General features: G+C 63.1%; 112 protein-coding genes, 1 tRNA gene and 1 pseudogene (1 of these 114 cut by a window edge). 66 read left to right on the plus strand and 48 right to left on the minus strand.

The genetic code is table 11. The features are described from left to right. Positions 1–6: 6 nt before the first annotated feature. The 6 genes and pseudogenes from ACG97_RS17060 to ACG97_RS16785 form a co-directional block, all read right to left on the minus strand. A pseudogene (locus tag ACG97_RS17060) lies at positions 7–126 on the minus strand (transposase); the annotation flags it as partial. Between the two features lie 367 nt (positions 127–493). Continuing rightward, complete coding sequence (gene msrB / locus ACG97_RS00005) at positions 494–904, minus strand: peptide-methionine (R)-S-oxide reductase MsrB (protein ID WP_047965268.1); 411 nt, start codon at positions 902–904, stop codon at positions 494–496. A 73-nt stretch (positions 905–977) separates the two neighbouring features. Continuing rightward, complete coding sequence (locus ACG97_RS00010; protein ID WP_047965269.1) at positions 978–1,613, minus strand: histidine phosphatase family protein; 636 nt, start codon at positions 1,611–1,613, stop codon at positions 978–980. Positions 1,614–1,625: 12 nt separating this feature from the next. Continuing rightward, a complete protein-coding gene (locus ACG97_RS00015) occupies positions 1,626–2,501 on the minus strand; it encodes an AEC family transporter (RefSeq protein WP_047965270.1) in 876 nt (291 codons plus the stop codon). A 120-nt stretch (positions 2,502–2,621) separates the two neighbouring features. After that, the gene (locus ACG97_RS00020; RefSeq protein WP_047965271.1) at positions 2,622–3,971 is read right to left on the minus strand and encodes a deoxyguanosinetriphosphate triphosphohydrolase; all 1,350 of its coding nucleotides are present in this window, start codon (positions 3,969–3,971) and stop codon (positions 2,622–2,624) included. A 111-nt stretch (positions 3,972–4,082) separates the two neighbouring features. Continuing rightward, complete coding sequence (locus ACG97_RS16785) at positions 4,083–4,964, minus strand: hypothetical protein (protein WP_053068003.1); 882 nt, start codon at positions 4,962–4,964, stop codon at positions 4,083–4,085. A gap of 340 nt (positions 4,965–5,304) precedes the next feature. On the opposite strand from ACG97_RS16785, the gene ACG97_RS00030 reads away from it, so the two are divergent. Together ACG97_RS00030 and ACG97_RS00035 are read left to right on the plus strand one after the other, a co-directional pair. Continuing rightward, the gene (locus ACG97_RS00030; RefSeq protein ID WP_047965272.1) at positions 5,305–5,787 is read left to right on the plus strand and encodes an AtaL-like protein; all 483 of its coding nucleotides are present in this window, start codon (positions 5,305–5,307) and stop codon (positions 5,785–5,787) included. 115 nt (positions 5,788–5,902) lie between these two features. Then, a complete protein-coding gene (locus tag ACG97_RS00035) occupies positions 5,903–6,478 on the plus strand; it encodes a lysophospholipid acyltransferase family protein (RefSeq protein ID WP_047965273.1) in 576 nt (191 codons plus the stop codon). Between the two features lie 50 nt (positions 6,479–6,528). Here the strand turns inward: ACG97_RS00035 and ACG97_RS00040 are convergent, their stop codons facing one another. Both ACG97_RS00040 and ACG97_RS00045 read right to left on the minus strand, forming a co-directional pair. Beyond that, positions 6,529–7,095: a DUF1415 domain-containing protein gene (locus ACG97_RS00040; RefSeq protein WP_047965274.1), complete on the minus strand. Its 567-nt coding sequence runs from the start codon at positions 7,093–7,095 to the stop codon at positions 6,529–6,531. An 83-nt stretch (positions 7,096–7,178) separates the two neighbouring features. Continuing rightward, the gene (locus ACG97_RS00045) at positions 7,179–7,382 is read right to left on the minus strand and encodes a cold-shock protein (protein WP_047965275.1); all 204 of its coding nucleotides are present in this window, start codon (positions 7,380–7,382) and stop codon (positions 7,179–7,181) included. A gap of 331 nt (positions 7,383–7,713) precedes the next feature. On the opposite strand from ACG97_RS00045, the gene ACG97_RS00050 reads away from it, so the two are divergent. Beyond that, positions 7,714–8,823 carry an HD-GYP domain-containing protein gene (locus tag ACG97_RS00050; RefSeq protein WP_047965276.1) on the plus strand — a complete coding sequence of 370 codons (1,110 nt, stop codon included), beginning with the start codon at positions 7,714–7,716 and terminating at the stop codon, positions 8,821–8,823. A 71-nt stretch (positions 8,824–8,894) separates the two neighbouring features. On the opposite strand, the gene ACG97_RS00055 is transcribed toward ACG97_RS00050, so the two are convergent. The 14 genes from ACG97_RS00055 to ACG97_RS00120 form a co-directional block, all read right to left on the minus strand. Beyond that, positions 8,895–9,329, minus strand: coding sequence for an SCP2 domain-containing protein (locus ACG97_RS00055; protein ID WP_047965277.1), 435 nt, complete (start codon positions 9,327–9,329; stop codon positions 8,895–8,897). Then, positions 9,316–10,239 (minus strand): U32 family peptidase, encoded by a 924-nt coding sequence (locus ACG97_RS00060; RefSeq protein WP_238377215.1) that lies wholly within the window; start codon positions 10,237–10,239, stop codon positions 9,316–9,318. Before ACG97_RS00060 ends, ACG97_RS00055 begins: the two co-directional genes overlap by 14 nt. Positions 10,240–10,257: 18 nt before the next feature. Continuing rightward, positions 10,258–11,265 carry a peptidase U32 family protein gene (locus ACG97_RS00065; RefSeq protein WP_047965279.1) on the minus strand — a complete coding sequence of 336 codons (1,008 nt, stop codon included), beginning with the start codon at positions 11,263–11,265 and terminating at the stop codon, positions 10,258–10,260. Between the two features lie 175 nt (positions 11,266–11,440). Then, positions 11,441–11,752 (minus strand): pyrimidine/purine nucleoside phosphorylase, encoded by a 312-nt coding sequence (locus tag ACG97_RS00070; protein ID WP_047965280.1) that lies wholly within the window; start codon positions 11,750–11,752, stop codon positions 11,441–11,443. Positions 11,753–11,936: 184 nt separating this feature from the next. Beyond that, positions 11,937–12,785, minus strand: coding sequence for an SPFH domain-containing protein (locus ACG97_RS00075; protein WP_047965281.1), 849 nt, complete (start codon positions 12,783–12,785; stop codon positions 11,937–11,939). A 106-nt stretch (positions 12,786–12,891) separates the two neighbouring features. Next, positions 12,892–14,004 carry a 2-methylaconitate cis-trans isomerase PrpF family protein gene (locus ACG97_RS00080; protein ID WP_047965282.1) on the minus strand — a complete coding sequence of 371 codons (1,113 nt, stop codon included), beginning with the start codon at positions 14,002–14,004 and terminating at the stop codon, positions 12,892–12,894. Beyond that, complete coding sequence (locus ACG97_RS00085) at positions 14,001–15,236, minus strand: multifunctional CCA addition/repair protein (RefSeq protein ID WP_047965283.1); 1,236 nt, start codon at positions 15,234–15,236, stop codon at positions 14,001–14,003. Before ACG97_RS00085 ends, ACG97_RS00080 begins: the two co-directional genes overlap by 4 nt. Further along, a complete protein-coding gene (locus tag ACG97_RS00090; RefSeq protein WP_047965284.1) occupies positions 15,233–16,183 on the minus strand; it encodes a complex I NDUFA9 subunit family protein in 951 nt (316 codons plus the stop codon). The genes ACG97_RS00085 and ACG97_RS00090 overlap by 4 nt, the downstream gene beginning before the upstream one ends. 24 nt (positions 16,184–16,207) lie before the next feature. Continuing rightward, the gene (locus tag ACG97_RS00095; RefSeq protein WP_238377216.1) at positions 16,208–18,046 is read right to left on the minus strand and encodes a lytic transglycosylase domain-containing protein; all 1,839 of its coding nucleotides are present in this window, start codon (positions 18,044–18,046) and stop codon (positions 16,208–16,210) included. Positions 18,047–18,048: 2 nt separating this feature from the next. Then, positions 18,049–19,503 (minus strand): TrkH family potassium uptake protein, encoded by a 1,455-nt coding sequence (locus tag ACG97_RS00100; protein WP_202902670.1) that lies wholly within the window; start codon positions 19,501–19,503, stop codon positions 18,049–18,051. After that, on the minus strand, positions 19,497–19,895 hold the full coding sequence (locus ACG97_RS00105) for a VOC family protein (RefSeq protein ID WP_047965286.1): 399 nt from the start codon (positions 19,893–19,895) through the stop codon (positions 19,497–19,499). Before ACG97_RS00105 ends, ACG97_RS00100 begins: the two co-directional genes overlap by 7 nt. 1 nt (position 19,896) lies before the next feature. Next, positions 19,897–21,267, minus strand: a complete 1,371-nt coding sequence (gene trkA / locus ACG97_RS00110; RefSeq protein WP_047965287.1) for a Trk system potassium transporter TrkA — start codon at positions 21,265–21,267, stop codon at positions 19,897–19,899. Between the two features lie 392 nt (positions 21,268–21,659). Then, a complete protein-coding gene (gene ccoS, locus ACG97_RS00115) occupies positions 21,660–21,836 on the minus strand; it encodes a cbb3-type cytochrome oxidase assembly protein CcoS (RefSeq protein ID WP_047965288.1) in 177 nt (58 codons plus the stop codon). Next, positions 21,836–24,259, minus strand: a complete 2,424-nt coding sequence (locus ACG97_RS00120; protein ID WP_047965289.1) for a heavy metal translocating P-type ATPase — start codon at positions 24,257–24,259, stop codon at positions 21,836–21,838. The genes ccoS and ACG97_RS00120 overlap by 1 nt, the downstream gene beginning before the upstream one ends. Before the next feature lie 48 nt (positions 24,260–24,307). Between ACG97_RS00120 and ACG97_RS00125 the strand changes: the two genes are divergently transcribed. Further along, positions 24,308–25,300: an NAD(P)H-quinone oxidoreductase gene (locus ACG97_RS00125; protein ID WP_238377217.1), complete on the plus strand. Its 993-nt coding sequence runs from the start codon at positions 24,308–24,310 to the stop codon at positions 25,298–25,300. A 246-nt stretch (positions 25,301–25,546) separates the two neighbouring features. Here ACG97_RS00125 and ACG97_RS00130 read toward each other — a convergent pair whose 3' ends face one another. Next, a complete protein-coding gene (locus ACG97_RS00130; protein WP_047965290.1) occupies positions 25,547–26,410 on the minus strand; it encodes a hypothetical protein in 864 nt (287 codons plus the stop codon). A gap of 116 nt (positions 26,411–26,526) precedes the next feature. On the opposite strand from ACG97_RS00130, the gene typA reads away from it, so the two are divergent. Beyond that, a complete protein-coding gene (gene typA / locus ACG97_RS00135; RefSeq protein ID WP_047965291.1) occupies positions 26,527–28,344 on the plus strand; it encodes a translational GTPase TypA in 1,818 nt (605 codons plus the stop codon). A 133-nt stretch (positions 28,345–28,477) separates the two neighbouring features. On the opposite strand, the gene fliW is transcribed toward typA, so the two are convergent. After that, positions 28,478–28,918 (minus strand): flagellar assembly protein FliW, encoded by a 441-nt coding sequence (gene fliW / locus ACG97_RS00140; RefSeq protein ID WP_047965292.1) that lies wholly within the window; start codon positions 28,916–28,918, stop codon positions 28,478–28,480. A 98-nt stretch (positions 28,919–29,016) separates the two neighbouring features. Between fliW and ACG97_RS00145 the strand changes: the two genes are divergently transcribed. The 5 genes from ACG97_RS00145 (at position 29,017) to argS (ending at position 33,873) form a co-directional block, all read left to right on the plus strand. Then, positions 29,017–29,853: a ferritin-like domain-containing protein gene (locus ACG97_RS00145; RefSeq protein ID WP_047965293.1), complete on the plus strand. Its 837-nt coding sequence runs from the start codon at positions 29,017–29,019 to the stop codon at positions 29,851–29,853. A gap of 4 nt (positions 29,854–29,857) precedes the next feature. Beyond that, a complete protein-coding gene (locus tag ACG97_RS00150; protein WP_047965294.1) occupies positions 29,858–30,073 on the plus strand; it encodes a hypothetical protein in 216 nt (71 codons plus the stop codon). Positions 30,074–30,231: 158 nt separating this feature from the next. Continuing rightward, positions 30,232–30,651, plus strand: coding sequence for a hypothetical protein (locus ACG97_RS00155; RefSeq protein WP_047965295.1), 420 nt, complete (start codon positions 30,232–30,234; stop codon positions 30,649–30,651). A gap of 21 nt (positions 30,652–30,672) precedes the next feature. After that, a complete protein-coding gene (gene yegQ / locus ACG97_RS00160) occupies positions 30,673–32,022 on the plus strand; it encodes a tRNA 5-hydroxyuridine modification protein YegQ (protein WP_047965296.1) in 1,350 nt (449 codons plus the stop codon). 132 nt (positions 32,023–32,154) lie between these two features. Next, positions 32,155–33,873 carry an arginine--tRNA ligase gene (argS, locus tag ACG97_RS00165; protein WP_047965297.1) on the plus strand — a complete coding sequence of 573 codons (1,719 nt, stop codon included), beginning with the start codon at positions 32,155–32,157 and terminating at the stop codon, positions 33,871–33,873. Between the two features lie 269 nt (positions 33,874–34,142). On the opposite strand, the gene ACG97_RS00170 is transcribed toward argS, so the two are convergent. The 3 genes from ACG97_RS00170 to ACG97_RS00180 form a co-directional block, all read right to left on the minus strand. Then, on the minus strand, positions 34,143–36,245 hold the full coding sequence (locus ACG97_RS00170; protein WP_238377218.1) for a methyl-accepting chemotaxis protein: 2,103 nt from the start codon (positions 36,243–36,245) through the stop codon (positions 34,143–34,145). Positions 36,246–36,439: 194 nt separating this feature from the next. Further along, positions 36,440–37,105: a methyltransferase gene (locus ACG97_RS00175; protein WP_047965299.1), complete on the minus strand. Its 666-nt coding sequence runs from the start codon at positions 37,103–37,105 to the stop codon at positions 36,440–36,442. 122 nt (positions 37,106–37,227) lie between these two features. Next, positions 37,228–37,809 carry a DNA-3-methyladenine glycosylase I gene (locus tag ACG97_RS00180; RefSeq protein WP_047965513.1) on the minus strand — a complete coding sequence of 194 codons (582 nt, stop codon included), beginning with the start codon at positions 37,807–37,809 and terminating at the stop codon, positions 37,228–37,230. Positions 37,810–37,951: 142 nt separating this feature from the next. On the opposite strand from ACG97_RS00180, the gene ACG97_RS00185 reads away from it, so the two are divergent. The 12 genes from ACG97_RS00185 (at position 37,952) to ACG97_RS00240 (ending at position 54,017) form a co-directional block, all read left to right on the plus strand. Then, the gene (locus ACG97_RS00185) at positions 37,952–38,530 is read left to right on the plus strand and encodes an ANTAR domain-containing response regulator (protein ID WP_047965300.1); all 579 of its coding nucleotides are present in this window, start codon (positions 37,952–37,954) and stop codon (positions 38,528–38,530) included. A 354-nt stretch (positions 38,531–38,884) separates the two neighbouring features. After that, on the plus strand, positions 38,885–40,153 hold the full coding sequence (locus ACG97_RS00190; protein ID WP_047965301.1) for a CmpA/NrtA family ABC transporter substrate-binding protein: 1,269 nt from the start codon (positions 38,885–38,887) through the stop codon (positions 40,151–40,153). An 11-nt stretch (positions 40,154–40,164) separates the two neighbouring features. Continuing rightward, a complete protein-coding gene (ntrB, locus tag ACG97_RS00195) occupies positions 40,165–41,064 on the plus strand; it encodes a nitrate ABC transporter permease (protein WP_047965302.1) in 900 nt (299 codons plus the stop codon). Position 41,065: 1 nt separating this feature from the next. Then, positions 41,066–41,857, plus strand: coding sequence for an ABC transporter ATP-binding protein (locus ACG97_RS00200; protein ID WP_047965303.1), 792 nt, complete (start codon positions 41,066–41,068; stop codon positions 41,855–41,857). A 379-nt stretch (positions 41,858–42,236) separates the two neighbouring features. Continuing rightward, positions 42,237–43,448, plus strand: a complete 1,212-nt coding sequence (locus ACG97_RS00205; RefSeq protein ID WP_047965304.1) for a NarK/NasA family nitrate transporter — start codon at positions 42,237–42,239, stop codon at positions 43,446–43,448. 110 nt (positions 43,449–43,558) lie between these two features. Further along, positions 43,559–45,223, plus strand: a complete 1,665-nt coding sequence (locus tag ACG97_RS00210; RefSeq protein ID WP_047965305.1) for a bifunctional protein-serine/threonine kinase/phosphatase — start codon at positions 43,559–43,561, stop codon at positions 45,221–45,223. A gap of 306 nt (positions 45,224–45,529) precedes the next feature. Then, positions 45,530–47,977, plus strand: coding sequence for a nitrite reductase large subunit NirB (gene nirB / locus ACG97_RS00215; protein WP_047965306.1), 2,448 nt, complete (start codon positions 45,530–45,532; stop codon positions 47,975–47,977). A 68-nt stretch (positions 47,978–48,045) separates the two neighbouring features. Further along, positions 48,046–48,363, plus strand: coding sequence for a nitrite reductase small subunit NirD (nirD, locus tag ACG97_RS00220; RefSeq protein WP_047965307.1), 318 nt, complete (start codon positions 48,046–48,048; stop codon positions 48,361–48,363). A 39-nt stretch (positions 48,364–48,402) separates the two neighbouring features. Next, positions 48,403–51,087, plus strand: coding sequence for a nitrate reductase (locus ACG97_RS00225; RefSeq protein ID WP_047965308.1), 2,685 nt, complete (start codon positions 48,403–48,405; stop codon positions 51,085–51,087). 252 nt (positions 51,088–51,339) lie between these two features. Continuing rightward, the gene (gene cobA / locus ACG97_RS00230; protein WP_047965309.1) at positions 51,340–52,092 is read left to right on the plus strand and encodes a uroporphyrinogen-III C-methyltransferase; all 753 of its coding nucleotides are present in this window, start codon (positions 51,340–51,342) and stop codon (positions 52,090–52,092) included. A 166-nt stretch (positions 52,093–52,258) separates the two neighbouring features. Further along, positions 52,259–53,455 (plus strand): amino acid aminotransferase, encoded by a 1,197-nt coding sequence (locus ACG97_RS00235; protein WP_047965310.1) that lies wholly within the window; start codon positions 52,259–52,261, stop codon positions 53,453–53,455. A 226-nt stretch (positions 53,456–53,681) separates the two neighbouring features. Then, on the plus strand, positions 53,682–54,017 hold the full coding sequence (locus ACG97_RS00240; protein WP_047965311.1) for a YegP family protein: 336 nt from the start codon (positions 53,682–53,684) through the stop codon (positions 54,015–54,017). Positions 54,018–54,131: 114 nt separating this feature from the next. On the opposite strand, the gene ACG97_RS00245 is transcribed toward ACG97_RS00240, so the two are convergent. The 6 genes from ACG97_RS00245 to ACG97_RS00270 form a co-directional block, all read right to left on the minus strand. Further along, positions 54,132–55,325 (minus strand): branched-chain amino acid ABC transporter substrate-binding protein, encoded by a 1,194-nt coding sequence (locus tag ACG97_RS00245; RefSeq protein ID WP_047965312.1) that lies wholly within the window; start codon positions 55,323–55,325, stop codon positions 54,132–54,134. A 281-nt stretch (positions 55,326–55,606) separates the two neighbouring features. Further along, positions 55,607–56,800, minus strand: a complete 1,194-nt coding sequence (locus ACG97_RS00250) for a branched-chain amino acid ABC transporter substrate-binding protein (protein WP_047965313.1) — start codon at positions 56,798–56,800, stop codon at positions 55,607–55,609. Positions 56,801–57,061: 261 nt separating this feature from the next. Beyond that, positions 57,062–58,147, minus strand: a complete 1,086-nt coding sequence (gene hemH / locus ACG97_RS00255) for a ferrochelatase (protein WP_047965314.1) — start codon at positions 58,145–58,147, stop codon at positions 57,062–57,064. A 101-nt stretch (positions 58,148–58,248) separates the two neighbouring features. After that, a complete protein-coding gene (locus ACG97_RS00260; RefSeq protein ID WP_047965315.1) occupies positions 58,249–60,546 on the minus strand; it encodes a DNA translocase FtsK in 2,298 nt (765 codons plus the stop codon). A gap of 79 nt (positions 60,547–60,625) precedes the next feature. Beyond that, on the minus strand, positions 60,626–61,726 hold the full coding sequence (locus tag ACG97_RS00265; RefSeq protein ID WP_047965316.1) for an anhydro-N-acetylmuramic acid kinase: 1,101 nt from the start codon (positions 61,724–61,726) through the stop codon (positions 60,626–60,628). A gap of 51 nt (positions 61,727–61,777) precedes the next feature. Next, entirely contained in the window at positions 61,778–63,109 is a 1,332-nt protein-coding gene (locus tag ACG97_RS00270; protein ID WP_047965317.1) for a M23 family metallopeptidase, read from the minus strand. A 360-nt stretch (positions 63,110–63,469) separates the two neighbouring features. On the opposite strand from ACG97_RS00270, the gene ACG97_RS00275 reads away from it, so the two are divergent. From ACG97_RS00275 to rmuC, 3 genes are read left to right on the plus strand one after another with little or no spacing between them, the layout of a single operon-like run. Further along, complete coding sequence (locus ACG97_RS00275) at positions 63,470–64,474, plus strand: hypothetical protein (RefSeq protein WP_047965318.1); 1,005 nt, start codon at positions 63,470–63,472, stop codon at positions 64,472–64,474. Next, positions 64,471–66,162 carry a single-stranded-DNA-specific exonuclease RecJ gene (gene recJ / locus ACG97_RS00280; protein WP_047965319.1) on the plus strand — a complete coding sequence of 564 codons (1,692 nt, stop codon included), beginning with the start codon at positions 64,471–64,473 and terminating at the stop codon, positions 66,160–66,162. The genes ACG97_RS00275 and recJ overlap by 4 nt, the downstream gene beginning before the upstream one ends. 34 nt (positions 66,163–66,196) lie before the next feature. After that, complete coding sequence (gene rmuC / locus ACG97_RS00285; RefSeq protein ID WP_238377219.1) at positions 66,197–67,774, plus strand: DNA recombination protein RmuC; 1,578 nt, start codon at positions 66,197–66,199, stop codon at positions 67,772–67,774. Between the two features lie 296 nt (positions 67,775–68,070). Here the strand turns inward: rmuC and ACG97_RS00290 are convergent, their stop codons facing one another. Next, on the minus strand, positions 68,071–68,295 hold the full coding sequence (locus ACG97_RS00290; protein WP_047965320.1) for a hypothetical protein: 225 nt from the start codon (positions 68,293–68,295) through the stop codon (positions 68,071–68,073). A 61-nt stretch (positions 68,296–68,356) separates the two neighbouring features. Here ACG97_RS00290 and ACG97_RS00295 point away from each other — a divergent pair, with 61 nt between their 5' ends. Beyond that, positions 68,357–68,593, plus strand: a complete 237-nt coding sequence (locus ACG97_RS00295) for a hypothetical protein (protein ID WP_047965321.1) — start codon at positions 68,357–68,359, stop codon at positions 68,591–68,593. A 133-nt stretch (positions 68,594–68,726) separates the two neighbouring features. On the opposite strand, the gene ACG97_RS00300 is transcribed toward ACG97_RS00295, so the two are convergent. Beyond that, positions 68,727–69,176 (minus strand): hypothetical protein, encoded by a 450-nt coding sequence (locus ACG97_RS00300; protein WP_047965322.1) that lies wholly within the window; start codon positions 69,174–69,176, stop codon positions 68,727–68,729. Positions 69,177–69,327: 151 nt separating this feature from the next. Then, complete coding sequence (locus tag ACG97_RS00305) at positions 69,328–69,657, minus strand: hypothetical protein (protein ID WP_047965323.1); 330 nt, start codon at positions 69,655–69,657, stop codon at positions 69,328–69,330. A 188-nt stretch (positions 69,658–69,845) separates the two neighbouring features. Between ACG97_RS00305 and ACG97_RS00310 the strand changes: the two genes are divergently transcribed. Genes ACG97_RS00310 through ACG97_RS00330 form a run of 6 tightly spaced genes read left to right on the plus strand, consistent with a single transcriptional unit; the run spans position 69,846 to position 74,301 of the window. Then, positions 69,846–70,217 carry a hypothetical protein gene (locus ACG97_RS00310; RefSeq protein WP_047965324.1) on the plus strand — a complete coding sequence of 124 codons (372 nt, stop codon included), beginning with the start codon at positions 69,846–69,848 and terminating at the stop codon, positions 70,215–70,217. Continuing rightward, the gene (locus tag ACG97_RS17420) at positions 70,214–70,498 is read left to right on the plus strand and encodes a hypothetical protein (RefSeq protein WP_156167825.1); all 285 of its coding nucleotides are present in this window, start codon (positions 70,214–70,216) and stop codon (positions 70,496–70,498) included. Before ACG97_RS00310 ends, ACG97_RS17420 begins: the two co-directional genes overlap by 4 nt. Further along, positions 70,498–72,891, plus strand: a complete 2,394-nt coding sequence (locus tag ACG97_RS00315) for a replication endonuclease (RefSeq protein ID WP_053068004.1) — start codon at positions 70,498–70,500, stop codon at positions 72,889–72,891. The genes ACG97_RS17420 and ACG97_RS00315 overlap by 1 nt, the downstream gene beginning before the upstream one ends. Continuing rightward, positions 72,870–73,139, plus strand: a complete 270-nt coding sequence (locus tag ACG97_RS00320) for a hypothetical protein (RefSeq protein WP_156167826.1) — start codon at positions 72,870–72,872, stop codon at positions 73,137–73,139. The genes ACG97_RS00315 and ACG97_RS00320 overlap by 22 nt, the downstream gene beginning before the upstream one ends. Next, positions 73,136–73,693: a hypothetical protein gene (locus ACG97_RS00325; protein ID WP_047965326.1), complete on the plus strand. Its 558-nt coding sequence runs from the start codon at positions 73,136–73,138 to the stop codon at positions 73,691–73,693. Before ACG97_RS00320 ends, ACG97_RS00325 begins: the two co-directional genes overlap by 4 nt. Further along, the gene (locus ACG97_RS00330) at positions 73,693–74,301 is read left to right on the plus strand and encodes a hypothetical protein (RefSeq protein ID WP_047965327.1); all 609 of its coding nucleotides are present in this window, start codon (positions 73,693–73,695) and stop codon (positions 74,299–74,301) included. The genes ACG97_RS00325 and ACG97_RS00330 overlap by 1 nt, the downstream gene beginning before the upstream one ends. Positions 74,302–74,303: 2 nt before the next feature. On the opposite strand, the gene ACG97_RS00335 is transcribed toward ACG97_RS00330, so the two are convergent. Beyond that, positions 74,304–74,774 carry a hypothetical protein gene (locus tag ACG97_RS00335; RefSeq protein WP_156167827.1) on the minus strand — a complete coding sequence of 157 codons (471 nt, stop codon included), beginning with the start codon at positions 74,772–74,774 and terminating at the stop codon, positions 74,304–74,306. A 237-nt stretch (positions 74,775–75,011) separates the two neighbouring features. Here ACG97_RS00335 and ACG97_RS00340 point away from each other — a divergent pair, with 237 nt between their 5' ends. From ACG97_RS00340 to ACG97_RS17425, 13 genes are read left to right on the plus strand one after another with little or no spacing between them, the layout of a single operon-like run. Continuing rightward, complete coding sequence (locus ACG97_RS00340) at positions 75,012–75,842, plus strand: major capsid protein P2 (RefSeq protein WP_053068005.1); 831 nt, start codon at positions 75,012–75,014, stop codon at positions 75,840–75,842. Positions 75,843–75,851: 9 nt separating this feature from the next. Next, positions 75,852–76,166, plus strand: coding sequence for a hypothetical protein (locus tag ACG97_RS00345; protein WP_047965329.1), 315 nt, complete (start codon positions 75,852–75,854; stop codon positions 76,164–76,166). A gap of 1 nt (position 76,167) precedes the next feature. After that, the gene (locus tag ACG97_RS00350) at positions 76,168–76,398 is read left to right on the plus strand and encodes a hypothetical protein (RefSeq protein ID WP_047965330.1); all 231 of its coding nucleotides are present in this window, start codon (positions 76,168–76,170) and stop codon (positions 76,396–76,398) included. Beyond that, positions 76,399–76,836, plus strand: a complete 438-nt coding sequence (locus tag ACG97_RS00355) for a hypothetical protein (protein ID WP_047965331.1) — start codon at positions 76,399–76,401, stop codon at positions 76,834–76,836. It begins immediately after the preceding gene. Further along, entirely contained in the window at positions 76,836–77,399 is a 564-nt protein-coding gene (locus ACG97_RS00360; RefSeq protein WP_047965332.1) for a hypothetical protein, read from the plus strand. The genes ACG97_RS00355 and ACG97_RS00360 overlap by 1 nt, the downstream gene beginning before the upstream one ends. Further along, positions 77,396–77,905, plus strand: a complete 510-nt coding sequence (locus ACG97_RS00365; RefSeq protein WP_053068006.1) for a phage tail protein — start codon at positions 77,396–77,398, stop codon at positions 77,903–77,905. The genes ACG97_RS00360 and ACG97_RS00365 overlap by 4 nt, the downstream gene beginning before the upstream one ends. Before the next feature lie 10 nt (positions 77,906–77,915). After that, entirely contained in the window at positions 77,916–78,182 is a 267-nt protein-coding gene (locus tag ACG97_RS00370; protein ID WP_047965333.1) for a hypothetical protein, read from the plus strand. Then, positions 78,182–78,715: a lytic transglycosylase domain-containing protein gene (locus ACG97_RS00375; RefSeq protein ID WP_053068007.1), complete on the plus strand. Its 534-nt coding sequence runs from the start codon at positions 78,182–78,184 to the stop codon at positions 78,713–78,715. Before ACG97_RS00370 ends, ACG97_RS00375 begins: the two co-directional genes overlap by 1 nt. Positions 78,716–78,742: 27 nt before the next feature. Then, complete coding sequence (locus ACG97_RS00380) at positions 78,743–79,102, plus strand: hypothetical protein (RefSeq protein ID WP_047965334.1); 360 nt, start codon at positions 78,743–78,745, stop codon at positions 79,100–79,102. After that, positions 79,102–79,554: a hypothetical protein gene (locus ACG97_RS00385; RefSeq protein ID WP_047965335.1), complete on the plus strand. Its 453-nt coding sequence runs from the start codon at positions 79,102–79,104 to the stop codon at positions 79,552–79,554. Before ACG97_RS00380 ends, ACG97_RS00385 begins: the two co-directional genes overlap by 1 nt. Then, positions 79,551–79,760, plus strand: a complete 210-nt coding sequence (locus ACG97_RS00390) for a hypothetical protein (protein WP_047965336.1) — start codon at positions 79,551–79,553, stop codon at positions 79,758–79,760. The genes ACG97_RS00385 and ACG97_RS00390 overlap by 4 nt, the downstream gene beginning before the upstream one ends. Continuing rightward, complete coding sequence (locus ACG97_RS00395) at positions 79,757–79,969, plus strand: hypothetical protein (protein ID WP_047965337.1); 213 nt, start codon at positions 79,757–79,759, stop codon at positions 79,967–79,969. Before ACG97_RS00390 ends, ACG97_RS00395 begins: the two co-directional genes overlap by 4 nt. Continuing rightward, entirely contained in the window at positions 79,962–80,117 is a 156-nt protein-coding gene (locus ACG97_RS17425) for a hypothetical protein (RefSeq protein WP_156167828.1), read from the plus strand. The genes ACG97_RS00395 and ACG97_RS17425 overlap by 8 nt, the downstream gene beginning before the upstream one ends. A 20-nt stretch (positions 80,118–80,137) precedes the next feature. On the opposite strand, the gene ACG97_RS00400 is transcribed toward ACG97_RS17425, so the two are convergent. The 3 genes from ACG97_RS00400 to ACG97_RS00405 form a co-directional block, all read right to left on the minus strand. After that, on the minus strand, positions 80,138–80,638 hold the full coding sequence (locus ACG97_RS00400) for a hypothetical protein (protein WP_047965338.1): 501 nt from the start codon (positions 80,636–80,638) through the stop codon (positions 80,138–80,140). A 249-nt stretch (positions 80,639–80,887) separates the two neighbouring features. Then, entirely contained in the window at positions 80,888–81,031 is a 144-nt protein-coding gene (locus tag ACG97_RS17430; protein WP_156167829.1) for a hypothetical protein, read from the minus strand. Between the two features lie 412 nt (positions 81,032–81,443). Further along, positions 81,444–82,397: a tRNA-dihydrouridine synthase gene (locus tag ACG97_RS00405; RefSeq protein ID WP_047965339.1), complete on the minus strand. Its 954-nt coding sequence runs from the start codon at positions 82,395–82,397 to the stop codon at positions 81,444–81,446. Between the two features lie 107 nt (positions 82,398–82,504). Here ACG97_RS00405 and ACG97_RS00410 point away from each other — a divergent pair, with 107 nt between their 5' ends. The 6 genes from ACG97_RS00410 to recN all read left to right on the plus strand — a co-directional run bounded on the left by ACG97_RS00410 (position 82,505) and on the right by recN (position 89,429). Then, positions 82,505–83,446 (plus strand): nucleoside hydrolase, encoded by a 942-nt coding sequence (locus ACG97_RS00410; RefSeq protein WP_047965340.1) that lies wholly within the window; start codon positions 82,505–82,507, stop codon positions 83,444–83,446. A gap of 38 nt (positions 83,447–83,484) precedes the next feature. After that, positions 83,485–84,030 (plus strand): peptide-methionine (S)-S-oxide reductase MsrA, encoded by a 546-nt coding sequence (msrA, locus tag ACG97_RS00415; RefSeq protein WP_202902673.1) that lies wholly within the window; start codon positions 83,485–83,487, stop codon positions 84,028–84,030. Between the two features lie 92 nt (positions 84,031–84,122). Further along, entirely contained in the window at positions 84,123–86,225 is a 2,103-nt protein-coding gene (locus tag ACG97_RS00420; RefSeq protein WP_047965342.1) for an ATP-binding protein, read from the plus strand. Next, the gene (locus tag ACG97_RS00425) at positions 86,225–86,869 is read left to right on the plus strand and encodes a response regulator transcription factor (RefSeq protein ID WP_047965343.1); all 645 of its coding nucleotides are present in this window, start codon (positions 86,225–86,227) and stop codon (positions 86,867–86,869) included. The genes ACG97_RS00420 and ACG97_RS00425 overlap by 1 nt, the downstream gene beginning before the upstream one ends. Continuing rightward, positions 86,866–87,750, plus strand: a complete 885-nt coding sequence (locus tag ACG97_RS00430) for an NAD kinase (RefSeq protein ID WP_047965344.1) — start codon at positions 86,866–86,868, stop codon at positions 87,748–87,750. Before ACG97_RS00425 ends, ACG97_RS00430 begins: the two co-directional genes overlap by 4 nt. Before the next feature lie 14 nt (positions 87,751–87,764). Then, on the plus strand, positions 87,765–89,429 hold the full coding sequence (gene recN, locus ACG97_RS00435) for a DNA repair protein RecN (RefSeq protein ID WP_047965345.1): 1,665 nt from the start codon (positions 87,765–87,767) through the stop codon (positions 89,427–89,429). 143 nt (positions 89,430–89,572) lie between these two features. Here the strand turns inward: recN and asnB are convergent, their stop codons facing one another. The 6 genes from asnB to ACG97_RS00465 are packed head-to-tail and all read right to left on the minus strand — an operon-like array spanning position 89,573 to position 96,227. Further along, positions 89,573–91,426 (minus strand): asparagine synthase (glutamine-hydrolyzing), encoded by a 1,854-nt coding sequence (gene asnB, locus ACG97_RS00440; protein WP_238377220.1) that lies wholly within the window; start codon positions 91,424–91,426, stop codon positions 89,573–89,575. Between the two features lie 29 nt (positions 91,427–91,455). Then, positions 91,456–92,445, minus strand: coding sequence for a glycosyltransferase family 2 protein (locus ACG97_RS00445; protein ID WP_047965346.1), 990 nt, complete (start codon positions 92,443–92,445; stop codon positions 91,456–91,458). Positions 92,446–92,497: 52 nt separating this feature from the next. Next, positions 92,498–92,851, minus strand: coding sequence for an EamA family transporter (locus ACG97_RS00450; protein ID WP_238377221.1), 354 nt, complete (start codon positions 92,849–92,851; stop codon positions 92,498–92,500). Next, on the minus strand, positions 92,848–93,783 hold the full coding sequence (locus ACG97_RS00455) for a class I SAM-dependent methyltransferase (RefSeq protein WP_047965347.1): 936 nt from the start codon (positions 93,781–93,783) through the stop codon (positions 92,848–92,850). The genes ACG97_RS00450 and ACG97_RS00455 overlap by 4 nt, the downstream gene beginning before the upstream one ends. Positions 93,784–93,785: 2 nt before the next feature. After that, a complete protein-coding gene (locus ACG97_RS00460) occupies positions 93,786–94,610 on the minus strand; it encodes a class I SAM-dependent methyltransferase (RefSeq protein ID WP_047965348.1) in 825 nt (274 codons plus the stop codon). Positions 94,611–94,613: 3 nt separating this feature from the next. Next, positions 94,614–96,227: a hypothetical protein gene (locus ACG97_RS00465; protein ID WP_047965349.1), complete on the minus strand. Its 1,614-nt coding sequence runs from the start codon at positions 96,225–96,227 to the stop codon at positions 94,614–94,616. A 190-nt stretch (positions 96,228–96,417) separates the two neighbouring features. Between ACG97_RS00465 and ACG97_RS00470 the strand changes: the two genes are divergently transcribed. The 15 genes from ACG97_RS00470 to ACG97_RS00540 all read left to right on the plus strand — a co-directional run bounded on the left by ACG97_RS00470 (position 96,418) and on the right by ACG97_RS00540 (position 110,283). Next, positions 96,418–96,612 carry a Flp family type IVb pilin gene (locus tag ACG97_RS00470; RefSeq protein ID WP_047965350.1) on the plus strand — a complete coding sequence of 65 codons (195 nt, stop codon included), beginning with the start codon at positions 96,418–96,420 and terminating at the stop codon, positions 96,610–96,612. A gap of 334 nt (positions 96,613–96,946) precedes the next feature. Beyond that, positions 96,947–97,132 (plus strand): Flp family type IVb pilin, encoded by a 186-nt coding sequence (locus tag ACG97_RS00475; protein WP_047965521.1) that lies wholly within the window; start codon positions 96,947–96,949, stop codon positions 97,130–97,132. A gap of 33 nt (positions 97,133–97,165) precedes the next feature. Next, on the plus strand, positions 97,166–97,738 hold the full coding sequence (locus ACG97_RS00480) for a prepilin peptidase (RefSeq protein WP_082133588.1): 573 nt from the start codon (positions 97,166–97,168) through the stop codon (positions 97,736–97,738). Between the two features lie 128 nt (positions 97,739–97,866). Next, on the plus strand, positions 97,867–99,243 hold the full coding sequence (locus ACG97_RS00485) for an ATP-binding protein (protein WP_238377222.1): 1,377 nt from the start codon (positions 97,867–97,869) through the stop codon (positions 99,241–99,243). A gap of 75 nt (positions 99,244–99,318) precedes the next feature. After that, positions 99,319–100,173 carry a Flp pilus assembly protein CpaB gene (gene cpaB / locus ACG97_RS00490; RefSeq protein WP_202902674.1) on the plus strand — a complete coding sequence of 285 codons (855 nt, stop codon included), beginning with the start codon at positions 99,319–99,321 and terminating at the stop codon, positions 100,171–100,173. Between the two features lie 42 nt (positions 100,174–100,215). Continuing rightward, positions 100,216–101,769, plus strand: coding sequence for a type II and III secretion system protein family protein (locus ACG97_RS00495; RefSeq protein WP_047965352.1), 1,554 nt, complete (start codon positions 100,216–100,218; stop codon positions 101,767–101,769). A gap of 12 nt (positions 101,770–101,781) precedes the next feature. Further along, a complete protein-coding gene (locus ACG97_RS00500; RefSeq protein WP_047965353.1) occupies positions 101,782–102,066 on the plus strand; it encodes a hypothetical protein in 285 nt (94 codons plus the stop codon). Between the two features lie 39 nt (positions 102,067–102,105). Beyond that, the gene (locus ACG97_RS00505) at positions 102,106–103,389 is read left to right on the plus strand and encodes a pilus assembly protein TadG-related protein (RefSeq protein ID WP_047965354.1); all 1,284 of its coding nucleotides are present in this window, start codon (positions 102,106–102,108) and stop codon (positions 103,387–103,389) included. A gap of 9 nt (positions 103,390–103,398) precedes the next feature. After that, the gene (locus ACG97_RS00510) at positions 103,399–103,848 is read left to right on the plus strand and encodes a TadE/TadG family type IV pilus assembly protein (RefSeq protein ID WP_047965524.1); all 450 of its coding nucleotides are present in this window, start codon (positions 103,399–103,401) and stop codon (positions 103,846–103,848) included. Continuing rightward, complete coding sequence (locus ACG97_RS00515; RefSeq protein WP_047965355.1) at positions 103,845–104,318, plus strand: TadE/TadG family type IV pilus assembly protein; 474 nt, start codon at positions 103,845–103,847, stop codon at positions 104,316–104,318. Before ACG97_RS00510 ends, ACG97_RS00515 begins: the two co-directional genes overlap by 4 nt. 64 nt (positions 104,319–104,382) lie before the next feature. Then, entirely contained in the window at positions 104,383–105,618 is a 1,236-nt protein-coding gene (locus tag ACG97_RS00520) for an AAA family ATPase (RefSeq protein ID WP_082133589.1), read from the plus strand. Between the two features lie 126 nt (positions 105,619–105,744). Beyond that, a complete protein-coding gene (locus tag ACG97_RS00525) occupies positions 105,745–107,103 on the plus strand; it encodes a CpaF family protein (protein ID WP_047965356.1) in 1,359 nt (452 codons plus the stop codon). Positions 107,104–107,111: 8 nt separating this feature from the next. After that, entirely contained in the window at positions 107,112–108,086 is a 975-nt protein-coding gene (locus ACG97_RS00530) for a type II secretion system F family protein (protein WP_047965357.1), read from the plus strand. A gap of 34 nt (positions 108,087–108,120) precedes the next feature. Next, complete coding sequence (locus ACG97_RS00535; RefSeq protein WP_047965358.1) at positions 108,121–109,065, plus strand: type II secretion system F family protein; 945 nt, start codon at positions 108,121–108,123, stop codon at positions 109,063–109,065. Positions 109,066–109,113: 48 nt separating this feature from the next. Then, positions 109,114–110,283 carry a LytR C-terminal domain-containing protein gene (locus tag ACG97_RS00540; RefSeq protein ID WP_047965359.1) on the plus strand — a complete coding sequence of 390 codons (1,170 nt, stop codon included), beginning with the start codon at positions 109,114–109,116 and terminating at the stop codon, positions 110,281–110,283. Between the two features lie 309 nt (positions 110,284–110,592). Here ACG97_RS00540 and ACG97_RS00545 read toward each other — a convergent pair. Both ACG97_RS00545 and ACG97_RS00550 read right to left on the minus strand, forming a co-directional pair. Continuing rightward, positions 110,593–110,682: transfer RNA gene (locus tag ACG97_RS00545), tRNA-Ser, on the minus strand. 145 nt (positions 110,683–110,827) lie between these two features. Beyond that, on the minus strand, positions 110,828–111,529 hold the final stretch of the coding sequence (locus ACG97_RS00550; protein ID WP_047965360.1) for a GMC family oxidoreductase. The gene runs 903 nt beyond the window's last position; only the last 702 of its 1,605 coding nucleotides appear in the window; its start codon lies off the right edge, out of view; it ends in the stop codon at positions 110,828–110,830.

Below are 111,529 nucleotides of genomic sequence, written 5' to 3' on the forward strand. Positions count from 1 at the left end.
TCATTGATACAGGCTTTGGGCAGATACGCCGAGACGGCTGGCGACTTCGGCGACGGGATAGCCACGTTCGGTAACCTGTTTAACGGCTTCAATCTTGAACTCTTCGGGGAAACGCGGCCTGCTCATGACACCTCCTTGTAGGGCCTAGTGTGAGGCTCACGAGGTATCTAGGAAAGGATGGGCGATTCAATGATACCTATTGGAATGTAATTTATTGAATGCATCTGTTGGTTCACATGAAAGACTTGCTTAAATATCCGCGAAAAAATGCGATTTGATAGGGCTTTGTTGTTATTTCGCAACGTCGTCATGAAAAATTAGTCATCAATACCATGTCGTTGGTTGGGGTCACGCAATCGGCATGGTTTTTTCTTTGAAATCAATGAGGTGGCCATCTGTTGCAAGCAGATAAAAAACAGGGCCGCTCAGTGGGTTGCCCTGTTTTGGTGCGGTTTTCAGTTTTATGTGCTGAACTTTCAGTGACTATGAGTCCCTACAGTTCGGCCTGCTCGTTGGCGATGAAGTACAGCGCCACGGAATTGATGCAGAAGCGCTCGCCGCTGGGGGGCGGGCCGTCATCGAAGACATGGCCGAGGTGGGCGTCGCAGCGGTTGCAGCGCACCTCGGTGCGGATCATGCCGTGGCTGGTGTCGCGGATGCGGCGGATGCTGCCCTTGACCGCTTCTTCCCAGAAGCTGGGCCAGCCACAGCCGGCGTCGAATTTGGTGGTGGATTCGAACAGCAGCGCGTCGCAGCACACGCAGTGATAATTACCGATCTGGCTGTGCAGGTAGTAATCCCCACTGAACGGGCGCTCGGTGCCGGCTTCGCGGGTGACGTAGTATTGTTCCGGCGTGAGGATGGCGCGCCATTCGGCCGGGGTCTTGAAAAGCTTGTCGGGCATGATGAATCTCCTTTGCGGCCAACCTTGGGCGCTCCTTGGTCACTGACGGATAGTCGTGCCGGCGGCGGTTTTCTTACAGCTCATCCAGGGTTTGTGCCAGATGGCGCTGGTCGGCCCATTCGATGATAGACCATTGCGCGGCGTCGACGCCCAGCCAGTTGAGTGCGGCATTGGGGATCGGTACCGCACGCTGCGCCGTCAGCGGCTGGCCGCTGGCCAGGCGGTAGGCCATGTCCAGCACCCCGCCGTGGGAGACCAGCAGGATGCTCTGGCCGTGGTGTTCCGCTGCCAGCCGTGCCAGCGCGTGGTGCACGCGCGCGGAGAATGCCAGCAGGCTTTCGCCGCCGTTTAGGTCGTGCGCCGGTTCGCGCTGGCTGTAGCCGTGCCAGGCGTGCGGCTGCTGTTGCGGGCCATCGTCCAGGGTGACGCCCTGCAAGGCGCCAAAGTGGCGCTCGCGCAGCTCCGACAAAATGGTGGCCGACAGTCCCAGCTGCTGCGCGATCGGCGCCGCGGTGCTGGCGGCACGTTGCAGGTCGCTGCTGTACAGCGCGGCAAACGGGTGGGCGGCCTGCTTGAGGGCGGCGGCGAGGCGGACAGCCTGTTGCCGGCCGTTGTCGTTCAGCGGGATATCCAGCTGGCCTTGCAGGCGCCGCTCGGCGTTCCAGTCGGTTTCGCCGTGACGAACCAGGCAGATGCGGGTAACAGTCATGTCGGTGGCACTCTAGCGCAAGGCAAAGGCCAAGCCTAACGGTACAAACAGCACGCTGGCAAGGTTGCCGATCAGTACGATGGACGCCATGCGCTCCGGCTCCTGCTGGTACAGCTCGGCCATCAGGAAATTCAGCACCGCCGGCGGCAGTGCGCCGAACAGCACCACCAGCGCCGTCTGCTCCGGCGCCAGCTGCAGCAGCGGGATCGCCAGCGCGGCACCGGCCAGCCCGGTCAGCGGGCACAGCACGGCGCCGAGCAGGCCGATGCGCCAGCCGGCAAGGCTGACGTCCACCATGCGCACTCCCAGCGCGAACAGCATCAGCGGGATGGTCATCTCGCCCAGCATCCTGATGCCGGCCATCAGCCACGCCGGCAGGGTGACGCCGCTCAGGCCAAAGACAAGGCCGAGCAGGGTGGCGATCACGATCGGATTGCGGCGCAGCCCGGCCAGGCTGGTGTGGTGGCTGAAAATGAAGGCACCGAGGGTGAAGTGCAGCAGGTTGGAGACGATGAACAGCACCACGAAGGCCTGGAAACCCTGCTGACCGAAGGCCAGTAGCGCCAGCGGCAGCCCCATGTTGCCGCAGTTGTTGAACATCATTGCCGGCAGCAGGGTGCGCGGGTCGATGCGGCACAGTCGCGCCACCGGCCAGCTCAGCATGCCGGACAGCAGCACGATTAGCGCCGCCGCCGGCACCAGCTTCCAGTGCGCCAGCAGGTCGAAATCCTTGGCCGCCAGCGCGGAAAACACCAGCAGCGGCACACAGACGTCCATGTTCAGCTTGTTGGCGGCGCGCATGTCCGGACGCACGCGGCGTGCGTACACGCCGCCGATCAGCACGATGACCAGTACCGGCAGGATGATGGTGAGGATGCGTTCGAACATGGGCGGGCTCGCGAGGGTGGGGCAAACATTGTGGTGCAGCGCCCGGTCGCCGTGTACGAGGGTAAACCCTTGCGTGGGGCGGGTCCGGCAGAACAGCGTGTTCTGCCAGCGTGGGTGGCGTTACAGGATGCCGACCCCGGAAATTTCGCGGGCAAGGTTGGCCGCATAGTTGTCGGTCATGGCGCCGATGTAGTCCAGCACCTGCATGTAGGCGTGGTACAGGCCCTGTTCTGGGTGCAGCGGGGCGGGGAGCAGGTTCAGCGCCAGCTGGTGGCGGGCGCTGAGCGCGTCTTCGCCCAAGGTCAGGCGGGTATGGATCGCCGGTACCAGTACGTCCAGCACCGTGCCGATGCAGGGGTAGGAGGCCAGCTCGGTGACCAGCTTGGTGCGGTGGCGGTATACCTTTTGGCTGGCAAGTAGCTTGGCGGCGAGCAGGGTTTCCTTGATCTGCGGCGCGCAGACGTCGATCAGGTCCTTGCCGGGGAAGCTGCCGCGCAGCAGCGTGTCTTGGTGCACCATGAATTTCTCGGCGACCTCGGCGACGCAGCGGCCAATGGCGATGCCGCGCAGCATCGCGCACTTCTGGCGCGGATCGTCGGTGTGCCACAGCCGCTCGGTTTCGCCGAAGTGGCTGAACAGCGCCTCGAACTCGCGCACGTCGAGTATGCCGATTTCCACTGCGTCTTCCAGGTCGAGAATGGCGTAGCAGATGTCGTCGGCGGCCTCCATCAGGTAGGACAGCGGGTGGCGTGCCCACTCGTGCGCGCCCTTGCGGATCAGCCCTAGCTCGGCGGCGACATGCTCGAAGTAGGCCAGCTCGGTGCGGTAGATATTGAACTTGCCGCGCGCCTGCGCCCGCGGCGCGTCCGAGGTCCACGGATACTTGATCAGCGCGCCGAGCGCGGCGGAGGTCAACCGCATGCCGCCTTCGCTGCCGTACATTTCCAGGCTGGCGACCATGCGCAGGCCATGGGCATTGCCTTCGTAGGTCTGGATGTCGGCCTGCTCCGCCGCAGACAGGCCGTGCAGCAGGTGGGCATGTTGCGGGTCACGGAACCATTCGCGCAGCGCGTCTTCGCCGGTATGGCCAAACGGCGGGTTGCCGATATCGTGGGCCAGGCAGGCAACCTGCACAACGCTGCCGATGTCGAACGGGGTGTAGCCGGCCGGCAGCAGCTCGGCGTGCTGCATCATGGCGCCGACGCGGTTGCCGAGGCTGCGGCCAACGCTGGCGACTTCCACGCTGTGGGTGAGGCGGTTGTGGGTGTGGTCGTGGCTGGCCAGCGGGTGCACCTGGGTTTTGCGGCCGAGGCGGCGGAATGCGCTGGAAAACACCAGCCGGTCGTGGTCGATGTGAAAATCGCTGCGCAGGCCTGCCGCGGCCTCCAGCGTGGCTGGTGCCTGCGACGCCAGCACCTTTCCGGCCTGCAGTTTGAAACGGCGGGTGGAAAGCAGCGCTTCCCAGTTCATTACATGATCAGTCACGGCGGCATGGTCCTTGAGGTCGGCAGGCATGGCAACCGTGCGGTCACCATGCTCCGATCATGCCAGAAACGCGGGGGACGTGCAGGCGGGGCCGCCTCAGTCGGTCAGCAGGCTGCGGCCGGAGCGGGCCGGTTTCTTGGCCAGCGGGATGTCATAGCCGATCATGAACAGCGCGGCCTCGACGCGGCGCAGGCCGGCATCGCCCTTGCACCAGTCGCTGTTGGCGGCGTCGCAGGCGGCACCCAGCACCCAGCCGGCGCGGATTTTCCATTCGGCGTGGAAGCGGCTGCGGTTGGCCAGCTGCTTGAAGTGCAGCAGCTCGGTGCTGGGGTTGCGGTTCATGGTGGACGCGCCCGGTGCCCACGGGAAGCACAGGTTCGGGTCCAGCAGCAGGCGGTTCTTTTCGCAGAACTGGCGTACCAGATAGCCCAGCGCGGCGCCGGTGCGACCGTCATAGGCCAGCAATCGCGGCGCGGCCAGGGTGTACACTTTGGTAAAGCCGGCGTTCATGCGCAATTCACCGTCGAAGGCGCTGCAATCCGGTGTGTCGCTGGCGAAAATGGCGAGGCTGCGCTGCAGCTTGACGGCAAGGTTGGCCGCATGGCTGCGGGCCCAGTCGCGGTTCAGGGTGTACAGCTTGATCACCTTGCCGCCGGAGGCCCACAGCAGGGTATCGTCGATGATGTCGACCAGTGCGTCGTGCTGCTGGCTCAGCGCCAGGCTCAGCCGTTCGCGCAGCGACTGCTGGATCGCCAGATGCTGGTCGTAGTGGCGGCCATTCCAGTAAAAGCGCTGGAAGGCCTGCTGCAGGGTGTCGGCACGGAAGGCGCGGTCGTAGCCGTCCGGCAGGATCTTGTCGCGGATGTAGAACTGGTGTTCACCAAACGCCTCGCCATCCAGCCAGCCGGCCAGCTGGGCCACAAACTGGCTGACGCTGGCATTGCCGAGGTACGACGCTTTTTGTAATGGTGCAATCATGGGAAGAAGCGAACCCGTGTCTCGATGTTGGTGTGGGGTTGATCTTCTGTGCTGCTATGGCCGGCCGCTGCGGTTGGTAGCCGGCTGGCGGTGCCACAACATGGCCTTATGGGCATGCTCTGTTATGGCATAGCGTATGCAATTAAAGCATGTCTAAATTTTTATTTATGGGCGTTATCGGTATCGCTTAATAATGTGTAATTAATCGCTTTAAGCTGCTGTGTTGTTTGATTAAAGAATGCCGCAGATGCCGGCTTTTCATGTTGCGAAATTGCAACCAAGCTACAATGACCGGCATCAGAACATCACCGGCGGAACCGCCACTGTGAGGATTGTTGTCATGCAGTTTGAACATTTGATTCGCATCTCTCCCGCCGATAGCAGCCAGGCGCCGGCACTGACCCGGCAGCAGCTGTGGCAGGGGCTGGTATTACGCGCCGAGCTGCCGATGCGGTTCGACGAAAATATCACCAGTGCGCGCATCGTGGCGCGCGAGGGCAGTGTCTGGCAGCGCGAAATCGCCTTCGGCACACTGATCGTGCACGAACGTATCGAGCTGGAGGTGGAGCAGGAGGTGCGCTACCACGCGCAGGCCACGGAGCTGCATCCGGGCGGCTCGCGCATCATGCGCATCGAGGAGCCGGAGCCGGGGGTGCTGTTCGTGCGCTTCATCTACGACATGTCGGCGCTGACCGCGAATGCCAGCGAAGCGGAACTGGCGCGCCTGTTGCCCTACGTCAAGTCGGCCTACCAGCAGGCGGACATGGATACCGCCGAGCGCATCATCGAACTGATCGTGACCGGCCAGCTGACGGCGCAATAAGCCTGTGCCGCGGCACATGGTGTACACTCTCGCCCTCTTTGCGCCGGCCACCCTGGTGGCCGGCAAGCTGATCGGATTGCGCTAGCCCCTGCGGTTATCGCCTTTGGGGCGTTGCATGCACTACACCATTTTCGATACGCCGGTCGTGCGTACCCTTTGTCGCTGGTTTTCCGTTGCCACCCTGCGCCTGCTCGGCTGGCGGCTGGAAGGCGACTTCCCCCGTCTGCAGAAGTACGTGCTGATCGGTGCGCCGCACACCAGCAACTGGGATTTTCCGCTCACCCTGATGTTCTGCTTTGCCACTCGTGCCCGGATCTACTGGATGGGCAAGCACACCCTGTTCAGCGGGCCGTTCGGGCCGCTGATGCGCTGGCTGGGTGGCGTGGCGGTTGACCGCCGCCAGAACAATTCGCTGGTGGAGCAGATGGTGGCCGAATTCCGCCAGCGTGACGCGCTGGTGCTTGCGGTGCCGCCGGAGGGAACCCGTGGCCGGGTGACGGAGTGGAAGAGCGGTTTCTATTACATCGCGCAGGGCGCCGGCGTGCCGATTGCCTTGGCGTATCTCGACTACCCCAACAAGCGTGGCGGCATCCTGGCGCTGTATCAGCCCGGTGGTGATATCGCGGTGGACATGCCGCAGATTCGCACCTTTTATCGCGACATCACCGGCAAGCACCCCCGCAACCAGTAAGCGGCGCCACGGCCGGTAATAAAAAAACATCACGCCAGGCGTGATGTTTTTTATGGCTGCTTGCGTTCCGGGCCGACATCCAGTGCCACCCAGCCGGCGTGTCCCAGCTCTTCCAGCACCTCGATATTGCGCTCGAAGATCGCCTCCGCCTCCGGAAAGGCCTCCACTGCCCGCGCGATGCTGCTTTCGCGGATCAGGTGCAGGGTCGGATAAGGCGAGCGGTTGGTGAAGTTGCTGATATCGTTGACGGTGGTATCGGCAAACTGGAATTTCGGGTGGAAGCTGGCGACCTGGATTTCGCCTTCCAGGCCCATGTCGGCCACCGCGGCATCGACAATTTCCAGGAAGTCGTTGAAATCGAGGAAGCGCTGCAGCGTGTGCGGGTGCACCAGCAGGGTGGTGTCGATTTCCTGCGGATCGGTTTCCTGCAGCAGGCGCAGTTCCAGCATCAGCTGTTCCAGCAGGGTGGCCGGATCGCGGGCTTCGCTGACGATGATGCGCACCTGGTTCTTGACGTAGACCGACTTGGCAAACGGGCACAGGTTCAGCCCGATGACGGCGTTTTCCAGCCAGCGGCGAGTTGCATCAAGAATGGCGTCTTGGTCGGTAGGGTTCATGGCAGTGCCTTGCGCGCAGTAACAAAACAAAAAACCCGGACATGATCCGGGTTTTTTCGGCTTTCGTTCAGCCAGCGGCAGAATTACTCTGGCTGGATGTTGGAAGCTTGCTTGCCCTTAGGGCCGTCAACGATGTCAAAGCTTACACGCTGGTTTTCAGCCAGAGTGCGGAAGCCTTTGGAGTTGATCTGGGAGAAGTGAGCGAAAACGTCGTCACCGCCGTTGTCTGGAGTGATGAAGCCGAAGCCCTTGGAGTCGTTAAACCATTTAACGGTACCGGTTGCCATGTTCTGTTCCCTTTGGAGAATAGGTAAATTGAGAAAAGCGCATGTCAATCAAGAGAAATGACAAACTGTGGTACGGGCAGGGCCACTACAACAACTGACAGATCACATCTTGAAAAACTGCAGAACGCAGTCTGCCTGTTGGTGTCGTCCTCGGCAAGTGTTTTTTGGCGTGCGGGGAGAAAATTGTCGGAAATCCGGGGCGGAAGCGGGCAATCATTGCGTCTGGTCAAGCTTTGGCGGCGCGTTGCCGCCGGCTATGGCACATTGGCCTGTCATTGGCTATACAGCATCGATAAGCCAAACAAGACCCGACATTCTCCGGAGGCGTGGCGTGGCCAATTTACCTGCGTATTACCGCATCGAAGACGAAGAAAGCTTTACCGATTTCCAGAATGCGCTGGAAGACTATGCGCCGCGGATCGCCCATTTGCTGACTGCGCTGCGGCAAAAACCGGGCGACACGGCGCTCTTGGGCGAACTGATGCGTCTGCTGCACACCATCAAGGGCGATGCCGGGCTGTGCCGGCTGGGCTTCGTGGCGCCCTTGCTGCACGGCATGGAGGAAGTGCTGGTACGGGTGCGCAGCGGCGAGCTGCTGTTCAGCTACAACATCGAGCAGGTGCTGTTTCTGGCGCTGGACCGGCTGGAGTTGCTGGTGCAGACGCTGGAGCTGCACAGCGAGGCGCAGCTGGCCGATTTTCACCTGCTGTGCCACGAGCTGGCGCAGGTCGCGCAAACACCACCGGCGGCGCTGGACGAGGCCATCGCCCACCTGATCGAGACGGTGACCGGCTACAAGCCGGTGGTGCCGTATCAGGCCGATGCCCGTGCCGCCGCGCTCAGCGCCAGCCAGCGCGATGATCTGCGCCTGTTCCACCAGCTGGCGATGCAGTTCGAGCAGCGTTCGCTGCTGTTCCAGGGGCGTACCGAGCGCAACCTGCTGCTGGCGCGCGCCTGCAACGAGGCGGCTGGCTTTGCGGTCAACCCGCTGCAGCTGGAGGCGGCGATCTACCTTCACGATCTGGGCATGATGTTCCTGCCGGAAGCGCTGTGGCTGAAGCAGGGGCGCTTGAGCGAGGAAGAGCGGGCGCAACTGGCGCATCACCCGCAATGGGGCGCCGACCTGCTGGCGCGGATGGCGGGCTGGGAAGAGGCGACGCTGATGGTGCGCCAGCATCACGAACGGCTGGACGGCAAGGGCTACCCGGCCGGGCTGGGCGGCGACAGCATTTGCGACGGCGCGCGGTTGATCGCGATCGTCGACGCGTTCGAGGCGGTGATCCTCAAGCACAGCCAGCGCCAGCAAGCCCGTTCGCTGCTGCGCGCGGTGGCGGAGCTGAACGCCTGCGAGTCGCAGTTCGACCGGCGCTGGATCGGCCATTTCAATGCCGTGGTGCACCAGCGCATTGCCAGTGGCGAAGGGCTGTCGCACATCCGCTAGCAGTGCATGGCTGACAAACAGACAAAAGGTTGGCCGCAACGCTCACGGCGTTGCGGCCAACCTTTTGTTATCTAGTGCTGCATGAAGCGGCGTAGCGGCGTGCTGTCCCAGTCGACGCTGTCGAGCAGGTTTTTCACGATCAGCCCCAGCTCGGTGTCGCCCTCGATGCGCAGCCGGCGCGAGAAGAACAGCGTGTCCGGGTCTTCCTCGCGCAGCATCAGCCGCAGGAAGTCGGCCAGGTTGGCGGCCAGCCGCAGGTCGGGCACGTCGCCGCTACTGCCGGTGTGAAAGCGCTCGTCATCGGCACAGAAGGTCAGCGTCAGGCCGGCGTCGCAAATCTCCACCGCGAAGGTCTTGCCACTGAGCAGGCTCATGTCGGCGGCCAGCACCTGCCGCTTCTGCAGCTGGTTGAGACTGTGCACCAGCAGCCACGCCGGCGGCGTCGCCGGCAGGCGTTGCAGCCAGCGGCGGCCGAAGGGCGGCAGGGTAAAGTCAGGAACAGGCATGGTGGTCTCCCTGGTAGGCAATGCCGGCCTCGCCGCGCCAGTAGCCGTCGGCCAGCGGCATCGCGGACAGCGACTGCAGGCGGTTCGCGGCAGCGGCGGCGGTCGCCGGCTGGGTCAGCACGTCACGGAACTGCTGCACGATGGCGGCCATGTTGTCGGCCTGCGGGCTGAGACGCAGGATGTCGACGCCGCTGTGCTGCAGCGCCGGATAGTGCGCCAGCAGCGATTGCCGCGCCGCGGACTGGGTCTGGATGCCGTTGATGGCGAGGAAGGGCTGGCCGTCCTGGGTGTGCATGGTCATGCCTTCCGGATGCTCCAGGCACTTGAACTGGCAGTCGTCCTTGTTCAGCCGGTAGTGGCGGGCGGTAAAGCAGCGCGCGGAGTAGGCCAGCGGCAGCCGGCCCCAGGCGAACAGCTCGGTCTGTGGCAGGTCTTCCTCATCACCGAGGATGTCGCGCAGCAGGCTGGCGCTGCATTCCAGTGGGCAGACCCAGCGATAGGCGCCCAGTTTCTGGAACAGGCGCAGGGTGTCGCGGTTGTAGATGTTGAGGTGCGGGCCGGCGACGAACGGCAGCTGGCGTTCATGCAGCAGGCGTACCGCGCCCAGATCGTTGGCCTCCAGTCGCACGGCACCGTGTTCGATCAGCTGGCGCAGGCGTTTGAGGTCGCTTTCGCTCTCCAGCAACACCTGGCTTGAGAGAATGATCTCCTTACCGCTGTCGGCGAGGTCGGCGGCGAGGGTGATCCAGTCGCGGGTGCGCAATTGCTGACGCCGCGAACAGACCACTTCGCCCAGATAGATGATGTCCAGCGGCCAGCCGGCGGCTTCGGCGTAAAAATTCATTACCTGGTCGCGATACCAGAAGTACTGCAGCGGCCCGAGCGAGAGCCTCATGGCGGGATGTGACATGACTGAAGCGTCTCCTTGTTATTTCCACGGCCGGTCGTAGGCGCCGAGGGTGACCTGCTGGCCTTCCGACACCTTGGCCAGCGCCTGTTGCCAGGCCGGCTTGACGCTGAAGCGCTGCGTACTCTGGCCGGCCTGGTCCAGTGCCTCGCGCAGCGCGCGGGTGACCTGCGCGACATAGGCCGGGCTGCGCTGGCGGCCTTCGACCTTGATCGCGGCGACGCCGGCGTCCAGCAGCTGCGGCAGCATCGCCAGCACATTGAGGCTGGACGGCTGCTCCAGCACGTAATCGGTATGGCCTTCCACCTCGAAGCGGCCCTTGCACAGCGTCGGGTAGCCGGCGGTTTCGCTGGCGCCGTAACGGTCGATCAGGATGTGGTTGAGGCGGGCGTCCATGCCCTGGCCGTTGTCCTCCCAGCGCACGAAGCGCGCCGGCGAACAGACGCCGTGGCTGTTCGGCGATTCGCCGGTGGCGTAGCTGGACAGCAGGCAGCGGCCTTCCACCATCACGCACAGGCTGCCGAAGCCGAACACCTCGATCTCGACGCTGGTATTGGCGATCACGTGGCGCACCTGATCCAGCGTCAGCACCCGCGGCAACACCGCGCGCTGCACGCCGAACAGCGATTGCGCCAGATTGATGGCTTCGTAGTTGGTGGCCGAGCCCTGTACCGACAGGTGCAGGCGCAGCGCCGGGTGGTGTTCGTGCGCGTAGGCGAGCAGGCCCAGGTCGGCGAGGATCACCGCGTCGACGCCCAGCGCGGCGGCCTCGTCGATGGCGGCGCGCCAGCGCAGGCTGTCGCCGCCGCGGGCGTAGGTGTTGATCGCCATCAGCACCTTGCGCTTGCGATCGCGGGCGTAGCGGATGCCCTCGCTGGCACTGCGGTGGTCGAAATTCAGGCCGGCAAAATTGCGGGCGTTGGTGTCGTTCTTGAGGCCGAGATAGACCGCGTCCGCGCCATTGTCGATGGCGGCCTTCAGCGCGGGCAGGCTGCCCGCCGGGCAGATCAGTTCGGGAAGACGTTGCATGCTGTGTTTCCGTCAGTCGGGACCGGCGCACAGTAGCAAGCGGCAAGGCGGGCAGCCTTGTCCTGGGTCAAGGGCGACCATCCGGCGGAAGCGGTCACCACCAATGGCGTAGTCAAGGTTGGCCGCAAAAAAACAGGGCCACCGAAGTGGCCCTGGCTTCTGTGCCGAGCGAGGCTCAGCCGAAGTGGCAGACATAGTGCACGGTGTCGCTGACCTCGATCTGGAACGAGCTTTCGCCCGGCACCTTGAACGAGTCGCCGGCCTTGTAGCTGCGGGCGCTGGTTTCGCCGGCAAGGGTGACCTTGCATTCGCCGGCAAGGACTTCCATGATTTCCGGGGCGCCGGTGCTGAACAGCAGCTTGGCCGGCAGGATCACGCCGACGGACTTGCGGCTGCCGTCCGGCATGATGATGCCGTGGCTGACGCACTTGCCGTCAAAATAAACATTGGCTTCTTTTACAACGCTGACGTTGTCGAACTGACTCATGGTTTCTCCGATTCCTTTGTCTGCAGCACGGGTGAATCCCGCTGTTTTGCGCTCTGGCATCATGCCCGCTGCCGCGGTGCAACGTCAATAAGCTTGCCGCATCGTGATGGCGGCCGAAATGCAAAAAAGGTTGGCCGCAATATTGCGGCCAACCTTGCTCGGCGCGGCGGCGGACGGGGCCGGCTTAATCCAGCGGAATCTGCAGCCCGGCCTGGCTGGCCGGCGCGCGCAGGTCCATCAGCACCAGCTTGCCCTTCTCGCTGGCGTATTTCACGGTGTCGAGGCGGTTGGTTTCCAGCAGCAGGTACATGATGTCGTTCTCGCTGATGCCGCTGCCCTTGGCCTGGGCGATGGCCTCGGTCAGGCTGGCGGCCAGCACCGTGCGGGCGCGGGCGAGCCCCTCGGCGCGCAGCTGCTGCGATTCGGCCTCGGCGCGGGCTTCGCCGACGATCAGGATGCGCTTCGCTTCCGCCTCCTGCACCGCCGCCTCGCGCTTGCGCTCGGAGGCGATCACGCTGTTGAACGCGTGCTGCACCTCTTCCGATACCGTCGGCTGGTCGATCAGCACGCTGACGATCTCGTAGCCGTAGGTGCCCATGCGCTCGGCGAGGCTGGCCTGCATCTGCTGCGCCAGCTCGTCGCGGTCCTCGTACATGTTCATCAGTGACATCGCCGCGGTGGACGAGCGCAGGGTGTTGAGCACCCAGGTCTTGACCTGCTCCTGCGGTGACGCCAGCTGGTAGAAGGCATCGGCGGCGCGTTCCGGAATCACCCGTACCATGATCGCCACCGGCAGGGTGACGAACATGTTGTCGCGGGTCTTGACCTCGACCTGTGCCGACAGCTCCTGCACGCGCAGGTCCATGAGGCAGGCGATGCGTTGCACGCCGGGGATGATCCAGTTCAGGCCCGGGGTGAGCACACGCGAGAACTTGCCGAAGGTCTCGACGATGGCCAGCGTCTGCTGGTCGATGACGCGCAGGCCGGCGATGACGATGAGGGCGACGAGACCGAACAGGATAAGGATGGCCATGGGGGCTCCTGATGCTAGGGGAAAGCCGCAGTATGCCAGCATGCGATGACAAAGGGCTAACGGGGCGCTATTGCGGCCAACCTTGCGCCAGGGTTGGCCGCAACGCTCAGTACTGGCTCGGCAGGAACAGGCTGCCCTGCAGCAGCGGTCGCGCTGTGCGCGTCATCACCACTTCGTCGATGTGCCAGCCGGCCGGCGTGGACGACAGCCGCGCCTCCAGCTGCTGCTGGCCGCTGGCGTGGGCAAAGCGCAGCGCCTCGCCGCGCACCACGCCGCCGCAGACTTCCGCCACCAGCGTGCCGTCGATCGCGGCCGCCGCCGCCAGTGCGATGGCACCGGTGCCGGTATAGGCGTGGTGCAGCCGGCCCATGGACAGGATGCGCGCGGTCAGCGCCACGCCGGGCGCCGTGTTGGGCGACACAAAGCTCACCTTCGGCGTCGCCGGCCGCTCGCGGCTGGCGCTGTCGATGTCGGCGCAGAGGCCCATCGCCACCGCACCGGCGGCGCGTGCCCATTCCAGACGCCGGTTGACCGCGGCATCGGCGATGTCGCCGCGCTCGTCACCGACCAGGCCGACATCGGCGGCGCGCACGAACACGGTCGGGTTGCCGGCGTCGATCAGCGTGGCGGTGAGGCGGCTGCCATCCGGCAGGCTCAGGCTGTCGCAGACGCGGCCGGTGGGGAACAGCCGGCCGCTGGCACCGCCGGCGGGATCGAGAAAGCGCAGCGTCAGCGGCGCGCCGGGAAAGGCGACGCCGTCGATGCGGTAGTCGCCTTCCCACACCGGCCGGCCGTCGCGCATGGCCAGCTCCGCGATGATGGTCTTGCCGATATTGGCCTGCCAGATGCGTACGCTGACGGCGCCGTCGCGCGGCGCGTGCGCCACCATGCCTTGCAGCAGCGCGAACAGCGGCACCGCCGCGCTGAGGTTGCCGCAGTTGCCGGACCAGTCGATTAGCGGCTCGGCGATCGACACGTGGCCGAACAGGTAGTCGATGTCGTGGTCGTCACGCTCTGACGGTCGCAGCAGCACCACCTTGCTGGTGGTGGAGATGCCGGTGCCGAGGCCGTCGATCTGCTTGCCGTAGGGGTCGGGGCTGCCCAGCACGCGCAGCAGCAGCGCGTCGCGCGCCGCGCCGGCCGGCGGCAGGTCGTCGTGGCGGAAAAACAGCCCCTTGCTGGTGCCGCCGCGCAGCAGCGTGACATCGAGCCGGCTCATGGTCGGCTTTCGGTGGGGAACAGCTGGCGACGACAGGCGGCGATGGCTGCGACGCGGGCGCGGTCCACCGCCTGCGGGATGTCGCGCTTGTCGGCGCAGTCGCGGGCGACGGCACCGGCATCGACCGACTGCGCCGCGGCCAGCAGCTGGCGCAGCCACTCGGCCTGCGGGTAGTCGCAGGTCTCGAAGTGCAGCCGGCCGCGGGCGTCGGCGAGGCAGACGTCCAGCAGTTGCAGGAAGCGCTCCGGCCGTCGCAGCGCATCGCAGTCGCGCAGCAGGCGCAGCACGGTGTCGGCGCGCAATTCGGCGGCGCGGTGGATCTTGGTGTGATAGAGGGTGGCCAGCCGTGCCAGGTCGCGGCAGTCGCTCGGTACCCGCAACCGCTCGCACAGCGCCAGCAGCGGCGCCTCGCCGCGCGCCTCGTGGCCGAGGTGGCGCGGCAGGATGTCGGCCGGCGTGCGCGCCTTGCCCAGGTCGTGCATCAGCGCGGCAAAGCGCACGCTCAAAGGTTGGCCGCAGGCGGCGGTGTAGTCCAGCACCCGCATGACGTGGTCGCCGCAGTCGATTTCCGGGTGGTAGTCGGCGCGTTGCGGCACGCCGAACAGCGCGTCCAGCTCCGGCAGCAGGCGCGCCAGCGCGCCGCAATCGCGCAGCACGGTGAACATGCGCGATGGTTTGGCGGTCATCAGCCCCTTGGCCAGCTCCTGCCATACCCGCTCCGCCACCAGCGCGTCGGCCTCGCCGGCGGCCACCATGTCACGCATCAGCTGCATGGTCTCTTCGGCGACGGCAAAGTCGAAGCGCGCGGCAAAGCGCGCCAGGCGCAGGATGCGCACCGGGTCTTCGGCGAAGGCCGGGCTGACGTGGCGCAACAGCCGCGCCTGCAGGTCGGCCTGGCCGCCGTAGGGGTCGGTCAGCGCGCCGTGTTCGTCCTCGGCGATGGCGTTGATGGTGAGGTCGCGGCGGATCAGGTCTTCTTCCAGCGTCACCTCCGGCGAGGTGTGGAACACGAAGCCGTGGTAGCCGCGCCCGCTCTTGCGCTCGGTACGCGCCAGCGCGTATTCCTCCTGCGTTTGCGGGTGCAGGAATACCGGAAAATCCTTGCCCACCGGGCGGAAACCGCGCGCCTGCATCATCTCCGGCGTGGCGCCGACCACCACCCAGTCACGGTCGGCCACCGGTAGCCCCAGCAGGCGGTCGCGCACGGCACCGCCAACGATGTAGCACTTCATCGGCGGGCGGCCTGTTTGCGGTAGCGGTCGAGCTGGCGGTTGAATTCCTGTTCGCCGAGGTAGAGCGGCGCCACCGCCTCCAGTGCCGTCGGGCTGAAGCCGAGCAGCGCCGGGAACGGCTGCTGGCTGACGTTATCGACCCGCAGCGAGCGCACATTGTCGCGGCTCAGCGGCGGCTTGCCGGGCAGCAGCTCCATCAGCGTTGCCTGCAGCATGGCGAGGCCTTCCGGCAGCGCGATCAGCGTGCGCGGATGGCCGGCAAGGTTGGCCGCATAGGCCACCAGCTGGCGCAGGGTGTAGGTCTTGGGACCGGTCAGCTCCAGTGTCTGGCCGATGCTGGCGTCCTGCTCCAGGCAGACGCGCACCGCGCGGGCGACGTCCTCGACCCATACCGGCGCGAAGCGGGTGTCGGCGCCGGCCAGCGGGATGAAGGGCGCGACGGCGGCCAGACTGGCAAACAGGGTCAGGAAGCTGTCGCCGGCGCCGAAAATCACCGACGGGCGCAGGATGGTGACGTCCAGATTGCTGTCGCGCAGCAGGCGCTCGGCCTTGCCCTTGGTCTGCTGGTAGTCGCTGGGTGCGCTTTCGCCGGCGCCCAGCGCGCTGATGTGGACGATGCGCCGGATGCCCTGGCTCTTGCAGGCGGTGATGATCTTGCCGGTCAGCTGCACGTGCGCCTTCTCGAAGTCGTTACGCGAGCCGTGCAGGATGCCGACCATGCTGATCACCGCGTCGTGGCCGGCGAGGAACTGTTCCAGCTGGCCGGCATCATGGACGTTGGTTTCGACCAGATCCGCGCTTGGCAGGTGCAGTAGCAGGCCCTTGTGCCGCTCGCGGCGGCGGGTGGCGATGCTCAGTTGCGCACCGTAGCGGGTCAGCTCTTCGGCGATGTAGCTGCCGACGAAGCCGGCGCCGCCGATCACGGCGATTCTGTTGAATTGGTGCATGTTATCTCCCTGTCGGAACGCCGGTCAGCGTGCCGGGATGGTACCCAGTCGCGATTTCAGCGTGTTGCCGGGCTGGCGGAACGCGCCGGCGTAATAGACCGCATTGGCCATCACCTTCTGAACATAGTCGCGGGTTTCGGTAAACGGAATGGTTTCCGCGTAAATGGCGCCTTCCAGCGGCATCGCCGCCTGCCAGCCGCGGGCGCGGCCGGGGCCGGCGTTATAGGCGGCGGTGGCCAGTACCGGGTGGCTGGACAGGTTGTCCAGCACGTGGCGCAGGTACCAGGTGCCGAGGCGGATATTGGTGTCCACGTCGTTGACCTGGTAGCTCGGCAGGCCCATCTTGCCGGCCACCCATTTCGCGGTCGCCGGCATCAGCTGCATCAGGCCGCTGGCGCCGACGCCGGAGCGGGCGACGTTGAGGAAGCGGCTTTCCTGGCGGATCAGGCCGTAGACCCAGGCTTCGTCGATTTCCAGCTGGCTGGCGTAGCGGCGGGTGGTGTCGCGGTACGGGGTCAGGAAGCGCAGGCTGAAGTCATGGGTGCGCACGGTGCGCTCGGCGGCGTAGATCGCCATGTCGTAGAGGTTGCGCTCCAGCGCGATCTCGGCGGCGGCCAGCAGCTGCTCGTCGTTGCGGCCGCGCAGCGCCCAGCGCCACACGCGGCGGCCGTCTTCGCGCCATTCCGGCTTGTTGTTGCGCAGTGACAGCTCGAACAGCGCCAGCGCGTGCTGGATGTCGGGGTCGGCCAGCAGCTGGCGTTGCAGTGTCAGCGGGGTCGGGCTGCGGCTGAGCGGGGCTTCCAGCGTGGTGCCCAGTTCTTCCTTGGCCAGCAGGCCGTAGTAGTTGTGCTCGAAGCTGATCTTGATCAAGAGCGGCGTGGCCTCGTTGCCGCGGCCCAGCGCCTGCAGGCTGCGTGCGCGCCAGTACTGCCAGGCACCCTTGCCGGCCAGCGCTTCCGGCAGGCGACGGCTCAGCTGTTCCAGCCGGCCCCAGTCCTGCTGGCGCAGCGTGGCGCGCAGCCACCATTCCCATTGTTCGTCGGTCAGCTGCTGCGGGTCGGCGCGCTCGAAGGCGTCCAGCGCCTGCGGCATGTTCAGCCGCTGTGCGCTGCGCAGTGCCAGCTGGCCGTAGAGGAAGCCGCTTTGCGCCTTGCTGAACATCGCCTCGCTGGCGGCGGCCCGCTCCAGCGCCGCCACCGGGTTGTTCTTGCCGAGGGTCAGCAGTTGCTGCACCAGCTGTTCGGCGCCGCCTGCCGTGAAGAAGCGCTCGCCAAGGTTGGCCGCAGCCGCCAGCCGCCGCGCCACGGTCAGATAGTTGCCGGCCAGCAGCAGGCGCATGCGCGCCTCGGTCTGCGCCGGGGTCAGGATGCCGCGGGCGGCCTGTTCTTCCACCAGCCGCGCGCAGCCGTCGGACAGGCGCACGTTCTGCCACAGGTCCGGCGCGCTGGCCACGGTCTGGCGGCGGTTGAGGGTGGCCACGTCGAGCCAGCAGCTGCTGTCGGCGTCGCGCGCCTCGCCGGACAGCGCCGGCGCCACGCGCAGGATGCCGTCCCAGTCGCCGCGCTTGCCCAGCGACTGTACCCAGTCGTTGAGCAGCCGCTCGCGCAGGAAGGCGTTGCCGCCGTTGCTGATGAAGGCACGGCTCGGGTTGTCGTCGCCGTTGTCGAGTGCCAGTCGCGCCTGCCAGTAGCCCGGCCACGCGGCGAGCGGATCGCGGTCGCCGCTGCCATTGCCGAGGCTGGCCAGCTGCGCGCTGTCGTTGTTGCGGAAGGCTTCGCGCGCGGCCAGCAGCGTGCTGTCGCTGATGGCGTGGGCAAAGCAGGGCAGCAGGGCGAAAGCCAGCAGGGATAAGGAATGTCGCATGGTCATTTTCGCCAGAAAGTAGGGGTAAACAAAATCAGGACGCTAAACACCTCGAGGCGGCCCACCAGCATGGCCAGCGTGCACACCCAGGTTTGGAAGTCGCTGAGACCGGCGTAGTTCCCGGTCGGGCCGATCTGCCCCAGCCCGGGGCCGATGTTGTTGATGCAGGCCAGGCTGGCGGTAAAGGCGGTGATGAAATCCAGCCCGCTGCCGATCAGCACGAAGGTAAACACCACCACGCTCATGAAGTAGACAAAGATGAAACCGAGCACCGAAAAGGCGACCGCTTCCGGAATCACGCGGTTGCCGATCTTTAGCGGCAGCACCGCTTTCGGGTGCAGCAGGGTGCTCATCTCGCGGTAGCCCTGCCGCGTCAGGATCAGGGTGCGGATCATCTTGATGCCGCCGCCGGTGGAGCCGGAGCTGACGGTGAGGCAGGACAGGAACAGCATCCATAGTGGCACGAATATCGGCCACTGTGCGTAGTCGGTGCTGGCGTAGCCGGTATCGGTGGCCACCGAGATCAGGTTGAACGACACGTAGCGCAGCGCGGTGGTGAAGGTGTAGATCTGCTGCCACCACAGGTACAGGCTCATCGCCAGGATGCTGCCCAGCAGCAGCAATACCACGTAGCGCGCCTCGATGTCGTGCCAGTAGCTTTTCAGGCTGCGGCGCTGCCAGCTGAGAAAGTGGGTGGCGAAGTTCATCGCCGCCAGGATCATGAACACGCACAGCACCGCCTCGATCTGCCAGGAGTCGAAGTGGCTGATGCTGCTGTCCTTGGTGGAGAAGCCGCCCAGCGCCACCGCGGTAAAGGCGTGGCACAGCGCGTCCAGCGGTGCCATGCCGGCCAGCAGCAGGCAGGCGTAGCAGGCGAGGGTCAGCGCCGAGTACACGTACCACAGGTTCTTCGCGGTCTGGCCGATGCGTGGCGCCAGCTTGTTGTCCTTCATCGGGCCGGGGGTTTCCGCCTTGTACAGCTGCATGCCGCCGATGCCCAGCAGCGGCAGCACCGCCACCGCCAGCACGATGATGCCCATGCCGCCTAGCCAGGTCAGGAAGTGGCGCCAGAAATTGATCGACGGCGGCAGCCGGTCCAGCCCCTGCATGGTGGTGGCGCCGGTGGTGGTCAGCGCCGACATCGACTCGAAAAAGGCATTGGTCACCGTCATGCCCGGCAGGTAGAACAGCATCGGCAGGCAGGCGGTGACGGCAAAGGTGATCCACAGTAGCGTCACCAGGATGAAGCCGTCCTTCGGCTTCAGCTCGCGTTCGAAGCGCGCGGTGGCGATCCACAGCAGGAAGCCGGCGATGCCGCTGGCGGCCGCGGCGCGGACAAAGTAGGGCAGCGTGCCATCGTCGTAATACCAGGACACCAGCGCCGGGAAGGCGAACGTGCCGGAAAACAGCATGATCAGCTTGGCCAGCACGTGGATGACTGGCAGGATTTTCAGCATGGTGACGCCATTTCGTACAGCTCCAGCGGCAGGCCGTCCGGATCGGCGATAAAGGTGAAGCGGCGGCCGGTGTATTCGTCGGTGCGCACCGTTTCGCTGGCCACGTTGGCCGCAGCCAGCGTGGCGATGACGTGGTCGAGATCGGCGACGCGGAAGGCGAGATGGCGCAGGCCGCAGGCCTCCGGATGGCTGGGGCGCGGCGGTGGCGACGGGAAGCTGAACAGCTCCAGCTGGCTGCCGTCGGGCAGCGCCAGGTTGAGCTTCCACGATTCGCGCTCGGCGCGGTAGTGCTCGCTGACGATGGGCAGGCGCAGGATGTCGTGGTAGAAGGCGCGGCTCTGCGCGTAGTCGCGGCAGATCAGCGCCACGTGGTGGATGCCTTGCAGCAGCATGTCAGAAGAACCCCATCTTGACCTGCACCAGCTTCTCGATCTGGCGCAGCTGGCGGCGGCGCGACACGAAGATGATCAGGTGGTCTTCGCTGCACAGCACCAGGTCGTGGTGCGCCATCAGTACCTGCTGGCCGCGGATCACCGCGCTGAGGGTGCAGCCGGTTGGCATATTGATGTCTTCCACCTTGCGGCCAACCAGGCGCGAGGTGCGTTCGTCACCGTGAATGATGACTTCGATGGCCTCGGCGGCGCCGCGGCGCAAGGGGTGCACCGCCACCACGTCGCCACGGCGCAGGTGCGCCAGGACCGAGCCGATGGTGGACAGGTGCGGCGAGATCACCACGTCGATGCGGTTGCCTTCCAGCAGGTCGACATAGCTGGAGCGGTTGACCAGCGCGATGACGCGGTGGGCGCCCATGCGCTTGGCCAGCAGCGTGGACATCACGTTGTCCTCGTCGTCGTTGGTCAGCGCGCAGAACACGTCCATCTCGTCGATGTTTTCGTCTTCCAGCAGCGCCTCGTCGGTGGCCTCGCCATGCAGCACCAGTGCCTTGTCCAGGTTTTCCGACAGCCACGTTGCGCGCTCGCCGCGCGCCTCGATCAGCTTGACCTCGTAGTCGTCCTGCAGCAGCCGCGCCAGGCGGTAGCCGATGTTGCCGCCGCCGGCGATCATCACCCGGCGCACCGGTTTTTCGCTGCTGCGCAGCTCGCCGAGCATGCCCGGCACGTCGGCCTTGGCGGCGATGAAGAACACCTCGTCGCCGGGGACGATCACGGTGTTGCCGTCCGGTACGATCAGCTTGTCGTTGCGGTAGATGGCGCAGATGCGCGAATCACTGTCCGGCATGTCGTCGCGGATCTGCTTCAGCGGGCGGCCGACCAGCTTGCCGTCGCTGCCGGCGCGGGCCACCACCAGCTGGGCGAGGCCGTGGCCGAAGTCCAGCACCTGCAGCGCGCGCGGATAGGACAGCAGCTGGTACAGGTTGTTGGTGACGATCTGCTCCGGGCAGATGGCGTGATCGACCGAGAACTGCTTCAGTACCGCGTGGCGGCCCTCCACGTAATCGCTGGCGCGGATGCGTGCGATACAGGTGGGGATGTTGAACTGGGTGCGGGCCAGTGCACAGGCCAGCAGGTTGGTGTCGTCGTTGCGGGTCAGTGCCAGCAGCAGCTCGGCGTCTTCGGCGCCGGCATTGAGCAGCACCGACGGATGGGCGGCGTTGCCGAGCACGGTACGGATGTCGAGGCGGTTTTGCAGCAGCTTGAGCAGGTTGGCGTCCTGGTCGACCACGGTGACGTCGTTGCCTTCGTTGGTCAGGCTTTCCGCCACGCTGGCGCCAACTTGTCCTCCTCCCAGAATCAGGATTCTCATCCGTGTCGTGTCCTTGCTGGCCGCGCTGGCGGCGTTACTCGTATTGATTGGCCATGACGGGCAACGCCATTGGCATTGCTGCGTAAGGCCGGCCATTTTAGCGGCTGCCTGCCGCCTTGTGCCGCGGCAGGGTGATTGAAAAACATAATCGTCAGTTTGGCGACAATTAATTGGCCGAATGGTGGGGCGCTGCGCACAATGGCGGCAAGCCGATGGCCGCCGTGACGCGGTGGCGATCGGGGGTTGTGACCGTGCCGGCTGCGTGCCCTGCAACGGTGCGGTTTTCGAGGGGGAGCTTGCTCCCCCGTTTTTTTGCCACGCCGCGCGGCGGCAGGACCGAAAAGCACGACGCCACGCCGAAGCCTCGGCGTGGCGTCAGGATGAAACGGTGCTCAGCGTGCGGCTGGCGGGGTGTCGTCGTCGTTGGTGTCGTCATCGTCCATCAGGATGCGGTGCGCCGGACCTTCCAGATCATCAAACTGGCCGGAGCGGGTCGACCACCAGAACAGCACGCCGATGAAGAACACCAGCACGATGCTCATCGGTATCAGCAAATAAAGGCTTTCCATCATTTATCCCGTTTGATCAGGCGCAGGGCGTTGCCCACCACCAGTAAGGAGCTGAGCGCCATGCCGAGGCTGGCCAGCCACGGCGTGATCCAGCCGGCGATGGCCAGCGGCAGCGCCAGCAGATTATACAGCGCCGCCCACCACAGGTTCTGGCGGATGATGTGCATGGTGCGCTGTGCCAGCGCCAGCGTCGCCGGCAGACGGCCCAGCTCGTCGTGGATCAGGATCAGGTCGCCGCTGGCGCGGGCGACATCGGTGCCGCCGCCCATCGCCAGCGATACGTCGGCGCGCGCCAGCACCGGCGCGTCGTTGACACCGTCGCCGATCATCAGCACGCGGCGGCCCTGTTGCTGCAGCTGGCTGACGTAGGCCAGCTTGTCTTCCGGCGTGGCCGCGGCGCGGGCGTGATCCAGGCCAAGGTTGGCCGCAAGGTGTTCGACCGCCGGTGCGGCGTCGCCGGACAGCAGGTGCAGGGTCAGGCCGCGTTGCTGCAGCTGCTGCACCACGGCAGCGGCCTCGGCGCGCGGCTGGTCGCCAATGGCGAACAGCGCAACGATCTCGTCGTCGTGGCCCAGCGCGATGCAGGTCGCCGCCGCCGGCCAGTCGGCCGGGATGATTGTTGCGCGACTGCTGACGAATTCCGGCCGCCCCAGGCGCCAGACGGTGTCCTGCAGGCGGGCGCTGATGCCCTGGCCGGGGGTGTTGGCCACGTCGCCGAGCGCCGGCAGTGGCGCCTCATTGGCGGCCAGCAGTGCCCGCGCGATCGGGTGCTCGGAGCCGGATTCCATCGCCGCTGCCAGTGCCAGCGCCGTGCTGTTGTCGAGCGCGCCGAAGGTCTGCAGTTGCAATAGCTGCATGCGGCCGTGGGTGAGGGTGCCGGTCTTGTCGAACACCACGTCGGTAATCTTGCTCAGCGTTTCCAGCGCATGGCCGCGCGCGGTGAGCACGCCCAGCTGCGCCAGGTGGCCGGTGGCGGCGGTGAGTGCCGCCGGGGTTGCCAGCGACAGCGCGCAGGGGCAGGAGATCACCAGCACCGCGACGGTGATCCACAGCGCGCGTGCCGGCTCGTACCAGTACCAGCCGGCAAAGGTGGCCAGCGCCACCAGCAGCAGCGCGGCGACAAACACGCTGGCGAAACGGTCGGCCAGCAGCGCCAGTCGCGGTTTTTCCGCCAGCGCCTGGTCCAGCAGCCGCACGATGCCGGCCAGACGGGTGCCCTGGCCGATGCGGTTGACCTCGATCACCAGCGGGCTGGCGCTGTTGACGCTGCCGGCGACCACTTCCTCGCCGCTGCGGCGCGCGACCGGCAGGCTCTCGCCGCTGAGCAGCGATTCGTCGATGCTGGACTGGCCGTCGCGGATGATGCCGTCGGCGGGGATGGTTTCGCCGGGTTTGACCAGTAGCAGGTCGCCCAGCGCAAGGTTGGCCGCAGCCACCTCGCTGCTGTCGCGCGAGGTCGGCCAGTTGTCGAGGCGGTGGGCGAACGCCGGCAGCAGTTTGACCAGCCGTTCGGTGGCCTCGCCGGTCTTGCGTCGCGCCATGCCTTCCAGGTAGCGCCCGCCCAGCAGCAGGAACACGAACATCGATACCGAGTCGAAGTAGATACCGTGTTCGATGCGGTTGATCAGCGCCCAGAAGCTGGCGAAGAAGGCGGTGAGGATGCCGATGGTGACCGGGGTGTCCATGCCGGCGCGGCGTGTCTTCAGGTCGCGCCAGGTGGCGCGGTAGAACGGAATGGCGGAGTAGATCACCACCGGCACGGTCAGCACAAAGCTGGCCCAGTGCAGCAGCCACAGGTATTGCGCCTCGATCTCGCCGTCCGGTGCCATGTACACCGGTACCGCGTACATCATCACCTGCATCATCGACAGCCCGGCGACCCACAACCGGTTCAGCGCCTGCTTGCGTTCCTTCTGGTGCAGCGCTTCCTGGCGCGAGGCGTCGTAGGGGTGGGCGCGGTAGCCGATGGCGGCGATGGCCTCCAGAATGGCGGACAGCTGCAGCCGGCTGTTGTCCCAGCGCACGCGGGCGCGGTGGGTGGCGTAGTTGATGTCCACCGTCAGTACGCCGGACAGGCGGCGCAGTTGCTGCTCGTTGAGCCAGACGCAGGCGGCGCAGGTAATGCCTTCCAGCATCAGCGCCGCTTCGCGGACCTGTTCGCTTTCGAGGTGGACAAAGCTTTTCTGCAGTTCGTCGTTATCGTACAGCTGCATCTGTTGCAGCAGCTCGGCCGGCAGCGCCTCGGCCGGGCGGCCGCCTTCGGTGCGGTGCTGGTAGTAGTCGTCCAGCCCGGCATCGATGATGGTCTGTGCCACGGCCTGGCAGCCGGCGCAGCAGGTGTGCTGCTGGAGTTGACGGTAACGGACGGGGTAGTCGGCATCGGCGGGGACGGGAAGCCCGCAGTGGAAACAGGGTGCGCTCATGGCGTGCTATTGTAATGCAAGTGCACATGCTTAGCTTGCGGAGGGTCAATGATGTCTATGCAGGCCGTGATTCAACAGGCCCCGGGCGGGGTGGAAACGCTGGAACTGGCGTTGATCGAAAAACCGCAGCCGCAGCCGGGCCAGCTGCGGGTCAGGGTGTTGGCCGCTGGGGTGAACCGCGCGGATCTGGTGCAGCGTGAAGGGCATTATCCGCCGCCGCCGGGCGCGTCGCCGCTACTGGGGCTGGAGGTGGCCGGCATTGTCGATGCCGTCAACGGCCCGTCGCGTTTTCAGCAGGGCGATGCCGTGTTCGGGCTGGTGGCGGGCGGCGGTTATGCCGAGTACGCGCTGCTGGACAGCGCGGTGGCGATTCCGAAACCGGACTGGCTGAGCTGGGTCGAGGCCGCCAGCCTGCCGGAGGCGTGGATGACGGCGTGGCTGAACCTGGTCGAGCTGGCCGAGCTGCAGGAGGGCGAGCGCGCACTGATACACGCCGGCGCCAGCGGTGTTGGCGCGGCGGCGATCCAGCTGGCCGGTTTGCTCGGCGCCGAGGTGGTGGCCAGCGCCGGTAGCGAGGAGAAGCGCTGTTACTGCCAGTCGCTGGGTGCGATGCTGACCATCGACAGCCGCCAGCCGGGCTTTGCGGCCAACCTCAAGGCCGCTGGCGGTGTCGACGTGATCCTCGATCCGGTGGGCGCGGCGCTGTTTGCCGACAATCTGGCCAGCCTGCGCGCCGACGGCCGGCTGCTGCTGATCGGGGTGATGGGCGGCAGCAAGAGCGAGATCAATCTGGCGCAGCTACTAATGAAGCGCTTGCGGGTGCAAGGCTCGACCTTGCGCACCCAGCCGCTGGCGCGGCGCGCCCAGCTGGCGCAGGCGCTGGAAACGCAGGTGCTGCCGGCCTTGCAGTCCGGTCGCGCCCGCGTGACGCTGGACAGCAGCTATCCGCTGGCAGCGGTGGCCGAGGCGCACCAGTATCTGGCCGACAACCGCAATCTCGGCAAGGTGGTGCTGACGCTGTTCCCTGTCACGGCGGCGTAATCTGGCGCCTCTATGATGCAGTGCATCAGCAAACGGTGTTCACTTTCTGCTGAATGGATAGGGGTGGGGGCAATCTTTGGACGGATTGCCCCGTTTTTTTTGCTTGGAACGTGTTCACGATCTCGCGAGCTAGAGTGAGACAAGGCGAAAACGGCTGAGGAAGCGGAGTTGACATCGGGTCAATGAGCATTCCGAAGCCGTTTTCAACGTGGTATCGCCGAAGCGCAGCAGATCGTGAGCAGGTTCTCAGTCCTGCGCCGGTGCCAGCGCCTCGATCAGCGCCACTTCCTGGGTGTAGCTCAGCTGTTGCAACTGGCGCAGCAGTGCGGCGCCATCGACGCCGTGCTTGCGGTCCAGTTCGTCCTGCAGCAAGCGGTTTTCCACCGCCAGCCACAGGCCGCGGCAGGATTCGGCGGATTCGAAGGTCACGCCGCGCAACACCTCGGCAATCAGCAGCAACTCCTCGTCGCTGAACTGGCGCGACAGCAGCGCTTGCTCGCGGCGGACGATCTCGGCGTAGCGCTCGCACATCTGCTGAATGCGGGCGTCCAGTGGCGGCTCGGCCGCGTGCTGCTCCAGTGCTTCGGCGTTGAACCAGGCGGCGGCGTCGAGGGTGACGGCTTCGGCGGCTTCCTGCCAGCTGTCGCGCAGCGCGGCGGCAAAGCGGGCATCGTCGGCAAAGCTCAGCTCCGGCCAGTCCATCAGCGGCGGCTGTTCGTGTTGCAGCAGGGCGTCGTTGGCCAGCAGTTCGCCATCCTCGCTGCAGCGGACTTCGGCGCGCCAGCTGCCGGCTTCGCCGGTGGCGAGGTTGTCGACCAGCACTTCCAGGTAGGGCAGCGCCAGCGCCTGACCCTCGTCGGCGGTGACCAGACGGATGGCAATGTCGAACAGGACGCGCTTTTCCAGGCGCAGCAGCTGCAGCCCCTGGTCGTGGCGCAACAGACTGTAGTGGTCGCCGTGGTCGTAGACGGCGATGTCGTGCGGGTTGCGTGCGGCGCGATGCAGCGTGGCGCCCAGTTCCGGGGCCAGCTGGTTGATGTCCAGCGTCTCGCTCGCAAAACGCTGCTGCTTGCCGGCATGAGTGTGCCAAAGCGCATTCCAGTCGTACATTGTGTTGTTCTCCTGATGAAACGCCGCCAGTGTACCGAAATAAAGCCACCCCAGGCGGTGAACTGCAACCCTGTTTGTGCTATTATTCGCGCGACTTTCTAAAACTACGTGTTCCCATGACCCGACAAATTCGTAACATCGCCATTATCGCCCACGTTGACCACGGCAAGACCACGCTGGTTGACCAGCTGCTGCGTCAATCCGGTACTTTCCGTGAAAACCAGCAAGTTGACGAACGTGTAATGGACTCCAACGATCTTGAAAAAGAGCGTGGCATTACCATTCTGTCCAAAAACACCGCCGTCGAGTACGAAGGTGTGCACATCAACATCGTTGACACCCCTGGTCACGCCGACTTCGGTGGTGAAGTAGAGCGCGTTCTGGGTATGGTGGATGGCGTACTGCTGCTGGTGGATGCCGTTGAAGGCCCGATGCCGCAAACCCGTTTCGTGACCAAGAAGGCACTGGCCCTGGGCCTGCGTCCTATCGTGGTGATCAACAAGGTAGACCGTCCGGGCGCACGTCCGGACTGGGTGGTAGACCAGACTTTCGACCTGTTCGACAAACTGGGCGCCAACGACGAACAGATGGACTTCCCGGTGATCTACGCTTCCGGCCTGAACGGCTTTGCCAAGCTGGAACTGGAAGAAGAATCCGACAACATGCGTCCGCTGTTCGAGACCGTGCTCAAGCACGTACCGACTCCGGCCGGTGATGCCGACGCCCCGCTGCAGTTCCAGATCTCCGCGCTGGACTACTCGACCTACACCGGTCGCATGGGTATCGGCCGCGTGCTGAACGGCCGCATCAAGCCGGGCCAGCAAGTTGTCGTAATGAACCACGAAGACCAGGTTGCTGCCGGTCGTATCAACCAGGTGCTGGGCTATCGTGGCCTGGAGCGTGTACCGGTTGAAAGCGCCGAAGCTGGCGACATCATTATCATCTCCGGTATCGAAGACATCGGTATCGGCGTGACCATCTGCGACAAGGACCAGCCAGTTGGCCTGCCGGTGCTGGGTGTGGACGAGCCGACCCTGACCATGGACTTCATGGTGAACTCCTCGCCACTGGCCGGTACCGAAGGCAAGTTCGTGACCTCGCGCCAGATTCGCGACCGTCTGACCAAAGAGCTGCTGACCAACGTGGCACTGCGTGTTGAAGACACCGAAGACTCCGACGTATTCCGCGTATCCGGTCGTGGCGAACTGCACCTGACCATCCTGCTGGAAACCATGCGTCGTGAAGGCTTTGAAATCGCCGTGGCCAAGCCGCGCGTGGTGTACAAGGACATCAACGGCGAGAAGTGCGAGCCGTACGAAAACCTGACCATCGACCTGGAAGACAACCACCAGGGCGGCGTGATGGAAGAAATCGGTCGTCGCCGTGGCGAACTGACCAACATGGAATCTGACGGCATGGGCCGTACCCGTCTGGAATACCACATTCCGGCGCGTGGCCTGATCGGCTTCCAGTCCGACTTCATGACCATGACCCGCGGCACCGGCCTGATGAGCCACGTGTTTGACGACTACGCACCGGTGAAGCCGGATATGCCAGGCCGTCACAACGGCGTGCTGATCTCGCAGGAAAACGGCGACGCCGTGGCCTACGCACTGTGGAAGCTGGAAGACCGCGGCCGCATGTTCGTGTCGCCAGGCGACAAGCTGTACGAAGGCATGATCATCGGCATTCACAGCCGCGACAACGACCTGGTGGTGAACCCGGTCAAGGGCAAGCAGCTGACCAACGTACGTGCCTCCGGTACCGACGAAGCCGTGCGCCTGACTACCCCGATCAAGATGACTCTGGAATCGGCTGTGGAATTCATCGACGACGACGAACTGGTTGAAATCACGCCGAAGTCGATCCGTATTCGCAAGCGTTTCCTGAACGAATCCGATCGTCGCCGCATGAACAAGGCTGCCGCCAACTAAATGGCTGGCAGGAACCGGCAACGGTTCCAGCTAAAACCGCCCGACAGGCCTGGCCTGTCGGGCGGTTTTTATGGCGGCGGGGGCAAGGTTGGCCGCAAGCGTTGCGGCCAACCTTGTCCTCTTGCGATCCGGTTCAGCGGTTGTGGAACACGATGTCGCAGGCGAGACCGGTTTTCTGCAGCGCTTTCTGCGTTGCCAGATTGATGATCAGCGGGTTGCGGACATTGGCGCGCAGCTGCGACAGCGCCGGGTTGGCTTCGTCGCTCGGCAGCTCGCGGTAGATGGTCAGCAGGATGGCGGCGTCTTCCTGGCGGCTCAGTGCCAGCGCCGCGACCTCGTCCTGACTCAGTTCGATCTCGTAGCGGATGCCGAGTTTCTGCGGGTCGGTCACGCTGAACAGTACGTCGGGATTGTCCAGCGACTGCATCCAGAACACGCTGGGGCTGTTGCTGTCGGCTTCGTGGAACAGCTTGAAGCGGGTGCAGTTCTCGAAGGCAGGCAGGCCGGCCTCGAAAGTGATGATGGTGTTTTCATCGACTTCGACCTGGCCGAGCAGGCTGGAATTGAACAGCATGGTGCGTCTCCTCATGACATCGTGAACCGGCATTATGCAATAGCTGCGGGCGTTGTTGGCTGACAAATGTCAGCCGGCAACGGGTAAAATGCCGCGCCATGACTTCCTCTCTCTATCCTGCCGTCTATCAGGCGCTGTGCAGCAGCGATATCGACGCCAAACCGCGGCTCGCCAGCCTGTGTCATCAGCAGTGGCTGGCCGGCCGGCTACCGCGCGCGGCGGACGCGCTGCCCTTGCCGCATCCGTTGCCGGCGCCGGGGCGCCCGGCGCGGCCGCAGCTGGTGTCGCCGTTCGAGGTGCCGCGCCAGGGGTTGGGCAGCGTCGCCGGCCGCGCCGGCCTGATCCACGCCATCGCCCATATCGAATTCAATGCCATCAATCTGGCGCTGGATGCGGTCTGGCGTTTCCGTGACATGCCGGACACCTTTGTCGAAGACTGGCTGCGGGTGGCGGCGGAAGAGGCGAAGCACTTCAACATGCTGCGCGAGCGGCTGCAGCAGCTGGGTTTTGACTACGGCGATTTTGTCGGCCACAACAGCCTGTGGCAGATGGCGGTGGACACCGATCACGACGTGATGGTGCGTATGGCGCTGGTGCCGCGGGTGCTGGAGGCGCGCGGCCTTGACGCGGTGCCGCCGATCCAGAAAAAGCTGGCGGCGCTGGGCGATAGCGCGACGGTGGCGATCCTCGACCAGATCTTCGAGGACGAGATCGGCCACGTGCAGATCGGCAACTACTGGTTCACCACACTGTGCGACGCGCGCGGCATCGAACCGCTGGCCTGCTTCCGCCAGTTGCTGATCGACTACGAAGTCGATAACCTGCGCGGTGCTTACAATTGGGAGGCGCGCCGGGCGGCGGGCTTCAGTGAATTCGAACTGGCGATGCTGGAAGACTTTGCCGTCACCCGGCGGCGCCTTTCAGCCGGAGCGTAATGCCATGCTGCAACAACTGTTTCGTCACCTGTGCGCACGACGGCCGCTGGCCATTGGCTGCATGATCATCGGCAGCCTGCTGTTCGTGCTGGCTTCTGCGCTGCAACAAGCGGCGGCCGGCAGTGTGCCGCTGCTGCTGCTGTCCATCGTGCTGATGGTGCTGGGCGTGGCAGGCCAGATGCTGGGCCTTCTGGCGCTGATGCGTGGTGGAAAACGCTAAAAATGCTACAAAAAACAGTAACTTGATGTCGCTGTTGTGCGCTGTGGCCGGCTTGACGCTGCGCAGGGCGGCGCGCATAATCGCAGCGCAACAAAAAATTCATCAAAAGGCTCCGTCGCGGGGCCTTTTGCTTTGGCTTGACTCCGGGACAATCAAACATGGATGCACAGGCGTTTCTGCTGCAGCTGGAAAGCAATACCCTGCCAGCGGCCGAGTTCAATCATCGCGCGCACCTGCTGGCGGCGTGGTCGTACCGCCAGTTTTATCCGGCGCGCGAGGCGGCGGCCCGCTGCGCGCGCGCGTTGTCGCGCTACGCGATGGCACAGGGTGCGGCGGAGAAGTACCACCACACGCTGACCATGGCCAGCCTGACGCTGGTCTACGACCGTCTCGACACCATGCCGGAGTGCCTGGGCAACTGGCAGGATTTTGTTGCGGCCAACCCCGACCTGCTCGATGGCCTGCCGGCGCTGCTGCGGCAGCACTATTCCGAACACAAACTCAACGACGACATCGCGCGCCGGGCTTTTGTCGAGCCCGACCTCGCGCCGCTGCCGATGTCCTGTCTGTTGCACTGAACCACTGAAGAAGCCTCCCCGATGAAAGCTCCCGAGCTGCTACTGCCTGCCGGCACGCTGGACAAGATGCGTGCCGCCTACGATTTTGGTGCCGATGCGGTGTACGCCGGCCAGCCGCGCTACAGCCTGCGTGCGCGCAACAACGACTTCAAGCTGGAAGAGCTGCGCATCGGCATCGAAGAAGCGCACGCCCGCGGCAAGAAGCTGTTCGTGGCCAGCAACATCCTGCCGCACAACAGCAAGATCAAGACCTACATGTCGGACATGGAACCGGTGATCGAGATGAAGCCGGACGCGCTGATCATGGCCGACCCCGGCCTGATCATGATGGTGCGCGAACGTTGGCCGCACGTGCCCATCCACCTGTCGGTACAGGCCAACACCACCAACTACATGGGGGTGAAGTTCTGGCAGAAGATGGGCGTGGAGCGCATCATCCTGTCGCGCGAGCTGTCCCTCGACGAAATCGCCGAGATCCGCCAGCAATGCCCGGACATGGAGCTGGAAGTGTTCGTGCATGGCGCACTGTGCATTGCCTACTCCGGCCGCTGCCTGCTGTCCGGCTACTTCAACCACCGCGACCCGAACCAGGGCACCTGTACCAACGCCTGCCGCTGGGACTACAAGGTGCACGACACCCAGGGCGACGACGCCGGTGACGTGAAGCCGCAGAAGATCGACTTCGACTTCGGCAAGGCGCTGGAAGAAGCCAACCAGAACTTCTCCGCCTGTGGCAGCCAAGAGCGCCATCCGCTGGCCGACAAGACCTATCTGATCGAGGAAGCCAACCGCCCCGGCGAGATGATGCCGATCATCGAGGACGAGCACGGCACCTACATCATGAACTCCAAGGACCTGCGCGCCGTGGAGCAGGTGGAAAAGCTGGTCAAGATCGGCGTCGATTCGCTGAAGATCGAAGGCCGCACCAAGAGCCTGTACTACGTGGCGCGTACCGCGCAGACCTATCGCCGCGCGATCGACGACGCCGTGGCCGGCCGCCCGTTCGACTACAGCCTGCTGGCCGAGCTGGAAGGCCTGGCCAACCGTGGCTACACCCCGGGCTTCCTCGAGCGTCACCAGACACAGGAACACCAGAACTACCTGTCCGGTCACTCCATCGCCAAGCAGAGCCAGTACGTCGGCGACGTGATGGAAGTGGACGCCGACGGCTGGGCGCTGATCGACGTGAAAAACCGCTTCGCCGTTGGCGACCGTGTGGAAATCATCCACCCGAGCGGCAACCGCACCGTGGAACTCACCGCGATGACCCGCAACGGCGAAAGCGCCAGCGTGGCACCGGGCAACGGCGTGAAGGTGAAAATCCCCGGCATGGCCGGCATGGAGAAGGCACTGCTGGCGCGCCTGTTCTGAGCCGCATCCCCGCCGTTGCGGCCAACCTTTGTGGTGCAAAGGTTGGCCGCAAGCACGGTTAGCCCGTACAATTTGTGCATTGCATCCCAGCCGGACGCCCTTGCGTCCGGCCTTTGATTTTTCAGGACCGATATGACCATTCAGCAACTGATCAATGACCGTGTGGTGGCCGCGCTGGCCGCCGTCGGCGTCGAGGGCGCCAATGCTGCCATCCAGACCGCCTCCAAGCCGGAATTCGGCGACTATCAGGCCAACGGCGTGATGGGCGCGGCCAAGGCGCTGAAGACCAACCCGCGCGCGCTGGCGGAGCAGGTGGTGGCCAAGCTGGACCTGGCCGGTATCGCCAGCAAGATCGAGATCGCCGGTCCCGGCTTCATCAACATCCACCTCGACCCGGCCTTTGTCGCCGCACGCCTGCAAACCGCGCTGCACGACGACGCGCTGGGCATCAGCAAACCGGCGCCGCAAAAGGTGATGGTCGAGTACTCCTCGGTCAACCTGGCCAAGGAAATGCACATCGGCCACCTGCGTGGCGGCATCATCGGCGATGCGCTGGTGCGGGTGAACAGCTTCATCGGTCATGACGTCATTCGCCAGAACCACGTCGGCGACTGGGGCACCCAGTTCGGCATGCTGGTGGCGCACATGGTGGAATCGCGCGCCGCTGGCGAGGCGGAGCTGGAGCTGAAAGACCTGGACGTGTTCTACAAGCACTCCAAGAAACGCTTCGACGAAGACCCTGCCTTCGCCGACCTGGCGCGCGACTACGTGGTGCGCCTGCAGTCGGGCGACGCCGAGGTGCTGGCGCTGTGGCAGCAGTTCGTCAAGCTGTCGCTGGCACACTGCAATGCCATCTACCGCAAGCTGGGCCTGCTGCTGACCGACGACGACGTGCGCGGCGAGAGCTTCTACAACGACGACCTGCCGGTGCTGGTGGAAGAGCTGCGCCAGCAGGGGCTGCTGACCGAGAGCCAGGGCGCGCAGGTGGTGTTCCTCGACGAATTCAAGAACAAGGAAGGCGAGCCGGCGGCCTACATCGTGCAGAAGCAGGGCGGTGGCTATCTGTACGCCACCACCGATCTGGGCGCGATCCGCTTCCGTACCCGTGTGCTGGGGCTGGATCGCTGCCTGTACGTGGTCGATTCGCGCCAGAGCCTGCACTTCCAGCAGCTGTTCACCACCGCGCGCAAAGCCGGTTTCCTGCGCGCCGACGCACAGTTCGAGCACATCGGCCACGGCACCATCATGGGCCCGGACGGCAAGCCGTTGAAAACCCGCTCCGGTGACAGCGTGAAGCTGGTCGACCTGCTGGACGAGGCCATCGAGCGCGCCTACCTGCTGGTAAGCGGCAAGAGCCCGGAGATGGCGGAAAGCGAACGCCGCCAGATCGCCGAGGCCGTCGGCATCGGCGCGCTGAAGTACGCCGACCTGTCCAAGAGCCGCAACACCGACTACATCTTCGACTGGGACGCGATGCTCAGCTTCGAGGGCAATACCGCGCCTTACCTGCAGTACGCCTACACCCGCGTGCAAAGCGTGCTGCGCAAGGCCGAGGACTACAACCCGGCGGCCGCCATCGTCATCAGCGAAGCGGCGGAGAAGCAGCTGGCGGTAGCGCTGTCGCAGTTCGAGGACGTGCTGTCCACCGTGGCCGAAGGCAGCCAGCCGCACCACCTGTGCAGCTATCTGTACAGCGTGGCGACGCTGTTCTCGCGCTTCTACGAGGCCTGCCCGATCCTGAAGAGCGAGGGCGAGGTACGCCACAGCCGCCTGCAACTGGCGGCGCTGACCGGCAAGACGCTGAAAACCGGCCTCGGCCTGCTCGGCATCGCGGTGCTGGAAGCGATGTAAGGCACGCCGTACTGGCCAAGGTTGGCCGCAAGGCCAGCCGTGCGCCACGCCAGTCCATGAAAAAACCCGCCAACTGGCGGGTTTTTTCATGGCGCCCGCTGGTGACGAGGCTGCCGGGGCCAGGCTGGCGCGGGATTGCTTGCGGCCAACCCTTGCGGATGCTGTGTTGCGGTGCCGGCGAGATGGACCGGCTGGCGCTGGCTGCATGACCGATCGGGTCGGCAGCCGTTACGGGTGGCCGGGTGGGGCCTGCCGCGTTGCCGGTGTGTTCAGGCGACCTTGAACTGCTGCATCAGCGCGGCCAGGCGCTGGCTCGCGGCGGCGGTCTGCTCGGCGCTGTGCTCGCTTTGCAGCAGCACGCTGCTGATGTTTTGCGTGGCGCTGTCGACGTGCTGCACCTTGTCACCATAACCGCGGCTGGCGCTGGCGATGCCATCGATGGCGGTGATCAGGGTGGTGATCAGCTGCTGCGCGTCGCCGTTGTCGTGGGCGGCGTCCTCGGCCAGTTTCAGGCCGTCTTCCATCTTGCTCATGCCGCTGCCCATGCTGCTGACGGCGCCGGCCGCCTGCTGCTGGATGCCGCTGATCATGCCGCCGATCTGCAGCGTGGCGCTGGCGGTGCGGTCGGCCAGCTTGCGTACCTCGTCGGCGACCACGGCGAAGCCGCGGCCGGATTCGCCGGCCCGCGCCGCCTCGATCGCCGCGTTCAGCGCCAGCAGGTTGGTCTGGTCGGCAATGTCGCGGATCACCGCCACGATCTCGCCGATCTCGCTGGCGCTGGCCTGCAGCTGCTGCAGGGTCTGCGACGAGCCGAGCACCGATTCGCGGATGCCCTGCGAACGCTCGCGGATCAGCGCCACCTGCTGCGTGCTGCCCTGCGCCAGCGCTTCCATGCGCTGCAGGATGCTGGCGGCGCTGTCGCTGGCGTGGTCGATCTGCTGCTGTTGCTGCCCCAGCAGCGGGCGCATCTCTGCCATGCGCTCGACCACGCCCATCACGCTGTCGCGGGTGTCGTGGCGGCTGCCCTGCAGCTGCTGGTTGGCGATGCCGATCTCGTGCGAGGCGTGCACCACCTGGCGGATGGTGCCTTCCAGCTTGTCGATGAAGCTGTTGAACCAGCTGGCCAGCGTCGACAGCTCGTCCGGCTTGCGGCTGTCCAGGTCCAGACGCTGGCGCAGGTCGCCGCCGCCCTCGGCGATGCTGCGGATGGCGCGGATCAGCGAGGTGACGCGCCCGGTCAGCTGCTTGGCGCCGAGGTGGTAGAACGCCAGCACCCCCAGCGCCTGCGCCACCCAGAACACCGGCAGCGACAGCGCCGCCGGCAGCCCGGCAAAGTGGTCGATGGCCCAGCCGGCGAGGCCGGCGGGAATGGCGGTCAGCAGGTACAGCCGCGTCAGGCGGTAGCCCAGCGGCCGGCTGCGGTACACCTCTTCCAGATCGGCCTCGCACATCATGCCCCAGGTGTCGTCGCTGCCGGGCAGCTGGAAGGTGACGCCGCGGCCGACCACCGGGATGTAGCGGTAGTCGGCGTAGCCGGGATAGCTGACGAAGGTGTTTTCGCCGCAGCGTATGGTCTCGCGCACGCCGGGGTGCAGCTGGCCACTGGACGGATCGTTGAAGCGCAGCTCCAGCTCGGTGTGCTTCTGCACCCGCACGCTGCCGAACGGGGTGGCGACGCCGTCCTTCAGGTTGTCGCCGAGGCTGAAGGTTTTGTCCTCGAAGCGCGAACGCGACAGCGCGGTGCCCGGCACCACGCCGGGATCGAACACCGGTCTGGCCATGAACAGGTAGTTGTCGCCGGAGTCGCGGAAGATGTGCCCGGCCTCGCGCTGGATCAGGTCGCCCATCACGTCGTTGGGCACCCGCCCGCACAGGCAGCGGCTGCCATTGTCCAGCGGCAGGTAGAACATCAGCGTCACTTCGTCGTGAAAGCGCGAGGTGGATGGCCCCAGCTGTTCGGTGACGGGGTCGTTGTAGGGGCCGTGCAGGAAACGCTGGCGCAGGCCGCGCTGCAGCGCCGCCGGCTGCGTCAGACGTTGGCCGCAGCGCTGCGTGGCGGTGGACGCCAGCACCACGCCGGCGGCGTCGACGATGAACAGCTCGGAGAAGTCCGGCGCCAGCTGCTTGCGGCGTGCCAGCAGTGCCTGCGGCTGCGCGCTGCTGCGGCACTGTTGCGCCAGTGTCTCCAGCTGCGCCCATTGCTCGCTGGCCCAGCGCTGCAGGATGTCGACGCGGTTGGCGGCCAGGCTACCGAAAATCTGCGCCATCGCGTCGTGGCGGTGACGGTTGAGCAGGCAGCTCCAGCGCATGGCCAGCTTGCCGGTGCCGCCGAACCACGGCAGCCAGTGTTGTTCTTTGCGACTCAGGGACATGGTAGGACTTGGTGCAGTCATGGCGATCCTGTCAGCGGAGGGGGATGCCGTGTTGCAGCAAGAATCAGGCCATTATTTCGATAAATAATGCTGCGCCGGCCGCGCCGCCATGGTGCAGTGCGATGACCGGGAACGTGCCGCTGCGCCGATCTGGTGCGCCGGCACCGCGTGCGGCCAACGTTGGCCGCAGGCGTTCAGCTGTCGATACGGCCGCGGGTGTAGGTCAGGAAGTGGCCCTTGTAGGCCTCGCCGCTGTTCTGCCGCCGTGCCGCCGCGCGCTCGCTGAAACGGTAGCCGCGTGCCTGCATCGCGCGGGTGAACGCATTCTTGTTGCCGCGACCGGGGTCGAGCACGATCACCTCGGCGTTGTCGGCGCAGTGACGGTCGAGAAAACCGGCCAGCTGCGACGGCAGCTCGCGGTCGTAGAGCAGGTCGCTGCCGATGATCAGGTCGAACTTGCCCAGCGCCGGATTGGCGGTGGCCCAGTTGCCATTCTGGTACGGCACCGCCGGCAGGCCGCAGCGCAGCGCGTTGTGCTGCAGGAAGCTGTCGGTCAGCGGGTGGCAGTCGCTGGCGGTGATGTCGCCGCCGCGCTGCTGCAGCACCAGACTGGCCAGCCCCAGACCGCAGCCGACCTCCAGAATGCGCTTGCCGCGGATGTTCTTGCTGAGCATGGCGTCGGCCATGATGCGTGCCGACGGCCACACCAGCCCGAACAGCGGCCACGCCGCTTCCGGAATGCCGGCCGCGGCGGCGGCGCCGTCGGGATCGTGGTACTGGTTGCCATCCAGCAGCGAGCGGATGGGATAGCGGGTGTCTCCGATGAGCACGGATTCGAATTTGACCTGATAGCCGGGCATGGGCACTTTCGGGCGATAGAGGGATCGGCACTGATCAACTTATCGCGCCAGGTGCGCAGCAACAGGAAGAAGAGTCTGGGTCGGGCTGCCGGCGGCGTGGCGGCCGCCGGGGTGTTCGGGTGTTACGCGCCGTGCTGGCGGTGTTGCGGGTGCTGCGGGCAGTTGCAGAGATGGTCGTTGACCACACCGGTGGCCTGCAGGAAGGCGTAGATCACCGTGCTGCCGACAAAATTCATGCCTTCCTTTTTCAGCGCCTTGCTGATGCGGTCGGACAATTCGGTGCTGGCCGGGCATTCGCCCAGGCTGGCCCACTGGTTTTGCAGCGGCTGGCCATCGACATGATCCCACAACCAGCGAGCAAAGCTGCCATGTTTTTGCTGCATTGCAAGAAAAACGCGGGCGTTGCGGATCGCGCTGTTGATCTTCAGCCGGTTGCGTACGATGCCGGCATCCTGCAGCAGCCGCTCGACGTCGGCCTCGTCCATCGCCGCCACCCGTTGCGGGTCGAAGTGGTGGAAGGCGCGGCGGTAGTTGTCGCGCTTTCTCAGGATGGTGATCCACGACAGCCCGGCCTGGGCGCCTTCCAGCACCAGCATCTCGAACAGCTTGCGGTCGTCGTGTACCGGCTGCCCCCATTCGGTGTCGTGGTAGGCGATGTACAGCGGGTCGTCGCTGCACCAGCCGCAGCGTTGCAGGGTGGTCATGGTGGCGGGTTCCTTGTGGGTGATGGCCGGTTTGCCGTTAATGACAGCATTGTAATGGCGATCTGCTGCCAGCGTGCTGTCAGTACATGGCATGGCAATTGCTGTGCTCTGCTGCAATAACGAAATAAGAGAGGGACACAAGGTGCTGACAGTCATGCTGGTGAAGGACGGTTCCGGCAAGGCCGCGTCGTTGCGGACGCTGCTGGAGCAGGCTGGCGTGCGCGTGGTGGCCGAGGTGGAGGCGAACTTGCATCTGGCCGACGTGCTGGCGGCGGCGCGTCCGGACGTGGTGCTGATCGACAGCGATGCACCATCGCGCGACATGCTGGAGCAGGTGTGCGTGATGGGCGCGCAGAGCGAGCGGCCGGTGGTGATGTTCACCGACGACGGCAGCCGCGACACCATCCGCGCCGCCCTCAGCGCCGGCGTCGCCGCCTATGTGGTCGGCGACGTGGAAAGCAGCCGCATCCAGCCGCTGCTGGAGGTGGCGATCGAGCGCCACCAGATCGACGTGTCGCGCCGCGCCGAGCTGGCCGACGCGCAACGGCAGCTGGCCGACCGCAAGGTGGTGGAAAAGGCCAAGGGCCTGCTGATGGAGATGAAGGGGCTGGACGAGGCCACCGCCTACAAGCAGCTGCGCGAGCGGGCGATGAAGCAGCAGAAGAAGCTGTCCGAGGTGGCGCAGGAGATCATCAGCCTGGCGGAGTGGCTGAAAAGCTGAATCCGCCGCCGCAGTCGCGCAAGGTTGGCCGCAACAGGCATGCTGTTGCGGCTTTTTGCTTTCTGGCGGCGCCACTCGTGGTGCACGCCTGTGCCGAGCTGGTGCCGCGCGGCGCTGTTGCAGTGCAAAATAATTGTCGTAAAATAAAAAACCCATTAAAAACAAGGCATTGATGGTTGGCACGACCCTTGCTAAATGAATGGCGAGACGCGAGTACGCGTCACAAAGCAGGAAGGTGCCAACGGCGGCGCAGGCCTGGTAACACGGACAACGGCGTCCGTTGCCCTTTCTGATGAAGGGGTGACGGGCGTTTTTTCTTTTGCACTTGCAGTCCACTCACTCTGGGAGCAGCACATGGAAAAGCGTCACGAACTCGATCTCCACCCGCATGCGGCGGGCAACGAACGCCGCGACTTCCTCAAGGGAGCCTTGTCACTGATGGCCTCAACCGCCTTGCCTGCCGGCTTTGCCACCTCCGCCTTTGCCGCGGCCACCGGCAAACCCGAAAAGACCGAAGTCAAAGTCGGTTTCATCCCGCTGACCGACTGCGCCTCGGTGATCGTCGCGTCGAAGCTGGGCTTCGACAAGAAGTACGGCATCACCATCGTGCCGTCGAAGGAGGCCAGCTGGGCCGCGGTGCGCGACAAGCTGGTCAACGGCGAGCTGGATGCCTCGCACGCGCTGTACGGCATGATCTACGGCGTGCACCTCGGTATCGGCGGCCCGAAGAAGGACATGGCGGTGCTGATGACGCTGAACCAGAACGGGCAGGGCATCACGCTCTCCAACCAGCTGAAGGAGAAGGGCGCCACCACCGGCCCGGCGCTGGCCAAGCTGATCAAGGCCGAGCCGCGCGAGTACACCTTCGCGCAGACCTTCCCCACCGGCACCCACGCGATGTGGCTGTACTACTGGCTGGCGGCGCACGGTGTCAATCCGCTGTCGGACGTGAAGACCATCGTGGTGCCGCCGCCGCAGATGGTGGCCAATATGCGCGTCGACAATATGGACGGCTACTGTGTCGGCGAGCCGTGGAACGCGCGCGCCATCGCCGACGGCATCGGCTTCTCGGTGGCCACCACGCAGCAGATCTGGCCGGATCACCCGGAAAAGGTGCTAGGCACCACCGGCGAGTGGGTGAAGAAGTATCCCAACACCGCGCGCGCGCTGGTGGCGGCGCTGCTGGACGCCTCGCGCTACATCGACGAGGTGAAGAACCGCGCCAGCGTCGCCAAGCTGATCGCCGAGAAGGCCTACGTCAACGCGCCGGAAGCGGTGATCGCCGGCCGCTTTGCCGGCGCCTACGAGGACGGCCTGGGCAAGAAGTGGCAGGACCCGAAGCTGATGAAGTTCTTCGACGGCGGCAAGGTCAACTTCCCGTATCTGTCCGACGGCATGTGGTTCCTGACCCAGCACAAGCGCTGGGGCTTGCTGAAGACCGATCCCGACTACCTGGCGGTGGCGAAGCAGATCAACCAGATCGCCATCTACAAGGACGCGGCGGCGATGGCCAGGGTGGCGTTGCCGGCCAGCGACATGCGTGCCAGCAAGCTGATTGACGGCGTGGTGTGGGACGGCAAGAACCCGGCCGCCTACGCCGCCAGCTTCAAGATCAAGGCCTGAGGAGCGACATCATGAGTGCTGCAGAAACTTTCTCGCCAATGTTGGCCGCAGGCCCGTCCGCCACCGGCGCGCGCAGCGCCCGCCCGCGCAAGCGCAAGACCCTGCTCGCCGCGGCGCCGCCGTCGCTGCAACCGCTGGTGCGCTTCATCCGCTGGCTGGTGCCGCCGCTGCTGGGGCTGATCGCCTTCGTGCTGCTGTGGTCGCTGGTGTCGCAGCTCAGCCGCGGCAGCCTGCCGGGGCCGCTCAGCACCTGGGCGTCGGCCACCGAGCTGTTCGCCGATCCGTTCTACCAGAACGGCCCCAACGACCAGGGCATAGGCTGGAACATCCTGATGTCGCTGGGCCGCGTCGGCGTCGGCTTCGGCCTCGCCGCCGTGGTCGGCATCCCGCTGGGTTTCATGATCGGCCGCTTCGGTTTTCTGGCACGGATGACGGCGCCGGTGATCAGCCTGCTGCGCCCGGTGTCGCCGCTGGCGTGGTTGCCGATCGGCCTCTTGGTGTTCAAGGCTGCCAGTCCGGCGTCGATCTGGGTGATCTTCATCTCCAGCATCTGGCCGATGATCCTCAATACCGCCGCCGGCGTGCGCGCGGTGCCGCAGGATTACCTCAACGTGGCGCGCGTGCTGCGGCTGTCGGAGTGGAAGGTGTTCAGCGTCATCCTGCTGCCGGCGGTGCTGCCGCACATGCTCACCGGCGTGCGCCTCGCGATCGGCACCGCGTGGCTGGTGATCGTGGCGGCGGAGATGCTCACCGGTGGTGTGGGGCTGGGCTTCTGGGTGTGGGACGAATGGAACAACCTGAATGTGGAGCACATCCTGATCGCCATCTTCGTGGTCGGTCTGGTGGGGCTGGCGCTGGAACAGGCACTGGTATGGCTGGCGAAGAAGGCCAGCTTCGGACAGGGAGAGTGACATGGAACGCTTCGTCGAGCTGGAAAACGTGCAAAAGCACTTCGATACCAAAAAAGGCCGCTTCGTCGCGCTGCAGGACATCAATCTCACCATCCGCCAGGGTGAGGTGGTGTCGCTGATTGGCCACTCCGGCTGCGGCAAGTCTACGGTGCTCAACATCATCGCCGGGCTGCTGGAGCCGTCCGACGGCATCGCGCTGTGCAACGGCCGCGAGATCGACGGCCCCGGCCCCGAGCGCGCGGTGGTGTTCCAGAACCACAGCCTGCTGCCGTGGCTGTCCTGCTACGGCAACATCCTGCTGGCGGTGGAGCGCGTGTTCGGCGCGAAGGAGGACAAGGCGCAGCTGGCCGCGCGCACCGACGCCGCGCTGGCGCTGGTGGGGCTGAGCCATGCCCGCGACAAGCACCCGCACGAGATCTCCGGCGGCATGAAGCAGCGTGTCGGCATCGCCCGCGCGCTGGCGATGGAACCGAAGGTGCTGCTGATGGACGAGCCGTTCGGCGCGCTGGACGCGCTGACACGCGCCAACCTGCAGGACGAGATGGTGAAGATCGTCGATGCCACCGGCAGCACCGTGGTGATGGTGACGCACGACGTGGACGAGGCGGTGCTGCTGTCCGATCGCATCGTGATGATGACCAATGGCCCGGCGGCCACCGTCGGCGAGATCCTGGAGGTGCAGCTGCCACGGCCGCGTAACCGGCTGGCGCTGGCGGGCGACGCCGACTATCACCGCTATCGCGGCGCGGTGCTGGATTTCCTGTACCAGAAACACCGCAAAGAGGCAGCCTGAGCGGCAACGGCAGGCTGCATCCCCTGACGTGGCGACACGTTGTTGACACCGGGCCGCTGGCCCGGTTTTTTCATGGGGCCTGCGATCAGCTGCCTGCTTTTGGTGCTGCTGTGCACCATTGGCAGGCGCCGCTGTAGGCAAAGGTGGCGATTGGGTGGCCAAAATGCCGTATTCGGCTGGCACGGCACTTGCTCAGGTAACGCTGCAGATGATTGTCCCGGTTGCCAATGGCGGCGATGCGGGCTTGGACAAAGAGGTCCGTTGCGCGTGGTGCGATACCGCGGGCAACGGGCCTCTTTGCTTTTTTGCGGCACGGACCGCCGCGGCGCCCCCGGCGCGCCGCCTGATCGATCACGGACATCTTTCAAGGAACAAGACAATGAGCAAGGACTTCTGGAAGGCAGGCCATACCCCGACACTGCTGGTGTCGTTCCTCTATTTCGACCTCAGCTTCATGGTGTGGTACATCCTCGGGCCGCTGGCGATCCAGATCGCCGAGGCCCTGCAGCTGTCGGCGCAGCAGCGCGGGCTGATGGTGGCGACGCCGATCCTGGCCGGCGCCCTGCTGCGCTTCGGCATGGGCCTGCTGGTGGACCGCTTCTCGCCGAAATTCGCCGGCATCCTCGGCCAGGTGGTGGTGATGCTGGCGCTGGGCTTTGCCTGGCTGCACGGCATCCAGTCGCTGTCGCAGGCGCTGTTGCTGGGGGTATTCCTCGGCGTGGCCGGTGCCGCCTTCGCTGTGTCGCTGCCGCTGGCGTCGCAGTGGTATCCGCCCGAGCACCAGGGCAAGGCGATGGGCATCGCCGGTGCCGGCAACTCCGGCACTGTGTTTGCCGCGCTGCTGGCGCCAACGTTGGCCGCACTCTATGGTTGGGAAAACGTATTCGGCCTCGCGGTGCTGCCGCTCTCCGTGGTGTTCGTGCTGTTCTGCCTGTTTGCGCAGAACGCGCCGCAGCGTCCCAAGCCGAAGGCGCTGGCCGACTACCTGCGCGTGCTGGGCGACAAGGACAGCTGGTGGTTCATGTTCTTCTACTGTGTGACCTTCGGCGGCTTTGCCGGCCTCGCCAGCGCGCTGCCGGGCTACTTCCATGACCAGTATGGTCTCAATGCCGTCACCGCCGGCTACTACACCGCCGCCTGCGTGTTCGCCGGCTCGCTGATGCGGCCACTGGGCGGTGCGCTGGCCGACCGTATCGGCGGCATCCGCACCCTGCTGGTGATGTACACCGCCGCGGCGTTGCTGATCGCGGTGGTCGGCTTCAACCTGCCGCAGGTCAACGTGGCGCTGGCGCTGTTTGTCGGCGCGATGCTGGCACTGGGTAGCGGCAACGGCGCGGTGTTCCAGCTGGTGCCGCAGCGCTTCCGCAAGGAAATCGGGGTGATGACCGGGCTGATCGGCATGGCCGGCGGCATCGGCGGCTTCCTGCTCGCCGCCGGGCTGGGCCTCGTCAAGCAGCACACCGGCAACTACCAGCTCGGGCTGTGGCTGTTCGCCAGCCTCGGCGTGGTGGCGTGGATCGGCCTGCACGGCGTGAAGCTGCGCTGGCGCACCACCTGGGGCGCCAGCAACGTGACCGCGGCACGGGTGTAAGCGGCAGCTTCTGTCCATCAGCGGGGCGGGATCACGGATCCCGCCCCGTTACGCCGTGCTGGAGCAGGGCATCATCTTTAAGCGGGCATTATTTCTAGCAGGGAAGCACCATGAGCTTGCAACTTGCAGTCGGCCACGCCAGCGACGCCGGCCGCCGTGAACGCAACGAGGACGCGCTGGGCTGGAGCGTGCCGCAGGACGGGCTGTTGACCAGCAAGGGCGCGCTGTTCGCGCTGGCCGATGGCGTCTCCGGCTGTGCCGACGGCCGCCTGGCGGCGCAGTCCACCATCCGGGCGGTGTGCGCCGACTACTACGCCACGCCGGAAACGTGGGCAGTGTCGTCGGCACTGGACCGGCTGCTTGCGGCGCACAACCGCTGGCTGCGCGCGCAGGGCAAGCCGCTGGTGGCGGCGCTGTCGGCGCTGGTGCTGCGCGGCCACCGCTACACCGTCGCCCACGTCGGCGACTGCCGCGTCTACCGGCTCAGCCAGGGGCGGCTGACGCAGCTGACCGTCGATCACGTGTGGGAGGAAGCGTCGCTGTCGCACGTGCTCAAGCGCGGCATGGGGCTGGACGAGCACGTGATGCCGGATTTCTGCGACGGCGACCTGCACGCCGGCGACGTGTTCGCGCTGCTGTGCGACGGCGTGTGGCAGGCGCTGGGCGACAAGCGCATCGACGAGATCCTGCACCTGCACCTCGACGTGCAGCGCGCCGCCAGCGTGCTGTGCGAAGCGGCACTGGCCGCCGGCGCGCAGGACAACCTGTCGGCGCTGGTGCTGCGGGTGGAGGCGCTGCCGCAGGGCGCACTGGCCGACGAGCTGGCGCGCTGCACCAGCCTGCCGCTGCCGCCGAAGCTGCGCGACGGCCAGCCGTTCGAAGGGCTGACAGTGGTGGCCAGCCTGCACGCCTCGCCCGGCGGGCTGGCCTATCGCGTCGCCGACGCCGCCGGCCGGCACTGGGTGCTGAAGACGTTGCCGCCGCTGCTGGCCGGCGACCCGGGCGCGGAGCAGGCGCTGCTGGTGGAGGAGTGGCTGCAAAAACGCATCAGCTCGCCGTATTTCGCCGAGGTCGCCACCGGTATCGAACGCCAGCACCTGTACTACCTGCAGCGCTGGCACGACGGCGAAACGTTGGCCGCACGGCTGGCGCAGCAACGTTTCGGCATCAGCGAGGTGGTCGCCATCGGGCTCGCACTGTGCCGCGCGATGTCGGCCTTACACCGCCTCGGCATCGTGCACCGCGACATCAAGCCAGAGAATGTGCACCTGGGCCGCGACGGGCAGCTGCGCCTGCTCGATCTAGGCGTCGCCTACTGCGCCGGGCTGACGCCGGAGCATGACGGCCCCGGCCCCGGCACCGCCAGCTACATGGCGCCGGAACGTTTTGCCGGCGGCAAGTCGAGCAGCAGCAGCGACCTGTACGCCGCCGGCGTCACCCTGTACCAGCTGCTGACCGGCCGCTATCCCTACGGCGAGATCGAGGCGTTCCAGACGCCGCATTTCGACGCGCCGCAGCCGGCCTCGCGCCAGCGCCCGGATGTGCCGCTGTGGCTGGACAACCTGCTGCTGAAGGCGGTGGCGCGCGAGCCGGGGCAGCGCTTCGAAACCGCCGAGGAAATGCAGCTGGCGCTGGAGCGCGGCGACAGCGTGCCACAGCGCCGCCTGCAGCGCGTGCCGTGGGCGGAGCGGGCGCCGCTGCGGCTGTGGCGCACGCTGGCGCTGGTTTCGCTGCTGGCGAATCTGGTGTTGCTGTACGCGCTGCTGCTGCGCTGACTGGTGCGGCTGCCTGTTTTTGGTGCTGCCGTGCACCATAGACAGGCAAATCAGGGCGGCCACGGCCAGGGTTGGCCGCAAAATAAGGGGTTTGCAGGCTGGCACGGCCTTTGCATTAAGACAGGCACAATCAGATTGTCCGGGTCGCCAATGGCGGTGACCGGGACAGGGACAATGAGGTCCGTTCGGCGTGGCGCAAGTCACACCGGCGGACCTTTTTTCGTTTCGGCACCGCTACGGCAATGACGACGGGCGGCGCAGGCAGGACACCGCGCAATGCGTCGCAAATCAGACAAAGGAAACACCATGAAGAAGCTCAAATTGGTAATGGTCGGCAACGGCATGGCCGGGGTGCGCACGCTGGAAGAGCTGCTCAAGCTGACCCCGGAGCTGTACGACATCACCGTGTTCGGTGCCGAACCGTACGCCAACTACAACCGCATCCTGCTGTCGCCGGTGCTGACCGGCGAACAGACGCTGCCGGAAATCATGCTCAACGATGTCGACTGGTATGCCGAGCACGGCATCACCCTGCATCTGGGCAAGGAAGTGGTGGAGATCGACCGCGGCCGCCGCATCGTGCGCGCCGCCGATGGCACCACCGCCGAGTACGACCGCCTGCTGCTGGCCACCGGCTCCAATCCGTTCATCCTGCCGGTGCCGGGCAAGGAACTGGACGGCGTGGTCACCTTCCGTGATATCCACGACGTCAACACCATGATCGATGCCGCGGCCAACCATCAGCACGCGGTGGTGATCGGCGGCGGCCTGCTGGGGCTGGAAGCGGCCAACGGTCTCGCCGCACGCGGCATGAAGGTGACCGTGGTGCACCTCGGTGAATGGCTGCTCGACCGCCAGCTGGATCGCACCGCCGCCGCCATGCTGCAGGACACGCTGCAGGAACGCGGCCTGAACTTCCTGCTGCAGAAGCAGACCGCCGAGCTGGTCGCCGGCAGCAGCGGCCGCGTCGCCAGTGTGCGCTTCAAGGACGGCGAGGAAGTGCCGGCCGATCTGGTGGTGATGGCGGTCGGCATCCGCCCCAACTTCAGCCTGGCGGAACAGAGCGGCATCTACTGCGACCGCGGCATCGTGGTCAACGACTTCATGCAGACCTTCGACCCGCGCGTGTACGCGGTGGGCGAGTGCGTCAGCCACCGCGGCGTCAGCTACGGCCTGGTGGCGCCGCTGTTCGACATGGCGAAAGTGGTGGCCAACCATCTGGCCAACTTCGGCATCGCCCGCTACGTGCCGGCGGCCACCAGCACCAAGCTGAAGGTGACCGGGGTGGACCTGTTCTCTGCCGGCAACTTCATGGGCGGTGACGGCCACGAGGAAATCACGCTGTCCGATCCGGTCGGCGGCATCTACAAGAAGCTGATCGTCAAGGATGACAAGCTGGTTGGCGCCTGCCTGTACGGCGACACCGCCGACGGCGGCTGGTACTTCCGCCTGATCCGCGAAGGCCACGCCATCCACGAAATGCGCGAACAGCTGATGCTGGGCGAGGGCGCCATCGGCGACGTCGGCCACGCCGGCCAGAACCGCGCGATGGGCATGAGCGACGACGCCGAAGTGTGCGGCTGCAACGGCGTGTGCAAAGGCAGCATCGTCAAGGCGATCCAGGAAAAGGGCCTGTTCACCGTCGACGAGGTGAAAAAGCACACCAAGGCGGCCAGCTCCTGCGGCTCCTGCACCGGCCTGGTGGAGCAGATCCTGATCAACTGCGTCGGCGGCGCCGCCGACGTGAAGCCGAAATCGGAAAAGGCGATCTGCGGCTGTACCGACCTCAACCATGGCCAGGTGCGGCAGGCGATCCGCGAGCAGCACCTGACCTCGCTGGCGGACACCTTCACCGCGCTGGACTGGCGCTCGATGGACGGCTGCAGCAGCTGCCGTCCGGCAATCAACTACTACCTGATCTCCAGCTGGCCGGGCGAGGCGAAGGACGATCCGCAGTCGCGCTTCATCAACGAACGCGTGCACGCCAACATCCAGAAGGACGGCACCTACTCGGTGATCCCGCGGATGTGGGGCGGCGTCACCAACCCGTCCGAGCTGCGCCGCATCGCCGATGTCGCCGACAAGTACGACATCCCGATGGTGAAGGTCACCGGCGGCCAGCGTATCGACCTCCTGGGGGTGAAGAAGGAAGACCTGCCGAAAGTGTGGGCCGACCTGGACATGCCGTCCGGCCACGCCTACGGCAAGAGCCTGCGCACGGTGAAAACCTGTGTCGGCAGCGAGTTCTGCCGCTTCGGCACCCAGGATTCGACGCAGATGGGCATCGATCTGGAACACGACCTGTTCGGCATGTGGAGCCCGGCCAAGGTCAAGCTGGCGGTGTCCGGCTGCCCGCGCAACTGCTCCGAGGCCGGCATCAAGGATGTGGGCATCATCGGCGTCGATTCCGGCTGGGAGCTGTACATCGGCGGCAACGGCGGCATCAAGACCGAGGTGGCCGAGTTTCTGTGCAAGGTGAAAACGCACGACGAGGTGATGGTGTACAGCGGCGCCTTCCTGCAGCTGTACCGCGAGGAGGCGTTCTATCTGGAGCGCACCGTGCACTACCTGCACCGCGTCGGCATGGAATACATCAAGCAGCGGGTGCTGGCCGACGAGGCTGGCCGCAACGAGCTGTACGCACGGCTGAAGTTCGCGCTGACCTTCGAGCAGGACCCGTGGGCGGAGCGCACCAAGGGTGGTGTCGCCCGCCACGAGTTTGAAGCGCTGAGCATCGAAACGGTTACCGCCTGAACCGGCGACTTGTCCATCGGCCACGGCAGCCACCGCGCCGCCGTGGCCACCACCAAAAGGATCACACCATGAGCCGCAACTGGAAAACCATCTGCCAGCTGAACGACATCCCGGCGCAGGGCGCCCGCGTGCTGAAGCGTGACGACGGCGACGACATCGCCATCTTCCGCACCATCGACGACCAGGTGTTCGCGCTGGTCGACAAGTGCCCGCACAAGGGCGGGCCGCTGTCGCAGGGCATCGTCTCCGGCCGCACCGTGACCTGCCCGCTGCACAACTGGAATATCGATCTGGCCACCGGCCAGGCCTGCGCGCCGGACGAGGGCTGTAGCGGCCACATCCCGGTGAAGCTGGAAGCGGGCGCCATCTTTCTGGCGCTGGACTGAGCATTGCATCAACAAGGTTGGCCGCAAGGAGACTAGAACATGACTGAAACAACGGGACACCACCACACCGTCTCCTCCATCTGCTGCTATTGCGGCACCGGCTGCGGCGTCGAGATCACCACCGACGGTAGCCGCGTGCTGGCGGTGACCGGCGACGGCGCCCATCCGGCCAATTTCGGCCGCCTGTGCAGCAAGGGCCGCACCCTCGGCGACACCACCGGCCGGCCATCGGCACGGCTGTTGCGGCCAACCTTGCGCCTGTCCAAGGACGAGCCGGCGCAGGAAGTCAGCTGGGATAGCGCGCTGGAGGCGGTCAGTGCAAGGCTTGCCGACACCATCCGCCAGCACGGCCCGGATTCGGTCGGCTTTTACCTGTCCGGCCAGCTGCTGACCGAGGACTACTACCTGTTCAACAAGCTGGCGCGCGGCCTGGTCGGCACCAATAACGTCGACACCAACTCGCGGCTGTGCATGTCCAGCGCCGTCACCGGCTACAAGCTGACGCTGGGCGCCGACGCGCCGCCGGCCTGCTACGACGACTTCGATCACGCCGAGTGCGTGCTGATCGCCGGCTCCAACATGGCCTTCGCCCACCCGGTGCTGTTCCGTCGCCTGGAAGACGCCAAGGCGGCCAACCCGGCGATGAAGATCATCGTCGTCGATCCGCGCCGTACCGACACCGCCAGCATCGCCGACCTGTACCTGCCGGTGCTGCCCGGCACCGATGTGGCGCTGTTCCACGGCATGCTCAACGTGATGATCTGGGAAGAGCTGATCGACCGCGCCTTTATCGAACAACATACGGAAGGGTTTGCCGTGCTCAAGCGGCGGCTGCAGGAATTCACCCCGCGCGCCGCCGCCGAGCTGTGCGGCATCAGCGAGCAGGATCTGGTCACCGCCGCGCGCTGGTTTGCCAAAAGCGCGGCCACGCTGTCCTGTTACACCATGGGTCTGAACCAGTACAGCAACGGCAGCGACAAGAACGCGGCGCTGATCCACCTGCACCTGGCTGCCGGCCACATCGGCCGCCCCGGCTGCGGCCCGTTTTCGCTGACCGGCCAGCCCAACGCGATGGGCGGGCGCGAGGTCGGCGGTCTCGCCACCGCCTTGCCCGGTCACCGCGAGCCGGGCAATGCCGCACACCGCGCCGAAGTGGCGGCGTTGTGGGGTGTGCCGGCGCTGCCGGCCACGCCGGGGCTGGCGGCGGTGGAACTGTTCGAGGCTGCGGCCGCCGGCAAGATCAAGGTGCTGTGGATCGTGTGCACCAACCCGGCGCAGTCGATGCCGGAGCAGGCGCTGGTGCGCGCCGCGCTGGAAAAGGTGGACTGCGTGATCGTGCAGGAAGCGTTCAACAGCAGCGAAACGCTGGCCTACGCCGACATCGTGCTGCCGGCCGCCACCTGGCCGGAGAAGGACGGCACCGTCACCAACAGCGAGCGCCGCATCAGCCGCGTGCGCGCCGCGCTGCCGGCACCGGGGCAGGCGCGCGAAGACTGGCGCATCGCCGACGACGTGGCGCAAAGGTTGGCCGCAAGCCTGGCGCCGGAGCGGCTGCCGGCCTTCGGCTTTGTCGATGCCGCCGCGGTGTTCGCCGAGCACGCCACCACCACCGCCGGCCGCGATCTGGACTACAGCGCACTCAGCTACGCGCTGCTGGACGAGCGCGGGCCGCAGCAGTGGCCGTTCCGCGACGGTCACGGCACCGCCCGGCTGTACGGCGACGGCGTGTTCGCCACCGCCAGCGGCCGCGCGCAGTTTGTCGATGTCGCCTGGCGCACGGTCAGCGACAAGGTGTCGGCACACTTCCCGCTGCGCCTGACCACGGGCCGCCTGCGTGACCACTGGCACACCATGAGCCGCACCGCGCTGGTGCCGGCACTGACCCGTCACGTGGAAGAGCCGCAGCTGGCGATGCACCCGCGCGACCTGCAGCGCCAGCGCCTGAACAGCGGCGACCTGGTCAAGGTGCGCAACAAGCGCGGCGCGATCTACCTGCCGGTGGTGGCCGATGACAAGCTGCGTCCCGGCGTGGCCTTCATCCCGATGCACTGGGGCGGCGCCGCACTGGGCGGGCAGGGTATCAACGCGCTGACCACCCGCGTAGGCGATCCGCTGTCGCGGCAGCCGGAGCTGAAGCACGCCGCGGTGGCGGTGGAAGCGGCCAGGCTGCCGTGGCGCGCCACGCTGCTGCTGAAGGGCGACGCGCTGGCGGCACGGGCGCGGCTGGACGCGTTGCGCGCGCTGTTCCCGTATGCGGTGGCGGTGCCGGTGATGCTCGGCGGCGTGGAGGCGCTGCGGCTGCGGCTGGCCGCCAGCGCGGCACCGGACGCCGCCGTGCTGCAACAGCTGGCCAGCGTGCTGGAGCCGGCCGGCAGCCTGTCGGCGGCGCTGGACGACCCGGCGCGCGGCATCCTGCGGCGGGTGTGGCTGCAGGCGAAACAGCCGCTGGGCTTCGTGCTGGCCGGCGACGTGCGCGCCGACGAGGCGCTGAGCAGCTGGCTGGACGGCGGCTCGGCACCGGACAGCCTGTCGGCGCTGCTGACCGGGCAGGCGCGCGGCGCGGTGCGTTCGCGCGTGGTGTGCTCCTGCGAAGGCGTGCGCGAGGATGCGATCTGCGCCGGCATCGCCAAGGGGCTGGACGTGGACGGGCTGAAGCGCGAGCTGCGCTGCGGCACAGGCTGCGGCTCCTGTGTGCCGGAGCTGGTGCGCATGGTGGCGGCGTAATAGCGCTGGTTTTGCGATATTTGGTTATAAAACATTGGTCTAATCGAACTTTTTGTTTCAGGTATGGTGGCCGGCAGGGTTAGGAACGTATTCACGATCTCGCGAGCCAAAGTCAGACAAGGCGGGATTGGCCAAAAAAGCGCAGTTGACACGAAGTCAATGAGCATTTTTTGGCCAATCCCAACGCAGGATCACGAAGGCGCAGCAGATTGTGATCAGGTTCTAACAGGCCGCACACGCAAAGGAAATCTCATGAACGGCAAGGTATGGTTAATCGGCGCAGGTCCCGGCGATGCGGAGTTGCTGACCCTGAAGGCGCTGCGCGTGCTGCAGTCCTGTGACACCTGGCTGGTGGATGATCTGGTCGGCCGCGACATTCTCGATTTTGCCCGCCCCGGCACCCGCATCGTGCACGTCGGCAAGCGCGGCGGCTGCAAGTCGACGCCGCAGGCCTTCATTCTGCGCCTGATGGCGCGTTACGCACGGCAGGGCAAGACCGTGGCACGGGTGAAGGGCGGCGATCCGTTCATCTTCGGCCGCGGCGGCGAGGAGTGGGCGTGGCTGGCGGAGCGCGGCGTGGACGTGGAGGCCGTCGGCGGCATCACCGCCGGTCTTGCCGTCGGCCCGGCGCTGGGCCTGCCGCTGACGCACCGCAGCGTCGCCCGCGGCGTGGCGCTGGTCACCGCGCACACCGTGGACGGCTCGCGTCCGGACTGGCAGGCGCTGGCGGCATCACAGCTGACCGTGGTCTGCTACATGGGCATGAGCGATGTCGAGGCGCTGGCCAGCGAGCTGATCGCCGCCGGCTTTGCCGCCAGCCTGCCGGTGGCGGTGGTGCACCGCGCCGGCTGTGCCGAGCAGCGCCACATCGTTACCCGATTGCAAACCCTGGCCGCCGATGTGGCGCGCAGCGGCCTGGCCAGCCCGGCGGTGATCGTGCTGGGCGAGGTGGCGGCACTGGCGCAGGTAACGGTGGCCGAGCAGGCGTGGCCCATCGCGGTGTAAGACCCTGGCGGGTGGCTGGCAATTTAGTGGCCTGAAAATGATATTTGCGGCAATGTTGCTGCAGATTTGGCGGCTTGTCGGTGTCGATGCTGTGAAAAAGCAGGCTTTATGTTAGGTTTATGGCTTGTTTGCCACCCGATCCAGACAAGAGAGAAACAGGAAAACTATGTTCCAGCATGTCGAAGCCTACGCCGGCGACCCGATCCTGACCCTGGTTGAAACCTTCAACAAGGACACCCGCAATCCGAAAGTCAACCTCGGCATCGGCCTGTACTACGACGAGGAAGGCCGCATTCCGCTGCTGCCGTCGGTGCAGAAGGCCGAAGCCGCGCGCGTGGCCAGTGCCGGTGCACGCTCCTACCAGCCGATGGAAGGCGCCGCCAACTACCGCACCGCGGTGCAGCAGTTGCTGTGGGGCGCCGGCCACGAAGCGGTAACCGCCGGTCGCATTGCCACCATCCAGACCATCGGCGGCTCCGGCGCGCTGAAGATCGGCGGCGATCTGCTCAAGCGCTACTTCCCGGGCAGCGAAGTGTGGGTCAGCGCGCCGACCTGGGACAACCACCGCGCCATGTTCGAAGGGGCCGGCTTCGTGGTGCACGACTACCCGTACTACGACGCCGCCACCGGAGGGGTGAAGTTCGACGAGATGATCGCCTGCTTCCAGGCGCTGCCGGCCAAGACCATCGTGCTGCTGCACCCGTGCTGCCACAACCCGACCGGCGTCGATCTCTCCAATGCCCAGTGGGAGCAGGTAATCGAGGTGGTGAAGCAGCGTGACCTGCTGCCATTCATGGACATCGCCTACCAGGGCTTCGGCGACAGCCTGGAGGATGACGTATTTGCCATCCGCGCGATGACCGCCGCCGGCGTCAGCTTCTTTGTCAGCAACTCGTTCTCCAAGAACCTGTCGTTCTACGGCGAGCGCTGTGGCGGCCTGTCGGTGGTGTGCCACGATGCCGAAGAAGCCGGCCGCGTGTTGGGCCAGCTTAAGGCCACCGTGCGCCGCAACTATTCCAGCCCGCCAACCCACGGCGGCCAGGTGACCGCCATGGTGATGACCGAGCCGGCACTGCGCGCCGAGTGGGAAGGCGAAGTGACCGAGATGCGCGAGCGCATCAAGGCGATGCGCCAGAAGCTGTACGCGGTGCTGTCGGCCAAGGTGCCGGGCCGCGATTTCAGCTACTTCATCAAGCAGCGCGGCATGTTCAGCTACACCGGGCTGACACCGGAGCAGGTGGATCGCCTGCGCGAAGAGTTCGCGGTGTATCTGGTGCGCTCCGGTCGCATGTGCGTGGCCGGTCTCAACAGCCGCAACGTGGAATACGTTGCCGATGCGATGGCGGAAGTACTGAAAGCCTGATTGCGGCCAACCATGGCTTGCCAAAACGCCCCGTGTGGTCACGGGGCGTTTTTTATTGCGCACTTATTTGTGGTGTGTCTTTTTTCATGGCATGCCTCGGGCTTGGTACTGGCGTGCCGGCTCTGCTAAGCTGTTTGGCATGGACTGCCGCCGGGCGGTGGTACGCAGAGTGGTCATCGCCGCTCGTCTTGGGGTGTTTGTCAACGTCACAACAAGGAGTCGTCACATGGCAGGTTGGTTCGAATTGAGCAAAAGCAGCGACGGGCAGTTCCGTTTTGTGCTGAAGGCGGGCAATGCGGAAACCATTCTCAGTAGCGAGCTGTACCACACCCGCGCCGCCGCGGAGAGCGGTATCGCCTCGGTGCAGGCCAACAGTCCGCTGGAGGAGCGTTACGAGCGCAAGACCGCGACCAACGGCAAGGCGTTTTTCAATCTCAAGGCCGGCAATCACCAGGTCATCGGCAGCAGCCAGATGTACAGCAGCGAGGCGGCACGCGATAACGGCATCGACAGCGTCAAGACCAACGGTGGATCAACCACGATCAAGGATCTGACCGGCTAAAGCGCGGACACGGGGTGCCGGACGTTTCCGGTGCCGCTGCGCCGACGCTGATGTGGTCACAAAAAACGCCGTTCCCGCTACAGCGGGAACGGCGTTGTTGCGTCACGCTCAGGCTTATTGCGCGGCGGAAGCGTCGCTGGCCGGCTTGGCCACGCCGGCCCACTTGCCGCCTTCCAGGCGGTACAGGGTCACGGTGCCGTTCTTGATGTCGCCGTTGCTTTCAAAGGCGATCGGGCCGGTCACGCCCTGCAGCGAAGTCTTGCCGACTTCGGCCAGGTATTTCTTCGGGTCGGCGGAGTTGGCGCGTTTCATCGCATCGATCACCACGCGGGTGGCGTCGTAGGTGTACGGCGCGTAGGCCTGGATTTCGCCGTTGAAGCGCGCCTTGTACTTGGTGTTGAACTCGGTGTAGCCCGGCATCAGCTCTTTCGAGGCGCCGGCGCTGGAGGCGTAGGCACCCTCACCATCCTTGCCCGCCAGCTTGGCGAACTCGGCAGTGTTGACCCCGTCGGCACCCATGAATACCGCGGTGATGCCCAGCTTGCGCATCTGCTTCACCAGTGGGCCGGCTTGTGCGTCCATGCCGCCGTAGAAGATCAGTTCCGGCTTCTCGCCCTTGATTGAGGTCAGGATCGCCATGAAGTCGGTGGCGCTGTTGGTGGTGTATTCGCGCTTGACGATGGTGCCGCCGGCCGCTTCGGTGGCCTTGGCAAAGTCGTCGGCCAGGCCCTGACCGTAGGTGGTGCGGTCGTCGATGACGGCGATGCGTTTCGACTTCAGCTCGGTTACCGCGTACTTGGCCAGCGCCTGACCCTGTTGCAGGTCATTGGCGATGATGCGGAAGGTATTGTTGTAGCCTTGCTCGGTGAATTTCGGGCTGGTCACCGAGCCGGCGATCATGGTGATGCCGGCATCGTTGTACAGGCGCGAGGCCGGGATGGCGGCGCCGGAGGTCAGGTGGCCGATCACGGCGGCAACGCCGGCGTCGACAAAGCGCTGCGCAACCTGGGTGGCGACTTTCGGGTCGGCCTGGTCATCTTCGGAGACCACTTCAAAACGGACCGGCTTGCCGTCCAGGGTCAGTTTTTCCGCGTTGGCTTCTTCTGCAGCCAGCTGTACGCCATTGTCGGCGTCACGGCCCCAGTGTGCGAACGGGCCGGTCAGCGGGTTGGCGGAGCCGATCTTGACTACGTGTTCCTGCGCGGCAGCGGGGGCGCTGGCGGATGCGTCTTGCTGTGGTTCGGCATTGTTGCAGGCGGCCAGCGTCAGTGCGGCCGCGGCGATAGCGGAGAGGCGATATGGATTCATGGTGAAAACGTGTCCCTGTTCCTCATAAGCGGGAACATTGTGTTTGTAAAATGCAGGTGGTTTTATGGTCAGCCGAACCGGGCCCGGTTCGGGCGCCTGTTGTCGTGACATTGTGTCCGGACCGCGCGGGGTGGTGGCAGTCGTGGAGACAAAGGGGAGCGGCGACTGGATACAATCGACGTGTTGCAATGATCTTAAATGCTGCATTGCGATATGGCAAGCATAAAAAATGGCGCCCGTCAGGGCGCCATTTTTACGTACAACAAGCTTGTCAGATCAGCTTACTTGGCTGGGCCGCCAACAGTGGAAACCACTTCCCACTTGCCGCCTTTAACCTGGTAAACGGTGACTGCGCCGTTCTTGATGTCGCCTTTTTCGTCAAAGGAGATCTCGCCGGTTACACCAGTCATCTGGGTCTTGCCCACTTCCGGCAGGTAGACCTTAGGATCGGTCGAGCCGGCACGTTTCATGGAGTCAACCAGGACTTTCACAGCATCGTACTCGTAAGGAGCATAGATCTGTACATCGGTGTTGAACTTGGCTTTGAACTTGTCGTTGAATGCCGCGAAACCTGGCATCTTGTCGCGTGGCACGCCGCAGCTGGAGGAGTACTGACCTTCAGATGCTTCGCCGGCCAGTTTGATGAACTCCGGAGTCTGCCAGCCGTCGCCGCCCATCAGCTTGGCCTTGATGCCCAGACGCTGCATCTGCTTGGCCAGTGGTGCTGCCTGTGCGTCCATGCCGCCGTAGAAGATCACGTCAGGCTGAGTCGATTTGATCGAGGTCAGAATGGCGTTGAAGTCGGTGGCGGTGTTGGTGGTGAACTCGCGCTTGGAGATCGCGCCACCTTTGGCTTTAACTGCTTTTTCGAATTCGTCAGCCAGACCCTGGCCGTAAGCGGTACGGTCGTCGATGATGGCGACTTTTTTCGCTTTCAGGTTGTCCACGGCAAACTCACCCAGTGCCTTGCCTTGCTGTACGTCGTTGGCAATCACACGGAAGGTGGTCTTGTAACCTTGCTTGGTGTAGTCAGGGTTAGTCGCGGAAGGGGAGATCTGCGGGATGCCGGCATCGGAGTAGATCTTGGATGCAGGGATGGTGGTACCGGAGTTCAGGTGACCAACCACGCCGACAACCTGGGCATCAACCAGACGCTGTGCAACCTGGGTACCGATTTTCGGGTCAGCCTGGTCATCTTCGGAGACCAGTTCAAACTTGACTTTCTTGCCACCGATCTCGACGCCTTCGGCGTTCAGGTCTTCAATGGCCAGACGCGCGCCAAATTCGTTGTCTTTGCCCAGGTGAGCAATCGGACCGGTCATTGGCGATACTTGACCGATTTTGACTACCACTTCACCGCCGGCATCGGCCGCGGCAGCGGAAGCATCAGCAGCTGGTTGTTCTTCTTTGTTGCCGCAGGCAGTCAGTGCGATGGCGGCTGCTGCAAAGAGGCTAAGGCGTGCGAATTTATTCATCTTGTGTTTCCCCTGATCTTAGTCATGTGACTTGTAAGATCCGCTCAGTTCTTTTGGAAAGAGCAGATGCGGACTGATTATGCGTAGCACCCTATGCAGTGTCAACGAAGTTTGATTTCACCAGTTTGGAGATTGTCGGACACGTCAAAGGTTATGACATATTTGCTGCACTGCATTGGTCAGATTGCCAGGCGGATAAAGTATAAAATGAACAATGGCGCACCATGTTGGTGCGCCATTGGGGTGAAAAAATCGCTTTTGCTAGCCGTTTGCGCCTGAATCTTGCGCACGCTGAAAACGCAGCACCGGATCATCCGGTGTTGTTATCCAGCCACCAAGATGCTGCTGTACCAGTGCTGTCAGTGCATTCAGCCAGTTTGGATCTTCGTTGAGGCAGGAAATATAGCGGTATTCGCCACCGCCGTTGGTCAGGAAAATCTCCTTGCCTTCCATGGCGATCTCTTCCAGCGTCTCCAGGCAGTCGCCGACAAAGCCGGGGCACATCACGTCCAGTTTTTGCGTGCCGGCCTTGGCCAGTGCCGTCAGCGTGTCGACGGTATAGGGCTTGAGCCACTCCGCCTTGCCGAAGCGGCTCTGGAATGCCACCACATACTGTTCCTTGCTCAGCTGCAGCCGCTCCGCCAGCAGGCGGCCGGTTTTCAGGCATTCACAGTGATAAGGGTCGCCCTTGTCCAGCGTGAAACGCGGCACCCCGTGGAACGACATCAGCAGCTTGTCGCCACGGCCGTTTGCCTGCCAGTGCGCTTCCACCTGTCGCGCCAGCGCCTCGATATAAAGTGGGAAGTCGTGGAAATGGCGCACGGTGCGGATTTCCGGCATGTTGCGCATGCGCAGCAGGCTGCGGAATACCTCGTCCAGCGCGGTCGCCACCGAAGAACCGGCGTATTGCGGATACAGCGGCACCACCAGCAAGCGCTCGACTCCCTGTTCACGCATGCCGCGCAGCACGCTGTCGACCGACGGATTGCCGTAGCGCATCGCGAAGTCGACCACCACATGCTCCAGTCCGGCGGCCGCCAGCTGTTCGGCCAGCAGTCTGGTCTGGTTGCGGGTATGGACCAGCAGCGGTGAGCCCTCGCTGCTCCAGATACTGGCGTACTTCTCGGCGCTCTTGCGCGGGCGCAGGTTGAGAATGATGCCGTTGAGGATCAGCCACCACAGCGCCTTCGGGATTTCGATCACGCGCTGGTCGGACAGGAATTGCTTGAGGTAGGGGCGCAGGGCCTTGGCGGTCGGCGCCTCGGGGGTGCCGAGGTTGATCAGCAGCACGCCGGTCTTGGGGGTGTAGCTGTGGCGGAAAGCCGGTTCTGCGAGCGGTGCGGCCATGTTTTGTCCAGTACAAATAATAAGGGTGAAGCTTACCTTGCGGGCCTGAAAAAGCAATGGCCGCATTGCTGCGGCCAACCTTGTACCACGAATGGCGCGGCTTATTCCTCTCGCGCCGGCACCAGCACACTGCGGTTGCCGTTGGTTTCCATCGCCGAGACGATGCCGCTGGCTTCCATCTGTTCGATCAGGCGCGCGGCGCGGTTGTAGCCGATGCGCAGGTGGCGCTGCACCGACGAAATCGACGCCTTGCGCGTTTTCAGCACAATGGCGACGGCATCGTCGTACAGTGGATCGGCTTCCGTGTCATTGCTGCCGGAGAGACCATCACCGCCGTCGCCAGCCTCGGTTTCGGTGCCGCCGGTGAGGATGCCTTCGATGTAGTCCGGCTCGCCGGTGGTCTTGAGGAATTCCACCACCTGGTGCACTTCGTCGTCGGCGACAAAGGCGCCGTGCACGCGCAACGGGTAGCCGGTGCCCGGCGGCAGGTACAGCATGTCGCCCTGTCCCAGCAGCGTCTCGGCGCCCATCTGGTCGAGGATGGTGCGGCTGTCGATCTTGCTGGACACCTGGAACGCGATCCGCGTCGGGATGTTGGCCTTGATCAGGCCGGTGATCACGTCCACCGACGGCCGCTGCGTGGCGAGGATCAAATGGATGCCGGCGGCGCGCGCCTTCTGCGCCAGACGGGCGATCAGTTCCTCGATCTTCTTGCCGGCCACCATCATCAGGTCGGCCAGTTCGTCGATCACCACCACGATCATCGGCATGGTCTCCAGCGGCTCCGGTGTCTCGGGGGTCAGGCTGAACGGGTTGGGCAGCTTCTCGCCGGCCTTTTCCGCGTCGCGGATCTTCTGGTTGTAGCCGGCGAGGTTGCGCACGCCGAGCTTGGACATCAGGCGGTAGCGTTTTTCCATCTCGCCGACACACCAGTTCAGCGCGTTGGCCGCCTGTTTCATGTCGGTGACCACCGGCGCCAGCAGGTGCGGGATGCCTTCGTACACCGACAGTTCCAGCATCTTCGGGTCGACCATGATCAGGCGCGCTTCCTTCGGCGTCGCCTTGTACAGCACCGACAGGATCATCGCGTTGATGGCCACCGATTTGCCGGAGCCGGTGGTGCCGGCCACCAGCACGTGCGGCATCTTGGCGAGGTCGGCGGATACCGGCTGGCCGGCAATGTCCTTGCCCAGCGCCATCGCCAGCCGCGAGCTCATGTTCTGGTAGCTGTCGGAGCCGACGATCTCCGACAGGCGCACGATCTGGCGCTTCGGGTTGGGCAGTTCCAGCCCCATATAGGTCTTGCCGGGGATGGTTTCCACCACCCGGATCGACACCAGGGAGAGCGCGCGCGCCAGGTCACGCATCAGGTTGACGATCTGTGCGCCCTTGACGCCGATGGCCGGCTCGATCTCGTAACGGGTGATCACCGGGCCGGGGTAGGCGGCGACCACTTTCACGTCGACGCCAAAATCGGCCAGTTTGCGTTCGATCAGGCGCGAGGTGTACTCCACCGTTTCGGCGGAGACCGGTTCGCCCTGTTCCTTCGGTGCGGCCAACAGCGGCAGGCCGGGCAGGGTATCGTCGCCAGGCGCGGCAAACAGCGACTGCTGTACCGGCTTGGTCACCTTGGGTGACAGCGGGATGTCCAGTACTGGCGCCTCGATGCGCACCGGCGGCTTGTCCTCGATCTTCTTCTTCTCGGTGACGACTTTTTCTTCGCGCTGCTGCGCGATTTCGCGGCCGATTTCGCGGTCCTGGCGTGCCTGCCACGCTTGCCAGGCTTTCAGTACGCCGTCCTCGATGGCGGCGCCGATGCGTTCCATCATGTTCAGCCACGACACACCGGTAAACAGCGAGAAGCCGATGGCGCCGCTCACCAGCAACAGCAGGCCGCCGCCGGTCAGGCCGAACACGCGCGCGGCGACATCGCCGAGGAACTGGCCAAACAGGCCGCCGGCGACCAGCGGCAGGTTCAGCGTTTCGTCACGCCAGATCAGCGCTTCGAGGCTGGCGGAGCAAAGAATGAACAGCAGGAAACCGAACGAGGCCGCCCACGCCATCGGCCCGGGGCGGCGGATGCCGTCACCCAGCTGGCGATAGCCCCAGGCGATGGCGGCGAGGCAGAACGCCACGCTCAGCCACGCCGAGTAGCCGAACAGGTACAGCAGGATGTCGGACAGCCAGGCGCCAAAGGCGCCGCCATAGTTGCGCACCTGCGCATCGGCCGAGCTGTGCGACCAGGAGGAATCGGCAGGAGAGAAAGACGCCAGCGTCAGAACGAGGTAAACGGCGGTTACGGCCATCAGCAACCACCACGCTTCGCGCAGCAGGCTGGAGAGCCGTGGCGGCAGCGGGTCGGTGTTGCGGACAACGGCTTTACGCTTGAAGAGGCGCATTGAATATTCTGTTTGATTAGGGTGGTGGCTGATTATATCGGCAAACCGCACAAAAACCGCGCGCCGGCGCGTGAATTTGTCAGGCCGGATACAGTGCCCCCAGCACGCGCCGGCCGCTGGCACCGGTCACCGCCGGCAGGTTGGCGCCCTGGCGCCGGCTGAAGCAATAGCCCAGCCAGGCAAAGGCGGTGGCTTCCACCTGCTGCAGCGGCAGCCCCAGCTCGTCGGTGAGGTGCCAGCCGACCTGCGGCCAACGTTGCTGCAGCCTCTGGCGCAGGTCGCGGTTGCGCGCGCCGCCGCCGCACAGGTAGACCGCGCTGACGGCGGGCAGGAACTGCTGTGCGGCGTTGACAATGCTGTGCGCCACCAGCTCGGCCAGGGTGGCCTGCACATCGGCCGGGCGCAGCGGCTCGCCCAGCGCGTGCAGCTGGGCTTGTAGCCAGGCAAGGTCGAACAGGTCGCGGCCGGTGCTCTTTGGTGGCGGTGCGTCAAAGTAGGCCGTCGCCAGTAGTTGTTGCAGCAGCCGCGGATGCACGCTGCCGGAGGCCGACCACGCGCCGTCGGCGTCATAAGGTTGGCCGCAATGCAGCTTGATCCAGGCGTCGAGCAGCATGTTGCCGGGGCCGCTGTCGAAACCGGATACCGCGCCGTCTCTGCCGAGGTAGGTCAGGTTGGCGATGCCGCCGATGTTGACGATCAGGCGGCTCACGCTCGAGTCATGAAAGGCATGGGCGTGGAAGGCGGGTACCAGCGGCGCACCCTGGCCGCCGGCGGCGACGTCGCGGCTGCGCAGGTCGCCGATCACGTCGATGCCGGTCAGTTCGGCCAGCAGCGCCAGGTTGCCAAGCTGCAGCGTGTAGCCGCGCTCCGGTGCGTGGCGGATGGTCTGGCCGTGGCAGGCGATGGCGCTCACGGCGCTGGCGTCGAGCTGGCAATTGGCCAGCAGCTGCTGCACCACTTGCGCGTAGCGCTGCGCCAACTGGTTGGCCAGCTGTGCGCTGCGGTCCAGCTCGTTGTGTGCCGGCGTTTGCAGCGCAAGGATGTCCTCGCGCAGCGCCGCCGGATAGTCGACGAAGGCCTCGCCGCAGACGCGGAAGCGCGGGCCGGAAAAATCAACCAGTACCGCATCCACGCCGTCGAGGCTGGTGCCGGACATCAAACCGATAAAGTACGCAGACATGAAAAAACCCTGACAGTGGTGCTGTCAGGGTTACGGATTGCACGGGGGCGTTTACTCCAGCTGGGCAACGCTGACCGGAATCTCCCTGAGCAGCTTCAAATTAGCCGCCAGCTTAACGCTCTGCTGGCGGAAGGCCAAGCGTTGTTGCGTGCTCAGCCCCGGCACCGGCAGGGCGTTGGTCGACGGATCTACCGCCTGGCCGTTGACGCGCACTTCCATGTGCAGGTGCGGGCCGGTGGAGCGGCCGGTGCTGCCGACATAGCCGATCACCTGGCCGGCGGACACCTTGCTGCCGCGTGTCAGTTTCGGCTCGAAACGGCTCATGTGCGCATACAGCGTCGACAGCTTGGCGTTGTGCTTGATGATCACCACGTTGCCGTAGCCGCTCTGGCTGGCGATGGTGTCGATCACGCCGTCGGAGGTGGCCATGATCGGCGTGCCGCTGCCGGCGGCGTAGTCGATACCCTCGTGCATGCGCAGGCTGCGCAGCACCGGATGGAAACGCATGCCGAAGCCGGAGCTGATGCGGGCATTGCTGACCGGCTGGTTGCTGAAGCCCTTGCGCAGCGACTGGCCGGCGGCATCGTAGTAGGCGCCGGATTCGCTGTCGTGGGCGAAGTAGAACGCCTGCCAGGTCTTGCCGCCGGACTGGACCTCGGCGGCCAGCACGTTGCCGTTGGCAATCGGCGAACCCTTGTACAGCAGTGTTTCGTAGACCAGGTTGACACGGTCACCCGGTTGCAGGCGGGTGGTGTCCAGCTGGTCGGAGAAGATCTCGCCCAGCTGGGTGCGCACCTCGACCGGCACGCCGGTCTGGGCCAGTGCGCCGCTGAGGCTGGTACGGATCTCGACGGAGCGTACCGCCTGGATCACCTCGGTGCGTGGTGGCTCGGCGCTGGCCTGCCACTGATCGCCCTGTTTTTCGATCACGACCAGCACTTTTTCGCCGTTTTCGTCATCGTTGAGGAAGCGCAGGCCGAACAGCTCGCCCTGGTCGTTGATCTGTACCGACAGCGTGGCGCCGGCGCGCAGTTTCAGCACGTCGCGCGACACCGGCGCGGTATGGATGAAGCGGTTGGCTTCGTCGCTGCCGACGCCGAGGCGGTTCAGCACGCGGGCAATGGTGTCGCCACGCTGGATGCGCTCTTCGCGCCAGTAGCGCGAGCCGTCGGACTCGCCGCCCGGCAGCGCCGGCAGTGCCAGCGACTGGCTGACTTCGCGCACTTCAAGTGGCGCCTGTTGTGCCGCGCCCGGGGCGACGGCAACGGCGGTCAGTACGCCGAGAAAGGGCAGGGTGGCCACGCCGATCAGCCAGCTGAAGCGATGTTTCATCAGGCGCTGGAGGCCTTGTTGACGGAATTGCAGCAGTGTCTGGTAGTTCATGGATCTCTTCGTCTTGTATGGCCCGGATGGTGTCCGGGACAAGCACGTTTATCGAACAAGCTGCTTAATCAACAGCTATTGATAAAAATACAAAGGAGGCAGGTTAGCAAAAAAATGTCCACAGGCAAACAAATAATGTTTAAGAATCAACAAACTAGTCCCATGTCATCGCCAGATTTACGACAGATCCCACCTTTGCTGCGCGCAGAAAATGCAGGGCCGCCTGCACAGACTGTTTTGCCCCTAAATAAGTTCAAGCCCCGCGGCAATTGGTCAGTGCCGGCTGCAAACCGCTACAATGCCGGCCTGTGCCGATGACCGCTTGTCATCGCATGTCACCCACCCGACGCTACACCCGCCATGAAATACACCCTGTTTGTTCCCGGCCTGACCTGGCTGGACAGTGACGCCGGCCCCGAGCTGTGCAAGGACCTGTCGCTGCCGGCGCTCTCGACGCTGCTGGGCCGCGGCCAGTGGCGCAGCGAGCCGCTGAGCGCCAGCGAGATGCTGTGCCGCACCTTCGGCCTGCCGCAGCCGGCGCTTGCGGCCAACCTTGCCCACGCCGCCGGGCTGGCGCCGGCGGCCAGCTGGCTGATTGCCGATCCGGTCAATCTGCGTGTCGATCGCGACCGCGCGCTGCTGGGCGACATCGGCATCATGAATCTCTCGCAGGATGAGGCCGCGGCGCTGCTGGCCAGCCTGAACGCCTTTTTCGCCGAGGACGGCCTGGTGTTCCATGCACCGACACCGGCGCGCTGGTTCGTCGCCTTGCCGCAAGCCAGCGGCGCCGAGTTTTCGGCGTTGCCGGACGTGATCGGCGAAGACATCAACCATCACTTGCCCAAGGGCGCAAACGGCATGCGCTGGAGCCGCTTTCTCAACGAGCTGCAGATGTTGCTGTACACCCACCCGGTCAACGAAGCGCGCGAGGCGCGCGGCGAGCCGACGGTGAACAGCCTGTGGTTCTGGGGCGAGGCCAGCCAGCCGCAGTCACTGGCCAGCGCCTATCCGGCGGTGCACAGTCATGACCCGCTGTGGCAGCAGCTGGCGCAGCAGGCCGGTGTTGCCGGCGACAGTCCGAGCTACGCCTTCACGCTGGCGGAGGGCGCCGGCGATGTATTGCTCCACCTCGACGCGGCCGAGGGCGCGGCGCAGTTCCGCGACGTGTGGGGCTGGCGCGAGGGGCTGCTGCAGCTGGAGCGCGACTGGTTCGCGCCAACGTTGGCCGCACTGCAGCAGGGCCGGCTCAGTGAAGTGCAGCTGTGCTGCCACGGCAGCGCCGGCCTGCACAGCCGCACCACGCGGCTGGATCTCTGGAAACTGTGGCGCCGTCCGTTGCCACTAAGCAAACTGTATCCGCAATGACCCGTATCGTTACCCGCCAAGTCCCGGCCGATCCCGCCCGGCAACTGCACCAGCAAGGCATCGCACCGTTGATGGCGCGGCTGTACGCCGCCCGTGGCATCGCCGACGCCGCCGAAGTGGATTACGGCCTCAAGGGGCTGCTGCCGTATCACAGCCTGAAAAACATCCAGCCGATGGCCGCGCGACTAGCCGACGCCATCGCCGCCCGACAGCGCTTGCTGGTGGTCGCCGACTACGACGCCGACGGGGCGACCGCCTGCGCGGTGGCCGTCAAGGGACTGGCAGCGCTGGGCGCGGTGATCGACTTCATCGTGCCCAACCGCTTCGAGTACGGTTACGGCCTGACGCCGGAAATCGTGGAGCTGGCGGCGCAGAGCCGGCCGGACATCATCGTTACCGTCGATAACGGCATCGCCAGCGTTGCCGGTGTCGAGGCCGCCAACGCGCGCGGCATCGAGGTGCTGGTCACCGATCACCACCTGCCCGGCGACACCTTGCCCGCGGCGCTGATCGTCAACCCGAACCAGCCCGGCTGCGAGTTTCCGTCCAAGAACCTGGCCGGCGTCGGCGTGATGTTCTACGTGCTGATGGCGCTGCGCGCCGAGCTGCGCGCCCGTGGCGCCTTCCGGCAGCAGCCGGAGCCGAATCTGGGCGAGCTGCTGGATCTGGTGGCGCTGGGCACCGTGGCCGACGTGGTGAAGCTGGATCGCAACAACCGCATCCTGGTCGACAACGGCCTGCGCCGCATGCGCGCCGGGCGCATGGCGCCGGGCATCGCTGCACTGTTTCGTGTCGCCGGCCGCGCCGCGCACAAGGCCAACGCCTTCGACCTCGGTTTCACCGTCGGGCCGCGACTGAACGCCGCCGGGCGGCTGGACGACATGAGCCTCGGCATCGCCTGCTTGCTGGCAGGCGACGAAACGCAGGCGCTGACACTGGCGCAGGAGCTGGACAAGCTCAACCGTGAGCGCCGCAGCATCGAGCACGGCATGCAGGACGAGGCACTGGCGGTGCTGTCCGGCATCGACGCCGAGCAACGCTATACCTTGTCACTGTATCGCGACGACTGGCACCAGGGCGTGGTCGGCATCGTCGCCTCGCGGCTGAAGGAGAAGTATCACCGGCCGGCCATCGTGTTTGCGCCGGGCGACGAGGGCGAGATCAAGGGCTCCGGCCGCTCCATTCCCGGCTTCCACCTGCGCGACGCGCTGGATCTGGTGTACAAGCGTCATCCGCGGCTGATCCTCAAGTTCGGCGGTCACGCGATGGCGGCAGGGCTGACCATTGCCGAAGCCCGCTTCGACGAGTTCGTCGCCGCCTTCGAGGACGTGGCACGCCAGCTGCTGGACAGCAACACGCTGACCCGCACGCTGGAAACCGACGGCCCGCTCAGCGGCCGCGAGCTGTCGCTGGCGGTGGCGGAAACGTTGGCCGCAGAGGTGTGGGGCCAGGGTTTCGCCGCGCCGACCTTTCACGACGACTTCCATATCGTCAGCCAGCGCGTGGTTGGCGACAAGCACCTGAAACTGCGCCTTGAAAAGGACGGCGTGCAGTGCGACGGCATGCTGTTCAACCAGGTGGAGTGGCTGCCGCAGACCATCAACGCGGTGTACCAGCTGGCGGCCAACGAGTGGCAAGGACGCAAGGAATTGCAAATCTATATCCAGCACTGGCGCCAGCCCGGCTGAGTGCCAGTCTGACCGCAACCCGGACGAGGACACCATGATCGAATTACTGATGGCGCTGCTGACCGGTGCCGGCGCCGGCATCGCCGCCACCTGGCTGGTCGGCAAGCACCGCGCCGAGACCGCCTACCAGCGCGGGCTGGGCGAAACTGCGGCGCAACTGGCCGCAGCACTGGTGCGGGGCGAGTCCTTGCAGTGGCAAGTCGATGACAGCCACGCACGCACGACTGCGCTGCAGCAGCAGCTGGACAGCCTGCGCCAGCTGTTGTCCGAGGCGCAGCAAAAACTGGCGGTGCTCGCCAATCGCGCGCAGCGCCTGCCTGAGCTGGAAGGGCAGCTGCAACAGCAACAGCTGCAGCTGCGCGAGCAGGGCGAAAGGTTGGCCGCACGCGAAGAGCAGGGGCGGCAGCTGCCGTTGTTGCAACAGGAATTGCAGCAGTTGCGCGCCGCGTGGCAGGAACAGCAGAACGACCTGGCCCGGCTGGGTGCGCGCGAGCAGGAGCTGCTGACCCTGTTGCAACAGGAACAGCGCCAGTCGGCGGAAAAGCTGCAGCTGCTGCAGGAGGCGCGCGAGGCGCTGTCCAACCAGTTCAAGGCGCTAGCTACCGACATTCTGGAAGAAAAATCGAAGCGCTTCACCGAGCAGAACCGCGAAAACATCGGCCAGCTGCTGGGGCCGCTGGGAGAGCGCATCCAGCACTTCGGCAAGCTGGTGCAGGACACCTATGACAAGGATTCCAAGGAGCGACTGACGCTGGAGCAGGAGCTGCGCCGGTTGCAGGAGCTGAATACCCGCCTCAATCACGATGCGGTGGCGCTGACCCAGGCGCTGACCGGCAGCAACAACAAGACACAGGGCAACTGGGGCGAGATGATCCTGGAGCGGGTGCTGGAAACCTCCGGTCTGACTCGCGACCGCGAATACCGCGTGCAGGTGTCGGATACGGTGGAAACGGGTGAGGGCGGCCAGAAGCGCTACCAGCCGGACGTGGTGATCGACCTGCCGGAAGGCAAGCAGCTGGTGATCGACTCCAAGGTGTCGCTGAATGCCTACGTGCGTTACAGCGCCAGCAGCGACGAAGCGGTGCGCGACAGCGAGCTGAAGGCGCACATTGCTGCGTTGCGGGCGCATATCCGCAGCCTGTCCGAGAAACGCTACCAGGATCTGTACAAGCTCAACACGCTCGATTTCGTGTTCATGTTCGTGCCGGTGGAGCCCGCCTATCTGTTGGCGGTGCAGCACGACATGGGCCTGTTCAACGAGGCCTTCGAGCGCCGCATCATGATCGTCGGTCCCAGCACCTTGCTGGCGACACTGCGTACCGTGGCCAGCATCTGGCGTTACGAGCACCAGAACCAGAACGCACAGGAAATCGCGCGACAATCCGGCGCCATGTTCGACAAGCTGGCCGGGCTGGTGGACACGCTGGAGAAGCTGGGCAAGCAGATTGGTACCGTTCAGGACAGCTACGGTACCGTGATGAAGCAACTCAGCACCGGTAGCGGCAATCTGCTGGGACGCGCTGAAAAATTGCGCAAGCTGGGCGCCAAGACCAGCAAGCACTTGCCGTCACATTTGCTGCTCGATTCGGATATCGCGGAAGAGACAGAATAATTTCTTGGCGATTACCGGGTGATGAACTATAAAAAAGTCAGACACTAGGAAGGAGGAGGGCTAGATGGTATCGCTGATAACCTTGTTGATGTATGTGATGTTTGCACTGATCTTTGTTAAAGCGTTTTCCTCCAACCGTAAACGTGATGTTGTACGTGTTAAAGCTCCGGCATCGTGCCGGCAACGCTCTCACCTTCGTTAGTGTCTGGTGCAGTGAAAGGTAGTTATGTTGTAGTAGTAAAGCGACGTTGTACCATTCAACCACCCCCAGAAGCCGGCAGAAATGTCGGCTTCTTTCATTTTGTCGTGCTGCCGATGGCATCGTACGCGACCGCATCAAACGGGTTCTCCAAGCCGGGAGCAGGGTTCCAAGTCAAGGTTTTTGACTGCAGCGAGGCGAGGGTGATTTGGACACGATGGCCGTGGACTATGAGCTGTCCGAAATCAGTGAAGATCTGATCGAGAGGGCCGGCTATCGAGTCGAGCAGTTGTCCCAGAGTACGAGCACGGCTCTTGTCCATACGCTGCTTACTATTTACAATTGCAGTCCGGTTATGCTTCGTGCATCAATCGGAGTCTGCCATGTTCAAAATCTTCGGCCTCGCCGGTGCCGTGCTGGTCTTTGTCGCTGTCCACGCGCTTACCGCTGACAATCTGCTTGCCGCACTGGCAGGGCTTTGTTTTCTGGCGCTGGAATGGTGGCAGCGCAAGACGCGGGCCTTCTACAAGGCACGTCCGGCCAAGGCGGCCAGTAAGCCGGAGCAGGGTGCCAGCAGCGCGCCCGACTACAAGGCCACTCCGAGTTCCGCAAGCTGCTGACCGCTTGCCTTGGTGATGCCGCCAAGGTCGAACGGTTGATTGACTACGAAGAAATTCGCAAAGACCCCAAGCTTTCCCGATTGGCAGCGGTGGTTTCGGCGCTTGATCGCCTGTACACGGATCGCCGCGCCACTTAGCCGAATAGGCTGTTGACCATCAGGCCAAATCGGGCTTGCCGGTGGCAGTTGTCGCGGTAGAAGTCACGCTCGATCATCAGACGCTCGATTAGGTCGGTTTGCATGTTGCGTAGGTGGAACAGTCGGCGGTAGTCGGCCAGTCGCTCGATCTCGGCATAGTCGATGGTGACTTGGTAGCCGGCCGGCACGATCAGCCGCGAGCCCTCGGCACGGGCGCCGTTCCAGACGCCGGCGCATCGCAGCTCGTTGCTGTCCAGCAGCTCCAGGTATTTCACGCACACAACTGGCACCGGCACTTTGCCAGCTTTCCACGCCTGCACGGTGCTGACGGTCACGCCAAGTTCTGCCGCCAGTGCTTCCTCGGACTTACCGAAATGAAAAAGCCGGATCAGTCGATCCGGCCCGATGTCTGCACTGGTGCAGTAGATTTTGAACTCTTTACGCATTCTGCCCATTCCATGTGTGCCGAAAATGACACAGACAAAATAATTGAACAAAAGAGCTAAGAAGAGAGGTCAGGTAGCGTTTGATTCTGTGAGTTATTAGACATAATAAACATTGTGTCTTCGCCAAAAAAAGGGCGCTTTCGCGCCCGTGTTAATTGTTTGTCATAGAAGATATTCTCAGTTTTTCTCTAATCTTTTCATCAAGTTGCGTGCCGCCAATCTTGTCGTAAAGGTCAAGCCACAGCTTCCGCTCCTCCTCACATTTCGACCGTTCAAACTGAGCGCAGATATAGACGAACTCCGGTTCAATTTTCAGCTCGTCAGCGATCTTCACGGCACTTTTTACGCCTAGAAAACCTTTTTTATTCACGATTGTTGACATTGTGCTGCGGTCAATGCGTAGCAACTTCGCAATGCCGTAGTCCGACTTAATGGAAGTGCATGATTTCAGGTAAGAAATCCAGTCGGTCGAGGTCAGCATTTTTTAAAACTCCGGTTAGTCATTGGAGGGTATATAGCAAACGTTGGCGGGGTCGCGGAAGATTATTTGTGTGCCAACGTTGGCAGGCTGGAAACGTAACATGGCGTCGCAAACCAGCGCGGCACCTTGTCCTAAGCGTCTGACATCGCCCAACGGTTTGCGTTCCTAGACTGCTGAAGGTTCGCACCATGTCCACAGACCACCGCCTGCAATTCCTCGCCGCCGTGTCCGCACTGGCCGAGAAATTCGCCATGTCACAGCCAGCGCCATCGCGCCGCCTGCCTGATCTCGTATCCGTTGAATCGCTCACCGCTCAGGTGCTGTCGCCTGCCCAGCTGGACGCTATCGCCCAGATTCAGGAGGGCGTGCGCATGATCGGCCAGATCGAGCAGCGCATTAACGTGCTGGCGGTCGGCCACGAGCTGCCCGTCAGCCTGTTCCTGCCGCAGTGCGGCCAGCTGTGGGCGGAGCTGGAAGGCCGCCTGTTTGACAGCGGGGTGGCGGCGGCACGTCTGCACAACGGGGCGAAGGCGCCGGCAGGGCGGAGGGCGGCGGCATGACACGCGACGAATACAAAGTCATGCACCGGCTTTGCCGCTTGGCATGGGCATTCAGCCAAAAAGCAAAAGGCAAGGGGCGGGCAGCAGCACGGAAATCGTGTGACGCGCTGCACAGCCTGATGTGTGAGCAGCTGGGGCCGAAGTCTGGCTCAATGGTGCTGAGAGCCACTTACCAGAGCCGAGGGTACACGTGGACGAACTGGCGCCGGGCGGATCGATTCCGCGAGCTGAAAATGGCTTGCTACTTCCGCCGCGCTGGCAATGAGGCTGTGCCGTTCTGATGGATGCAGCACAGCAAGAAAAACGCCGCCTTGCCTCGCTGCCGGTGGCGAAGTGGGTAGAGGAACAGGTGTCGCAGCTGCCGCGCCATCTGGCGCGGGCGGTGAAGGGCGAACATGCCCGCCGCTGCCGCCGTGGCCGCCAGCGCGATGCCAACCTGTGGTTGCTAAGGTTGGCCGCAAGCCTGCCGGATATTGACCTGACCGCCAGCGATGCCGACCTGTGCCGCGATGCGCAGGAAATCGCCAGCGATATCGAGCGCTATCGCCATGAGGGTGCGGGCGATGTGGCCGGTCTGGTGGCGCGCTGCGTGACGTGGGGCGTACCGGTGCCGGGCGGTGAGCATGAGGCGGGTATGTGGGCGCGGGCGCAGGATGCACGGCATTGGCGGCGTCACCTGCGCCGCCGGCAGGGTGTCGCCATCGAGCGTCTGGCGCGCGCCGTGGGCATCGTCAACGATAAGCGTAACCGTTACTGCAGCAACGACAGCCTGTCACGGTTTCACCATAGCCGCCGCCGTAATGCGCTGCTGCTGGAATCCATGCGCGCCGAAAACGAGCTGGGGCAGTCCTACACGCTGGCCGAGCTGGCGCAAGTGTCCGTTTCCAACCCTGAGATTCGCCGCACCGAGCTGATGGTGCGCGTGGCCGGCTTCGATCTGATTGCACAGGGCTTGGGGCACGCCGCCGAGTTCGTCACCATTACCTGCCCGTCACGCTTTCATGCGGTGACCAAGTCGGGGCACGCCAACACCAAGTACAGCCAGGAACTCACGCCAGACGAAGCGCAGCAGTATCTGTGCGAGGTATGGGCGTCCATTCGTTCGGCGCTGGAGCGGCGGGGGGTGCGCCTGTACGGCTTTCGCGTGGTGGAACCGCACCACGATGGCACGCCGCATTGGCACGCGCTGATCTTCATGGATCAGCGCCATGTTGACGTGGTGCGCGCCACCATTGCCCGCTACGCGGTGCGCATGGATCGGGACGAACTGGGGCTGGCCTATCAGCACCTCACCAAAACCGCCGCCATGAAGGAGGCACGGCAGCGCCGCGAGGATGGCGAGGTCGGCACGCTCAAGCAGATTGCCGAGCGTTTGGGCTATGAGGCGGCAACGTGGGGCAACCCCACGGCAGCGCTATTCGAGCAGATCAAGGCCAGGGTGTATTTCGAGCCAATCGACCGCAGCCGGGGCACCGCCGCCGGCTACATCGCCAAGTACATCAGCAAGAACATCGACGGAAAAAACGCGCACGGCGACAGCATCGGGGATGACTTGGAAGCGGGCGAGGAGACCGACGCCCGCGACTCGGCACAGCGCGTGGGGGCGTGGGCCAGCGTGTGGCGCAAGCGCCAGTTTCAGCAGATCGGCGGGGCGCCGGTCACGATCTGGCGTGAGCTGCGCCGCTGGAGTGCTGGCGAGGTGGACGAGGCGGAACAGCTGGGCGCGGCGCTGTGGCGCGAGTTGCGCGGCCTGCCGCCGGCGGAACCGTCCGTACTGGAAGCGGCCGCCGCTGCCGCCGATGCCGGCCACTGGAACACCTTCGTGCGCCTGATGGGTGGCGAAACCGCCAAGCGCCGCGACATGCCGCTGTCGCTGTGGCATGAGAGCACCGAGCCGGGAACCGTTAACCGTTACGGCGAATGCGTGCCAACAAAATTGCGTGGCGTAGTGGAGGGCGAGACCGGCCAGTACGCAGTCAGCCGCGTGCATGAGTGGACGATTTTACGGGCCGGCGAAGCTGGCACGCCTCGGAGTCCTGTCAATAACTGTACGGAATCGGCGGACACCGCCGAATTCAAGCCGGTTTTCCAGCCCGAGTGGCTGGAATGGCTGGACAGCATCAACAGCGGCCAGCCGCTGAACATGCCGGAAGAGGTGCGCGAGGCGCTGGAAGAGAACTTCTTCCCCGACTGGTGCGGAGAGGATGACTTGCCGTCGTGGCTGGGGGCGCACGATCAGCCCGCACACCTGAAAGCAGACGCCGTGCCGCGCTACCGCGAGGCGGTGCAGCGCAAGGCGGAAACCCGCCGCGCCATTGATGACGCGGGCGGTGTGGCGCAGTACATCCAGCAGGTGCAGGACGCGGCCACGATGGCACGCCGCATCAGCTGGGCATTGGTAAAGGGGCGGCAGCATGTTGCTGTCGCCGGTTGGCATCAACAAGGCATCGCAAGGATTAACCATGGAAAAGGCACTACAGAAACTGAAGGACTCGGCAGCAGCATTGCACGGGGCAAGCATGATCAACGCACCGGAGAAGGCAAAGGCCTTTGCCCGCCAGACCGTCAGCACGGCCGAGGCGCTGGGCGAGAAGATCGGCACGCTGGAAGCTCGCTTGGCGGCGCTGGAGGACTTGAAGAAAGGGCGCGTGCATGGCTAAAGGCGACCTGCTAGGACAGATGGACTGCCCGCTGTGCGGCACCCCGTCCAACGTGAACGAGGACAAGGCCGGCCGCCCGCTGCTGTTCTGCCGCCACGGCTGCAAGCTGCAGCTGTTCACCCGTACCGAGGCACAGGCGGACGGGATGCGCCGCAAGCTGCGGCCGGCGGCGGCGGCCACCGTGCCGGCAGCACCCGAGGCGGCACCCGCCGCACCGAAACCGAAAGGCTTTTTTGAAACCCTGACAGGAATCCAAGCATGAGCACCGTCAAAGAAAAAACCGACACCAAAACCGACAGCCAGGACAACAACGAGCAGCTGGCCAGCCGCGAACTTGACGCGCTGGTGGCCGAGCAGGATGCCGCGCTGAACCCGCCGGCCGAAGCCGGCGAGGAGTTCCAGCCAGGTCAAGCGCCGGCGCCGGCCGACATGGGCAACACCCAGTGTGTGGCGATGCTGCTGGACATGGGCGTGGCAATGGGCAAGGTCTACTTTCCGTCACTGGAGCAGACCGCCGCGCCGGACAAGTGCCAGCAGGTGGCAGCCAGCGTCGGCGCGGTGCTGGACAAGTACGGGATGCAGGCCGGCGGCTGGCTGACGCAGTACGGCGCCGAGCTGGGTGCGCTGGTGACCTGCGCCACCTTCGGCGTCGGCGTGTACGCCGGCATCAAAGCCGACATCGCCGCACGACAGGACGCCGAGCGCAAGCCCGTTACCGCGCCAGCCGCGCCCGTAACCGTTACCGAGCAGCAGACAGCTGCTGACGACCCAGCGGCCAACCTGCCGAAGTGGAAAGACGTGGGGCAGGCCGCGTAATGGCAGACGGAAGCAACAACGCCGCCCACATCGAGGCGGTGATGGGCGCATCCGGCAGCGGCAAGAGCCACTACGTCAAGAGCCAGGTCAAGCGCCTGAAGCCGAAACGGCTGGTGATCTGGGACGCCCGCGAGGAATACGGCGAACTGGCGACGCCGACCAGCCGGCTATCGGACGTGCTGGCCGGCCTGCGCAGCGGCAAGCGGGTGAAGCTGGCGTACCGCCCGAAGACGATGGACGAGAAGGCGTTGAAAGAGAAGTTCGCGGCACTGTGCCAGCTGGTTTTCGCCGCCGGCGACGTGCTGTTCATCGCCGAGGAGCTATCGGACGTGACCAGCCCCAGCCACGCACCAGGTGCATGGCGGCAGATCAGCACCCAAGGGCGTCACCGGGGGCTGATGGTGTACGGCACCAGCCAGCGGCCGGCCAGCATCGACAAGCACTTCCTCGGCAACGCCACCCACGTCCGCACGCACCGGCTCAACTACCAGCCCGACCGGATCAATCTGGCGCAGTTCCTCGACCTGCCGCTGGCCGACATCACCGCGCTGACCGGTTACAGCTGGATCGCCCGCGACATGCGAGAGGGGGTGATCACAAAGGGGTGAAGCTACGTTTCTGTCCAGCGCTCAAGCTCGCAGTACCGGTTGTACGCGATGACCGTGTTCTCACCAATCACCGCCGTTCTGACTTTGCTGCCGTTCCTCATGCCGGCAACAACCATCTGGTATGGCGCACCACTCATCCCCTCAAAGTAAATTTTGAAGACGATGGCCTGCTCGGCGCCGTACTTGTACTGCTGGCTCCACTGGCGACTGAGCAGGTTAACGCCACGGAATCGGGCAGATTGGTGGTAGCAAGAGAGGGTTTGCATGGCAAAGTCGGCCAAGCTTATGGGGGACTCAGTCACCTGAACTTGAGCAGGTGACTGGTACTGCTCGGCGGCATCGGGAATGAGCTGGGGATTCGGCGAAATAAGTTGCAAGAGCAATATTGCAGAGTTCATGAACAGGCCTTTGTCATTGAATGTGTGGTGATGAAACCACATCAAACCGCCTTCGGGCGGTTTTTTTTCGGCCAAATCCCCGTAACCGTTACGGGGAAGGGGGGATTGCCGCCCGTTGGACAACAGGAAACCATGAAGCCTCATCCCGTACACATAACGAAAGGGGCGCACATGCCTAACGTAAAACAGGTTCTGACTCTGGCCGTTCCGGTCGCCATTCTGGTTGCCGTGATCTTCCGCGTTGCACCGGTTCGCAAAGTCGTTGTCGGCGGCTAACCGCTCACCGAACGCCAACCGTTAAGGAAACACGACATGTCCAAGTATCTCCAGAAGTGCAACCCGTTCTCCAACGTCGCGGCCAACGTGACCGCGACCGTTAACCTGATGACGGGCCCAGCGTACAAGCGCATCATCCTGCGCCTGACCGGCACCACCTTCACCAAGGCGCACCTGCTGGACATCAAGGTGAAGGTGCAGGGCAAAACCATCATTCAGGCCACCGGTTCCGACCTCGACCTGATGAACAAGTACCGCGGCATCAAGGATGACGCGAAATTCCTGACCCTCGACTTTTCCGAAATCCGTGCCCGCACCATCAACGGTGAAATGCTGGGTGCGCTGGATACCAGCAAGATCAACTCCTTCACGCTGGAAGTGAAGATCGGCGGCGCCACCGCGCCGGTGCTGGAAGCGTGGGCAGAACTGGACGATTCGCAAGCCGGCAGCGCTGACCGTGGCGTTGAGTTCATCTGCGCCAAGCTGCAGCAATACCCGGTATCGGCCGCTACCGCCGGCAAGTTCGTGATCGACTCGCTGCCGAAGGGCACCAACGGCACCCTGATCAAGCGCATCCACGTCATCGGCCCCGGTGGCGCCAACATCGTCAGTGAGGCCACGCTGAAACAGAACGGCCTCGTGGTGTTCGAGTCGCCGGACGATCTGAACCGCTTCCGCCAGGGCGAATACGAGCGCGCGCCGCAGGCCAGCATCTACACGCTGGATTTCATCGTGGAAGGCAACCAATCCAACATGCTCGACACGCGCGGCGCCGCCGTGCGCAACCTGCTGTTGGAATTGCTGCTGTCCAGCGCCGGCCAGATGTACCTCTACGTCGAATGCGTTGACGCCATCGGCAACCTGTAAGGGGGCTGCATGGATGAATACTTCGACGCTCACATCAACGCGCTGGCGGGGACAAAGACCATGGAACAAGGCGTAAGCGGTGGCGGCCTGTTTGACGGCTGGGGCGGCGTGGCGCAAGACATTCTCAGCTTCTACGCCAAGTCCCGTATCGACGCCGAGTACAACGCGCCGACGCGGCTGGCAGAGCGCCAGATGATGCTGCAGGCCGAGGACGGCAGCTTGTTCGGTGCCGGCGCCGTCGACACCGGCCTGTCGCGCTACATCGTGCCGGGCATCTTTGTCGCGGTGGGGCTGGTGGTGCTGGTCGTGGTGCTGAAGGACTGATATGGACCCGACGACCATGATGATGATGAGTCAGAGCGTGGGGCAGGTGGCGCAAGCCGCCCGCGCACCTGACCAATCGCCGTTCGGCTCTGCCCGCTCGTCTGGCACGCTGGACGGCAGCAACTGGACGGTCAATTACGGCACCTACACCCAGCCGGAAAGCACCACCCGTGCGCTGATCATCGGCGCCGTGGTGCTGGCGGCGGTGTTGATCTGGAAGAAGGGGCGCTAAATGGGCTTGTTCTCGTTCGGCTCTGGCAACAGCTCAAGCAGCCACACCACCAACAACAACACCACCATCGACGGCCGGCAGGCCACCGGCGCCGGCGGCAGCGCCATCGCCAACTACGGCAGCGCGCCGATGAACGTCAGCATTCTGGACGGCGGCGCCATCGCCGGCGCACTCGACCTTGCCAAGACTGGCCGAGAGCTGGCGAACAAGGAATTCGGCGAGGTGCTGAACGCCTCGAAATGGTTCTTTGAAAAAGCCACCGCCGAGACCACCAAGAACATGCAGGAAACGCTATCCAGCGTCGGCGGCATCTACCAGCAGGCACGCGAAACCGAGCTGTCTAAGGACGTGCAGGGCAGCAAGCAACTGCTGCAGGTGGTCGGCTTCATCGTCGTCGGCATGGTGGCGCTGGCCGCATTCAAGAAAGGGGGCGTGTGATGCAGACCATCAGTCAAATCCTGCTGGCGAATCAGCCGTGGGTGCTGAACGTGCCCAACAACTTCCTGCAGCTGGTGACCGCGCCGGCGGCGCTGGATATCCGCTTCATGAGCGGCGGCCGCGTGCAGTCCGAAGCCGAGGATGTGCTGGAAGGCTTCTACTGCAAGCTGGACGGCTTCGACCGCATCGAGCTGATCAGCCAGGTTGACCAGCTGGTCAAAATCATCCTGTCCGATGGCTCGGCCGGCTCCAACCGCATCGCCGGCGAAGTGTCGGCCACCGTGCGCGGCGCGGCCACCGTGCTGAACAAGCCCATGATCACCGCCATCGGTGCCGCTGAAAAAGTGGTGTGCACCGCCCGCGCTGACCGCGTGGCCGTGCGGGTGCTGAACAGCGGCACCACCAACGTGGCGCTGATGGCGCCAGGTGGTAACTACGCCGACGCGGTGCTGGTGCTGGCACCCGGTGAAATGTGGCTGGAAGAAACCGCGCCAGCGGCGGCATGGGTTGCCATCAGTGACGCGGCCGGCGGCATCCTCAAGGTACAGGAGCTGATTCTGTGAGGCGCAGCGGCCGCTATAAACGAAAGACCGGCACCGCCGGCCTGATTAACGAATACGGAGACGATATGCAGCCAGGTGACATCGTACACAGCGCACGCACCACCGCGCCGGTTGGCTACCTGATCGCCAACGGTGCCGCCGTCAGTCGCGCCACCTACGGCAACCTGTTTGCCGCACTTGGCACCGCCTACGGCGCCGGTGACGGTGCGACCACCTTCAACCTGCCAGACCTGCGCGGCGAATTCATCCGTGGTGCAGATCAGGGGCGAGGGGTGGACGCGGGGCGGGTAGCGGGTAGCAGCCAGCTGGACGCGTTCCAAGGCCATACGTTCTCGCTGCCGTTGGGGGCGGATTCGCTGGGCGGATCAGGGGTGCAGAACTATCGGCCGATAGCGTCTGCAAATACATCGGGGGCACCTATTTCTGACGGTGTTAATGGTGCACCACGCACCGCCACCGAAACCCGCCCGCGCAACGTGGCACTGCTGCCGCTGATCAAATACTAAGGCCAGGACAATGAGCAAAACCATTCACCACTACCACCCAGTCACGAAAGAGCACATCGGCAGCAGCGAGGCGGAGGAAAGCCCGCTAGAGCCGGGTGTGTACCACGTCCCGGCAAACGCCACGGTCGACGCGCTGCCGGACTACGACAAAGCCACGCATGTGGCGCTGTACCGGCCGGAATACTACGTGACCGGCATCGCAAAAGAGCAGGGCGGCGCGTGGCACATCGTCGCGCTGGCTGAACCAACCACCGAACAACAAGGGCAGGGCGCGTAATGAGCAGCTGGAACAGAACTGACATCAACATCGGCAAGGCGCAGAAGGATGCACCAGGTCAAGACTTGCCGATCTTGGGCTCCGGCCCGAAGTGGGCGCCGGAGGACAAGGGCTATCACGCCATGATCGCCAAGGCGGCCCAAAAGTACGGCGTACCGGTCGATCTGGCAATCCGTCAGGCGGCGCAAGAATCGGCACACTTTGACCCCAAGGTGATCAGCGGCCAGCGCAAATCAGCCGCCGGCGCCACTGGCCTGTTCCAGTTCATGCCGGCCACTGCCGCCGGCTTCAAGTTGAACCCAACCGATCCTGTCGCGTCGGCAGACACCGCCATGCGTTACATGGCCTACCTGTACAAGCGCTTCGGCGACTGGAAAAAGGCGGTGTGGGCTTACAACTGGGGTGAGGGCAATCTGGCCAAGTACCTTCGCGGCGAAAAGTCGCTGCCAAAGGAAACTCGTCTGTATGGCCTGATTCTGGTTGATGGCATGACACCGACCCAAGCTAAAGCCACCGCGCCGAGCGTAAAATAGCCGCGTCATAACAGGGGGCAATAGGCAATGAATAGCGCACAAAAGGCAGTGGTGATCGTCGGTGTTGGCTTCGCGGCGCTGGTGCTGGCACAGGCGATGTTCCGCAGCGGCACCATGCCGATGTTTGATTGGGAGTGGAACAAGTCAGCGAATGAGCAGGACACCACCGACGATACAAATACAGGCATCCGTGCGGTTGGCGAAATGATCGGTGTCGATTGGCTGACGATCAACAAGCTCATGTCTGGCGACAACGAAATGTACGACCAAGCCGTGCGCAACGGTGGCACCGATGATGTGCCAGGCATCGTGACCAACCTTGGTGGGCCGGAAGGGCGGCCTTACACATGGCTGGACGGCGTGCCGTACCTGTTGAGTGGCCGCTGATGAACCTGACCCAACTGAAACGCATCCCGCTGCCGGTCTGGTACGGCGTCGCCGCGCTGGTCGGCGTCGGCGCCGCGTACTGGCTGGTCAAGAAGGCCACCGGCGTTGTCGGCGAGGTTGCGGCCAACGTTGGCACCGCGCTGGACAACGGCGCCGCCGACATCACCAGTGAAAACAATCTGGCGTACCGCGGCGTCAATCAGGGCATGCGCTGGTTCTTTGGCATGGACAAGAACAACACCATTGGCACCGCCATCTGGGAGCTGTTCCACGACGACCCGCCGCTGAACCCGCCAGTGCTGAACCCGATAGCAGGGCACAACAAGATCGGCGATGTCTGGTACGGCTACGACCGCCAGAAAGCGCGGGAAGCGGCACAAACGGCGGCAAACAGCCAGATCGCCAAGGATGTCGCCACCTATGGCGGCGGCTACGGAGCACTCACGAAATGACACTATCGCGCGAACAATGGATGTTGCTGGCACTGATGGCCGCCGGCTGGCTGTACTACAGCAACCAAAGCACTGCGCCACTGCCAGCGCCGGCCGTCACCGGCAGCAACGGCGGTAGCACAGTTTCAACCGACAACACAACAGCGCCCAACTATGGCCTGCCAGGTTGGCAGGACTTGGGCAGCAAGTTTTTTACAGGGGAATGATGATGGGTAAATTCAAAGAATTTCTGCGTTGTTTGGCCGAGCCATCAAGCGCCGCCGGCGCTGCTGCGATCCTGAGCAATGTGGCTGGTTTGGCCGCCGGCTCTATCTCTGCGGCGGTTGCCGTGCCGGCAATTTTCTTGGGCGCGCTGGCGGTATTCCTGCCGGAAACCGCGAACAAAACTTTGCAAAACGGGGTGGCGAATGAATGAATTACTGCCAGTTCTGTTTACAGGAATTGTCTGCGGCCTCGTGACTTGGGGCGGCGTCCGTGCCGAACTGAAATACCTGCGGCGGGACGTGGACGAAGCCCACCGCAAGATTGAGCAGCTCACCGCGACAAAGGCGTGTCTGCAATGAGCAACACCGCCAAGGCTTTGCTAGTCGCCGTTGCCGCCACGGTCATTGGCGGCCTGATTCTTGACCGCATCAAAACGAAGCGTGTTGACTGGTAGGTCAAACAGCAGGTCGTTGGCTGGCAGCTTGCCGGCATGTGGTAAGCCCGCCTTGGCGGGCTTTTTGCCGAGCGCGCGAGCCAAGGTGTGGCGGATGACGCTCCAGGACTTCACGTCATAGGCGGATACGCCATCCGACCAGTGGAAGCCGGGCGGGGTTAGGGTGGTTTTGCCGTTGATGGTGCCGAGGATGAAGCCGGCGAAGTCGCCGCAAACCCTTGGCAGTGCAAGGCCACGGCGCAACCGTAGCAGCTCCAGCGCCATTTCAGGCGGCTGACAGGTGCCTGTTTTCCAGCGGCGCACCGTGGCGTCGGAAACCTGAAGCATCGAGCAGATATCGGCGGTTTTCATGCCAAAGATCAGCTTGTTGAATTTCTCGCCACGCAATTTCCGCTCGTAGTGTTCGCGGTATTGGGTCTGCGTCATGACGGGCTTGGCTTTCCGTCGCTTTTTGGTGACAGTTTCCGGTGCGTCTTTAGAACGTATGTTCATATCAACCTCAAAATAAAGCCATTCTGGTGATAAGCGACGTCACATGCAAAATGGGAGTTAATTTTATTTTTTGGCGATTTGTGAAAATGTTTTTCTGAGGGCTAAAAACAGGTCGGGAGAGGGCTAAAAAACCGGTTCCGGCGTATGTTATTAGACATAATAAACATTATGCGACACGAACGGCTAAACCCCTTGGGGGGCTTTTTCGGTAGTTACCGGGCTAAACGCCATCGTCGTGATCACCAGACCGCCCACGACCAGCTGGGCGATCTTTTTGCGAAAATCCTGCCAAAAGTCCCGTCTGGCTTGGCTTTTCTCGCGTTCCATGGCTGCTGCAATCAATTTTGTCCGACACATTTATTGCCAGAACAACAACGATGTGAACACGTCCTAAAAGGAAAATTCGTTTACACAAAAATCCAGATCGTGTTGGACTCGATTTGCCTGTGCAGAGGCTTGCCAAGATCAAAAAGCCAGTCGATTTGAGCTACATGTTGAGCCGCACGCCGAATGTCGTGGTAGCTGTAGCTGCGGCTTGCAATCCCGTGCTCGTACCTGAATACCTAAACGCCGGCCAAAAAAAGAACCTCCAGCATCAGTCACCGATGGCAGGAGGTTTTGGAAGCACGGATTTGGTCTCCGTTACGCTTCAGATGAGGAACGCCATTCCATATCAGAAAGCATGATTAATGATAAGGCTACCATCGGTGTAATGGCTATTCGTAAAAATACCTAGTGCTCAGCGGGCGGCGTTTAGCCTGGTTTTTAGCTGTTCTGGTTCACGTATTGACCTGATTTCATTGAAGAAATCGCCGGCTTCGATATAGGTGCGTTTCAGCTGGTTAAGCCATTGCTTGACCCTGCTGACGGCATAGCTGCTATCGCCGGCACGCAGCTGACATTGCATGAATAGGTTGTCGACATGCGCCAGCACCTCGGGCCATGGCTTCGGTGGCAGCTTGGTGCCGGTTTGCTGCAGGTGTTTGATGCGGTTGGCAAGATCGGGGGCGGCAATCAGGCCGCGGCCGATCATGATGGTTTCGCACTGGCTGACTGCGCGGATGTTGCAATAGTCCTCCAGGGTCCAGACTTCGCCATTGGCAATCAGCGGGATGTCGATCACTTCCTTGATTCTGGCAAACCACTCCCAGTGGGCCGGCGGTTTGTAGCCTTCTACTTTGGTGCGGGCATGGACGGTCAGTTCCGCAGCACCGGCGGCATTGATGGCACGGGCGCAATCCAGCGTCAGGCTGGTATCTTCATAACCTAGCCGCATTTTTGCGGTGACCGGGATGTCGCCGGGCACTGCGGCGCGGACTGCGGTAATGATCTCGTAGAGCGTTTGCGGTTCTTTGAGCAACACGGCGCCGCCGCGATGGCGGTTAACGGTCGGCGCCGGACAGCCAAAATTCAGGTCGATGACCGGCGCGCCCAGTTCCGCCGCCCTTGCCGCGTTATCGGCCAGACAAGCAGGATCGGAACCGAGTAATTGCAGTCGCACCGGCGTGCCAGCTCGCGTCTTTGACTGCTGCAGCAGTTCGGGGGCCAGACGATGAAAAGTCTTTACCGGCAGCAAGGAGTTGGTGACGCGAATGAATTCGGTAACACACCAGTCGATGCCGCCAATCTCGGTCAGCACATCCCGCATCACGTCATCTACAAGCCCTTCCATCGGGGCCAATACGATCTTCATACTATTTTCACCAGAACTGAGAAAGCTCCGCCTTGCGGCCAACTATTGACTTTTAAACGGAGCGTGGTAAACCTTGGCGCCTTTGCATTGAAGGCAAGCCATTCATCATGAGCAAGACCGCGATAATTATTGATACCGATCCTGGTCAGGATGATGCGGTCGCTATTTTGACAGCTTTAGGCTCGGCCCAGCTCGAAGTTGTCGGAATTTCGGTGGTGGCGGGTAATGTGCCGCTGGAGTTGACGGCAAAAAATGCCCGCATCATCTGCGAGTGGGCCGGCCGCCCAGAGGTACCGGTCTATGCCGGCTGCGAGCGCCCTCTTCTGCGCCCGCTGGTTACCGCCGAGCATGTGCATGGCAAGACCGGGCTGGACGGCGTGCCGCTGCATGAGCCAGCCATGCCCTTGCAGCCGGAGCACGCCGTCGATTTCATCATCCGCACCCTGCGTGAACGCGAGGCCGGCAGCGTCACGCTGTGCATGCTGGGGCCATTGACCAACCTGGCGATGGCGATCGTGCGGGCGCCGGACATCGTTGGCCGCATCCGGGAAATCGTGCTGATGGGTGGTGCCTACTTTGAAGGTGGCAACATCACGCCGTCGGCGGAGTTCAATATCTATGTCGATCCGGACGCGGCAGCCACGGTGCTGGCTTGCGGTGCCGCCATTACCATGCTGCCGCTGGATGTCACGCACAAGGCGACGGCGTCGCCGGCGCGCATCGGCTTGCTGCGCGCCCTGCCCAACCGCGCCGGCAATCTGGCGGCCGACATCATGACCACGCTGGAACGCTTCGACGTGCAGCGTTACGGCGCCAACGGCGCGCCGCTGCATGATCCGACCGTGATTGCCTATGTGCTGCAGCCAGGGCTGTTCTCCGGGCGCATGGTGTACGTGGCGGTGGAGCAAAACAGCGAGCTGACGCTGGGCGCGACGCCGGTGGACTGGTGGGGCATCACCGGGAAAGCGGCAAATGTAAATTACCTTACAACTGTTGATAGTGATGGCTTTTTCCGCTTGCTGGCAGATAATTTATCTACACTCCCCTGAAACAACAACACGGGTCATGCCGGAATGAGGGCTATATCATGTTGAACAAGGCAACATTCGCCGGTGGCTGCTTCTGGTGCACCGAGGCGGTTTTTCGCCAGGTGCCGGGCGTCAAGTCGGTGACGCCGGGTTATACCGGTGGAGCGGTCGCCAATCCCGGCTACGAGCAGGTGTGCAGTGGCCGCACCGGCCATGCCGAGGCGATCGAAATCGAGTTTGATGACGAAGTCGTCAGCTATGAAAACCTGCTGCGGCTTTTTTTCGCCACCCACGACCCGACAACGCCGAACCGGCAAGGCCACGATGTCGGTACGCAATACCGCTCGGCGGTGTTCTGGCACTTCCCGGAACAAGAAGCCGCGCTGGCGCGCATCATGGACGAATTGCGGCCAACCTTGCCGCCCGGCGCGCAAATCGTGACTCAGTCGCAACCGGCCGCCACCTTTTACCCTGCCGAAACCGAGCATCACCGTTATTATGAGCTGAATCCTTATGCGCCCTATTGCCGCGCCGTCGTTGCCGGCAAGGTGATGAAAGGCGAACAGGTGCTGGACACGCTGCAACAGCGCGGCCTGGCCGATTAGCCATTGAAAGTCCGGACTTGATCACAACAAAAACGTTTTTGCAGGCGGTACGACAACACGGGGGGGCGAAGTGGCTGTTCTGGGCGCTTTGCTTGCTGTTGAGCTACGCACTGGCGGCACAGCTAGCCGCTTATCGCCAGCAAACATTTGATCAGGCCCTGCAACTGAACCAGACGCTGCTGCGCCGGCAACTGGATTACACCGCCCTACTGCTGCAGCAGCTGACACCGACGGACGCTGCCGCCCCGCAAGCCCTCAACGCGGAACTGCCCGCTTTCGTGGTGGCCGCCGGTTTCCAGCACAAGATTGATACCGGCAGTCGCGATGCCTTCGAAGTGCAGCAGAGCTATCGCCGCCGCGCGCTGTTCCTGATCCGCGAATATCGTGACCAGAGCAGCGACACCTGGACGGAAAGCAGCGCCTGGTTCCCTGCCCCCGCACGCAGCCACTATATTCCGCTGGCCAATCTGTCTCCGGATCGCCCCGGCGGCCGTCTTGAATACCTGCAAGGACTGGATCTGGCCGCCGACCGCTTTTTCGCGGCCGCGATCAAGGCCGCCATCAGCAGTGGCGAAATACAGGCCAGCAAACCGTTTACCTATCGCGACGGCGCGCCGGGACTGGCCTTTGTCAGGGCCGCCTACACCGGCGGTGTGCTGCCGGACACCACGGCGGAACGGCTGAGCCAGGTGAGCGGCGTGGCGGTGGTCTTTGTCGACCTCCGCCAGCTGCTGCCGCTGCCGGACAACAGCCCGCTGCAGTTGTCGATCAGTGCCGCGCCGGACATGCCGCAACTCGCCAGCGTACCCGCGGCGGGCGTACCGTTCTCGGCACTGCAAACGCTGCGACAAACCCTGCTGGTGCCGGAGCCGGTGCTGCCTTACGTGCTGCAACTGAGCCTGCCGGCTGCGGGCTGGCTGCCATGGCTGCTGTTTGGCGGTGCCTTGCTGGGCAGCGGCATGCTGTCCCGCCGGCTGTTCCGTCCCGCTGCCCCAGCGGCGGAGCCGGCCTTACCGCCTGTTGCCGCGCCGCAGCCGCTGGCCGCGCTGGAACATATCGCGTTGCAGGCGATGGACGAAGCCGTGCTGCTGCTGTCGGCGCGCAACCAGGTGCTGTACGCCAATGCCCGCGCCATGGCGCTGACCGGCGATGCCGCCTTGCAGGGCAAGCTGCTGGATGGCGTCGACTTCGGCATCTGCTATCCGCGCAACCAGCGTCGCGTCCATGTGTTGCCGCGCCTGATCGAGAAAAAAGTGCGGGCGATGCTGCCACTGGGCAGCATCCTGATCGACGCCCACGGCCAGGAGTGCGAGATCGAGGGCGAGTTCATTCCGCTGAACGATGCGGCCAACGTTGTGGTGCGCTACCTGCTCAGCTTTCGCCATGTCGGCAAGCTGCGCCAGGACATGGTTGCCGCGCTGAAGGCCAGCGAAATGCAGCTGAAGAAGCATCAGGACGAGCTGGCGCGTGTCGCCCGCATCAATACGCTGGGGGAAATGTCGTCCGGCGTGGCGCACGAAATCAACCAGCCGCTGTCGGCGATCATGAGTTACAACGAAGCCTGTCTGGCGATGATGGATGACGCCAATCCGGATCCGGTGTTACTGCGTATTTCGCTGGTCTCCTCGGTGCGTCAGGCCAATCGTGCCGGCCAGATCATCCGCCGCCTGCGCGAGCTGGCCAGCCGCAAGCAGCCGGAAGTGGCGCCGCTGAACATCAACGACGCGTTGCGCAGCGCGCTGGACCTGACCAAGAACGAGCTGGCCGCGCGCGAGGTGATCGTTACCACCGATCTGGCGGAAGGCTTGCCGCAGGTAATGGCGGACAGCATCCAGCTGGAGCAGGTGATCATCAACTTGATCAAGAATGCGGTCGACGCCATGACCGAGAAAAACCGCAGCGACGAACCGATGCGGATCTTTGCCTATAGCGAACGCCGCGGCCGCCACATCCGGCTGGGAATCCGTGACAACGGCACCGGCATACCGGAAAATATCCTGCCGCACGTATTTGACCCGTTTTACAGTTCAAAGAGCGAGGGCATGGGGCTGGGACTGACCATCAGCCAGACCATTATCGAAAGCATCGGTGGCCGCCTGGCCGCCCGCAATCTGGAGACCGGCGGCGCGGAGTTTTCGCTGACCGTGCCGGTACTCAAAAACAGCCATCCCGACGCAAAAGAGGAGCAGCAATAATGGCATCGATGACACCGTCCGTGTACGTGGTCGATGACGATCCGGGGGTGCGCGACGCGCTCGCCATCCTCATCGGCACCCAGGGCTTGCACGTGCTGACCTTCGACAGCGCCACGTCCTTCCTGCAGGCCTACGCGCCGGGCGATATCGGCTGCCTGGTGCTGGATATCCGCATGCCGGACATCAATGGCCTCGCGCTGCAGGACATCCTCAGCATCAAGGAAAACAAGCTGCCGATTATCTTCATTACCGGCCACGGCGATCTGGAACAATGCACCCGCGCCTTCCGTGGCGGGGCGGTCGACTTCATCACCAAACCGATCGACCGCAACCGGCTGCTGGAAAGCCTGCGCAAGGCGATCCGCAACAGCATCCAGCTGCAGCAGCACGAGGCGGAAACCGCTGAGGTCAAGCAGCAGCTGGAAAAAGTCACCGAGCGCGAAATGGTGATCCTGCGGCTGGTGGCCGACGGTCTGTCCAGCAAGGAAATCGCCAAGGAACTGGACGTCTCGCCGCGCACCATCGAGGCGCACCGCGCCAACCTGTTCAACAAGCTGGGCGTCAATTCGCTGGCGGAGTTGATCCGCTTCTACCTGAAAGCCTTGCCGATTACCGGCAACGAAAGCATCACGCACCCATCATGACCAAGAACCTGTTCAGTGTAATCGGCCTGGTTGCCCGACACAGCAAACCGCACATCATCGAATCGCTGCTCACCCTGGCTGCGCACCTGACCCAGCGCGGCGTGCGGGTGCTGATCGACGTGGAAAGCATGCCGTCGGCGGACGACAACACGCCGGCCTACCCCGCCGTCGAGCGCGAGGACTTGGGCAAGCTTGCCGATCTGGTTATCGTGCTTGGCGGCGACGGCACCATGCTGTCGATCGCCCGCGTGCTGGCCGCCTACCGCGTGCCGCTGGTCGGCATCAACCAGGGCCGGCTCGGCTTCATGACCGATATTCCGCTGCACGAAATGTTGGTCGCCATCGACCAGATCCTGGAAGGCCAGTTCGTGCCGGAAGAGCGCATCCTGCTGCAGGCGTCGGTGATCCGCGAAGAGGCGGAGATCACCAGTGCGCTGGCGCTCAATGACGTGGTGATCAGCCGTGGCGCTCTCGGCTCGATGATCGAGTTTGAAGTGTTCGTCGACAACCAGTTTGTCTACAGCCAGCGCTCCGACGGTCTGATCATCAGCACCCCGACCGGTTCCACCGCCTACTCGCTGGCCTCCGGCGGACCGATCCTGCACCCGACCCTGCGTGCGATGGCGCTGGTGCCGATCTGCCCGCAGTCGCTCAGCAACCGGCCGATTGCGGTCAGCGACAACTGCGAGGTGGCCTTCATGCTCACGCGCGGGCTGGACACGCGCGTGCATTTTGACGGTCAGTCACACTGCGACCTGATGGAAATGGACCGGGTCATCGTGCGCAGCTACCGTAACACGCTGAAAATCCTGCACCCGATTGGCTACAACTACTACGACATGCTGCGCCACAAGCTTCACTGGGGCGAGCGTCTGCTCTGAGAAATCACAAGACCATGCTGCTGTCACTGAATGTTCGCGACTTTGTCATCGTCGATCAGCTCGATCTCGATTTTCATGCCGGTTTTACCGTGCTCACCGGTGAAACCGGCGCCGGCAAATCCATCATCCTCGATGCCCTGGGCCTGCTGATGGGCGACCGTGCCGATGCCGGCCAGATCCGCGACGGTGCTGAGCGCGCCGAAATCGCCGCGCAGTTTTCCATCCACAACAGCCCGGACCTGCGCGCCTGGCTGCAGGACAACGAGCTGAGCGGCGACGAGGACGACCTGCTGATCCGCCGCCTTGTGGATCGCAACGGCCGTTCGCGCAGTTTCATCAACGGCCAGCAGGCGACACAAAGCCAGCTCAAGGCCATCGGCGAGTATCTGGTCGACATCCACGGCCAGCACGCGCACCAGTCGCTGATGCGTGCCGACACCCAGCGTGCGCTGCTCGACGCCTACGCCGGCAGCACGCAGCTGGCGCGCGACGTGCGCGAGGCATGGCAGGACTGGCAACAAGCGCGACGCCAGCGCGAGGACGCCGAGCGGCTGTCGCGCGAATCGGAAGTCGAGCGCGAGCGCCTGACCTGGCAGATCAACGAGTTGAGCGAGCTGAACCTGCAGGCCGACGAGTGGCCGCAACTCAACCAGCAGCACTCGCGGCTGGCCAATGCCGCTGAGCTCGCGCAAACCGCTCAGCTGGCGGTGGACGTGCTGTCCGACATGGACGGCAACTGCCTGTCGCTGCTGTCGCAGGTGCAAAACCGCCTTGGGCGGCTGTCGGCGCTGGATACGCGGCTGGCGGAGTCGCTGGCACTGCTGGATTCGGTCGATGCCGAATTGCGCGAGGTGGTGTATAGCCTGCGCAGCTACGGCAGCGACTTTGACGACGACCCCAAACAGTTGCTGGATGTCGAGGCGCGCCTCGACGTGCTGATGCGCATCGCCCGCAAGTACCGCTGCACGCCGGAAGAGCTGCCGAAAAAACTCGGCGACTGGCAGCAACAGTTGGCCGCACTGGAGGCGTCGACCGATCAGGAGTCGCTGGCCGTCGCCGAATCGGCGGCGCTGGCACGCTACCGTGCCCACGCCGAGGCGCTGTCCGGCAAACGCCGCCAGGCCGCCAACGAGCTGTCGTCCCGTATCAGTACCGAGATGCAGCGGCTGGCGATGGAGGGCGCGCGCTTTGCCATTGAGCTGTCCGCGGCGGTGGAACCGACCGCCAATGGCCTGGAAGCCGTCGAGTATCTGGTAGCGGCCAACCAGGGTAGTACCCTGCGGCCGCTGGCCAAGGTGGCATCCGGTGGCGAGCTGTCGCGCATCAGCCTGGCGATGCAGGTGGTGATCAGCCAGGTCGCCAGCGTGCCGACGCTGATTTTCGACGAAGTGGACGTCGGTATCGGCGGCCGCGTCGCCGAGGTGGTCGGCAAGCTGTTGCGACAGCTGGGCGAACGCTATCAGGTGCTGTGCGTGACGCATCTGCCACAAGTGGCGTCCTGCGCCAGTCAGCACTGGCAGGTCAGCAAGTCCGGTGTCGATGGCCGCACCGTCAGCCGCATCCAGCCGCTGGACCAGGTGCAGCGTATCGACGAACTGGCGCGGATGCTGGGCGGCGAGGACATCACCAGCACCACGCGGCAACACGCCAGCGAGATGCTGCTGGCAAACGCGGAATAACGTTGGCCGCAAGGCGAAGCCCTGATCGAGCAGATCAGGGCTTTTTTATTGCACCGTGTCTTGCCGCGCCGCTAGACCGCCATGTATGGGTCAGGCGATGCCTGCGCGGCAGGCTTGGCGTCTAGCCTCCCGCTCGCAGATGTCTAGAGGGCGTGTACGGTTTCGGCTGCGCTGGGCGCGCTGGCCAGCGCGGCATGACTTTGCATCACCTGTGCCAGTGTCCATTGTCCCCACAGGAAGTGGTGCCGGTTGCTGTTGTGCTGCCGGTAGTCGGCAATGGTTCTGGCAATGAATGCGCCATTCAGCCCGGCAGGTGTGATGCACTCGTCCAGCTGCAGCGCATCGTCGCGCAGCCACCTGGCAATCGGTACCGCGAAGCCCTGTTTCGGCCGGTGCAGGATGTCCTGCGGCAGGATCTGTGCCAGAGCCTTTTTCAGGATGTATTTCGTTTCGCCATGGCGCAGCTTGTATTCCGAAGGGATTTTCCTTGCCAGATCAACGACATTGATGTCCAGGAAGGGGGAGCGCACTTCCAGCGAATGCATCATGCTGGCGCGATCGACCTTGGCGAGAATGTCGTCCTGCAGATAGATATCGGTGAAAAACTGCAGGCTGCGGTCGACCAGATTGTGCTGGCTGCAGCGCTCCCACGCAGCGATGGCCTCCGAGAACACCTCTTCCGGATCGACCGGCTCCATAAAGCACTCGGCGAGCGCGGCATCGTCCAGCGGGCACATCCAGCTCGGGTGCCACAGCCGGGGTGGGTGGCTCAGCCCCTGCAGCGTCCGCTTGAGCTTGAAGTCCAGGCTCATGTAGCCATCGCCGACCGGCAGGCGGTTGGCCAGCAGGCGGATGGCCTCGTGTAGTGGGCCCGGCACCAGCTTTTGGTAATAATTGGCCCAGCGCAGCGCCCGGAACGGCGCGTAACCGGCAAACAGCTCGTCGGCACCATCACCGCCCAAGGCAACGGTGACATGGCGCCGCGCGTGCTGGCACAGCAGGCTGGTGGGCAGCAGCGAGCTATCCGCCAGCGGCTCGTCCAGCTTGCCGGTGATGGCGGGCAGCAGGCTGCGCGCGACGTCCAGCGACAGGGTGGCTTCATGATGGCGGGTGTGCAGCAAGGTGGCGACGCGCCGGGCGTGCGCGGATTCGTCGAAGCCGGCGACATCAAAGCCGATGTTGAAGGTTTGCAGCTGCCCTGCTCCGCTTTGTCGGGCCGCCAGCGCGGCGACGGCGGAAGAATCGATGCCGCCGCTGAGAAACACGCCGAGCGGGACATCGGCGACCAGCCGGCAGGCCACAGCATTGTTAAGCCGTTCTAACAGTTCCTCTTGCCATTGCTTTTCAATGCCGGCCGGGCGTGCCTCTGCCGGCTCCAGCACGAAAGACCAGTAACGGGAAAGGTGCAAACTGCCGCTGTCGAGAGTGAATACCAGCGAGCAGCCGGCCGGCAGTTTGTGGATTGCGTGGTATGGCGTGTTGGGGGCTGGCAGGTAACCGTAGGCAATGTATTTGCGGATTGCCGCGCGGGACACGGTGGCCGTCACCGCCGGATGGCACAGCAAGGCGGTCAGCTCGGAGGCAAAGACAAAACTGCCCTGCTGCAGGGTGTAATAGAACGGTTTTTTGCCGAAACGGTCTCGGCTGCAGAATAGCCGCGCCTGACGGCGGTCATACAGCGCGAACGCCCACATGCCGTTCAGGCGCCCGGTCAACGCCTCGCCCCACTCGCGGTAGCCGTGCAGCAATACTTCCGTATCCGAGTGGTCGGTCAGAAACACATGGCCGGCCTGCTCCAGCTCGGTGCGCAGCTCGCGATAATTGTAGATCTCGCCATTGAACACCACGCCCAGTGCACCATCGGCGGTCCACATCGGCTGCTGGCCGCCGGCCAGATCGAGAATCGCCAGCCGGCGATGCCCGAGATAGACGCCCTGCGCCGGGTCTGTCCAATAGCCGACACCGTCCGGCCCGCGATGGATGATTTCGTTGCTCATCCGCTCCAGGTCCTGTCGCGTACCGGCGCCTACAAATCCGACGATTCCACACATCTGGCCGTCCTCGTTGCACACCGTGCTTTGATATTGAGCGTCTTGCCAACCAGATACACGCTCTTGCCCTGGGCTTCGTAGTAAGTGCGGATCAGCAGCTCCGCCAGCAGCCCCATCAGGATGCACATGAAGCCGGTCACGCCGGTCATCACCACCAGCAGCGGCAGCGGCGTCGAGATGAAGGACACCCCTTCCACCAGCTTCAGGTACACGGCCCAGCTGCCGGTGAGCAGGCTGATCAGCAGGATGAACAGGCCGGCGGCGCCAAAAAGATACATCGGCTTGCCGGCGTATTTGGACAGGAAGTTCACCACCATCAGGTCGAGGATCACCTTGACGATGCGGCCCAAGCCATATTTGGAAACACCATTCTGCCGCGGGTGGTGCAACACCGGGATCTCGGCGATGCGGGCGCCAAACCAGCTGGCGTAAATCGGGATGAAGCGGTGCATTTCACCGTACAGGCGCACGCCCTTGATCACGTCTTTCCGGTACGCCTTCAGCGAGCAACCATAGTCATGCAGGTGCACGCCGGAAATCGACGAAATCATGCGGTTGGCGACGCGGCTGACAAGGTTGCGCTTGATCGGGCTGTCCTTGCGGTCTTGCCGCCAGCCGGACACAACATCAAACCCCTGCTCCAGCTTGTCCAGCAAACGCGGAATATCCTCGGGGTCGTTCTGCATGTCGCCATCCATCGGGATGATGATGTGGCCCTCCGCGTAATCGACCCCCGCCATCATCGCCGCGGTCTGGCCAAAATTACGGCAGAACTTGATCACCTTCACGCACTGGTCTCTTGCGGCCAACTCTTCCAGTCGCTCCTGGCTGCCGTCCGTGCTGCCATCGTTGATGAAGATCAGCTCCCATGGCTGCTCCAGCTTTTGCAGTACCACTACAGCCTGCTCGTAAAGCGCGACCAGATTGTCGGCTTCGTTATACACCGGCACGATAACGGAAATCATGAGTACCTCCCCGTTCCAGGATGGCACAAGCAATAAACCGCAGAATGGCTGCTCAGAAACTGGATTTCCCGACCAGCAATATCCCGCAGAAAATCAGAAAAATGCCCAATGCCCTGGTAGCATCAATTGGCTCACCCAGAAAAAAATGCGCCGCTATGATCACGGCAACAAACTGGATGGCGGCAAAGGATTGCGCGACATTCAACGGTAATTTGGTCAGTACCAGAATGTAAAAGCACGCCGCCAATCCGAAAAAAACAAAGCCGAACAGGATCCTGATATTGAACAGCTCGATCAGGCTGTTACCGGATTTTTCTGCCCCGGATTTCAGCAAAAGGTTGGCCGCAACCGTCATGGCGACCATGATTATGTAATAAATGAATAACCGCATTTTTGTTGTGCTCATCCCGGTTTTTCCGCCATGCCGATAACGATCAATCCGTAGCGCCGGAAAGCATGCAGGCTGGTGATGGCGTGATCCAGCCTTGCGGCCAACCTTGTAACCAGGCGTATGCCGGGGAGGTAGCGAAATGCCCTGTTGAATACCAGCACATCGCTGTTCATCAGCAGGCAATAACCCAGAAAACCATAGGTTTGCCAGGTCTTGAGCACAAAGCCGGCATTTTCAAGGGGCGGCACCGTTTCCCGGTACAGCAGTGGGCGCTCAGTTTTATCGTCCAGCGACGGCGACAGGCGGTAAATCAGCGCACGCAGCCAGCGCCAGAGGAAAAAATCACTGACCGGCTCGCGCCAGTAGAAACGGCCGCCCGGTTTCAAGATCCGGAATACCTCGCGAAACAGCTGTTGCCGGTCATTGACGTGGTGAATGCCGCCGATGATGAAAACACTGTCGAACAGGCTGTCTGCCAGCGGCAAGCGGGTGGCGTCGCCTTGTACAAAACAGTACTGCTCGGCATCCAGCAGACTGCTTTTGGCCGCTTCCAGCATCGACAACGAGATATCGATGCCCAGCCCGGTGCCGACCTTGTCGCCAAGCAGGCGGAATGCCTCGCCACTGCCGCAGCATATCTCGGCGGTACTGCCCAAGCTGGCCTCGGCGGCGATGTCGAGAAAGGCGCGGTCAAGGTAGGCCGCATACTCTTGCGTATGCGGATAGCCGAGATTGTTGATATAGATACCGGCAATTTTCTCGAAATGGGCTTGCTGCCGCCTGGCGTCTTCAGTGCAGAAGTGCTCTGCAAACAGCGGCACGCCGGACGGGCTGATACGGTAGTGCAGGCTGCCATCGCGGCTGGCCAGCCCATGGTCGCCTTGCTGCAACGGTGCGCCCGAAAGCGGGCAACGCAGCATGGTCATGAACTTTTCGGCGATCTGCATCGCTATGCCTCCTTGCGCTTGCCGCCAAACTTCCAGGAGTTGCCATTTCTCATGATGATGTAGGTGCTGTGCTGATCAATATCGGCATGGCCGGCCAGCCAGGACTCAATCGTCGCCCTATTGATATAGACAGTTTGCGGGGTGACCAGCTGGTCAAAGGCGACATGCCTGAAGAACCGGAAGTCGCGATTGCTGATCCAGCGGCAGTACTGATATAGCGGCAGCTTTTCCACGCCGCTGATGCCGGCCAGGGTCGCGACGGTTTTGGCATAAAGGAAAAACGGCACCGCCAACGGGGTCGCCACGCCGTACTTGGTCAGCCACCACGGCAGATGCGACGTTATCTTGCGCAACGGGTCAACCAGCTTGATGATCAGGCTGTTGCCCTCTTCCGCGTAGACCCAGCAATGAAAGCGGCCGCCGGGTTTGACATTGCGGATCACCGCGTCGAAGCCTTCCTTGGGGCAGTCCAGGTGATGCAGCACCCCGATGGAGTAGACCAGGTCATAGCCCGCGCCGCTAAAGGCGGTCATGTCACTTTTCGTGATTTTCCAGTTTTCCTCCGCCCTGCCCGCCAGATTCTTGCAGGCGGAAAGAATGGCATCGCCCAGATCCACCCCTTCGACAAAAGCCGGTTTCCAGTCCAGCAGGTGCAGCATCTGGCTGCCGTTGCCGCACCCAAGCTCCAGCACCTGGCGCCCGGCGACATCGGCCGCGGTGAGCGGACTCATCCAGTCCGTAAACTGGTCGCGGGTGTAAACGGAGCCAGCTGGCAGGTTGTTCCAGGAGTTGGCAAAGGCATCGGCGGTTCTCTGGTCGCTCAACATGAATCACCCCTCGCTTTCATTGCTTGATGAAAGTGCAATGCTTCCCATGTCATGTGTGCTGTTCAAGCCCGGAGCGTACTGCTTGATCAGTTGCTGATACTTGGCAGTGTCTTTCAGCAGCACTGAGTGCTTGCCATCATCAAAAACCAGCTTGAAGTCACCGTTGTTCAGTAACAGCTGCCTTAGCGGCGACAGGTTTTCACACAGCACGTAGTCAATATTGTGCTTGTAGAAATACTGTTTCCAGTTGCTGCCGCCACGGTACATCTCCCGGTATTCGGTGATGAATGGCTTCGGATAGATATCCGTTCTGCCGTAGATGAAAACCCGTTGCCGGGGGTAGAGGCGGTAAATCAGATAGCCACCGTAATGATAGGTGTTGAACATATTGCCGCTGATATTGTGCTTGATGACAAAGTCAGTTGCCGCAACTGGCAGGATTCGCGACACCGCCATGCTGTTGTGTTCTTTTCTGCTCGGGTAAAGCAGCAGGATTGAAAATAGCGACGCAATTAGCAGCAACCAGTTTGCCAGTGGCGCACTACCGCCGACCTGTTTGTTACCGGCAGTCATAATGCGGTGAGCAAAGGCTGAGAAACCGGATTTTGGCGTGTAGTCCGGTTGTTTGAATATCCTGGCGAGTGATAAATCCTGGCAAAAGATGGAAAAAAACGGCGCCATCACCAATGCGGCCAGCGGGATATTTCGAACGGAAAAGAATGCCCCGCCAATGAAAACCAGGGAAACGCCAAGCTCGGTTAAATCTGGTTTTCTTCTTGCGTAAATCATGTTTATGAAAAACAGAAACACGACCACCAGGAAATATTGAAAGAATGGCTTGTGAAAGCTGGGGGATTGCCACTCGCTGATGAACTGGGTATCACCAGAAGAAACGATTGCGTGATAGGGGTACAGCCAGTATTGCCAGCCATGCGGGTTGATGGCAGTGGCCAGAAATCCTGCTATGGCAATAAGGCTTAGTTTTTTCAATCGCCTGGTTTCAATGCGGCCAACGTTGTCCACCAGTAAATGATGGCTCCACTCCGCGACAAGAAAAACCGCCAGCAAAACCAGACCGATAAAAAAACCACCATGCGCATTGGCCCAGATTGCCATCATTGGCGGAATGAAAATCAGGCTGCGATCGGATGCCCGGTATTTGAACATGAATAGTTGATGCAGCAGGATCGCGAAAAACAGGAAAGTAAAAATATGGGGTCGAGGTGCAATGGCACCCATTGTGGCGCAGAACAGCATCACCACCAGAATGGCCTTGCCTTCATCTTTAAGTTGTTCCTGGCAGGTTTTGTAGGTGATAAACCAGCACAGGGCGTAAACCAGCGCGGTAATGGCAGCAACGCCAGTCAAACCGGCCTGTTGATACAGCAAATAGAAAATGCCCTGACTCAGCCATTCGGAAAGCACCCAGGAATGGCCGGAATTGGTATAGGTGAAAACGTCATGCCATGGCAGCTGTTCGGTGGTGACAATCAACTCGCCTGTTTTCAGGTGCCAGTAGAAATCAGGGTCTTCAAACTTGGGGAACAGCAGCATTATTGTAAACACAATAATGAAAATGGCGGTAGAAGGGGTTAGTCGGGCTCTTGTGTAGGCCATGATTTAAATTCCCCCTGTCGGCTTTACGCAAAGACTAACAAGTGCTTTTTTCTATACTCCGAGGTGCACTATAGGCGATGTCATACAATTTGCAATTGTTTGACTTTGTGGTGCCGGTGATCTAAAGCCGTATGTATGGCATTGCTTATTGAATGAATTTATCTGAACCGATGCTCACCAGGGGCTGATCATGAACAAGTATAGCCGTCACTTGCGTTTGTTTTTGGTTAACGAGGATGGCGTGACTGCCATGGAGTACGCCCTGCTGGGAGCACTCATAGCCGTGGTCATTATTGCGTCTGTTACTGGCGTCGGATTGAATGTTCAGGCCTTGTTTCTGAACGTGGCCGACCAGGTTGAAGCCGTAGCCGCAGATGTCCTGTGATTTGCTGATACGTCATTAGCGTAAATTACATACGCATTATATTTTTTAATAAAAAATGCAATTAGCAATTACTTGACAAGTGTCGTAGGTTATTGGCTGGCGTGTAAATTGAAATTTTTCTTGTTAGCCGCTAATGGTGTACTAACATAATGTTTAAGCTGCCATTGGTTGTAATTTAATGTGCAGTGCCGTATTTGTTTTGAGTATTCTGGCAGAAAGTCAGTATGCTTGGTCTGTTTGGAATGCTTGAACAAGGCATGCGTCATGTCTCGTTGGCGCAAAATGGACGGCAGTCGTTGCTGCCACAGGTTCAATTTCCATGGAGGTGTTGGAAATGGATAAGCTTGCATTGACATTCAAACGTTTCATCCAGGAAGAAGATGGTGTAACAGCCATTGAATATGGCTTGATTGCCGCCCTGATCGCCGTGGTGATTATTGCTTCGGTTGGTGCTGTGGGTGAAAACCTGGAATTGGTATTCAACAACATTGCAGCCGAACTGGCCGCTGCCTTGGCTTGACGTTGGTTATTCTCCAAGGGGAAATAATTGGCAATGATTTTCATCTGGCTGGCCTGGATAGCTGCCATTGGAATCGGTCTTCTGTTCGGGGCGAGGTTGGGTCTGCTTGCTGGATTCCTCCTCGCTGCCGTTTTTACCGATATGAAAGCCAGAAAAATTCCAAACAGACTAGTCCTTACCGGTATTGTCATTGGCTTGCTGGCACAGGCATTTTTGCTGGATGGTGAAGGTATTGTGTCAGCCCTCAAGGGGCTGGCATTCGGATTCGGATTATTCCTGCCGCTTTATCTGTTGCGTGTCATGGGGGCGGGAGATGTCAAATTAATGGCACTGGTTGGCTGTTTTACCGGTTCGCCAGCGATCTTTGGTGTCGTGTTATGTACCTTGTTGGCCGGTGGTGTGTTGTCCCTGGTATTCGCGTTGAAGTTGAAAATGGCACGTCAAATGCTGAGTAACAGCATATTCATGGTACTGCCGGGCGCTGCCAAAATCGCTGGTGATAAGCCGTCGATTCACCCTGCGGGCGTGAATTCTGTGGGGACGCTACCTTATGCCATGGCTATTTCCGTGGGTACGGCTAGTTATCTGATTTGGCAAGGAATTTGATTTGGTTGGTTGTGGTTTTTAAATAAATTTTCATTGCCAGATCAATGCGCCTGCTAACGCTGGCGCTGTTTTGTTGTGCTTGTTTGTTAGCGATTGATTATCGAAAAATTATCCTTGGTTAATGGTTTTTGCTGGGCTATATCTCATTGCATAAATACCCGGTTCGGTTTTTATGTTGGCGAGGAGTGATGAAAATGTTCAATCCAGATGGTTTGGAATTACAAGGCAACACTCCTCCTCGTGATATTTTGCCCCGTGCTCCGCAGACTGTGAAAGAAACCGGCCTGGATTTCCTGTTTCTGGTGGAGTTGCTCTGCAAGACCCTCTTCTTTCATGGCCAGATCCGGCTGGTCGATCTGGTCAACCTGACCAAGCTGCCGCTCAGTGTGCTGGAGCCGCTGTTGGCCTTCATGCGTAGCGAACAGCTGTGCGAGGTATCCGGTCGTAATGAAACGGAAGCCACCATTGCCTTCACACTGACCGACGTTGGCCGCAACCGCACCCAGACCTACCTGCAGAAAAGCCATTACGCCGGCCCTGCCCCGGTGACGCTCCAGGCCTATAACGATGCGGTGCGCCGGCAGTCGGTGGCCAACATGAAAGTCACCAAAGAACTGGTTGCCGAAGGCTTCAAGGGTTTTGTCCTGCGACAGAACACCATGAACCAGCTTGGCGCCGCGATGAACTCCGGCCGGGCCATCCTGGTATACGGCCCGCCCGGCAGCGGCAAGACTTATGTCTCCGAACATCTGGCTACCCTGCTGACCGGCAACTGCACCATTCCTTATGCCGTGCTGGTGGATAGCGAGGTGATCCAGCTGTTCGACCCGTTGGTACACCAGCCTGTGGCTAGCAGTCACAGTGGCAGCTCGCTGGACAAAGGGCCGCTGCACGATGCGCGCTGGATCGAGTGCCAGCGCCCGGTAGTGATTACCGGTGGCGAACTGACCCTGTCGATGCTGGATCTGGATTTCGACGAGAACACCCGCTTTTACCAGGCGCCACCACAGGTCAAGGCCAACAATGGCTTGCTGATCATTGACGACCTTGGGCGGCAGCTGGTTTCGCCACAAATGCTGATGAACCGCTGGATCGTGCCGCTGGATCGCCGCGTGGACTATCTGGCGCTGCATACCGGCACCAAGTTCATGGTGCCGTTCGATGTCATTGTGATTTTCTCCAGCAACATTCCGCCAAGCACGCTGGCCGACGAGGCATTCCTGCGCCGGCTTGGTTACAAGATTTACATCGGCAAGCTTGAGGAAGAAGAATACCGCGCGATTTTCGAGCAGAACTGTGCCCGCCTGGGCATTCCCTTTAGCAACGAGGGACTGCGGTTTGTGATTGATGAATTGCACGGCAAGCACGACAAGCCCCTCCTCGCCTGTATTCCACGCGATTTGCTGGAACAGGTCCGCGATTTTGCCTTTTACCAGGGCATCAAGCCGGAGCTGAACGAGGAGCTGCTGACGTGGGCATGGGAAAACTACTACACCAAGGGATAGGTTGCGGTCGCGACCTGGCTTGAGCTTTCAATCAAGTGTGGGGAGAAGGCAGTGAAAAACCCAAGAGCCATAGCAATGATCGTGGTGTCCGTCATCGTCGGCCTGGTGGCCGTGGTGATGGCATCGCAATGGATCAACAAGCAGACCAATGTCTCCGCCCAGAAAGTGGTCATCGCGGCGGTGGATGTCGATCTTGGTTCCAAGCTGACGCCGGAGATGTTGCGCCTGGTTGACTGGCCAAGCGGCAGCATTCCAGAAGGCGCGATTATCGATCCGCAGACGCTGGATGGTCGGGTGCTGAAAACCAGCGTACTGCGTGGCGAGGCGATTCTGGAGTCGAAGCTGGCGCCGCTGGGCACCAAGGGCGGCCTGTCTGCGGTGGTGATGGAAGGCAAACGCGCGATGACGGTACGGGTTAACGACGTGATTGGCGTGGCCGGCTTTGCCTTGCCGGGCAACTATGTCGATATCCTCGTCAATACCACCGAAGACGCCAAAGCCAACGTCAAGGAAAAGGTGGATATGAGTATTTCCAAGATTGTGCTGGAGCACATCCTGGTGCTGGCGGTGGCGCAGGAAGCCAGCCGTGACGATACCAAGCCCAAGGTGGTCAATGCGGTGACGCTGGAGGTTACGCCAGAGCAAGCCGAAAAGCTGGACCTGGCACGCAGTGTCGGCACCTTGTCTCTGGTCTTGCGCAATCAGGTTGACCCCAAACCGGTAGAAACCTCCGGCATTACCAAGCAAATCCTCCTGCGCGGCGACGAGCCGGCACCAGTGGCCAAGCCTGTGGCGGCCAGCAAACCGGTGGCCAAGCGGGTGGTGAAGAAAGTCATCGTGAAACGGCCTGCCCAGCCAGCCCCGATCGCGGCAACCCAGAACTGTGTAGAAATCGTCAGCGGCACGTCTCGACATATCGAGTGTTTCTAACTGTCAGACATCCAGCCCAATTCGTTAGGGAGTAAAGTCATAATGAAAAAGAAACCTGTCGAAGCACGCTTGCCCCGCCTGAATCTGGGTGCGCTGGCAATCGCCACCAGCTGCATGATGATGTGGGCCACGACGACCCAGGCCGCCACCATCGCCCCGAAACCGGCGGCCACGACACCGTGCAATACCATCGAATCGGCACCGATGGTCAACGTCACCGTCGGCAAGTCCTTCCGCCTGAAGACGACTTCACCGGTCAGCCGCATCCTGCTGGGTAATCCGGCGGGCACGCAAGCGGCACAGCCCAAGGAAGGCGCAGAGGGTGATGACAAGAAAGCACCAGAAGGCAAGGCCAACGCGGGGGTGGCCGGGCTGGATGTGATCCTGCTGAGCCCGAGCGAAATCTACCTGCTGGGCAAGAGCGTCGGCTCGACCAATATCATCCTGCTGAGCCGCACCGGCCAGTGCATGCTGGTCGATGTCACCGTCGGGGTGGACACCGCCTCGCTGCAAAGCTCGCTGAACGACATGCTGGCCGGTGAAGGCAGCCGTATCAAGGTGAGTGCCGCCTCCGATTCGCTGGTACTGACCGGCACCGTGGCGGATTCGACCCGGGTCGACAAGGCCATGACGTTGGCCGCAGCCTATGCCGGTCAATCCAAGGTCATCAATATGTTGTCGGTGGATGCACCGCAGCAGGTGATGCTGGAAGTCAAAGTGGCGGAAATCTCGAAGAAGCTGCTGGACCAGGTCGGTATCAATCTGGCCGGGGTGCTGAATCACGGCGGCTGGAGCTTTAACTGGGATACCAATTTCCTGTCCGGCAACGCGTCCAACGCTATCGGGCTGTTGTTGGGCGGTTCCAATAGCAGCACGTCTAATCCGCGCAGCTTCAAGATCGATGGTCAGCACGATGACGGTCTGGTCAAGGTCTTGGCCGAGCCGACCGTGATGGCGATCAGTGGTCAGGAAGGGAGCTTCCTCGCCGGTGGCAAGATATTCATCCCGGTAGCGCAGAATAGTAGTAGCGGCGGCCAGACCATCACCCTGGAAGAGAAAGAATTCGGCGTGGCCCTGCGCTTTACCCCGACCGTACTGGATGGCGGCAGGATCAACCTGAAAGTAGCGCCAGAGGTCTCCGAGCTGAACGCCAGCGGTGTCAATATCACCGGCCTCAATGGCACCGCCATCCTGCCGTCGTTCACCACCCGCCGCGCCGCGACCACCGTGCAACTGCGTGATGGTCAGAGCTTTGCCATCGGTGGCCTGATCAAGAACAACGTCACCACCAATATCAGTGCCTTCCCGCTGCTGGGCGAAATCCCGATTCTGGGCGCCCTGTTCCGCAGCAGCAGCTTCCAGACCGACAAGACCGAGCTGATCTTTGTGGTGACCCCACGGCTGGTGAAACCGCTGCCACCAAACTATGCCTTGCCGACCGACAACTACACCCCGCCAAACCGGGCTGAGTTCTTCCTCGGCGGCAAGATGGAAGGCAAACCGCCAGCCGCCGCAGGCGCCAGTTCCGGCGAAGGTGCTCCCCCGCCGGCTCAGCCGCAAGCCCCTCAAGCGCCATCCGGCTTTGAAGTGAAATAAGGAGGCCAAGTCATGCGAACTTACAAACTGGTGATGATTACCCGCACAGTCTTGCTGGCATCACTGCTGACGGCCTGCTCGTCGACCCCGTATCTGGATAGCCGCTTCGGCGAGGCCGTCAACATGGCCAAGGCGCAGCAGACCATCAATCCGGAGGCCTCGCAGGATATGGATCCGGTCACCGGCATCGATGGCAAGGCGGCGAAGGAAGGCATGGATCGCTACCACGAGTCGTTCAAGACGCCGCCATCCACCGCCGGCATTCTTACCATTGATGTATTGGGCGGCGGCAAATAATCCCGCCTTGTTTCAGGATCAGATGCATGAGGTGGCTTTATGAAACGCACTGGCAAGCTACCGGGCCGGCGATATCAGGAAGGCGCGGTAGCCATCATCGTCGGGCTATGTATCGTTGTGTTGGTCGGCTTCCTGGGGCTGGTCGCTGATCTTGGGCGACTGTTCATCACCAAGACCGAGTTGAGCAACGCGGCAGACGCCTGCGCTCTGGCCGCGGCGGCAGAGCTGAAAGGCGATGCCGAATCGCTGAACCGGGCGGAAAGCGCCGGCATCACCGTCGGGCAGCGCAACAATGTCAACTTCCAGGACGATGCGGTTTCGGTGCTGGTCAATAGCGACGTCACCTTCAGCGACACGCTGACCGGCACCTATTTCACCAAAAATGCGGTGGCGGTAGCCAGCATACCGAACATGAAGTACGCCAAGTGCACCCTGCCGCAAACCGGCATCATGCCCTGGTTCATGCAGGTCATGGGGGCTGGCGCGCAAACGGTGACTGCGCATGCGGTGGCCGCCCTGTCACCATCGCAGACCAACTGCGCCATTCCGGTGGGGTTGTGTTCACAAACCCCGCCTTATTTGCCATCAACACCCACTACTTGTCCTGATGGCAGCACGCCGGACAGCCACGGCTTTTGTATCGGCAAGTGGTACGGTAGTCGTTTCACTGCCGGTGGCGGCTTTACCGGCAGTTTCAACCTGATTGACTACTCTCCCCCTGCCGGTGGTGCTGTTGAACTGTCCAATCTGCTGACCGGGTCAGGGCAGTGTGATCTGACCGTAAGCAACCCAGTTGGACAAACCGGTATGCAGCAGTCCATTGCCCGGGCATGGAATACCCGTTTTGGTCTGTACCAAGGCAGTGACAGTGTGAGTACTGCGCCACCTGACTTCACGGGTTTTGCCTATACCGCGACATCGTGGGTCAGCCAGTTCAATGCCTACAACGGCACCTCCGGCTCCACGCCCAATTTTCTGGCGGCGAGAGTTGCCAATACCATTTACCAGGGGGATGCCGCGGCAGGTATCACCCTGCTTGGCAATCCAAGCAGTGCCACTTCGACACAGCTGGATAGCAATGGCGCGGACCGCCGTTTGGCGTTAATGCCAATTGTCAGCTGTGACGCCTGGTCCAGCTCGCAAGCAATACCAATCCAGAAGTTTGCCTGTGTGTTGATGTTGCAACCGATGCCGGGGCCGGGGGACGAGATCTTTGTTGAATACCGCGGTCAGGCCGATGTGCCGGGCAACCCGTGTGCCACACTGGGGCTGCCGGGCGCCGGTGGTGGTATTGGCCCCAAAGTGCCGGCGTTGGCGAGATAGGAGATGGCCATGCAACCGCGCTCTCGCCAACAGGGTGTTGCCGCCGTCGAAATGGCGATCCTGCTGATGCCATTGATCTTTATCGTGTTCGGCATTACCGAATTCGGTCGGGCGTTTTACCAGTTCAACACCGTAACCAAGGCCACGCGCGATGCCGCCCGCTATCTGTCGGCGCAGCAGCCTGGGAGTAAGGATACCGAGGCAACCTGTCTGGTGCGCTATGGCAACACCAGTTGCAGTGGTACGTTGCTGGCGCCGGCACTGGGTAGTGCCACGGTGACGATTTGCGACTGGCAGCGCTGCGCAGATCATCTAGCGCAGGGCACGGCACCGGTTGTCAATCTGGTGTCGGTAACGGTCAGTAATTACCAGTTTGTTTCGCTGGTTCCGTTTGTTACCGCAGATCTGTCCACCATTACCTTTGGCCAGATTCGCACTGTAATGAAGGCAAACCTATGAAAACCTCATTCCGGCAGCTGAGGCTGCCCCGCAGGCAGGCACAGCGTGGCGTGGCGGCCGTGGAGTTTGCACTGGTCGCCATGATCCTGTTTTCCCTGTTGCTTGGCATCATGGAGTTTGGCCGGCTGATGTTTACCTGGAATTCGGCGGTGGAGGCGACGCGGCGCGGTGCCCGCCTGGCGGTGGTTTGTGACATGAATGCGGCCAACATCAAGACTTCGATGCAGAAGTTTCTGCCGATTACTAACGTCAATGACATCGTGGTCACTTACGCGCCAAGTGGCTGTACCGGCGCGGCAAATTGCCAGAGCGTGACGGTGTCCATCTCGCCCAATGCACCGGCTTTCCATTACGTCTTCCCGTTTATGAATGAGTCGTGGCGGATACCGGCATTCAGTACCACGCTGACTCGGGAAAGCCTTGCCACCGGCACTGGTGCCGATGCCAACCCTGATTGTGCGTCGCCTTGATGGTTAAACCATCGGTGGCCAATCAACGCCTGCGGGCGCAACCATTTTTAGTTGAGGCGCAATCATGAGAATCTCGATTATTTCGCACAACACCAAGAACCTGGATGAACTGCGCCGCTTTGTCGAAACGGACAGCAGTCGCGATGTCAAGGTGTTCACCGGTGGGGCGGAGATGCTGGCACCGGTTGCCGACCAGTTGCGTCCCGACATCATCATTCTGGAAAGTGCGACCGACGAGGCATTGGCGGATTTTTCTCCGTTGGCACAGCTGAACCTGCGCCACCCCGACATCACCCTGATTCTGCTGTCCAGTAGTCAGACGCCGGAAGTGTTGTTGCGGGCGATGCGTGCCGGCGTGCGCGAGGTGCTGCCCTCCCCCGTTGGCCGCGATGCGCTGCATCTGGCGCTGGTACGGGTCGAAGAAAAGCGCAATCTGCAGAATACCTCGCGCCAGAAGGGCAAGGTGTTTGCCTTTATCCCGTGCAAGGGCGGCAGCGGCTCGACCTTCCTGTCGACCAATCTTGCCTACAACCTGGCGTCGCAGGAAGGCAAGAATGTGATCCTGATCGACGTCAACCTGCAGTTTGGCGATGCCTCGTTGTTCATTTCTGACCACAAGCCGACGACCAACCTGGCCGAGGTGGCACGCCAGATCATGCGCATGGATGCGTCGTTCCTTGCCTCCAGCCTGCTGAACGTACTGCCCAACCTGGGCATCCTGTCGGCGCCGGAAGATCCGGTGCAGGCGATGGAGGTCAGTCCCAGCCACATCGATACCCTGGTCAACCTGGCGCGTAATCACTATGACGTGATTATCCTGGACGTTGGCCGCGCGCTGGACCCGGTCAGCATCAAGGCGCTGGATCACGCCGACGTGGTGTTCCCGGTGCTGCAGATCACGCTGCCGTTCATTCGTGATGCCCGCCGGCTGCTGGACGTGCTGCGCTCGCTGGGTTACTCGCAGGAGAAGATCAAGCTGCTGGTCAACCGCTATGAAAAAGGCGGCGATATCCGGTTGGAAGATGTCGAACGCACACTGGGGATGACGGTGTACAAGACCATTCCCAACAGCTTCAAGGCGGTGGCGACTTCGGTGAACCAGGGGATTCCGATCAGCAAGTTGTCGCCCAATAATCCAGTGGCGCGAACCCTGCAGGAACTGGGGCGGGAGCTGGTGCAAGGCGGCAATGGCGAAACCTCGTGGTGGGGCAATCTGCTGCAGCACATTCAGGGTGGCATCCCGCCGGTTCGTAGCGGCGGTGCGCTGGGGCCCACATCGGCGCCGCAAACACCCGAGTAATGCCTGGCACCTTTCATTGAATGGAATGCTTGTTAACGATAAATCTCTCGGCAACTAAGACATCAGCCTGATAACCCGCCACTTCGGTGCCCGAGCAGACTGATCATCGGCAAAGGGGTAGCTATCATGTCATTGCGCGATCGGCTCGAATCAATCCAGCCCAGCTCCGAAACCTTGCAGGCCATCGTCAAGTCGGCCACTTCGGCCAATTACGAGTCCTATCACGACCTGAAATCCCGTATTCACCAGAAACTGCTGGAGCGGGTTGATCTGGGAGTGATGGAAAGCCTCGCCCCCGAGCGCCTGAAAGACGAGCTCAAGATCCTGGTGGAACGGCTGCTGGCCGAAGAAAATGCGGCGCTCAACGACAACGAGCGGCGCAGCCTGGTCAAGGACATCCAGCACGAAATGCTCGGCCTCGGCCCGCTGGAGCCACTGCTGGCCGACCCGACCATCTCCGACATCCTGGTCAACACCTTCCAGCAGGTCTATGTCGAACGCCGCGGCAAGCTGGAACAGACCGATGTGCGCTTTACCGATGATGCGCACCTGATGAAGATCATCGACAAGATCGTGTCGCGCGTCGGACGGCGTGTCGATGAATCCAGCCCGATGGTCGATGCCCGCCTGCCGGACGGCTCCCGCGTCAACGCCATCATCCCGCCGCTGGCGATTGACGGGCCGATGCTGTCGATCCGCCGTTTTGCCGCCACCCCGCTGCGCCTGAACGACATCATTGAGCTGAAAAGCCTGACACCAGACATGGGCACCGTGATCAAGGGGCTGGCCAAGGCCAAGATCAACATGCTGATTTCCGGGGGTACCGGTAGCGGCAAGACCACCCTGCTCAACATCCTGTCCGGTTTCATTCCCGATACGGAGCGCATCATCACCATTGAAGATGCCGCCGAACTGCAGCTGCAGCAGCCGCACATCATCCGGCTGGAAACCCGCCCGCCCAATATCGAGGGCCGGGGCGAAGTGCCGCAACGGGCACTGGTGCGCAACAGCCTGCGCATGCGGCCGGATCGCATCATCCTTGGCGAGGTGCGCGGTGCAGAGGCCGTCGACATGCTGCAGGCGATGAACACCGGTCACGAAGGCTCGATGGCCACCATCCACGCCAACACCCCGCGCGACGCCATCACTCGCATGGAAAACATGGTGGGCATGGCCGGGATGAACCTGCCGCCCAAGGTGATCCGCCAGCAGATCAGCTCGGCGCTGAGTGTGGTGATCCAGGTGGCGCGCCTTACCGATGGCAAGCGCAAGGTCACCAGCATCCAGGAGATTACCGGCACCGAGGGTGACGTGATCACCATGCAGGAGATCTTCCAGTTTGTACAAACCGGCATTGGTGTGGACGGTGCGGTACAGGGCTACTTCTGCGCCACCGGTGTGCGGCCGAAGTTCATCGAGCGCCTGAAAACGCACGGCGTGGAGATTTCGGACGCGCTGTTCGACCCCAGCAAACGATTCGAGTAGGTGCCATCATGGACACGACCTTTGCCATCCTCATCCTGCTGATCTTTGTCGCGGTGGTCTTCCTGCTGGAAGGCGCCTTCCTGACCTGGAACTCGTACAAGGGTCCGGAGGCCAGCCGCATCGAACGCCGCTTGCAGGCGATGTCTGCCGGCGCGCACCACGGCGAAGCGATGCAGCTGATGAAAGAACGGCTGCTCAGCGACTCCAAAATGATACAGCGCGTCCTGCTGGCATTCCCGCGCGTGCACAAGCTGGACCGCATTCTGGTGCAGTCAGGGTTGAAGCTGAATGTCGGGGTGTTTCTCGGCTTCAGCCTGGCGCTAGGATTGGCCGCATTCATTGCCAGCCGCTTTTTCCCGCTGCCGCTGCTGTTGTCGCTGCTGATCGCGCTGGCGGGCGCCTGCATCCCGTGGATGATCGTCATGAATGCCCGCCACAAGCGACTGGTGCAGTTCGAGGCGCAACTGCCGGATGCGCTAGACCTGATGTGCCGGGCCTTGCGCTCCGGCCATGCCTTGCCGCAATCGTTGAAGATGATCGGCGACGAAATGTCCGATCCGATCGCCGGTGAATTCCGCATCGCCTTCGACGAGGTCAACTACGGCTTCTCGATGCAGGAGGCGCTGATGAACCTGGCGACGCGCATCCCCAGTACCGACCTGCGCTACATGGTGATCGCGGTGCTGATCCAGCGCGAAACCGGCGGCAATCTGGCCGAGCTGCTTGGCAATATCAGCGCGCTGATCCGGGCGCGGCTGAAACTGTACGGCACCATCCGGGTGCTGTCGGCCGAAGGCAAACTGTCGGCGTGGATCCTGACCCTGCTGCCGTTTGCAGTGGGCGGGGTGATCCAGCTGATCAATCCGGGCTTCCTTAAGGTGTTATGGGAAGACCCCAGCGGCTTCATGATGGTCGCGCTGATCGGCTGCATGATGATCGCCGGGATTTTCTGGATGCGGCAGATCATCAAGATCAAAGTCTGACGGCACCCTTACTTGTCATGGCGAGGAAACAGTCATGAATACCTCACAATGGATCTACCTGGCGATCATCTTTCTGGTGGTGTTTGGCGTTGCGCTGACCATCTCGATGCAAGTCGCCCCCAACCGGGTAAAGGCCCGTCTGGAAAAGGTGGTGCAGGCGGATACGCCGCTGGACACCGACAATGCCTCGGCCTGGGTGGCCAAGGCCATCAAGATCGCCACGCCGCTGGCGAGGCTGTCGGTGCCCTCCGACGGCTGGGAAAGCTCGCCGATCCGCATCCGTTTCATGAATGCCGGCTACCGCGGCACCTCGGCGATACCGCTGTACTTCGGCGCCAAGACCCTGTTGGCGCTGGTGTTCCCGGGCGTGCTGTTTCTGTACATCGGCCTCACCGGCGGGCACATGGAAGGCAACAACTTCCTGATCTCGATGCTGTTTGCCGCCGCAGTCGGCTACTACCTGCCCAACATCATCCTGGCGCGGCGCATCGAGCAGCGGCAGCAGGAAATCTTCAACAACTTCCCCGATGCCATCGACCTGCTGCTGGTCTGTGTCGAAGCCGGTCTGGGGCTGGACGCGGCGCTGCTGAAAGTCGGCGAGGAAATCCGCATCAAGAGCACCATTCTTGCCGATGAGCTGCATCTGGTGAACCTGGAGCTGCGCGCCGGCAGCAGCAAGGATCGCGCGCTGCGCAACCTGGCGATGCGTACCGGGGTGCAGGAGGTGGATACCCTGGTGGCGATGCTGATCCAGGCGGACCGCTTCGGTACCAGTATCGGCGAATCGCTGCGCGTGCATGCCGATGATCTGCGTACCAAGCGCCGCCTGCGCGCAGAAGAAGCCGCTGCCAAGATCCCGCTTAAGCTGTTGTTTCCACTGATTTTCTGCATCTTTCCTGCCCTGCTGCTGGTGTTGCTGGGGCCGGCATTCATCCAGATCTACCGCGTGCTGCTGCCATCGTTCGGCGGTGGCGGTTAGCCGGGCGTGGCGCAAGCCGTTATCGAGCATGTCATGGGAGAAAACGCCATGAAAAACACTCCGCTGCTGTTGTCGCTGCTGTGCTGTGTCCCCCTGCTGCAAAGCTGCGAATCGGTGCCGCCGAAACAGGCGTGGGGCTTCCAGCCGCTGCTGAAGGTGCGCCATGGCAATGAAAGCCCGGCGGCGTACTATCAGCTTGGCCGCTACTATCAGGGCCAGAACCGGAGCGACCTCGCCATCCCGGCATTCCAGCAAGCACTGGCGCTGGACACGCACTATGCCGAAGCCCACAACGCGCTTGGTAGCCTCTACGCCGGTCAGCGCCAGTTCGAGCTGGCGATTATGGAATTCCAGCTGGCACTGGCGGCCGCGCCGGATACCGCGCACTTCTATAACAACCTTGGTTATGCCTACTACCTGCAAGGCCGCCCGGTCGAGGCTGCCGCTGCGCTGGAGAAGGCAGCGGCGCTGAAGCCGGGCGATGCCAAGATCACGACCAACCTCAATCTGGCATTGGCACAAAAAACCAAGGCCGAACTGGTGCAACAGGCGTTCACCCCGGCCACGGTCAGTCCGCCGGCAAGCACCGCCAGTAATGTCGCCGCGCCGCCAGTAGCCCAGCCAGTAACAGAAGCTGCGGTGGCAGTGCCCGCGCTGGCACCGGCCAGCCCGCCGGCTGCTGTCGAAGCAATAGCTCCGTCGCCATCCCTGCCCGCCACCCCGCCGCTGGTGGCGGAGCCGGCTCCCGTTATCGCACCACTACCGTCACTCCAGCCGGCACCAGCCGAGCGGCAGCAAGCAGTAGAAACGGCGGCACCAACCATGTTGGCCGCAGCACTGCCGACGGATACGCCGCCATCGGCGCGCGCAGCCCTGTACGAAGTGTCCAACGGCAACGGTATAACCGGCATGGCCCGCCGCGTGAACCAGGCCTTGCTCGCTCAGGGCTACCCGGCGGCACGGCTCACCAACAGCAAGCCGTTCCGTCAGCCGGTGACCGTAGTCGAGTATCGCCCCGGTTATGCCGGTGTGGCCGCAAGGCTGAGCGCCAGCCTGCCGTTGAAACCGGCCATTACGGAAAAAGTGGATCTGCGCCAGAGTACCGATGTCCGGCTGGTGCTGGGCCGCGACGTGATGACCCACCTCGCGCTGGTCACACCACGGCAGCGTGAAACCCAGCTGGCGCTCGGTGCACCGCCACGGCTGGTGAAACCTTGAACGACGGTTGCCGAACAAGCTGCCTGCTGGTGGGCAGTGTGAAGCAGTTAGCTAAAGCCAAGGCGCCAATCTCCTGTCAGTCGACGGTTTGATTGGCATCTTTCTGGTTTTGTCTGATTGATTTTGGTGGCTGCATAACGACGCGTGGCAGAGTCGTTACCACGAAGACCATTTTTCTTACCACTGAATTACCACAAAAAATGGATGATGCACGGTGACAGGTCGTGACGGCAAATGAAATGCGCCGCCTTATCTGGCAAGGGTTGTAGCCCTATTTATTACCAGTTAAGACGGCGCATTATTGAGTTCTGGCGGAAGCGGTGAGATTCGAACTCACGGAAGGCTCACACCTTCGGCGGTTTTCAAGACCGCTGCCTTAAACCACTCGGCCACGCTTCCTTGCGTTGTGCAGAACAACAACAGGCCGCGATTATATTGATGCCGCTGCGGTTTGCCAAGATTTTTCCGGTACGCACCGGCTGCCGTTTCGTGCCACCGGCGGCGGTGCAGAGGCCCAGCCTGTCTGCCGTATCGCCGTGTAAGGCTAACGCACCAACTGCGCAGCCAGTGCCTCGGCGGCGCGCAGAGCCAGCGCATAGATCGACAGTTGCGGGTTGGCGCCGATGCTGGTCGGGAACATCGACCCGTCGATCACACTCAACCCGGCAACCTGCCAATGCTGCCCCAGATGGTCGATCACGCCCTGGCGTTCATCGCCAGCCATCGCGGCACCACCCATCACGTGGGCGCTGACCACGCGGGTGCGCAGCAACTGCATCGGCAGCGCCGCGATCATCTGCTGCGCCTGCGGCCAACTGCGGGCCAGGCCGGCGTTCTCGTGAACCGGCAGCACCGCGCGGGCGCCGGCGGCAAACTGGATTTCCGCCATCTGCAGCAGTGCCCGCCGCGCGGCCTGCCACTCCACGTCGCCCAGCACATAATCCAGTTGCGGCGAGCCATCGCGGCGCAGTCGCACCTGTCCACCCTGGCTGTCGGCGTGAAAACCGTCGCGTAGCAGTGCGAGGGTGACATTCAGGTATGGCAATTGCCGCATCAGCCGCGCGTGCTCATCCCCCAGCCCCGGCAGCGTGGCGGCAAAGATCAGCGGATGAATCGGTGGCACTTCCAGCTTGAAGCCAAGCGGCCCGTCCAGTGGCTGGGTGTGCAGGAAGTGGTCGCTGTACACGCTTTGCGGCGCACCGTGATAGCCGTCAATACGCTGCGGCATGATGGCGCCGGACAGCAG

The sequence above is a fragment of the Vogesella sp. EB genome, from assembly GCF_001037925.1.
In the GTDB taxonomy this organism is placed as follows: Bacteria; Pseudomonadota; Gammaproteobacteria; order Burkholderiales; family Chromobacteriaceae; genus Vogesella; species Vogesella indigofera.

What these genes read in the sequence shown, in the direction of transcription:
- msrB (WP_047965268.1), bottom strand. Translation starts at nt 904, where the DNA reads ATGCCCGACAAGCTTTTCAAGACCCCGGCCGAATGGCGCGCCATCCTC.
- ACG97_RS00010 (WP_047965269.1), bottom strand. Translation starts at nt 1,613, where the DNA reads ATGACTGTTACCCGCATCTGCCTGGTTCGTCACGGCGAAACCGACTGG.
- ACG97_RS00015 (WP_047965270.1), bottom strand. Translation starts at nt 2,501, where the DNA reads ATGTTCGAACGCATCCTCACCATCATCCTGCCGGTACTGGTCATCGTG.
- ACG97_RS00020 (WP_047965271.1), bottom strand. Translation starts at nt 3,971, where the DNA reads ATGAACTGGGAAGCGCTGCTTTCCACCCGCCGTTTCAAACTGCAGGCC.
- ACG97_RS16785 (WP_053068003.1), bottom strand. Translation starts at nt 4,964, where the DNA reads ATGATTGCACCATTACAAAAAGCGTCGTACCTCGGCAATGCCAGCGTC.
- ACG97_RS00030 (WP_047965272.1), top strand. Translation starts at nt 5,305, where the DNA reads ATGCAGTTTGAACATTTGATTCGCATCTCTCCCGCCGATAGCAGCCAG.
- ACG97_RS00035 (WP_047965273.1), top strand. Translation starts at nt 5,903, where the DNA reads ATGCACTACACCATTTTCGATACGCCGGTCGTGCGTACCCTTTGTCGC.
- ACG97_RS00040 (WP_047965274.1), bottom strand. Translation starts at nt 7,095, where the DNA reads ATGAACCCTACCGACCAAGACGCCATTCTTGATGCAACTCGCCGCTGG.
- ACG97_RS00045 (WP_047965275.1), bottom strand. Translation starts at nt 7,382, where the DNA reads ATGGCAACCGGTACCGTTAAATGGTTTAACGACTCCAAGGGCTTCGGC.
- ACG97_RS00055 (WP_047965277.1), bottom strand. Translation starts at nt 9,329, where the DNA reads ATGCCTGTTCCTGACTTTACCCTGCCGCCCTTCGGCCGCCGCTGGCTG.
- ACG97_RS00060 (WP_238377215.1), bottom strand. Translation starts at nt 10,239, where the DNA reads ATGTCACATCCCGCCATGAGGCTCTCGCTCGGGCCGCTGCAGTACTTC.
- ACG97_RS00065 (WP_047965279.1), bottom strand. Translation starts at nt 11,265, where the DNA reads ATGCAACGTCTTCCCGAACTGATCTGCCCGGCGGGCAGCCTGCCCGCG.
- ACG97_RS00070 (WP_047965280.1), bottom strand. Translation starts at nt 11,752, where the DNA reads ATGAGTCAGTTCGACAACGTCAGCGTTGTAAAAGAAGCCAATGTTTAT.
- ACG97_RS00075 (WP_047965281.1), bottom strand. Translation starts at nt 12,785, where the DNA reads ATGGCCATCCTTATCCTGTTCGGTCTCGTCGCCCTCATCGTCATCGCC.
- ACG97_RS00080 (WP_047965282.1), bottom strand. Translation starts at nt 14,004, where the DNA reads ATGAGCCGGCTCGATGTCACGCTGCTGCGCGGCGGCACCAGCAAGGGG.
- ACG97_RS00085 (WP_047965283.1), bottom strand. Translation starts at nt 15,236, where the DNA reads ATGAAGTGCTACATCGTTGGCGGTGCCGTGCGCGACCGCCTGCTGGGG.
- ACG97_RS00090 (WP_047965284.1), bottom strand. Translation starts at nt 16,183, where the DNA reads ATGCACCAATTCAACAGAATCGCCGTGATCGGCGGCGCCGGCTTCGTC.
- ACG97_RS00095 (WP_238377216.1), bottom strand. Translation starts at nt 18,046, where the DNA reads ATGCGACATTCCTTATCCCTGCTGGCTTTCGCCCTGCTGCCCTGCTTT.
- ACG97_RS00100 (WP_202902670.1), bottom strand. Translation starts at nt 19,503, where the DNA reads ATGCTGAAAATCCTGCCAGTCATCCACGTGCTGGCCAAGCTGATCATG.
- ACG97_RS00105 (WP_047965286.1), bottom strand. Translation starts at nt 19,895, where the DNA reads ATGCTGCTGCAAGGCATCCACCACGTGGCGCTGATCTGCCGCGACTAC.
- trkA (WP_047965287.1), bottom strand. Translation starts at nt 21,267, where the DNA reads ATGAGAATCCTGATTCTGGGAGGAGGACAAGTTGGCGCCAGCGTGGCG.
- ccoS (WP_047965288.1), bottom strand. Translation starts at nt 21,836, where the DNA reads ATGGAAAGCCTTTATTTGCTGATACCGATGAGCATCGTGCTGGTGTTC.
- ACG97_RS00120 (WP_047965289.1), bottom strand. Translation starts at nt 24,259, where the DNA reads ATGAGCGCACCCTGTTTCCACTGCGGGCTTCCCGTCCCCGCCGATGCC.
- ACG97_RS00125 (WP_238377217.1), top strand. Translation starts at nt 24,308, where the DNA reads ATGATGTCTATGCAGGCCGTGATTCAACAGGCCCCGGGCGGGGTGGAA.
- ACG97_RS00130 (WP_047965290.1), bottom strand. Translation starts at nt 26,410, where the DNA reads ATGTACGACTGGAATGCGCTTTGGCACACTCATGCCGGCAAGCAGCAG.
- typA (WP_047965291.1), top strand. Translation starts at nt 26,527, where the DNA reads ATGACCCGACAAATTCGTAACATCGCCATTATCGCCCACGTTGACCAC.
- fliW (WP_047965292.1), bottom strand. Translation starts at nt 28,918, where the DNA reads ATGCTGTTCAATTCCAGCCTGCTCGGCCAGGTCGAAGTCGATGAAAAC.
- ACG97_RS00145 (WP_047965293.1), top strand. Translation starts at nt 29,017, where the DNA reads ATGACTTCCTCTCTCTATCCTGCCGTCTATCAGGCGCTGTGCAGCAGC.
- ACG97_RS00150 (WP_047965294.1), top strand. Translation starts at nt 29,858, where the DNA reads ATGCTGCAACAACTGTTTCGTCACCTGTGCGCACGACGGCCGCTGGCC.
- ACG97_RS00155 (WP_047965295.1), top strand. Translation starts at nt 30,232, where the DNA reads ATGGATGCACAGGCGTTTCTGCTGCAGCTGGAAAGCAATACCCTGCCA.
- yegQ (WP_047965296.1), top strand. Translation starts at nt 30,673, where the DNA reads ATGAAAGCTCCCGAGCTGCTACTGCCTGCCGGCACGCTGGACAAGATG.
- argS (WP_047965297.1), top strand. Translation starts at nt 32,155, where the DNA reads ATGACCATTCAGCAACTGATCAATGACCGTGTGGTGGCCGCGCTGGCC.
- ACG97_RS00170 (WP_238377218.1), bottom strand. Translation starts at nt 36,245, where the DNA reads ATGTCCCTGAGTCGCAAAGAACAACACTGGCTGCCGTGGTTCGGCGGC.
- ACG97_RS00175 (WP_047965299.1), bottom strand. Translation starts at nt 37,105, where the DNA reads ATGCCCGGCTATCAGGTCAAATTCGAATCCGTGCTCATCGGAGACACC.
- ACG97_RS00180 (WP_047965513.1), bottom strand. Translation starts at nt 37,809, where the DNA reads ATGACCACCCTGCAACGCTGCGGCTGGTGCAGCGACGACCCGCTGTAC.
- ACG97_RS00190 (WP_047965301.1), top strand. Translation starts at nt 38,885, where the DNA reads ATGGAAAAGCGTCACGAACTCGATCTCCACCCGCATGCGGCGGGCAAC.
- ntrB (WP_047965302.1), top strand. Translation starts at nt 40,165, where the DNA reads ATGAGTGCTGCAGAAACTTTCTCGCCAATGTTGGCCGCAGGCCCGTCC.
- ACG97_RS00200 (WP_047965303.1), top strand. Translation starts at nt 41,066, where the DNA reads ATGGAACGCTTCGTCGAGCTGGAAAACGTGCAAAAGCACTTCGATACC.
- ACG97_RS00205 (WP_047965304.1), top strand. Translation starts at nt 42,237, where the DNA reads ATGAGCAAGGACTTCTGGAAGGCAGGCCATACCCCGACACTGCTGGTG.
- ACG97_RS00210 (WP_047965305.1), top strand. Translation starts at nt 43,559, where the DNA reads ATGAGCTTGCAACTTGCAGTCGGCCACGCCAGCGACGCCGGCCGCCGT.
- nirB (WP_047965306.1), top strand. Translation starts at nt 45,530, where the DNA reads ATGAAGAAGCTCAAATTGGTAATGGTCGGCAACGGCATGGCCGGGGTG.
- nirD (WP_047965307.1), top strand. Translation starts at nt 48,046, where the DNA reads ATGAGCCGCAACTGGAAAACCATCTGCCAGCTGAACGACATCCCGGCG.
- ACG97_RS00225 (WP_047965308.1), top strand. Translation starts at nt 48,403, where the DNA reads ATGACTGAAACAACGGGACACCACCACACCGTCTCCTCCATCTGCTGC.
- cobA (WP_047965309.1), top strand. Translation starts at nt 51,340, where the DNA reads ATGAACGGCAAGGTATGGTTAATCGGCGCAGGTCCCGGCGATGCGGAG.
- ACG97_RS00235 (WP_047965310.1), top strand. Translation starts at nt 52,259, where the DNA reads ATGTTCCAGCATGTCGAAGCCTACGCCGGCGACCCGATCCTGACCCTG.
- ACG97_RS00240 (WP_047965311.1), top strand. Translation starts at nt 53,682, where the DNA reads ATGGCAGGTTGGTTCGAATTGAGCAAAAGCAGCGACGGGCAGTTCCGT.
- ACG97_RS00245 (WP_047965312.1), bottom strand. Translation starts at nt 55,325, where the DNA reads ATGAATCCATATCGCCTCTCCGCTATCGCCGCGGCCGCACTGACGCTG.
- ACG97_RS00250 (WP_047965313.1), bottom strand. Translation starts at nt 56,800, where the DNA reads ATGAATAAATTCGCACGCCTTAGCCTCTTTGCAGCAGCCGCCATCGCA.
- hemH (WP_047965314.1), bottom strand. Translation starts at nt 58,147, where the DNA reads ATGGCCGCACCGCTCGCAGAACCGGCTTTCCGCCACAGCTACACCCCC.
- ACG97_RS00260 (WP_047965315.1), bottom strand. Translation starts at nt 60,546, where the DNA reads ATGCGCCTCTTCAAGCGTAAAGCCGTTGTCCGCAACACCGACCCGCTG.
- ACG97_RS00265 (WP_047965316.1), bottom strand. Translation starts at nt 61,726, where the DNA reads ATGTCTGCGTACTTTATCGGTTTGATGTCCGGCACCAGCCTCGACGGC.
- ACG97_RS00270 (WP_047965317.1), bottom strand. Translation starts at nt 63,109, where the DNA reads ATGAACTACCAGACACTGCTGCAATTCCGTCAACAAGGCCTCCAGCGC.
- ACG97_RS00275 (WP_047965318.1), top strand. Translation starts at nt 63,470, where the DNA reads ATGAAATACACCCTGTTTGTTCCCGGCCTGACCTGGCTGGACAGTGAC.
- recJ (WP_047965319.1), top strand. Translation starts at nt 64,471, where the DNA reads ATGACCCGTATCGTTACCCGCCAAGTCCCGGCCGATCCCGCCCGGCAA.
- rmuC (WP_238377219.1), top strand. Translation starts at nt 66,197, where the DNA reads ATGATCGAATTACTGATGGCGCTGCTGACCGGTGCCGGCGCCGGCATC.
- ACG97_RS00290 (WP_047965320.1), bottom strand. Translation starts at nt 68,295, where the DNA reads ATGGACAAGAGCCGTGCTCGTACTCTGGGACAACTGCTCGACTCGATA.
- ACG97_RS00295 (WP_047965321.1), top strand. Translation starts at nt 68,357, where the DNA reads ATGTTCAAAATCTTCGGCCTCGCCGGTGCCGTGCTGGTCTTTGTCGCT.
- ACG97_RS00300 (WP_047965322.1), bottom strand. Translation starts at nt 69,176, where the DNA reads ATGCGTAAAGAGTTCAAAATCTACTGCACCAGTGCAGACATCGGGCCG.
- ACG97_RS00305 (WP_047965323.1), bottom strand. Translation starts at nt 69,657, where the DNA reads ATGCTGACCTCGACCGACTGGATTTCTTACCTGAAATCATGCACTTCC.
- ACG97_RS00310 (WP_047965324.1), top strand. Translation starts at nt 69,846, where the DNA reads ATGTCCACAGACCACCGCCTGCAATTCCTCGCCGCCGTGTCCGCACTG.
- ACG97_RS17420 (WP_156167825.1), top strand. Translation starts at nt 70,214, where the DNA reads ATGACACGCGACGAATACAAAGTCATGCACCGGCTTTGCCGCTTGGCA.
- ACG97_RS00315 (WP_053068004.1), top strand. Translation starts at nt 70,498, where the DNA reads ATGGATGCAGCACAGCAAGAAAAACGCCGCCTTGCCTCGCTGCCGGTG.
- ACG97_RS00320 (WP_156167826.1), top strand. Translation starts at nt 72,870, where the DNA reads ATGGCTAAAGGCGACCTGCTAGGACAGATGGACTGCCCGCTGTGCGGC.
- ACG97_RS00325 (WP_047965326.1), top strand. Translation starts at nt 73,136, where the DNA reads ATGAGCACCGTCAAAGAAAAAACCGACACCAAAACCGACAGCCAGGAC.
- ACG97_RS00330 (WP_047965327.1), top strand. Translation starts at nt 73,693, where the DNA reads ATGGCAGACGGAAGCAACAACGCCGCCCACATCGAGGCGGTGATGGGC.
- ACG97_RS00340 (WP_053068005.1), top strand. Translation starts at nt 75,012, where the DNA reads ATGTCCAAGTATCTCCAGAAGTGCAACCCGTTCTCCAACGTCGCGGCC.
- ACG97_RS00345 (WP_047965329.1), top strand. Translation starts at nt 75,852, where the DNA reads ATGGATGAATACTTCGACGCTCACATCAACGCGCTGGCGGGGACAAAG.
- ACG97_RS00350 (WP_047965330.1), top strand. Translation starts at nt 76,168, where the DNA reads ATGGACCCGACGACCATGATGATGATGAGTCAGAGCGTGGGGCAGGTG.
- ACG97_RS00355 (WP_047965331.1), top strand. Translation starts at nt 76,399, where the DNA reads ATGGGCTTGTTCTCGTTCGGCTCTGGCAACAGCTCAAGCAGCCACACC.
- ACG97_RS00360 (WP_047965332.1), top strand. Translation starts at nt 76,836, where the DNA reads ATGCAGACCATCAGTCAAATCCTGCTGGCGAATCAGCCGTGGGTGCTG.
- ACG97_RS00370 (WP_047965333.1), top strand. Translation starts at nt 77,916, where the DNA reads ATGAGCAAAACCATTCACCACTACCACCCAGTCACGAAAGAGCACATC.
- ACG97_RS00375 (WP_053068007.1), top strand. Translation starts at nt 78,182, where the DNA reads ATGAGCAGCTGGAACAGAACTGACATCAACATCGGCAAGGCGCAGAAG.
- ACG97_RS00380 (WP_047965334.1), top strand. Translation starts at nt 78,743, where the DNA reads ATGAATAGCGCACAAAAGGCAGTGGTGATCGTCGGTGTTGGCTTCGCG.
- ACG97_RS00385 (WP_047965335.1), top strand. Translation starts at nt 79,102, where the DNA reads ATGAACCTGACCCAACTGAAACGCATCCCGCTGCCGGTCTGGTACGGC.
- ACG97_RS00390 (WP_047965336.1), top strand. Translation starts at nt 79,551, where the DNA reads ATGACACTATCGCGCGAACAATGGATGTTGCTGGCACTGATGGCCGCC.
- ACG97_RS00395 (WP_047965337.1), top strand. Translation starts at nt 79,757, where the DNA reads ATGATGATGGGTAAATTCAAAGAATTTCTGCGTTGTTTGGCCGAGCCA.
- ACG97_RS17425 (WP_156167828.1), top strand. Translation starts at nt 79,962, where the DNA reads ATGAATGAATTACTGCCAGTTCTGTTTACAGGAATTGTCTGCGGCCTC.
- ACG97_RS00400 (WP_047965338.1), bottom strand. Translation starts at nt 80,638, where the DNA reads ATGACGCAGACCCAATACCGCGAACACTACGAGCGGAAATTGCGTGGC.
- ACG97_RS17430 (WP_156167829.1), bottom strand. Translation starts at nt 81,031, where the DNA reads ATGGAACGCGAGAAAAGCCAAGCCAGACGGGACTTTTGGCAGGATTTT.
- ACG97_RS00405 (WP_047965339.1), bottom strand. Translation starts at nt 82,397, where the DNA reads ATGAAGATCGTATTGGCCCCGATGGAAGGGCTTGTAGATGACGTGATG.
- ACG97_RS00410 (WP_047965340.1), top strand. Translation starts at nt 82,505, where the DNA reads ATGAGCAAGACCGCGATAATTATTGATACCGATCCTGGTCAGGATGAT.
- msrA (WP_202902673.1), top strand. Translation starts at nt 83,485, where the DNA reads ATGTTGAACAAGGCAACATTCGCCGGTGGCTGCTTCTGGTGCACCGAG.
- ACG97_RS00425 (WP_047965343.1), top strand. Translation starts at nt 86,225, where the DNA reads ATGGCATCGATGACACCGTCCGTGTACGTGGTCGATGACGATCCGGGG.
- ACG97_RS00430 (WP_047965344.1), top strand. Translation starts at nt 86,866, where the DNA reads ATGACCAAGAACCTGTTCAGTGTAATCGGCCTGGTTGCCCGACACAGC.
- recN (WP_047965345.1), top strand. Translation starts at nt 87,765, where the DNA reads ATGCTGCTGTCACTGAATGTTCGCGACTTTGTCATCGTCGATCAGCTC.
- asnB (WP_238377220.1), bottom strand. Translation starts at nt 91,426, where the DNA reads ATGAGCAACGAAATCATCCATCGCGGGCCGGACGGTGTCGGCTATTGG.
- ACG97_RS00445 (WP_047965346.1), bottom strand. Translation starts at nt 92,445, where the DNA reads ATGATTTCCGTTATCGTGCCGGTGTATAACGAAGCCGACAATCTGGTC.
- ACG97_RS00450 (WP_238377221.1), bottom strand. Translation starts at nt 92,851, where the DNA reads ATGAGCACAACAAAAATGCGGTTATTCATTTATTACATAATCATGGTC.
- ACG97_RS00455 (WP_047965347.1), bottom strand. Translation starts at nt 93,783, where the DNA reads ATGCAGATCGCCGAAAAGTTCATGACCATGCTGCGTTGCCCGCTTTCG.
- ACG97_RS00460 (WP_047965348.1), bottom strand. Translation starts at nt 94,610, where the DNA reads ATGTTGAGCGACCAGAGAACCGCCGATGCCTTTGCCAACTCCTGGAAC.
- ACG97_RS00465 (WP_047965349.1), bottom strand. Translation starts at nt 96,227, where the DNA reads ATGGCCTACACAAGAGCCCGACTAACCCCTTCTACCGCCATTTTCATT.
- ACG97_RS00470 (WP_047965350.1), top strand. Translation starts at nt 96,418, where the DNA reads ATGAACAAGTATAGCCGTCACTTGCGTTTGTTTTTGGTTAACGAGGAT.
- ACG97_RS00475 (WP_047965521.1), top strand. Translation starts at nt 96,947, where the DNA reads ATGGATAAGCTTGCATTGACATTCAAACGTTTCATCCAGGAAGAAGAT.
- ACG97_RS00480 (WP_082133588.1), top strand. Translation starts at nt 97,166, where the DNA reads ATGATTTTCATCTGGCTGGCCTGGATAGCTGCCATTGGAATCGGTCTT.
- cpaB (WP_202902674.1), top strand. Translation starts at nt 99,319, where the DNA reads ATGATCGTGGTGTCCGTCATCGTCGGCCTGGTGGCCGTGGTGATGGCA.
- ACG97_RS00495 (WP_047965352.1), top strand. Translation starts at nt 100,216, where the DNA reads ATGAAAAAGAAACCTGTCGAAGCACGCTTGCCCCGCCTGAATCTGGGT.
- ACG97_RS00500 (WP_047965353.1), top strand. Translation starts at nt 101,782, where the DNA reads ATGCGAACTTACAAACTGGTGATGATTACCCGCACAGTCTTGCTGGCA.
- ACG97_RS00505 (WP_047965354.1), top strand. Translation starts at nt 102,106, where the DNA reads ATGAAACGCACTGGCAAGCTACCGGGCCGGCGATATCAGGAAGGCGCG.
- ACG97_RS00510 (WP_047965524.1), top strand. Translation starts at nt 103,399, where the DNA reads ATGCAACCGCGCTCTCGCCAACAGGGTGTTGCCGCCGTCGAAATGGCG.
- ACG97_RS00515 (WP_047965355.1), top strand. Translation starts at nt 103,845, where the DNA reads ATGAAAACCTCATTCCGGCAGCTGAGGCTGCCCCGCAGGCAGGCACAG.
- ACG97_RS00520 (WP_082133589.1), top strand. Translation starts at nt 104,383, where the DNA reads ATGAGAATCTCGATTATTTCGCACAACACCAAGAACCTGGATGAACTG.
- ACG97_RS00525 (WP_047965356.1), top strand. Translation starts at nt 105,745, where the DNA reads ATGTCATTGCGCGATCGGCTCGAATCAATCCAGCCCAGCTCCGAAACC.
- ACG97_RS00530 (WP_047965357.1), top strand. Translation starts at nt 107,112, where the DNA reads ATGGACACGACCTTTGCCATCCTCATCCTGCTGATCTTTGTCGCGGTG.
- ACG97_RS00535 (WP_047965358.1), top strand. Translation starts at nt 108,121, where the DNA reads ATGAATACCTCACAATGGATCTACCTGGCGATCATCTTTCTGGTGGTG.
- ACG97_RS00540 (WP_047965359.1), top strand. Translation starts at nt 109,114, where the DNA reads ATGAAAAACACTCCGCTGCTGTTGTCGCTGCTGTGCTGTGTCCCCCTG.